General features: G+C 68.3%; 81 protein-coding genes (2 of these 81 cut by a window edge). 36 read left to right on the top strand and 45 right to left on the bottom strand.

All coding sequences use genetic code 11. The features are described 5' to 3' along the window. The 4 genes in view from DB354_RS08960 to DB354_RS08975 are tightly spaced (at most 2 nt apart) and all read left to right on the top strand, a layout consistent with a single transcriptional unit that may run on beyond the window. On the top strand, window positions 1-1,117 hold the 3' portion of the coding sequence (locus tag DB354_RS08960; protein WP_107835132.1) for a hypothetical protein. 770 nt of this gene lie to the left of the window's left edge; the window shows 1,117 of its 1,887 coding nt (coding positions 771-1,887); its start codon lies beyond the left edge, outside the window; the stop codon is at window positions 1,115-1,117. Window positions 1,118-1,119: 2 nt separating this feature from the next. Beyond that, window positions 1,120-2,958, top strand: coding sequence for a hypothetical protein (locus DB354_RS08965; protein ID WP_107835134.1), 1,839 nt, complete (start codon window positions 1,120-1,122; stop codon window positions 2,956-2,958). After that, window positions 2,955-4,196 (top strand): glycosyltransferase 87 family protein, encoded by a 1,242-nt coding sequence (locus DB354_RS08970; RefSeq protein WP_107835136.1) that lies wholly within the window; start codon window positions 2,955-2,957, stop codon window positions 4,194-4,196. The genes DB354_RS08965 and DB354_RS08970 overlap by 4 nt, the downstream gene beginning before the upstream one ends. Continuing rightward, window positions 4,193-6,508: a glycosyltransferase family 39 protein gene (locus DB354_RS08975; protein ID WP_107835138.1), complete on the top strand. Its 2,316-nt coding sequence runs from the start codon at window positions 4,193-4,195 to the stop codon at window positions 6,506-6,508. The genes DB354_RS08970 and DB354_RS08975 overlap by 4 nt, the downstream gene beginning before the upstream one ends. Here the strand turns inward: DB354_RS08975 and DB354_RS08980 are convergent. The 7 genes from DB354_RS08980 to DB354_RS09010 form a co-directional block, all read right to left on the bottom strand. After that, entirely contained in the window at window positions 6,486-8,531 is a 2,046-nt protein-coding gene (locus tag DB354_RS08980) for a glycosyltransferase family 39 protein (RefSeq protein WP_107835140.1), read from the bottom strand. The two genes, DB354_RS08975 and DB354_RS08980, sit on opposite strands and share 23 nt — an antisense overlap. Next, a complete protein-coding gene (locus DB354_RS08985; protein ID WP_107835142.1) occupies window positions 8,521-9,483 on the bottom strand; it encodes a glycosyltransferase family 2 protein in 963 nt (320 codons plus the stop codon). The genes DB354_RS08980 and DB354_RS08985 overlap by 11 nt, the downstream gene beginning before the upstream one ends. A gap of 30 nt (window positions 9,484-9,513) precedes the next feature. Then, window positions 9,514-11,232 (bottom strand): hypothetical protein, encoded by a 1,719-nt coding sequence (locus tag DB354_RS08990; RefSeq protein WP_107835144.1) that lies wholly within the window; start codon window positions 11,230-11,232, stop codon window positions 9,514-9,516. A gap of 358 nt (window positions 11,233-11,590) precedes the next feature. After that, complete coding sequence (locus DB354_RS08995) at window positions 11,591-12,280, bottom strand: glycosyltransferase family 2 protein (protein ID WP_107835146.1); 690 nt, start codon at window positions 12,278-12,280, stop codon at window positions 11,591-11,593. 75 nt (window positions 12,281-12,355) lie between these two features. Continuing rightward, window positions 12,356-13,717, bottom strand: a complete 1,362-nt coding sequence (locus DB354_RS09000) for an asparagine synthase-related protein (RefSeq protein ID WP_107835148.1) — start codon at window positions 13,715-13,717, stop codon at window positions 12,356-12,358. A 2-nt stretch (window positions 13,718-13,719) separates the two neighbouring features. After that, window positions 13,720-14,934 (bottom strand): CapA family protein, encoded by a 1,215-nt coding sequence (locus DB354_RS09005; protein ID WP_107835150.1) that lies wholly within the window; start codon window positions 14,932-14,934, stop codon window positions 13,720-13,722. Further along, window positions 14,931-16,307, bottom strand: a complete 1,377-nt coding sequence (locus tag DB354_RS09010; RefSeq protein ID WP_107835152.1) for a flippase — start codon at window positions 16,305-16,307, stop codon at window positions 14,931-14,933. The genes DB354_RS09005 and DB354_RS09010 overlap by 4 nt, the downstream gene beginning before the upstream one ends. Window positions 16,308-16,313: 6 nt before the next feature. Here DB354_RS09010 and DB354_RS09015 point away from each other — a divergent pair, with 6 nt between their 5' ends. Genes DB354_RS09015 through DB354_RS09030 form a run of 4 tightly spaced genes read left to right on the top strand, consistent with a single transcriptional unit; the run spans window position 16,314 to window position 19,929 of the window. Continuing rightward, the gene (locus DB354_RS09015; protein WP_146180164.1) at window positions 16,314-17,060 is read left to right on the top strand and encodes a class I SAM-dependent methyltransferase; all 747 of its coding nucleotides are present in this window, start codon (window positions 16,314-16,316) and stop codon (window positions 17,058-17,060) included. A gap of 9 nt (window positions 17,061-17,069) precedes the next feature. Continuing rightward, window positions 17,070-17,966, top strand: a complete 897-nt coding sequence (locus tag DB354_RS09020) for a hypothetical protein (protein ID WP_107835156.1) — start codon at window positions 17,070-17,072, stop codon at window positions 17,964-17,966. Beyond that, the gene (locus DB354_RS09025) at window positions 17,963-18,811 is read left to right on the top strand and encodes a methyltransferase, TIGR04325 family (protein ID WP_107835158.1); all 849 of its coding nucleotides are present in this window, start codon (window positions 17,963-17,965) and stop codon (window positions 18,809-18,811) included. The genes DB354_RS09020 and DB354_RS09025 overlap by 4 nt, the downstream gene beginning before the upstream one ends. Continuing rightward, entirely contained in the window at window positions 18,808-19,929 is a 1,122-nt protein-coding gene (locus DB354_RS09030) for a hypothetical protein (RefSeq protein WP_146180165.1), read from the top strand. The genes DB354_RS09025 and DB354_RS09030 overlap by 4 nt, the downstream gene beginning before the upstream one ends. Here the strand turns inward: DB354_RS09030 and DB354_RS09035 are convergent. Continuing rightward, a complete protein-coding gene (locus DB354_RS09035; protein ID WP_107835161.1) occupies window positions 19,926-21,515 on the bottom strand; it encodes a hypothetical protein in 1,590 nt (529 codons plus the stop codon). The genes DB354_RS09030 and DB354_RS09035 overlap by 4 nt on opposite strands. Then, window positions 21,512-22,252, bottom strand: a complete 741-nt coding sequence (locus tag DB354_RS09040; RefSeq protein ID WP_107835163.1) for a glycosyltransferase family 2 protein — start codon at window positions 22,250-22,252, stop codon at window positions 21,512-21,514. Before DB354_RS09040 ends, DB354_RS09035 begins: the two co-directional genes overlap by 4 nt. Window positions 22,253-22,286: 34 nt before the next feature. Here DB354_RS09040 and DB354_RS09045 point away from each other — a divergent pair, with 34 nt between their 5' ends. Beyond that, window positions 22,287-23,192 (top strand): glycosyltransferase family 2 protein, encoded by a 906-nt coding sequence (locus DB354_RS09045; RefSeq protein WP_107835165.1) that lies wholly within the window; start codon window positions 22,287-22,289, stop codon window positions 23,190-23,192. 49 nt (window positions 23,193-23,241) lie between these two features. Here DB354_RS09045 and DB354_RS09050 read toward each other — a convergent pair whose 3' ends face one another. Both DB354_RS09050 and DB354_RS09055 read right to left on the bottom strand, forming a co-directional pair. Further along, complete coding sequence (locus tag DB354_RS09050) at window positions 23,242-24,738, bottom strand: sugar transferase (RefSeq protein WP_107835167.1); 1,497 nt, start codon at window positions 24,736-24,738, stop codon at window positions 23,242-23,244. A 6-nt stretch (window positions 24,739-24,744) separates the two neighbouring features. Continuing rightward, entirely contained in the window at window positions 24,745-26,883 is a 2,139-nt protein-coding gene (locus DB354_RS09055; RefSeq protein WP_107835169.1) for an O-antigen ligase family protein, read from the bottom strand. Between the two features lie 176 nt (window positions 26,884-27,059). Between DB354_RS09055 and DB354_RS09060 the strand changes: the two genes are divergently transcribed. The 3 genes from DB354_RS09060 to DB354_RS09070 all read left to right on the top strand — a co-directional run bounded on the left by DB354_RS09060 (window position 27,060) and on the right by DB354_RS09070 (window position 29,762). Next, on the top strand, window positions 27,060-27,719 hold the full coding sequence (locus DB354_RS09060; protein ID WP_158277447.1) for a VTT domain-containing protein: 660 nt from the start codon (window positions 27,060-27,062) through the stop codon (window positions 27,717-27,719). 46 nt (window positions 27,720-27,765) lie between these two features. Continuing rightward, window positions 27,766-29,073, top strand: a complete 1,308-nt coding sequence (gene xseA / locus DB354_RS09065) for an exodeoxyribonuclease VII large subunit (RefSeq protein ID WP_107835171.1) — start codon at window positions 27,766-27,768, stop codon at window positions 29,071-29,073. Between the two features lie 218 nt (window positions 29,074-29,291). Further along, complete coding sequence (locus DB354_RS09070) at window positions 29,292-29,762, top strand: cytochrome b562 (protein ID WP_107835173.1); 471 nt, start codon at window positions 29,292-29,294, stop codon at window positions 29,760-29,762. 98 nt (window positions 29,763-29,860) lie between these two features. Here DB354_RS09070 and DB354_RS09075 read toward each other — a convergent pair whose 3' ends face one another. The 4 genes from DB354_RS09075 to DB354_RS09090 all read right to left on the bottom strand — a co-directional run bounded on the left by DB354_RS09075 (window position 29,861) and on the right by DB354_RS09090 (window position 38,401). Next, window positions 29,861-32,170 carry a glycoside hydrolase family 95 protein gene (locus tag DB354_RS09075; protein ID WP_107835175.1) on the bottom strand — a complete coding sequence of 770 codons (2,310 nt, stop codon included), beginning with the start codon at window positions 32,168-32,170 and terminating at the stop codon, window positions 29,861-29,863. A 77-nt stretch (window positions 32,171-32,247) separates the two neighbouring features. Next, window positions 32,248-33,960 (bottom strand): polysaccharide lyase, encoded by a 1,713-nt coding sequence (locus DB354_RS09080; protein WP_107835571.1) that lies wholly within the window; start codon window positions 33,958-33,960, stop codon window positions 32,248-32,250. A gap of 39 nt (window positions 33,961-33,999) precedes the next feature. Next, complete coding sequence (locus DB354_RS09085) at window positions 34,000-34,662, bottom strand: DUF3826 domain-containing protein (protein ID WP_158277448.1); 663 nt, start codon at window positions 34,660-34,662, stop codon at window positions 34,000-34,002. Between the two features lie 268 nt (window positions 34,663-34,930). After that, window positions 34,931-38,401 (bottom strand): TonB-dependent receptor plug domain-containing protein, encoded by a 3,471-nt coding sequence (locus DB354_RS09090; protein ID WP_107835179.1) that lies wholly within the window; start codon window positions 38,399-38,401, stop codon window positions 34,931-34,933. 438 nt (window positions 38,402-38,839) lie between these two features. On the opposite strand from DB354_RS09090, the gene DB354_RS09095 reads away from it, so the two are divergent. Next, complete coding sequence (locus DB354_RS09095; RefSeq protein WP_146180166.1) at window positions 38,840-41,923, top strand: DUF6298 domain-containing protein; 3,084 nt, start codon at window positions 38,840-38,842, stop codon at window positions 41,921-41,923. 37 nt (window positions 41,924-41,960) lie between these two features. Here DB354_RS09095 and DB354_RS09100 read toward each other — a convergent pair whose 3' ends face one another. After that, complete coding sequence (locus DB354_RS09100) at window positions 41,961-42,308, bottom strand: DUF2934 domain-containing protein (protein ID WP_107835183.1); 348 nt, start codon at window positions 42,306-42,308, stop codon at window positions 41,961-41,963. Between the two features lie 221 nt (window positions 42,309-42,529). Here DB354_RS09100 and DB354_RS09105 point away from each other — a divergent pair, with 221 nt between their 5' ends. Further along, window positions 42,530-42,979, top strand: a complete 450-nt coding sequence (locus tag DB354_RS09105) for a response regulator (RefSeq protein ID WP_107835184.1) — start codon at window positions 42,530-42,532, stop codon at window positions 42,977-42,979. A gap of 18 nt (window positions 42,980-42,997) precedes the next feature. Here DB354_RS09105 and DB354_RS09110 read toward each other — a convergent pair whose 3' ends face one another. The 4 genes from DB354_RS09110 to DB354_RS09125 all read right to left on the bottom strand — a co-directional run bounded on the left by DB354_RS09110 (window position 42,998) and on the right by DB354_RS09125 (window position 48,100). Then, the gene (locus DB354_RS09110) at window positions 42,998-43,825 is read right to left on the bottom strand and encodes a rhomboid family intramembrane serine protease (RefSeq protein WP_107835186.1); all 828 of its coding nucleotides are present in this window, start codon (window positions 43,823-43,825) and stop codon (window positions 42,998-43,000) included. Between the two features lie 320 nt (window positions 43,826-44,145). Continuing rightward, entirely contained in the window at window positions 44,146-45,336 is a 1,191-nt protein-coding gene (locus DB354_RS09115; RefSeq protein ID WP_107835188.1) for a geranylgeranyl reductase family protein, read from the bottom strand. A 108-nt stretch (window positions 45,337-45,444) separates the two neighbouring features. Then, window positions 45,445-46,551, bottom strand: coding sequence for a hypothetical protein (locus tag DB354_RS09120; protein ID WP_146180167.1), 1,107 nt, complete (start codon window positions 46,549-46,551; stop codon window positions 45,445-45,447). A gap of 220 nt (window positions 46,552-46,771) precedes the next feature. Beyond that, the gene (locus tag DB354_RS09125) at window positions 46,772-48,100 is read right to left on the bottom strand and encodes a hypothetical protein (protein ID WP_199226820.1); all 1,329 of its coding nucleotides are present in this window, start codon (window positions 48,098-48,100) and stop codon (window positions 46,772-46,774) included. 130 nt (window positions 48,101-48,230) lie between these two features. Here DB354_RS09125 and DB354_RS22505 point away from each other — a divergent pair, with 130 nt between their 5' ends. Then, window positions 48,231-48,827, top strand: coding sequence for a hypothetical protein (locus tag DB354_RS22505; protein ID WP_199226821.1), 597 nt, complete (start codon window positions 48,231-48,233; stop codon window positions 48,825-48,827). Between the two features lie 193 nt (window positions 48,828-49,020). On the opposite strand, the gene DB354_RS09135 is transcribed toward DB354_RS22505, so the two are convergent. Together DB354_RS09135 and DB354_RS09140 are read right to left on the bottom strand one after the other, a co-directional pair. Continuing rightward, window positions 49,021-49,494 carry a response regulator gene (locus DB354_RS09135; protein ID WP_158277449.1) on the bottom strand — a complete coding sequence of 158 codons (474 nt, stop codon included), beginning with the start codon at window positions 49,492-49,494 and terminating at the stop codon, window positions 49,021-49,023. 685 nt (window positions 49,495-50,179) lie between these two features. Next, entirely contained in the window at window positions 50,180-51,250 is a 1,071-nt protein-coding gene (locus tag DB354_RS09140; RefSeq protein WP_107835194.1) for a hypothetical protein, read from the bottom strand. 206 nt (window positions 51,251-51,456) lie between these two features. On the opposite strand from DB354_RS09140, the gene DB354_RS09145 reads away from it, so the two are divergent. The 3 genes from DB354_RS09145 (at window position 51,457) to DB354_RS09155 (ending at window position 55,224) form a co-directional block, all read left to right on the top strand. Next, a complete protein-coding gene (locus tag DB354_RS09145) occupies window positions 51,457-54,012 on the top strand; it encodes a glycoside hydrolase family 95 protein (protein WP_158277450.1) in 2,556 nt (851 codons plus the stop codon). A gap of 232 nt (window positions 54,013-54,244) precedes the next feature. Further along, the gene (locus tag DB354_RS09150) at window positions 54,245-54,490 is read left to right on the top strand and encodes a hypothetical protein (RefSeq protein WP_107835198.1); all 246 of its coding nucleotides are present in this window, start codon (window positions 54,245-54,247) and stop codon (window positions 54,488-54,490) included. 233 nt (window positions 54,491-54,723) lie between these two features. Continuing rightward, the gene (locus DB354_RS09155; protein ID WP_107835200.1) at window positions 54,724-55,224 is read left to right on the top strand and encodes a hypothetical protein; all 501 of its coding nucleotides are present in this window, start codon (window positions 54,724-54,726) and stop codon (window positions 55,222-55,224) included. Window positions 55,225-55,249: 25 nt separating this feature from the next. Here the strand turns inward: DB354_RS09155 and DB354_RS09160 are convergent, their stop codons facing one another. From DB354_RS09160 to DB354_RS09180, 5 genes are all read right to left on the bottom strand, one after another. Further along, window positions 55,250-55,993 carry an RNA methyltransferase gene (locus DB354_RS09160; RefSeq protein ID WP_107835202.1) on the bottom strand — a complete coding sequence of 248 codons (744 nt, stop codon included), beginning with the start codon at window positions 55,991-55,993 and terminating at the stop codon, window positions 55,250-55,252. A 26-nt stretch (window positions 55,994-56,019) separates the two neighbouring features. After that, the gene (locus tag DB354_RS09165) at window positions 56,020-57,048 is read right to left on the bottom strand and encodes an SAM-dependent methyltransferase (protein WP_107835204.1); all 1,029 of its coding nucleotides are present in this window, start codon (window positions 57,046-57,048) and stop codon (window positions 56,020-56,022) included. Window positions 57,049-57,356: 308 nt separating this feature from the next. Then, complete coding sequence (locus tag DB354_RS09170) at window positions 57,357-58,112, bottom strand: DUF2059 domain-containing protein (RefSeq protein ID WP_107835206.1); 756 nt, start codon at window positions 58,110-58,112, stop codon at window positions 57,357-57,359. Between the two features lie 101 nt (window positions 58,113-58,213). Beyond that, window positions 58,214-59,689, bottom strand: coding sequence for a sigma-70 family RNA polymerase sigma factor (locus DB354_RS09175; protein WP_107835208.1), 1,476 nt, complete (start codon window positions 59,687-59,689; stop codon window positions 58,214-58,216). 155 nt (window positions 59,690-59,844) lie between these two features. Continuing rightward, a complete protein-coding gene (locus DB354_RS09180; RefSeq protein WP_107835210.1) occupies window positions 59,845-62,361 on the bottom strand; it encodes an ATP cone domain-containing protein in 2,517 nt (838 codons plus the stop codon). 696 nt (window positions 62,362-63,057) lie between these two features. Here DB354_RS09180 and DB354_RS09185 point away from each other — a divergent pair. The 3 genes from DB354_RS09185 to DB354_RS09195 all read left to right on the top strand — a co-directional run bounded on the left by DB354_RS09185 (window position 63,058) and on the right by DB354_RS09195 (window position 64,900). Further along, window positions 63,058-63,762, top strand: coding sequence for a pseudouridine synthase (locus tag DB354_RS09185; RefSeq protein WP_107835573.1), 705 nt, complete (start codon window positions 63,058-63,060; stop codon window positions 63,760-63,762). A gap of 50 nt (window positions 63,763-63,812) precedes the next feature. After that, window positions 63,813-64,124 (top strand): YhbY family RNA-binding protein, encoded by a 312-nt coding sequence (locus DB354_RS09190; protein ID WP_107835212.1) that lies wholly within the window; start codon window positions 63,813-63,815, stop codon window positions 64,122-64,124. 68 nt (window positions 64,125-64,192) lie between these two features. Continuing rightward, on the top strand, window positions 64,193-64,900 hold the full coding sequence (locus DB354_RS09195; protein ID WP_107835214.1) for an RDD family protein: 708 nt from the start codon (window positions 64,193-64,195) through the stop codon (window positions 64,898-64,900). A gap of 49 nt (window positions 64,901-64,949) precedes the next feature. Here DB354_RS09195 and DB354_RS09200 read toward each other — a convergent pair whose 3' ends face one another. Then, a complete protein-coding gene (locus tag DB354_RS09200) occupies window positions 64,950-65,921 on the bottom strand; it encodes a D-2-hydroxyacid dehydrogenase (protein ID WP_107835216.1) in 972 nt (323 codons plus the stop codon). A gap of 221 nt (window positions 65,922-66,142) precedes the next feature. Then, the gene (locus tag DB354_RS09205; protein ID WP_107835218.1) at window positions 66,143-66,940 is read right to left on the bottom strand and encodes a TIM barrel protein; all 798 of its coding nucleotides are present in this window, start codon (window positions 66,938-66,940) and stop codon (window positions 66,143-66,145) included. Between the two features lie 89 nt (window positions 66,941-67,029). Here DB354_RS09205 and DB354_RS09210 point away from each other — a divergent pair, with 89 nt between their 5' ends. Together DB354_RS09210 and DB354_RS09215 are read left to right on the top strand one after the other, a co-directional pair. Next, window positions 67,030-68,241, top strand: a complete 1,212-nt coding sequence (locus DB354_RS09210) for a sugar efflux transporter (RefSeq protein WP_107835220.1) — start codon at window positions 67,030-67,032, stop codon at window positions 68,239-68,241. Window positions 68,242-68,804: 563 nt separating this feature from the next. Next, a complete protein-coding gene (locus DB354_RS09215) occupies window positions 68,805-70,352 on the top strand; it encodes a PAS domain-containing sensor histidine kinase (RefSeq protein ID WP_107835222.1) in 1,548 nt (515 codons plus the stop codon). Between the two features lie 178 nt (window positions 70,353-70,530). Here DB354_RS09215 and DB354_RS09220 read toward each other — a convergent pair whose 3' ends face one another. Together DB354_RS09220 and DB354_RS09230 are read right to left on the bottom strand one after the other, a co-directional pair. Then, window positions 70,531-72,024 carry a Gfo/Idh/MocA family oxidoreductase gene (locus tag DB354_RS09220; RefSeq protein ID WP_107835224.1) on the bottom strand — a complete coding sequence of 498 codons (1,494 nt, stop codon included), beginning with the start codon at window positions 72,022-72,024 and terminating at the stop codon, window positions 70,531-70,533. 303 nt (window positions 72,025-72,327) lie between these two features. Continuing rightward, window positions 72,328-73,863, bottom strand: a complete 1,536-nt coding sequence (locus DB354_RS09230; protein WP_107835226.1) for a glycoside hydrolase family 28 protein — start codon at window positions 73,861-73,863, stop codon at window positions 72,328-72,330. Window positions 73,864-73,999: 136 nt separating this feature from the next. On the opposite strand from DB354_RS09230, the gene DB354_RS09235 reads away from it, so the two are divergent. Further along, window positions 74,000-75,034: a LacI family DNA-binding transcriptional regulator gene (locus DB354_RS09235; RefSeq protein WP_107835228.1), complete on the top strand. Its 1,035-nt coding sequence runs from the start codon at window positions 74,000-74,002 to the stop codon at window positions 75,032-75,034. Window positions 75,035-75,094: 60 nt separating this feature from the next. On the opposite strand, the gene DB354_RS09240 is transcribed toward DB354_RS09235, so the two are convergent. Then, window positions 75,095-78,352, bottom strand: coding sequence for a PAS domain S-box protein (locus DB354_RS09240; RefSeq protein ID WP_107835230.1), 3,258 nt, complete (start codon window positions 78,350-78,352; stop codon window positions 75,095-75,097). 199 nt (window positions 78,353-78,551) lie between these two features. On the opposite strand from DB354_RS09240, the gene DB354_RS09245 reads away from it, so the two are divergent. Both DB354_RS09245 and DB354_RS09250 read left to right on the top strand, forming a co-directional pair. Further along, entirely contained in the window at window positions 78,552-79,400 is an 849-nt protein-coding gene (locus tag DB354_RS09245) for a hypothetical protein (RefSeq protein ID WP_146180168.1), read from the top strand. Window positions 79,401-79,479: 79 nt separating this feature from the next. Continuing rightward, entirely contained in the window at window positions 79,480-80,172 is a 693-nt protein-coding gene (locus DB354_RS09250; RefSeq protein WP_158277451.1) for a GDSL-type esterase/lipase family protein, read from the top strand. 258 nt (window positions 80,173-80,430) lie between these two features. On the opposite strand, the gene raiA is transcribed toward DB354_RS09250, so the two are convergent. Further along, a complete protein-coding gene (gene raiA, locus DB354_RS09255; protein WP_158277452.1) occupies window positions 80,431-80,835 on the bottom strand; it encodes a ribosome-associated translation inhibitor RaiA in 405 nt (134 codons plus the stop codon). A 148-nt stretch (window positions 80,836-80,983) separates the two neighbouring features. Between raiA and DB354_RS09260 the strand changes: the two genes are divergently transcribed. Beyond that, a complete protein-coding gene (locus DB354_RS09260) occupies window positions 80,984-81,361 on the top strand; it encodes a pyridoxamine 5'-phosphate oxidase family protein (protein ID WP_107835237.1) in 378 nt (125 codons plus the stop codon). Between the two features lie 21 nt (window positions 81,362-81,382). On the opposite strand, the gene DB354_RS09265 is transcribed toward DB354_RS09260, so the two are convergent. From DB354_RS09265 to DB354_RS09275, 3 genes are all read right to left on the bottom strand, one after another. Next, on the bottom strand, window positions 81,383-83,023 hold the full coding sequence (locus tag DB354_RS09265) for a bifunctional UDP-sugar hydrolase/5'-nucleotidase (RefSeq protein ID WP_107835239.1): 1,641 nt from the start codon (window positions 83,021-83,023) through the stop codon (window positions 81,383-81,385). A 131-nt stretch (window positions 83,024-83,154) separates the two neighbouring features. Further along, entirely contained in the window at window positions 83,155-84,333 is a 1,179-nt protein-coding gene (locus DB354_RS09270; RefSeq protein WP_199226822.1) for a glycoside hydrolase family 88 protein, read from the bottom strand. Window positions 84,334-84,441: 108 nt separating this feature from the next. After that, a complete protein-coding gene (locus tag DB354_RS09275) occupies window positions 84,442-85,617 on the bottom strand; it encodes an Sb-PDE family phosphodiesterase (RefSeq protein WP_107835242.1) in 1,176 nt (391 codons plus the stop codon). 227 nt (window positions 85,618-85,844) lie between these two features. Between DB354_RS09275 and DB354_RS09280 the strand changes: the two genes are divergently transcribed. Next, window positions 85,845-86,813 carry a hypothetical protein gene (locus DB354_RS09280; RefSeq protein WP_107835244.1) on the top strand — a complete coding sequence of 323 codons (969 nt, stop codon included), beginning with the start codon at window positions 85,845-85,847 and terminating at the stop codon, window positions 86,811-86,813. Between the two features lie 127 nt (window positions 86,814-86,940). Here DB354_RS09280 and DB354_RS09285 read toward each other — a convergent pair whose 3' ends face one another. From DB354_RS09285 to DB354_RS09305, 5 genes are all read right to left on the bottom strand, one after another. Then, window positions 86,941-88,023, bottom strand: coding sequence for a class I SAM-dependent methyltransferase (locus tag DB354_RS09285; protein ID WP_107835246.1), 1,083 nt, complete (start codon window positions 88,021-88,023; stop codon window positions 86,941-86,943). A gap of 247 nt (window positions 88,024-88,270) precedes the next feature. Then, on the bottom strand, window positions 88,271-89,053 hold the full coding sequence (locus DB354_RS09290) for a hypothetical protein (protein ID WP_107835248.1): 783 nt from the start codon (window positions 89,051-89,053) through the stop codon (window positions 88,271-88,273). 274 nt (window positions 89,054-89,327) lie between these two features. Continuing rightward, window positions 89,328-89,951 carry a YceI family protein gene (locus tag DB354_RS09295; protein WP_107835250.1) on the bottom strand — a complete coding sequence of 208 codons (624 nt, stop codon included), beginning with the start codon at window positions 89,949-89,951 and terminating at the stop codon, window positions 89,328-89,330. Window positions 89,952-89,976: 25 nt separating this feature from the next. Further along, window positions 89,977-90,252: a hypothetical protein gene (locus tag DB354_RS09300; RefSeq protein WP_107835252.1), complete on the bottom strand. Its 276-nt coding sequence runs from the start codon at window positions 90,250-90,252 to the stop codon at window positions 89,977-89,979. A gap of 211 nt (window positions 90,253-90,463) precedes the next feature. After that, complete coding sequence (locus DB354_RS09305) at window positions 90,464-96,490, bottom strand: alpha-2-macroglobulin family protein (protein WP_107835254.1); 6,027 nt, start codon at window positions 96,488-96,490, stop codon at window positions 90,464-90,466. Between the two features lie 227 nt (window positions 96,491-96,717). Here DB354_RS09305 and DB354_RS09310 point away from each other — a divergent pair, with 227 nt between their 5' ends. Further along, window positions 96,718-99,423: a DNA topoisomerase gene (locus DB354_RS09310; RefSeq protein WP_107835256.1), complete on the top strand. Its 2,706-nt coding sequence runs from the start codon at window positions 96,718-96,720 to the stop codon at window positions 99,421-99,423. Between the two features lie 336 nt (window positions 99,424-99,759). Here DB354_RS09310 and DB354_RS09315 read toward each other — a convergent pair whose 3' ends face one another. Then, a complete protein-coding gene (locus DB354_RS09315) occupies window positions 99,760-101,655 on the bottom strand; it encodes a PQQ-binding-like beta-propeller repeat protein (RefSeq protein ID WP_107835257.1) in 1,896 nt (631 codons plus the stop codon). A 243-nt stretch (window positions 101,656-101,898) separates the two neighbouring features. Between DB354_RS09315 and DB354_RS09320 the strand changes: the two genes are divergently transcribed. From DB354_RS09320 to DB354_RS09345, 6 genes are read left to right on the top strand one after another with little or no spacing between them, the layout of a single operon-like run. Then, window positions 101,899-102,369: a DoxX family membrane protein gene (locus DB354_RS09320; protein ID WP_107835259.1), complete on the top strand. Its 471-nt coding sequence runs from the start codon at window positions 101,899-101,901 to the stop codon at window positions 102,367-102,369. 13 nt (window positions 102,370-102,382) lie between these two features. Beyond that, window positions 102,383-103,813 carry a Gfo/Idh/MocA family oxidoreductase gene (locus tag DB354_RS09325; protein WP_107835261.1) on the top strand — a complete coding sequence of 477 codons (1,431 nt, stop codon included), beginning with the start codon at window positions 102,383-102,385 and terminating at the stop codon, window positions 103,811-103,813. Between the two features lie 25 nt (window positions 103,814-103,838). Next, window positions 103,839-104,525 carry a discoidin domain-containing protein gene (locus tag DB354_RS09330; protein ID WP_107835263.1) on the top strand — a complete coding sequence of 229 codons (687 nt, stop codon included), beginning with the start codon at window positions 103,839-103,841 and terminating at the stop codon, window positions 104,523-104,525. 57 nt (window positions 104,526-104,582) lie between these two features. Further along, window positions 104,583-106,025, top strand: coding sequence for a flippase activity-associated protein Agl23 (locus DB354_RS09335; protein ID WP_107835265.1), 1,443 nt, complete (start codon window positions 104,583-104,585; stop codon window positions 106,023-106,025). Next, a complete protein-coding gene (locus DB354_RS09340) occupies window positions 106,022-106,771 on the top strand; it encodes a glycosyltransferase family 2 protein (protein WP_107835266.1) in 750 nt (249 codons plus the stop codon). The genes DB354_RS09335 and DB354_RS09340 overlap by 4 nt, the downstream gene beginning before the upstream one ends. After that, a complete protein-coding gene (locus tag DB354_RS09345; RefSeq protein WP_146180169.1) occupies window positions 106,768-107,616 on the top strand; it encodes an FAD:protein FMN transferase in 849 nt (282 codons plus the stop codon). Before DB354_RS09340 ends, DB354_RS09345 begins: the two co-directional genes overlap by 4 nt. A 64-nt stretch (window positions 107,617-107,680) precedes the next feature. On the opposite strand, the gene DB354_RS09350 is transcribed toward DB354_RS09345, so the two are convergent. Together DB354_RS09350 and DB354_RS09355 are read right to left on the bottom strand one after the other, a co-directional pair. Further along, the gene (locus tag DB354_RS09350) at window positions 107,681-109,621 is read right to left on the bottom strand and encodes an ATP-binding protein (protein ID WP_107835270.1); all 1,941 of its coding nucleotides are present in this window, start codon (window positions 109,619-109,621) and stop codon (window positions 107,681-107,683) included. 240 nt (window positions 109,622-109,861) lie between these two features. Further along, a complete protein-coding gene (locus tag DB354_RS09355) occupies window positions 109,862-111,187 on the bottom strand; it encodes a rhamnogalacturonan acetylesterase (RefSeq protein ID WP_107835271.1) in 1,326 nt (441 codons plus the stop codon). A gap of 198 nt (window positions 111,188-111,385) precedes the next feature. On the opposite strand from DB354_RS09355, the gene DB354_RS09360 reads away from it, so the two are divergent. Beyond that, window positions 111,386-112,213, top strand: coding sequence for an SGNH/GDSL hydrolase family protein (locus DB354_RS09360; RefSeq protein ID WP_107835273.1), 828 nt, complete (start codon window positions 111,386-111,388; stop codon window positions 112,211-112,213). A gap of 150 nt (window positions 112,214-112,363) precedes the next feature. Here the strand turns inward: DB354_RS09360 and DB354_RS09365 are convergent, their stop codons facing one another. Next, window positions 112,364-115,343 carry the 3' portion of a glycosyl hydrolase gene (locus DB354_RS09365; RefSeq protein WP_107835275.1) on the bottom strand. It continues 341 nt past the right edge of the window, so only the last 2,980 of its 3,321 coding nucleotides appear in the window; its start codon lies off the right edge, out of view — the gene reads right to left on this strand; it ends in the stop codon at window positions 112,364-112,366.

Consider the following 115,343-nt stretch of genomic DNA (forward strand, 5'->3'; position numbering starts at 1 on the left):
TTACGAGTCGGTGCTGGTGCTCCTGCCCGTCGCAACCCTCGTGGGCTGGGGCTGGTGGCGCGACCAGCGCGTCGTGCTGACGGCGCCGCTCATGGTCGCGCCGGTCTTCCTGCTCTTTCCGCTCCTGCAGAACCGGGTGTTCAGCCTGAATGCCGGGGCCTGGGAACTCGCGAGCCGGCCAGGCTCGGACGTTCCGTTCGCGCTGCACTATGTGCCCGACAATCTTGGCCACGCGCTCGCGTTCTTCTTCGACACCACCGGCTATCAGCCCAACTCGCCGCTGTTCGCGCTGATTGGCCTGCTCGCGATCGCCTTCTTTCTGCTGTGGATCGTGCGGAGCCTGCGCACGCCGATGACCACGCCACCCGCTGAGGTTGCGGTCGCCGTGGTGGGCTGTGGCCTGCTGGGGCTGGCCGTGCTGCTCATGCTGTATTTCTGGGGCCAGTTCGATCATCCGGTCATTCATCGCCTGAGTCTCCCGGTTCATTTGCTCATGGCTGTGGCCATCGCGGCGGTGGGGGCCTCGCTCACCCGGAGCCCACGCTGGTGGCAGGCCGGCTGCGCCGTCGCCGTGATCGGGCTCGTGGTCTACAGTCTGCCGGTCATGGCGCGACGCGCCTATGCCGCGAATTACTCGCCGGCGCTCGAGATGGAATGGCGGACCGAGTTCCTGCGTCGCTTCCCCGAGCGCGATTACCTGTTTCTCGACAACGACTCCGTTTTCTGGATCACGCACCGCGTCGCGGCCACGCCGGCAGTCCAGGCCCGCGAGCGCAAGGAGGGGCTGATCTATCATCTGCGGAATGGCACCTTCTCGGCGATGTATGTAATGCAGCACTACCGGATCGATCCGGAGACGGGCACCCGCCGCCTGGAGCCCACGGATGACGTGGGGCCGGATTTCGAACTGGAGCCCGTCTGGGAGCGGCGCATCCAGACGCTGTTCATCGGTCGCATCAGCCGGGTCAAAGCGATCCGCCAGGACGGCCGGGAGGCGGCCCGGGCGGGGCTGGCCGTCACGCCACCGGGCACGGCGGCGCCGGCGACGCGTTCGGCCGAGGAGTGGGAGGCGGCGAAGAAGGCCTATGTTGACCACTGGCTGAAGCAGTTGCCGTGAGCGTGCGCGATATCAGGGCCCGCCTGCGCACCCGCCGGATCCCGGTCCGGCTGTTGCTCTTTGGTGTCGTTGCGGTCGCCGCGTTCTGGCTCGGTTTCCTGGCCTTTGGCGTCACGCGGTCACGGATCCTCGTCCAGCGGTACGGCTACTACGGCATCACGCTGACCTTTGCCTGGGCGCTCTTCGCCGGCTGGCGGGTGCTGCCGGCGTGGCGCGACTCGATCCGCGCCCTCACGCGGCGCGAGCGCTGGCAGGCGGTCGCGGTCGTCGCCGCGGCCACGGTGGTCGCGTTTGCGACGGCGCCGCTCAACTACCGCATCCTGTACGACGAGATGGTCCTGCAGGCGACTGCGTCGAACCTGCACCTCTACCGCGAGGTGAGCACGGTGATGCGCGCCTACCCGGTCGATGGCGTGTTCGTGCCGTTGGATTCGTACCTCGACAAGCGGCCCTACTTCTACGCGTACCTCGTTTCTCTGCTGCACGACTTCACCGGCTATCGGGAAGCAAACGGCTTTGCGCTCAACCTGGCGCTGTTTCCCGTGGTCCTCGCCCAGCTCTACCTGCTCGCCCGGCGGCTGGCCCGCCATGGCGCCGCCATTGCGGCCGTCCTGGCACTCGGCACCTTTTCCGCGCTGGTGCAGTCGGCCAACGGCGCGGGCATGGAGATGCTGAATCTTGCCATGCTCCTCGGCGTGATGCAGCTGGCGGTGTTGTACCTTGATGCGCCGGACGAGCGGCGACTTGCCGCGCTCGTGCTCGGCGCCGTGCTGCTGGCACAGGCGCGCTATGAATCCGCGCTCTTTGTCGCGCCGGTGGCGCTGGTCGCGCTCGAGGGCTGGCGTCGCGCCGGGCGGATCATCCTGCCGGTCGCGGGGATTGCCGCTCCCGCGTTGCTGGTGCCCTACGCCATCCACAACACGTACCTCTCCGGCACGCCCCTGCTGTGGGAGTTGAAGGACAACGCGCAAACCCGCTTCGATGCGGCGCACCTCGGGCCGAATCTCGAACACGCGGTGCGTTACCTGTTCAACCTCGGGTCCGGTCTGACCAACTCGGTTTGGCTGTCGGCCGCCGGCCTCGTGGCGCTCGGCTACGGCGTCGCGCAACTCTGGCGCGGGTGGCGGGGGTGGCGCACGGCGCCGTCCTATGCTCCGGTGCTCCTGACCTTCGGCACCGCCATCGTCGGCAACCTCGCGCTCCTGATGTTCTATTACTGGGGCCAGCTGGATGATCCGACGGTGACGCGGCTCATCCTGCCGTTCGCCCTGCTGCTCGCGCTCTGCGTTGGCTATGCGGTTCATTCCCTGGATTCGCCCCCGCGGCGGCTGGCGTGGGTCGCGGCGGGTGGGGCGGTGCTCGCGTACCTGTGGACGGGCGTGATCGCGAACGAGCAGCACATCCGCCTCAACACCCTCGAGGATGAAATCCAATGGGAGCGTCGGTTCGTCGCGGCCTTGCCGCCCGGCGACCGGCTGATCCTCACCAACAAGTCCTCGCTGCCCTGGATGCTCGCGCGCGTGCCGACCATCGGCATCGATCACGCCCGGCGGCGCGTGGACGCGCTCCGCTATCAGTTCCGGGACCCGACCTTCCGCGAAATGCTGGTTTTCCAGCGCTACCGCCCCACGTCGGCCAAGGGCGAGTTCCAGCTCGATCCGGCCGACCGGCTGCCAGACTGGTTCGTCCTGGAGCCGATCGCCGAACGCCGCTTCGGCACCCGGCTCGACCGCGTCAGCCGCCTGGTGGAGATCCGGTCGGATCCCGCTTCGCCGCCGGCGCCCGCTCCTGGGGCGTCCGCCCCGTCGGCGTCCACCGCCTCCCCTTCGCCGTCCGCATGAACCCTGAGTTCCGATGGCAGGTCCGATGGAGTGTCCTCTGCGGCGTGGCCGCATTGGTCATCCTGCTCGCGGCCTTCGTCTATCCTCCGCTCTGGGGCGCCTTCGGGGTGTTCGCCTTTCGTCCCTATTTTGCCGATACGGTGGCGATCCTGGCCGCCGGCCAGGCGCAGCAGGCGGGGCTCGATATCTACCTGCCCAACCCCTTCGACCCTTTTGGTCGGCCGCATGTGTACGGTCCAGGGTGGCTCGTCACCGGCCCGCTGGGGCTGACGGTCGGCGACGCCTCGTGGTTGGGCGGAATCCTCGTGTTGGCCTTTGTGATCGCCGCGGTGGCGGTGCTGGCGCCGCGGTGTGGGCGTGACGCGGGCCTTGCGTTGCTCGCGCTGTGCTCGCCGCCGCTGATGCTTGGGATGCACCGGGCGAACAACGATCTCGTGGTGTTCCTGCTGCTGGCGATGGGGGCGTGGCTGCTCGGCCGTTCGCGCTGGTTGGCCGCGGCCGGCGGAGCGCTGCTCGGTCTCGCGGCCACGTTGAAGCTCTATCCGTTCGTCGCGTTGCCGGCCGTCTGGTTGCGGCCAGGCCGGTGGCGCCAGCGACTCGGCGTCACGACGCTCCTGATCGCGGGGTGTCTCGGCATCGTCTGGTGGTGGCGGGCCGACTTCATCCAGGCACTGCGGATCGCGCCGCGCCCGATGACGGTCTTCGCCTACGGGTGGAAGGTTTCGGCTCTGACGCTGGCCGCGCCACCGGCGAATGCCCAGGTGGTGGCCGGCTGGTTGCTCGGTGGGCTGGCGGTGTTGCTGGCGTTGAGGCGCGAGGCCCGGGCGCTGGGGCTGAGTGTGCCGGAGCACGGGTTTACCGGGTTGGCCTTCGTCACCTGCGCCACGAGCTGGATCTTCTGCTTCTTCGCCAACTCCAACTATCCCTATCGTGCCTTGCTGCTGATCGGAGCCATGAGGCTCTGGCTCGCTACCGACGCGACCACCCCGACCGGACGGCTGGGACGGCGGCAAATGGCTCTGTGGCTGCTGGCCTTGTGGCTGAGCGTGCCGAAGCACTTCCTCGCCTCGGCGCCGAACCTGGCGTACCGCCCCTCGGGCATCGATGCGCCCTGGCCGTGGCTCAAGTTCGTCTGCGGCCTGGAGCAGGGCCTCATGGTGGCGCTGACCCTCGCGCTGCTGGTCAGCGTGCTGGGGGTTTGGTGGCGGCGGGTGCGACAGGCGTCCCGGGAATCATGAACGGGCCGGCCCAGACCTGGGGGCTGCTGCCGCTGGTCGTGTTCGCCGCGATCTTCCTGCAACTGCGCCTGGCGGGAGAGGGCGGCGTGCGCGCCGCGCTGCGCGGCGCAACGCTGTGGGCGGCGTTGGTGTGGGTGCTCACCCATGCGCTCGGGGTCTTTGGGCTGCTGCATCCTGGACCACTACGCGTGGCTTGGATGGTCCTGGCGGCCACGAGTATCGGCGGCGTCGCCTTCAGCTTTCGCCGCCGCGGAGCACGAGGGCTGGGTGCAAGACCGGGGGCCGATGTCGTCCTGGCCTACGCGTTGGCCACGGGATTCCTGCTGCTGGCCTTCGCGGCGGCGGTGTTGTCACCGCCCCTGACCGTCGACGTCCTGAATTACCACGGTCCGCGGCAACTGCTGTGGCTGCAGCAGGGAAGCCTGGCGCACTTTCTGACCACGAATGACCGGGCGCTCATGATGCCGCCGCTCGCCGAGGTGATCGGGGTGCAGTTTCTCGGTCTGACCGGCGACGATTGCTGGGCGAATCTTCCCCAATGGTTCGCCTATGCGCTCCTGCCGCTCGCGATGGTCGGCATCCTGCGCTCCCTGCACGCGTCGCGCATCGCAGTCGCGCTTGGGGTGTTGATCGTGATGAGCCTGCCGATGGCCTATCACGAGGCCGCCAACGGCAAGAACGATCTCCAACTGGCGCTCTGGACCTTGATCCTGGTGCATGAGGTGGTGCTGGCCCGAGCCGCTCCCGGTCGCATTGGGCGGTGCGAGGCCGTGGTCGCGGGGCTGGTCGTTGCGGCGGCGCTGCTCACGAAGAGCACGGCGTTCCTGGTCCTGCCGCCGCTGCTGGTCGTCGTCTTGCTCGCCTGGTGGCGGCGAGACCGCGCCCGCGCGCCGCGAATGGTCCTGGCGGCGTTGCTGGTCGCTGGCGGGCTGACGGCGCCGCTATTCGCGCGGAATCTCGCCTGGTACGGGACGCCGCTCGGGGTTCATCGGTCGGACGAGGGCGGGCAACAGGCGAACGCCGCGTTCGGTCCCGCCATTCTCGCCTCCAATGTCCTGCGCCAGACCACGCTGCACCTGGCCGGGCCGGACCCCGCGTGGAACCAGCGCCTCGAGCGGGCCGTCCGCGCGGCGCATCAATGGCTCGGCGTCTCCGCGGACGACCCGCGAACCACGCTTTGGGTCGGTCGTTACTCGGTTACGTACGGCGCCGGTTCCGAGAGCAAGTCGGGTGCGCCGGCTCATTTGGTGCTGGTGCTGCTGGCCGTGGGCGTCGTCCTGGGCCGGCGTTCGCTCCGTTCCTGGCGGTGGCTGGCGTGGTCGACCCTGGCCATGGCGCTGCTGTTCACGGCGGTGCTGAAGTGGCAGCCCTGGGGCGCGCGCCTGCAGCTCCCGATTTTTGTCGCGGGCTCGCTCCTGGTCCCGGTGGTCGTTGAGGCGTGTTCGATCACCGGCCGCCGTTGGGCCGCGGGGATCGTTGCCGTGCTCGTGTTAACCGCCTGGTGGCCATCGCGTGAAATGGCAGAGCGGCCGCTCTGGACCGCGCCCACGCTCTGGCAGGTGCCGCGGGACACCAACCGTTACCGGTATTTTCCGGCCCTGCGGGTGCGCGACATGGGGCTCGTGGGCCTGCTGCGCGAGAGCGGGGCGCGCGACGTCGCCATCTCCTCCGTGCATGATATGCCCTACAATCTCATGCGCGCTCTGCAGCAGACCGTTCCGGGAGTGCACTTCTATGGCGCCCCGGTGTCCGCCATCCCGGCCCTGCCGGATGCACTGGTGGTGCTGGAGCTGCACAAACCGCTTCCGCTGTATCATGTCTTTCCTGACGGCACGCGTTTCCGGCTCGTCGGTGAGGGCGCGACCGACGGTTTGTACCTCCCGGAGGCACGCGTGCGGGCGCTGGGCTGGGCACACAGGCTGCCGGCCTTTGGTGGGTGGACGATGAGCGAGCACTTTGATCTGAAGATCGAAGGCGGCGCGCTGCGGGAGACGCCGGTGATGTGGCGGGAGTTGACGCGGCCCCGGGCGAAGCTGTGGTTTCGCGGGTGGTCCACCGCCATGCGGCTGCGGGCGGCGTTTGATTCCTGGGGCCGGCAGGAGGTGCGGCTGAACGTACGCCTCAACGGGGTCGATCTGGCGACCGTGACCGTGCCGGTGGGCGCGCGGCGGCAAACGCTGGATTTGCCCATGGTCGTCCAGGCAACGGGGAATGAGCTCGAGCTCAGCGTGACCGGCGGGCCGCCCGATGCCGTCCGCTTCACGCAGCTCGTCGTGGTCGACGGCGACGCTACCGATCCTGCCGCTCGCTGACGGCGGCTTCGATCGCTGCGCGCCAGCGGGCAAAGTCACCGGTGGCGGCCTGGATGTCCGTCGCCGTGAGCCGGTAGATCAGGATGGAATGGCCGATCTGGGCGTCGGGTGCGCGCGCCCGCAGCAAATGGCAAAGGCGGGCGAACCGCAGCAGTTCGAAATCGTCGAGCACGCGGGCCCAGTTGAGCTTCGGCAAGGCGGCGGCCCAGGCCGGGCGGCGGTCCGGATGCTGGGAGTAGTCGAGCAACGCCGGTTCCAGCGGGCGCAGCCGCTGGTACGCGTTTTCCTGGGCGGTGGCCCAAGGTCCGCGCAGCGGACTGTACACGTGCTGGAGGGCGGTCGCGCTGATCGCATAGATGCCAGGTTCCAGGGCGACGAGCGGCTGTTCGATCTTGAAGCCGTTGATCATGACCAGCCGGCGGGCGTGCAGGCCGTAGTAATTCGGTTCGCCGGTGCCGAAGTAGGAGAGAAACCACGGCTCGCCCGGTCGGCGGTGCTGCTCGAGCCAGGCCTTCAGGCCCGGCAGGTCCTGCCCCCAGTCAAGCGAGCTGTCCACCAGGTGCCGATACGCCGTCGCGGGCCCGCCGGAGAGCGGGTTGAAGTAGGCGAGGAAGTGGGGGTAGGCGCGGGCGGCCTCGACGGCCTGGGCGCCGCCAAGGGCGAGCGCGAGCCAGGCGAGCGGCATCCGCCAGGAGCGCACCCCGGTGACGATCGCGCCGGCGGCGATGAAGAGCACGGGGTACGTCGGGATGATGTGGCGGTGTCCGATGTTGAGCCGGCTCGTGAGCGAGAAGGCCCAGTACACCACGAACAGCACGATGAGCGGCAGCACCCGGGTGAGGTCCGCGCGCACCCGGGTGGAGTCGCGCCGCCAGCGGCCGAGGACGACGATGCCGGCGGTTCCCATCGCCAGCAGCACCGGCACCGTGGTCTTGAGCGCGAACGTCCAGGGGAAGAACAGGCGCCACCCCGTGAGGCTGTACTCGCCATTGAGGAACGCGCTCCGAGTCTGCGCCGACTCGATGACGTAGGAGTAGCCGTAGAGGAAGGCCTCCGGCAGGGCGTGCAGCCGGGCGAGGAGGCCAACGACGTCGGCCTGCCAGCCGATCGCGGCGGCGATGAGCTCCCAGCGGCGGATGAACTGGGTGAGCCCGGGCAACTCGGGATTCGCCGCGCTGTAGCGGAAGCCGTAGAACGTCCAGATCACGAGCAGCGCCGTCGCGGCGTGCACGAAACCCGAGGCGAGCAGCGCCGTGAGCCGGGCCCCGCGGCCGGCGAAGGTGCGCGCACCGAAGGCCAGCGGCGCGGGCGACCCCAGGCGCGCCAACGCGAGCAGCCCGAGCATCGGGAGCAGGAGGACGGCTGAGAATTTCGCGACACACGCGAGGCCGAAGGTGAGGGCGCTGATCGCGCCCCAGCGCCATCGCCCGTCGTGCAGGTGCCGCCAGTAGGCGCCGACGCTGGCGAGGAAGAAAAAGCCCATGCAGACGTCGGAGGTGGCGAGGGCCCCGTGGGCCAGGAACGTCGGGCTGAAGGCGAACAGCGCCAGGGACAGCAGCGCGCCGCCGGAGCCGAACAGGCGCCGGGACCAGACGAAGACCAGCAGGCCGGTGGCCACGCTGAACAGGGCGATCATCGCCCGTGCCGCCAGCAACCGCGGGAAATGGTCCTCGCCCGTTTCATAGAAGAACTGATGACCCAGGACCCACGCATCGCTCGTATGCCAGCAGTCCTGCTCGAGCGCGGGAAACGTGGCCCCCTGGAGATACGTGGGCAGGGCCGCCCAGCGCTGGGGCAGGATGCCGTTCTCCGGATGCAGCCGGTAGTCGTTGAACTCCCAATACGCGTAGCCCCCGGTCAGGTGCACGAGCTCGTCGGAGGTCGTGCTCTCGTGCCGCTTGCTGCCGACGGCGAGGAGGAAATGGGCCGCCAGGAGCAGGACCACGAGCAGCGGCACGAGGGCGGCGGAACGGGCCCGTGGTGCCGGCGGCGGGAGGGGAGCGGCCACACGCTCAGGGCTCATGCCGGGAGCGGGCGGGCGACCGGGGCTTCACGACATAGAGCGGCCGCTGCTTCACTTCGTCGTAGATCCGGCCGAGGTATTCGCCCAGGATGCCGATGCCGATCAGCTGGATGCCGCCAAGGAAGAGCGTGAGGGTGACCAGCGTGGTGAAGCCCGTGCTCGCGGTTTCGATTCCCAGCAGGCGCTTGCAGACGAAGAACAGGCCGAGCGCGAAGCCGCAGGAACTGATGAAGATGCCGGCGTAAGTCAGCAGGCGGAGCGGCAGTCGCGAGAAGCTGAAAATCGCATCGAGCGCGTAGCGCATCAGCCCCGCAAACGTCTGCGTGGGTTTGCCCGCGGCGCGATCCTGCCGGTCGTACAGCACCTCGGCGGTTTCGAAACCCACCCAGGCCCGCAGGCCCGGGAAGAAGCGATGCCGCTCCGGCAGGCGGTTGTACGCGCCGAGTGCGGCGCGGCCCAGCAGCCCGAACGTGCCGGTGTTGCGCGGCACCGGCAGGTCGGAAAGCCGCTGGAACATCCGGTGAAACAGATCGAAGCCGAGACGGCGCACCCCGTGTTCCTGGCGCGAACGCCGGACCGCGAGCACGACGTCGGCGCCTCCCTGCCAGCGAGCGAGCAGCTCGGGAATCAGTTCCGGCGGGTCCTGCAGATCGGCATCCATCGTGACCACCGCATCGGCGTCGCCCGCTTCGGCAATGCCCGCCGCGAGCGCGGGCTGGTGACCGAAGTTGCGCGAGAGCTCGACGACCGTGAGGCGGGCGTCGCCGGCGGCCGCCGCCTTGAGCAGCGTCACGGAGCGGTCCCGGCTGCCGTCGTTCACGAAGACCGCGCGCCAGGTTGCGCCGGGGGTTCCCGTCATCACCGCATCGAGTCGACGCAGGAGTTCCGGGAGCACCGGCTCCTCATTGAAGACGGGAATGACGATCGCGACGGTCGGCAGAGGGTCAGCCATGATCGAGGCTCGGGAACGGGTGGGGAGGTTTCAGCAGGACGACGGGGCGGAATCCCGGCGAACTTGGAAAATGGCCCACAGGAGACACAACGCGAGCCACAAGCCGACGAGCGGAAGCAGGTGGGCGACCGGGTCGGCGAAGAATGCGAGATGGTACTTCACTTTGTCGCGCAGGTTGGCGGAGGCGACGGGGCCGAGGCTGCGGACATATCCCACTGCGCCGGCGCCCGGAGCGACCCAGCCGGCCATGGCCCAGGACTGCAGCGCGAAGTGGAGCGCGATGCCGAGGGTGAAATCCACCGCGGCGAGGATGGCCCACACCCGACGGATCGGGCCCTCCAGCGCCGGCAACAGGGTGGCGATGCGGGCGAGGGCCAGGATGACGAGTGGTTGCAGGCAGATGTGCGTGAGACCCCATTGATCGCGTGGCGTGTGCACGAGAATGCCGCCAACGATGGCGAGGGGAATCGCCGTGATGTAAAAGCGGCGCGAATCAGGCGCCGCGGCCCGGCGCCGCCCGCGCGCCGCGACGATGGCGAGCACGAACAAGCCGCTGGCGCCGACGGCGAGCGGGAGGTTCACCTGATAGACGTTGAAGGCGACATCGCGCGCGCGGCCGAGGCGGCTCGTTTGCACGATGAGGCGGTCTTGGGGTTCTCCGCGCAGGGGAAAAGGCACCAGCGTGTCGCGCAGGTTTAGCAGGGGCACCAGGATGCGTTGGGCCGGCGACTGTTCGGACCACGCCCCGGCGGTGGTGGTGCTGCCGACGGTAGTGCGGCTGCCGAAGTGGCCGATCGACCAGGCGAGCCACACGCTCGTCACAACCAGCAGCAGCGCGGCGGCGACGGTGACCTCGCGCCAGAACGCGAAGCGCCGCCAGGCGTTGACCCGCCCGCAAAGGTAACCGGCGCCGATGGCGATGATCCATGGGCCGGCGGAGTAGTGGCTCAGCAACCCGAATCCCAGGCAGAGCCCAACCATGGGGCCGAGCGCGCTGGGTGCGGCGTCATCCAGGGCGGCGAGGGTGGCGGCAAAACCCGTCAGCACGAAGAAAGCGGTGGGCAGCTTCGTCCAGGCGAACGTCAGGTTTTGCGCCACCATCGGGCTAAGCATGAGCAGCAGGAGAACCCACGCGCCGGTGGTGGCCGCCGGTCGCCAGCGTCGGGCCAGCATGACCGCAGGGAGGAGCACGATCGAACTCCAGAGCGTGACGAACACCTGGTAGTCCGAGAAGGTACGGGCGGTCCCCTCGAGCCAGAGGGCGACGACGACATTCACCAGGGGCGGACGTGCCGTCAGCCCGTACAGGTAGCCAAAGACGGTGTCCAGCGGCCGGCGCTCGAGGAAAAACTGCGTGCGCTGCCAGTGTTCGAGCCAGTCGACCGCCCAGCCGCCGCCGGAGTAACTGACCACGAGGGCGAGCAGGCCCAGGCTCCAGGCGGCGAAGACGAGCCAGAGCAGGAGAAAGTGCCTCACCTCCGGAGTCGTCAGCAGCTCGAGGGCGGCGTGGCGGCGCGCCAGCCCGATGCCCGCGACCAGGACGACGGCGATTCCGCCGCCGAGCGGGTTGCTGCCGCCGGCGGCGAAAACGCCGAACGCGAGCAGGAACTGCAGCCCCAGGGAGCAGACGATGCCGAGGGCGAGCCGCAGGAGGGGCTCGCCCGCGTGGCGGGGGGCGAGCGCCGAACCGAGGCCAAACGTTGCGACGGCGAAGATTGCGAGGTCACGCAGCGTTTGGACGAGCAACATGGCGCGGGAGTTCTAGCGCGATCCGGCCGGGAAACACGTGAATTCTCGTCCCGAGCCTATTTCGGGGCACAGGCCCCCGGCCGAGATAACACGCCAAATCTGGCGTGTTATCGCCGATAACTCGCCAGATTTGGCGTGTTATCTCGGTATGGCGCCCCGGGTCGCGGTCGAACGAACGGTGCGGCGAACGGAGGCCGCGCCAGGGCGGGCGGGGGGCGGAGCGAAGGCGCGGCCGGACGGAGGATAGGGCCGGGCGGAACGGCGCGGCGAGACGGCAACGCGTGGCCGAGTGGAAAGGGACGGCCAAATGGAAGGCGCGGCCGACCGGAGGATGCGGCCTAACGGAAGGACGCGGTCGTTACCGGAGGATGTTGTATTTGAAGATGGCCCACAGCGCGCGGAAGCCGTCGCGCCAGCCGATCTTCTTTCCCTCGGAATAGGTGCGGCCGTAGTAGCTGATGCCGACCTCGTAGATGGCGACGTTGAGCTTCGCCACCTTGGCGGTGATCTCGGGTTCGAAGCCGAAGCGGTCCTCCTCGATCGTGATCTGTTTCAGGACCTCCCGGCGGAAAGCCTTATAGCAGGTCTCCATGTCGGTGAGGTTGATGTTCGTGGCCATGTTGGAGCAGAGGGTCAGGAACTTGTTGCCGACCATGTGCCAGAAATAGACGACGCGATGGGGCTGGCCGCCCTGGAAGCGGGAGCCGAAGACCACGTCGGCGCGGCCCTCGACGATGGGTTGGATGAGCCGGGAGTATTCCTGCGGGTCGTATTCGAGGTCGGCGTCCTGAACGAGGACGACATCGCCGGTGGCGGCGGCGAAGCCGGTGCGGAGGGCGGCGCCCTTGCCCTGGTTCACCTCGTGATAAATCACCTGGCTGACGAGCGGGGCGATTTGGGTGCGCAGGAGGTCGCGGGTGCCGTCGCGCGAGTAATCGTCGACGATGATGATCTCCATGTCCTTCACGGGGGCCTCGCGCACGCGATCCACGATGGTGCGGATCGTTTTCGCTTCGTTGTAGCAGGGAATGACGACGGAGAGTTTCATTGCGGACAGGCGGCTGAGACTGTGGAACGACGTGCCTTCAGGGAAAGCCTTTTCCCGGGGACGTTCGAGGGGCGATCAGGCGGCGTTGCGCCGCCGGATCAGTGCTTCCAGGGGCTTGAGGGTTACGTATGCATTGAGCGCGTCCAGCAGTGGATCGCCTATTCGCAGCGTTGAGGCACAGCGGGCCACCGCCGGATATGATCGCAGCCGTGCCCAGCTCCGCGCGACGCCATGCCCTGCGAAGAGCAGGCGGTTAATGTGGGCGACGTGATGCTCGTCCACGATTTCGCGCAGGAGTTGCAGGTCGAGTGGCATGGGCGGCGCGGTCTCGAATGCCGCAAGGTCGAGGTAGTTCTGTCCCGACCCGTCGACCTGACCCTCCACCGCGAGACCCATACGTGAGAAGAACTCACGTTGCCAGCGACGGCGCCGCCGCAGTTCCGCGGGGAGGGTGGTCATGGCCAGTGCGATCTCAGGGTCGAGGTAGGGGCTCCAAGGCGTGAAGCCGGCGTTGGCCGGCACGATGAGTGCGAAAGACAGAAGCAGCATCTTTTGCCGAATCACCTCCACGATTTGAAAAACAGGATCTCGGAATGCTTCTCGGTGGGTGGCCCAGTAGGCCTCGCGATATGCCCCCTCGCTTTTCAGGCGGCTCACCCGTCGGTTCGAGTGCACGCCGCGGGAAAGCCCCAGCAGTGGCAGATCAGCTGCGGATCGGGCGGGCAGCGGTGCGATGCTCCCGGCCCACGCGTCGCCGACGAGGCCACTGGCGAGCGGGCCGGGGGTACCGACCCGCTCGCTCACCGCGGCGTAGAACTCCATGTGGTACATGCCATGGGCATGGACGGAGATCCCGAAGGTATCGTCCCATTCCGGCAATCGGTCGAAGAAGCGCCCGAGAGGCACCTGCGCCCAGGCGACGCCGAGGCGTTCGGCAATCCAACGCGCGCGCGCTACTTCACGCGATTTCTCCTGGGTGCGCGAGACACCGTAGGTGAATGCGCGCACCCGCGACTTGTCTTGGAGCAGCGCCGCGATGAGTCGCGAGTCGTAGCCGCCGCTGAGCGGCAGCGTCAGCGTGCCTTGAACCGAGCTTTCCCAGCGGCAAACCTCCTGCCGCAGGCGATCGAGCACGTCGTCCACGCTGCTGGTACGCCCCTGCCACTGCTCGACTGGGTCCGGACGTGTGACCTCGTGGAATCGCCCCTGGTCATCACGGTGGAGTCCGTGGCAGGGGAGAACGAATCGTACGCCGCGAACCGGCGTGTGACCGAAGGCGCAGTATCCGAAGTCGAGGTAGTCGGCCAAGCCGTCGGCGTCGAAGGCGAGGGCGCGATAGTCGATGACCTCGTGAATGCACGCCGAAGCCCGGCCCGTGTGTTCGTTGTAGAAGTAGGGCTGGGTGCCCAGCCAGTCGGACTCGAAAACCAGCGCCATGGTTAGTGGTGCAGAAGAGCGGGCGGCAAAGCGGCGTCCATTCGCGCGCGGCTCTGCGGCGTGCGGCGATCGGGCAGTTCGCCGCCCAGCAATCCGAGGGCAGTGGCGAGTTCCTCGGCGTGAGTGATCGAGGCGAAAAGATGGTAATGATACAGTTGCCGGGCTTGCCGCTGGGCTCGCCAACGACTCGGCCCGAGCAGGGCAAGCAGGGCATCGCGAGCGACGCGGGCGAGCAGGCGCGCGCCCCGCCTCGGCGTGTCACCGAGGCCGCTGCGATCAGCGTAGAACGACGCCCACAGACGCAATGCGTACTCCTGATGCAGTGCCTCCAACATTGTCGGCTCTGACAACGGATCGTTGCGCTCACGCGCTTCCGGGGCGTGGGCAGGGACCTCGCCCTCGGGTTGGAGTGTCGCGGAGCCACGAGCGCTCGTCTCGCATGTCCAGGCGGTGATCACGGGAGGCGCGTTGAGGTTGGCGAGATCGAGGTGCGCGCGCCAGGAACGACGGGTTGCCGGATGCGGCCACGCCGCGGGATTCACCAGGGTGTTGCCGAGCCCGTAGAAGATCCACCCTTGCTGAAACCGCTCCCAACCTTGTGGTACGTGCGGGTGGTGGGCGTGCACGATGTCCGCGCCTGCGGCCACCATGCTGCGCAGCCAATCCTGCCAAGTGGGTGAGGGCCACGCACTGAGTTCGCTGCCGCCGTGCACCGTTACGATCAGGCGATCGACCTTGGCTCGAAGCATGCGAATGCGCGCGATGCACGCCGGGGTGAGCGGGTTCGTGCCTGGACGGTCTGGCCGAGCGACGCCAAACCAGCGGTCGGCTAGCGCCAACACCGCCACGCGCAATCCCCCGAGGTCGGCAAACCACGGTTCGGCGGCGACGCCAGCGTCCTTTGCCGCACCCAGACAGGGAATGCCCGCAGCGCGCAATCTCAGCCACGTTTCCTCCAGGCCCGGCGCTCCCAGATCGGCCATATGGTTATTTGCGAGGGTGACGAGCAAGTTGGGCCAGGCGGCCTTCCAGGCTGGGAGCACTGCCGCCTCCCCGCGCAACACCGGACCGGCTTTGGGGCTGGAACCGAACTCGCGTGGTGCCAGCGGGGTCTCGAGGTTGGCGAGGACCAGTCCGGCAGCGGTGGCTGCGTGGTCGAGCCGGCAATCGGCCAATTGCACGGGGGCCAGGTCGCCCAAGAGCACGAGATCGGTCATGGTGAGGAAGCAGCCGCGGTCCGGCGCCAGCCGACAAATAGAAACGATTGCAGCAGGAGCGCGACACTGGAGCGGGTGGGCGCAAAGAACAGCGGGGCGATGAAGACGATGAACGCCTGCGTCGTCAGCGACGCGATGGCGGCTCCCGTCGCTCCGAAACCTGGGATCAGGAACGCATTCAGGGTGAGATTCAGCGCCGCCCCCATCCCAACGTAGTACAGCCCGTAGCGCTGCAGGTCGTGCAGCACGAGCCATTGCGCACGCAACGCGCCGAGACCTGCGAACACGGCGTTCCATCCTGCGAGCGCGAGCACGTTCGCCGTCGGAGCGTAGGCGGGGCCGTAGAGCGTGCGCACAATCAACGGGGCTCCGACGCTGAACACCAGCGCCGTGCCTACGCCCGCCCACGCCGCGACGACGAGCAGGCGTCGCAATAAATGGAGAAATGCGTCGTGGCACTCGTTGAACCGGCGGGCGAGCAGCGGAAAGAAGGTGTTCACGAGGATCATCGGCAGAATGTAGCCGAACTCGGTGAGGCGGACGGCCGCGGCGTAGATGCCGGTTTCATGCTCCCCGCGCCACCAGGACAACAACACGATATCGATCCGGGTATAGACGAGAATGGCGATGTTGGTCAGGGCGAGCGGCCAGGCCCGGCCGATGAGATGCAGGGCTGCCGGCCAGTAAAAGCGCCACGCCGGCATGGGGGTAGTCGCATGGTAAAACCGCAGCAGGAGCAGGGCACTCAGCATGAGTTCCAGGCCGGCGACCCAGCCGAACCAGGCGAGCGGAGCGCCGAGCGCCGCCCCGAGCAGACGCAGGGCGGCTCCGGCAACGAGTCCTCCGGTTTGCGCGAGGACGGAGTATCTCGCCTGAGTCTGGGACTGAAACCAGCTATCGAGCGTGAGTACGACTGGCATTGCCAGTGTGACGCCCACCCCGTACAGCAAGCCGGGGTTCGTGAGGCTCGCGGACTCGCGCGCGAGGAAGAGGGCATAGCCGGCCCAGGCGAGCGGCAGGAGCATCAGTCGCAGCCCCGCGGCCGTTGCGAGAATCACGCCCTGTTCGCCGGGTCGGTTGATGACCTCCACCCGAATGATCGCGTCGAGCCCGAGATCGCACAACCCGGCGAGGATCGCGGCGAGTGCGAGGGCGTTACCGAGCCGGCCCGCCTCGGCCGGGCCGAGATAACGCAACACTACGACGCTCGTCACGAACACCAAACCGAAGCGGATGCCCCGTTCGAGGACGAGCCACCCGGCGTTCTGAATCAGGCCGGCGGTCGACGAGACATTGCCGGTGGCCGGCGGGAGAATCGTGCCCGCCGGTGCCACTCGGAGCAGGGATGCCAGCCGGCGGGGAAGGAAAACCATGGGAAAGTGCTCGCCGAAACGGGCCGAAGGAAAATCATGGGCGCTCGAATGTCGATTTTAGAGTCGAAGGCCGCTTTCGGGCCGCGGCCAGCCGATGGCTGGCGCGAGGCGATCCGCAAGGGCGGTGCTTTCCTATGGCTGCTGATGCATCCACAGCTGGCGCGGAAACTCGGTACTCTGAGCACCCGCGGCTACCTTGCGGACACAGGTTGGATCCGCAGCACCTTGCGGCCCCGCGGTGCGCTCGATCTTGCCGATCCCATGCCGTGGGCAACGTATCCGTTCGTTTCATTCATAGGAGCGCGGCTGCATCCACGGCTGCGGGTATTTGAGTACGGCGCCGGCACCTCGACCCTTTACTATGCCGCGCGAACCGCTGCGGTGTTCGCGGTCGAACACGACGCAACCTTCCTGCGTCGATTGACGCCGCACCTGCCGGCCAATGCACGGGTCGAGTTTCAAGCTGAGGGCTCGGAGGCCTATGTTCATGCCGTCGACGGAGCCGCGCCCTTTGACCTCGTGATCGTGGACGGCCGGGATCGGGTACGGTGTGCGACCGCGGCGCTGGCGGCACTGGCACCCGGCGGCGTGCTCGTGCTCGACGACGCTGAGCGACAGGAATACGCGCCGGCGCCGGCGCTGCTGTCGCAGGCGGGATTCCGCCGCCTGGACTTCAACGGGTTGGCTGCCGGCATCGTGCATGCGAAGACGACCGCCGTGTTTTATCGCCCCAACAATTGCCTCGGCCTCTAGCGCCTTCCGGTGGACGCGTCCTCCATTCCCGTCGTGCTGTTTGCTTACGCGCGCCCCGCGCATCTGGCGCGCGTGCTCGAGTGTCTCCGCGCCAACGAAGTTCCTGTGATCTACGCGTATGCGGATGGCGCCCGCAGCCACTTGGATGAGGCGGCGGTCGAGGAGGTGCGGGCGAAGTTGCGCGCAATTGACTGGGCGGAAGTGCGGCTCACGGCCCGCACGGAGAATCTCGGGCTCGGACGCAATGTCCTGGCGGGCGTTTCCGAGGTGGCGGCGTGCCACGAGGCATTTGTCGTCTGGGAGGATGATCTCATCGCGGTGCCGGGCACGTATGCGTGGTTGGCTGCCGCGCTGCGGCACTATGCCAGCGATCCGCGGGTGATGAGCGTCACGGGCTGGACGCATCCCCGCGTGACGCCGCCGGGCGTGGGCGCCGCGCCGTATTTCGATGGGCGGGCGGAGTGCTGGGTCTGGGGCACCTGGGCGCGAAGCTGGCGCGGGATGGCCGACGAGACCGCGGAGATGAAAATGGCGGCCGCGGTCGCGCGCGGCGTGGCCTCGGGGGCCTACGGTGCCGACTTGCCGGAAATGGCGCGGGCGGAACGACGACGAAACCTCTGGGCGGTGCGCTGGCTGTATCATCACCTCCAGCAAGGCGGGCTCTGTGTCCGGCCACCCTGGAGCATGGTGGAACACATTGGGACGGATGCAGGCGCGACCAACGTGATTGGCTCGGGGCCGTGGTCGGCTGATCCCCTGCGCGCGGCGCCTCCGCTCCCGGAAAGTTGGCCGGCGGCGCAGGAGGATTCCGCCTGCGCGGTGCTGTGGCGCGCGGTGAATCCACCTGCGCCGTGGCCTTGGCGGCTGGCCCGGCGGCTCCGGGAGAAACTCCGGTTTGGGCGATGAGCATGCGGCGAGTTGCGAAATACCTGCTCCCCAGCGGAATTCGCCGCTGGTTGCGCACGACCTTTGGCTGGCGCTGGCTGCGCGGCGAATACCCCGACTGGGCCACCGCCGCTCGAAAGGCCGGTGAGCTGGGCGGAGGCGCCCCGGTCGAGCGTGTCGTGCAGGCGGCGCGCGCGGTGCGCGCGGGCACCGGCGCATGGGATCGGGACGGGGAGGTGTTTACAGAGCCGGCGGTGCACGCGCCGCTGCTCGATGCGCTTGGTCGGATTGCGAGCGCTGGACAAGGCCTGACGCTGGTGGACTTTGGCGGGGGCTTGGGCAGCACCTGGTGGCAGCACCGCCGAGAGCTCTCCGAGCTTGGACCGATTGACTGGCGAATCGTGGAGTTGCCGGCGCTCGTTGCGGCGGGGCGGCGGGAGTTCTCTGACGCGACGCTTTCGTTTCACGATTCGCTCGCCGCCGCCACCGCTCGCGGCCGCGTGAACGTGCTCCTCCTCTCGAGTGTGCTGCAATACCTGGAATCCCCGCAGGCGTTCCTGCGCGATCCTGCGCTCGACGGGTTCTCCGATATCATCCTCGACCGAGTAGCCTTGGCGGCGGATGCTCGCACTCGGATCGTGGTGCAACACACGCCACCATCGCTCGGTGGGGGGGCGAGCCCCTGTTGGCTCTTTGGTCGTACGGGATTTGAGGCGCTTCTGACGCCGACCTGGTCGATCGTCTCGCAGTGGCGCGTGGACTTCGACGAGCTCGACGGGACGGCGAGTTACGCTGGATGGTGGCTGCGCCGACGCGAAAGCCAGAAGGCAGACGCGCCGGCACGGAGCCTGACGCCACGACCGTGAATCACTACTGCACGTATTTTGACCGCGGATTCCTGATCCAGGGGCTGGCGCTCTGGCGGTCGCTGGCGCGGCACGATCCGGCGGCGGTGTTGTGGGTGCTGGCGCTCGATGACGCGACGAGCGTGGTCCTGCGGCGCCTGGGCGATGCCCGGTTGCGGGTCGTCACCCTCGCCGAGTTGGAGCGCGACGACCCGCCGCTGGCGGCGGCAAAGGCAAACCGCACCCGGGTGGAATACTTCTTCACGCTTTCGCCGTGCTGGCCACGGTGGCTCCTGGCGCACCAACCCGAGATCGACCGTATCACCTATCTCGATGCGGACCTCTGCTTCTTTGCGCCGCCGGCCCCGGTGTTTTCCGCGATGGACGCCGCGGGCGCCAGCGTGCTGATCACGCCTCACCGGTTCTCGCCCTGGCTTTCGCACTACGAGCAACATGGCCGCTTCAATGTGGGCATCCTGGTGTTTCGCGGAGATGCCACGGGGCGCGCCTGCCTCGACGACTGGCGGGAACGCTGCCTCGCGTGGTGCCATGATCGGGTGGAGGACGGACGGTACGCCGACCAGGGCTATCTCGACGCCTGGCCGGAACGCTGGGGCCAAGCGCTGCTCGTGCTGGATCACCCCGGCGTGAACCTGGCCCCGTGGAACTGGATGCAGCACCGACTCCAGGCGGCAGCCGTCCCGCCGGGGCAGGATTCGCCCCCGTCCGAGCCGGGATCCGCGGGCCTGACCGTCGATGGTTGCCCGGTGATCGTCTTTCACTTCGCGCGATTTCGGCCGCTGGACGCCGCGGCCCGGTGGTGGCAATCGGGTCAGCTCGACTACGGCATCATGCCGCCGCGGTGGCGCGAGGCGCTCTATTCGCCTTACCTCCGGGCGCTGCGCGCGGCGCGCACGGAACTGCGTGCGCTGGACCCCGCGATCGACTTCCCGCGGCGCGCCGGCCGCTTGGGGCGCGACTTCTGGCGGGCGCTTCCGCTTCGGCTCCTGTTCGGAGGCGACTGGCTGCGCGCAGGCGACCGCTTCTTCAATCTGCGTTTTGGACTCGGGCGCTGGTCGGGCCGCGCGTTGGCGATAGCGCGCAAGGCGTTCCGCCGCCGCATTGCTCCGGTCGCCTAAGGATCGCTCCCAACGATTTCGTGGACGACCTGGTCCGCCGTCCTTTGCACCACACGCAGGTGGGCGCCCGCGGGCTGCGGCGGGGTAACGCGGCCGGGAAGCTGCTCGATCGCGCCGTCGCCCACCAGCAGGATGCGAGCGCGGGGCGGAAGTGCGTCGCGGCGGGTTGGGCCCGAGAACAGGTCGTAGGTACCGGTGAAGCGGTTGAAGAAGACGCGGCCTGGATACAGCTCGGAAAGCATCGGACCGAACATCCCCCAGGCTGAACCGTTCCCGAAATACAGCGCGAACGTCGGCGATGAGCAGCGGTAGTACTCCACCCGCAGGGCGTCTCCCCGCGAGGGCACACCGGCGGCCGATGCGAGTTGGCGGTCGCGCGCAGCGCCCAGTTCATGCGCGAAGTCGGTGAGCCGCCAGGCGGCGAAGAGTCCGGTGACGAGCATCGCCGCGGCCCACGCCAAACGCGTGCTGGCTTGCCGTCCCGTCGGGCCAGTTCGCGGCATCAGCTCCAGCATCAGACCGATATTCAGTGCCGCCGCGACCATGGCGGGAAGGAGGTAGTGCGGGCGAGGGTGCTTCGCCACCATGAGCACGGCGAGAATCTCGACAACGGTCGTGATGAGGAGAAGACGGGCGAGCACGCGCGTGCCTGGCGGCACTTGGTTCGAGCGGACCAGGCGCAGGCCGACGGCCCCGCTAAGCACGATCACGACGAGCAGCACCGGATCAGCGACAATCAGCCGGGTGAGTTGGGGAAGGTACGTTGCGGCGTCGATCATGCCGGCGTCGCCGCTGCCATAGAACCCCGTATGGGTGCTCACGGCGAAGAGCCATCGCAGCATCCGTGGCACCTGCGTGGCAATCGGCAGGAGGAAGAGGATGACGCTGACGGCCATGGCTCCTCCCGTCCACAGGGACTGCCGCCGCGAGCGCGTCGTCAGGAGAGGAAGCAGACACAGCGGGAGGAAATTGACCTTCGTGACCAAAGCGGCGCCGGCGACGAAGCCGAGTACGATGCTCAACAGTGTTGGCCGGGCGCTCGGCGGTGCTTCTGTCGGCAGGTCGCGAACCAGCGTCAAGGCCACGACGAGTAAGGTGAGCGGCAGAAGCAAGGCCTCGGGCGCGATGAAGAGCGTCGCTCTCCAGGGCTCGATCTGCAGCAGGGGAATCGCCTGGACCACGACCCCGCTGCTGACTCTGCCCGTGCGGGCGGCGACGAGGAACCCGGCCAGCGTGAAGCTGAGCGCGGTTATGCCGACGAGCACGCGATGGATTGCAGCCAGCGCTCGTTCCGGATCACGCAGCGCCGCTGCCGATTCGGCCAGCGTATCTTGCCCGGGAAGAACTTGCTGCAGCACCGCCGCTCCGAGCACCTGCAATGGCGTTCCCGGATGATCAACGTGACACGGTGTCTGGCCGTTGAGCAGGAGAAGGGAGCTGAAGAGATACTGGTAGCTCGGGTCACTGTTCTGGCCCAGCCACAGGGGCCCCCGCTGCCGCGCAAGTCCCAGCGCGACGAGCACGAAGGCGATCGGGATCACCAGGAGGACCAGCTGGGTCCACCGCCTGCCGGCAAAGACTCTCATGAGAAACGTGGTCGCCGTCGCAGCAGCTGCTTCCGCAGAAAGCGGACGACGGAGGCGGCGTCCCAGGGCCAGCAGCGCGGGGCGGGGAAGTAGCGGTGGCGGACGGCGATTTCCTCGCGGTAGACGCGCCAGCGGCCGCTGTCGCTGGCGCCGCGCGAGCCGCACGCGGCAATGCGCAGGGCCAAGGGCACGAAGCGCACGCCGGCCTGCCAGAGCCGGAGGTTGAACTCGTAGTCCGCGGCGATCGCCAGGGTACGATCGAAGCCGCCATGCTCCGCGAACAACTCCCGGCGGTAAAACGCGCCCTGGTGGTGGACGAAGTTGCGCGCGAGTGGGTTTGCCTTCGGCCGCAGACGATAGACGCGGCCGTCGTCGTAAACGGCTTCGCCGACCATCACGCCCGCGCCGGCCCGCTCGGCCAACGCCATGGCCTCGCCGAGCACGGTCTCGCCGAGCAGGCGATCGTCGGCGCCAAGGAAGAGCACCCACTCCCGCGTTGCCGCCGCGACGCCCTTGTTCATCGCCTCATAAATGCCGCCGTCCGGCTCCGACATCAGGACCGAAATCCGGTCGCGATGCGCCCGCAGCCACGCGAGCGAGCCGTCCGTCGATCCACCGTCGATCACAATGAGCTCCACGGCGGGCTCGCGCTGCGCCCAAACGCTGGCGAGCGCCGCCTGCAGCCGAGGGCCCGGATTCAGGCAGGGCACGATGATGCTGAGGCGGCCGGCGGACATTGCGTTCGGCTAGAGCTTCTCGCAGCGTCCGGTCGTGTCCACGCCGGAGTTGCCACTGCTTTCGATCATCATCGTCGCGTACAAGTCCCGCGATGAGATCGGCGGCTGTCTCGCGTCGCTGCCGCGAACGATGGCGGGTCGGCCCGTGGAGACGATCGTCGTGGACAACTCCCCGGGCGATGGCGCGGGTGATCTGGTGCGCGCACGCTTTCCGGAGGTCGTCTACCTGCCCGCGCCGGAGAACCTCGGCTTTGGCCGCGCCAACAACCGTGGGTACGCCTCCGCCCGGGGCGAATACGTGCTGTTCCTGAACCCCGACACGATCGCTTCCGCGGACGCGCTCACCGCCTGTGTCGGCCGCCTGCAGGCCGACGCGGGCATCGGCCTGGTTTCACCGCGACTGGTGCAAAGCGACGGGACGATGGACCTCGCCTGCCGCCGCTCGATTCCGACGCTCTGGGACGGCTGGTGTCGCGCGACGGGGCTCGCCGCGCGCTTCCCGCGTGTGCCGCTCTTTGCGGGCTACAACCTCACGCATCTCCCCGACGAGGGTACCTACGAGGTCGGAGCGATCAACGGGGCCTTCATGCTCGCCCCCCGCCGAGTGCTGGCGGCGCTCGCGCCGGACGGGGTGGTTTTCGACGAACGCTTCTTCATGTACGGCGACGACCTCGACCTCTGCATCCGCGTCGTCCGCGCGGGCTTTCGGATCGTGTATGACGGGCGCGTGACTGTCGTGCACCTGAAGGGGCTGAGTGTCGCGAAGGACTACGACGCGATGTCGCGGGCCATTTTCGATGCGAACCGCGACGTGTACATGAAGCACTTCGGCACGTCGGCGTGGGCGCGAACGAAGTATCGGATCGCCTTCGCGCTCTGGAAGTGGGTGGCACTCCTGCGCGCGCGGCTTCGGGGCCACCGCCGCGTCCGGCCGGTCTAGTTCGGGGCGATGTGGGCGTGGGGCCGGGCGCAAGCACGCGCGAAGGGCATCAGTACGCCTGCGGGCTCCGCCAGCGGACGAAGGTGAGGAGCACGATCTGGAGATCCAGCCAGACGCTCCAGTTTTCGATGTAGTAGATGTCGTGCTGCACGCGCGCGGAGAGGTCGGTGTCGCCGCGCAGGCCGTTGATCTGCGCCCAGCCGGTCATGCCGGGCTTCACGATGTGCCGGGGCAGGTAGTGCGGGATCGCGCCGGCGAGCTGGTCGACGTGATAGGGGCGTTCGGGCCGGGGACCCACCAGGCTCATGTCGCCGCGCAGCACGTTCCAGAACTGGGGCAGCTCGTCGAGGTTCCACGCGCGCATGAACGCGCCGATCCGCAGGAGACGCGGGTCGTGGCGCGCGGTGCTCTGGCGCTGGGCATCGGCGGCGGGCGCCTCGGGCACCATGCTGCGCAGTTTCCAGAGCGTAAACGGCCGATGGTTCGCGCCGACGCGGGTCTGCCGAAAAAACACCGGGCCGCCGGGCGACTCGCGTTTGATCAGGAGCGCCAGGACGGCGATCACCGGCGTCGACAACAGCAGGCCGGCCGTCGCCCCCACCAGGTCGAAGCCGCGTTTGAGCATCCGGCTGAACAGGCGCTTGATCGCGAGCTCCTCGATGCCGAGGACCGGTACGCGGCCGATTGTCTGGAGCCGCAGGCCGCTGAGGAAGATGTCGAACGCCCCCGGCACGATCTTCCACTCCACGTAGTTGCGTTCACACGTTTCCACGACGTGGCGCATGTCGGCCTTGGGCAAGTCGAGCCGGGTGAGAATCAGGACGTCGACGTGCTCCCGCGCGAGGATCGCGTCGAGCTCGGCGAGCGGCCCCAGGTCGGCCAACGTCGACTCTCGGCGGGCGGACGGAAACGGGGGCGTCGTCTCCGGCGATGTCACCCGGCCGACGAGCACGAACGGGTGGGCCGGGTCGCGACCGATCTCCTCCGCCAGCGCCGCCGCGTGCTCGTTCCAACCGAGGAGGGCGGCCCGCCGGCGCAGTCGCTCCAGGAGCCGCGTGCGCAGCGCGATGCGGTGGACGGTGATGCGCCAGGCGTAGAGCAGGCCGACCACGCAGACGAATGCCAGCACCACGAAGAGTCGGGAGATGGGCGGATCGAATCTCAGGACGAGCGAGATGCCGAGGTAGGCCACGAGCCAGAACGCCGCGCCCTTCAGAATGGCGTTGAGACTCTGGTAGCGCCGGAGGAGCAGGCGCGCGTCGTAGAGCCCAAACTGGGCAAATGCGGCGATGAGCAGGGCGACGCCCAGCAGCAACAGCGGCAGGTAACGACCGAACGTGGCGTCGGGCACGTCGATGCCGAGCGCGCCAAGGCGCGACCGGTAGCGTAGCCACCAGGCGATCGCCACCCCGGCAAACGTCATGAGCGTGTCGCCCGCGAGGAGCAGCAGGGGCAGGACGGTCTGGCGCAGCCGCGGCGCATCGGTCCACGTCGACGGCGTGCTGCCGGGACGGGCGGAAGGCGACGGGGGCGTGGGGGCGCTCATGACGGGTTACTTGCTGCCGGACTCCGCGCGGTCGAGCAACTCGATCAGCAAGGGCGAGGGCACCCAGCCCTTGTCGGGCCAGAGGAAGGCCAGTTCGGTCTCTCGGACGCTGCTTTCGGTGACAACCCACAGGTCGAAGGGCGGCGGCAGATCAAGATTCCGCATCAGCACGGGGTAGCCCACGCGCTGGCGGCGCAGGCTGTGAGGCGGGATCCGGGTGACGGTTTCGCGACTCGGCGCACCGCGGAAGAACTCGCGCCGCGCCGCGGTGTTGGCGACGGCGGCGACCGCCGCCGCATCGGCCTCGCCCGCGAGCCACGCGCGCAGGCGCTGCAGGTAACGCAGCTCGCGGGCCGGCCAGGAATCGGGCCGGAGTCGCGCCGCCAACCGATCCTCGGTTTGCGCGAGCTGGCTGAGGACGGCGGGCCGGAGCGCGAGGAGGCGTTCGTTGCGCCACCAGGGTGAGAGTTGGAACACGGGGTCGTTCAGCCACTCGAGGGCAAACGCGGCGGCGGCATCAGCCCGGCCGGCGTTGAGACGGGCGAGGCCGAGTCCGAAGTACACGCCGCCCTTGTCGGGCACGAGATGGGCGGCGGCAGTGAAGTGGCGGGCGGCGCGCCCGGGATCGTCGACCACGAGCAGCCAGCCGAGGTTGAAGTGGGCGATCTCCTGGTCCGGGTTCAACGCCAACGACTGCTCGAGCAGCGCCCGGGCCCGCGCCGGTTCGCGCCGTCCGACCTCGTCGCTCAGCGCGGCCACGTTGAGCGCCGGAGCGCGGTCGGACCGGCCGAGCGTAACCAAGGCCAGCAGCCCGAGGAGGGCGAGGACGCCGGGGCCGCGCGCGAGCCTCCGGCCGGGCGCGCTCGCTGGCGGAGGACGCAGGAGGGCGGCACTGGCGGCCACCGCGATTCCGAAGACCGGCACGTCGAGCTGGGCATCGAACAACGAGAACACCGCGTAGCCACCCAGCGCGACGGCGGCGGTTGGGTGGCGCCGCGCGCCGGCCAGGACGAGGACCGCGCCCAGGACGGCGAGGGCGAGGCCCACGCCGCCGAACTCGGCCCAGAGCTGGAGCGGCAGGGAGTGTAGTTGCAGGACGGATTCGGCGCCGCCCTCGAGTTGCGCCCGATACCGCGGGTAGACCAGGGGCGTGGTGCCCGGGCCCCAGCCGAGGATCGGCCGGTCCATGCCCATGCGCAGGCCGGCGTGGAGCATGGCCGCGCGCTGGACGTTGCTGATGTTGGGCGCCGCGTCGGCCGCGGACGGCGACAGCATGGCGCGGGTGCGTGGGTTGGCGGCGACGAAGAGCAGGCCGGCCAGCAGGCCCGCGGCCGCTACCCGCGCCTTCGCCCGGCGCGACCAGGGGGCGAGCCCGAGCGCGGCGACCGCCATGGCGCCGAGCGCGAGGACGCCGGCCCGGCTGCCGCTCGACAACAGCATGACGAGCGCCATGACCGCGACCGTGAGACCCGCCCAGCGATCGCCTCGCGCGGGGCGCCGGGCGCCATGCACGCCCCACGGCAGGAGCAGCAACGCAAGCCCGGCGGTGTAGTTGGAATGGCCCAGCGGATACGGATTTCGGGCGGCGACGATCTCGGCGAAACTCGTCCGCGCGCCAACCTCCACGAGCCAGGGCAGCAGGCTGGCAACCCCCAGGAGCAGCCCCATGCCCAGGAACACCCGCTCGGTCAGGGTCCGGCGGCGGGCTTCATCCCCGGGGGTCGCGTGCAGCCAGTCGAACAAGGCAAAAAAGGCAGCCGTCGCGGCGAACCACGGCGCGGCCCACAGCAGCGCGGGGCCGCGGTGAGGACTGGCGATGGCGGAGACGAGCACCGCTGCAGCGAACGCGAGTGCGACGCCGCCCAAGGCGCCGCGCGGTGACACCAGCGGATGGCGGGGGGCAAAGGCGCGGAGCAGCAGGATGCCGACGGGCGCGAGGAGGGTGACGGCGTAGGCGAGGCTCCACGGCCAGGAGAAGACACGCGTGGCGGCCGGCGGCACGATGCTGATGACGGCAAGCCCGACGAGCGCGGCGACGGCCAGCCCCACGACGGGCAGGCGGGGGCCTTGCGCGCCCGCGTCGGGTGGCGGCCGACCCGGCTCTGGGGACCGGGACGATGGGCCGAGGCCGTCGGCTGGGATCATGGCGGGATCTTTCAGGCAGCGCCGCGGGTGCGGCAAGCACCCATCCGTCGAACGCTTGTGAAACCGGCGCGCCGGCGGTCCGTGTCTGGTCAGGCCGACACTTGACCGCAGTGCATCGGTCCCGGCAGGCTGCGGCGATGTCGCAAAGCGTCCCTCCGAAGAAACGTCTGCCCATTGTGCAACTGGCCATAGTCGGCGTGGTGGCGCTCGCGGCGGTGATCCTCGTCCTGCGCGGGGTGGACCTGCGCAGCCTGATGGACCAGGGCATCGTGATCATCCGCGATCTCGGCCCGGTGGTCTTCTTTGCGGTGATGGCGGTGCTGCCGGCGTTCGGGGCGCCGATGATGATCTTCACGATGACCGCGGGGCAGGCGTTTGAGCCCCAACTCGGGCTCGCGGGCGTCATTGCGATTTCCCTGGCGGTGGTCGGCCTCAACCTCGCGCTGGGTTACTGGGTGGCGCGGTATGCGCTCCGGCCCGTGCTCGTCGGGTTGATCAAGCGCTATGGCTACACGGTTCCGCGGGTGACCAAGGAGAACGCGCTCGCGGTGACGATGCTCGTGCGGCTGACCCCCGGGCCGCCGTACGCTTTCCAGGCGTGCATCCTCGGTCTCGCGGAGGTGCCGTTTCGGATGTACCTGATCGTTTCGTGGCTCGCCATGGTGCCCTGGACCGTCGGCGCCATCGTGCTCGGCAAGGGCATTTTCAGCGGCAAGTTCGGCATGGTCGTCTCCGGCATCGGCGTCCTCATCGTCGCCGTGGTTGCGGTGCAGTTGATCCGGCGGAAGCTCGCGCGGCGCCGGCAGGAACTCACGCCGGCGGAGGAGAAAGTCTGAGCCGGCCGCGCGCGGCGAGTGGAACCACCTGGCGGGAGGCAAGCCCATGGCGCAGGCCGAGATCGAACTGACGGACAACGGGACGCGGGCGGAGAGCGTCACCGAGTTCACGCGCCGCGTGAAGCGGCTGCTCGAGGGCGGGATCCGCCCGGCGTGGGTGCGCGGCGAGGTTTCCAACGTCCGCGCGCAGGCGAGCGGCCACGTGTACTTTTCGCTCAAGGATGCCGGGGCGCAGCTCAGCGCGGTGCTGTTCCGGGGCGACGCGCTGCGCCAGACGGTGAAGCTGCGCGACGGCGCGCAGGTCGTGGTGTACGGCGAGATCAGCGTGTACGAGGCGCGCGGGCAGTATCAGCTCATCGTGCGCGCAGTGGTGGAGGACGGCGTGGGGCGGCTGCAGCGCGAATTTGAGGCGCTGAAGGCGCGGCTGGCGGCGGAGGGGCTGTTCGCTAAGGAGCGGAAGAAGCCGATCCCGACAATGCCGTTGACCGTTGGGTTCATCACGTCGCCGACGGGCGCGGCGGTGCAGGATTTTGCGCGGATCATCACACGGCGCGGCTGGTGTGGGCGTGTGGTGGTTTTGCCGGCGAAGGTGCAGGGCGAGGGGGCGGCGCTCGAGATGGTTGCGATGCTGAAGCTTGCGGCGCAGCTCGGGATCTTCGACCTGCTGGTGATTGGCCGCGGCGGCGGGAGCCTCGAGGATCTGTGGGCCTTCAACGAGGAGCCGCTGGTGCGGGCGGTGGCCGGTTGCCCGCTGCCAATCATCTCGGCGGTGGGGCACGAGATCGATTTTACGCTGTGCGATTTCGCGGCTGACCTGCGGGCGGAGACGCCCAGCGCCGCCGCGGAATTGATCACGAGTCATTTTGTCGACTGCGCAGACCGGCTGCGGCAGGGCCGCGAGGGACTGGTTGCGCTCGTCGACGGTGCGGTGCAACGGGCGCGGGCGGAACTCGAACACGCGCGCTCCCGGCTGCGGCTGCTGTCGCCGGCGACGCAGGTGGAGCAGGGCTACCTGCGGCTGGACGACATCGCGAACCGCCTGGGTTCGGCGCTGCGGCACGCGGCCCAGGAGAAACGCCGGCAGGTGGCGGAGGTGCGGGGGCTGCTCGAGCGCCGGTCGCCCGAGCGCCGCGTCGAGCTGGAGTCGCACCGGCTGCTTTCGCTTTGGAAACGGCTACAGGCGGCGAGTCCGAAGTCGGTCCTCAACCGCGGCTTCGTGATCGTGCGCGATCAGGCCGGTCGGCCGATCACGCGGCGCGCCCCGCTCACGCCGGGCCAGCGGGTCTCCACCGAGTTTGCCGACGGCAAGGTGCAGGTTCGCGTCGAAGAACCGGGCGGCACCAAGTCCGCCTGAGCCGCTTGGGGGAACTTGCGCGCCGCGCGGCGGCTGGCCGTTTGGCCTATGTTGCCCGGTTCAGCGCCGGTTGCGCTTTGGCGGGAGATAGGCTTCTTGCGGCGTCGGTGCCTTGCGTTCGTCTCCGCTTCCGGGTCCGGCAGCCGCGGCGCAGGCGTCGTGGCCTCAGTCAGGAGGCGCCGATTCCCGCTGACGTTCTCCGCTCCCTTTTCCCCACCATGAACAAACGTATCCTGCTGTTTCCGATCGTCCTTTCCTTCCTCGCGCTGCCGCTGGCGCGCGCGGAAGACCATGCCCATGGCGCTGCGGCCCATGAGAAGCACACCGAGCTCGGTGAGCACATGGAGAAGATGGGCGGCGCTTTCCGACGGCTGAGCCGGCAGATTTCCGACCCGACGAAGAACGAGGATTCGCTCAAGCTGGTGGCCACGCTGCGGGAGAATGCGGCGGCGGCATTGAAACTCGTGCCAGCGAAGGCCGCGGATGTTCCGGCGGAGCGGCGGGAGCAGTTCGTCACCGACTACCGCGCGAGCATGGAGCGGTTCGCGGGCGAGTTGGAGAAGCTCGAGGCGGCGCTGAAGGCGGGCAACAACGAGGCCGCGGCCGCGCAGTTCAAGGTGCTGAAGCAGGCCCAGGATCAGGGCCACAAGGAATTCCAGAAGAAGAAGCCGAAGAAGTCAGAGAAGTGAAAGTGCAGGGAGTGAAAGTGAAAGTGAGAGTGAAAGTGGGGCGGAGCGCGGGATGCGCTCCGCCGCGGTCACGGGCCTGAGCTTCGTGCCCGACTTTGCTAGTCGGTAGGCGCGAGGTCGGGACCGAGGCGGAGGGTGCCGGTGTTGGCCAACTGGACGTCGCGGCTGTGGCCGGCGCAGCGCACGCGGCAGGCAGCGCCTGAGGTACCGCGGATTTCGGCGTGCGTGAGAACGCCGGCCTTCCACGCGAGATCGACCTCAAAGCCACCGCGCGCGCGGAGCCCCGTTACCGAGCCTTCGGGCCACGCCTTTGGCAGCGCCGGCAGGAAGTCGAGCTGGGGAACGCCGGCCACGTCGCCGGGTTCGGTGCGCGTGTGGCTCTGCAGAAGCATTTCGGCGATGCCGGCGGCGCCGCCGAAATTGCCGTCGATCTGGAAGGGGCCGCAGAGATCGAAAAGATTCGGCAGCGTCTTGCGGGCGAGCATCTCGGCGAGTTGTCGAAACGCGAACTCGCCGTCGCCGACGCGGGCCCAGGCCGGGATTCGCCAGGCGTAGCTCCAGCCCGTGCTGCCGTCGCCACGCCAATCGAGGAGCCGTTTGGCCGCGGTGAAAACCTTTGGGTCAGCCGGGGTGATGTCCGCGCCGGGGAACAGTGCCCAGAGCGGCGACAGATGCCGGTGGGCGTTGTACGGCTGGTCGATGTCCTCAAGCCACTCCTGCAACTGGCCACGGCGACCGATCAGCGGCGGCGGCAACTGGGCCTCGGTGCGCACGAGCTGGGCGGCAAAGTCGGCGTCGACGGCGAGGAGCTTGGCCGCCTCGCGCGTATGCACGAAGAGCGCGCGGATGAGCTGGATGTCCATGGTGGGGCCGACGGTCAGCGTGCCTTGCTCGGGGGAAAACGACGGCGAGGTGACGAGCCAGCCGGTCCGGGCGTCCTTGACCAAGGTGTGCAGGAAGAACTCGGCCGCACCCTTCATGGCGGGATAGGCGCGCTGGGCGAGAAACGCGCGGTCGCCGGTGAATAGGAAGTGTTCCCACAGGTGGTGGCAGAGCCAGGCGGCGCCGGTGGGCCACACGCCGTCGACGTTGTTGAGCGGGGCGGTGCCGCGCCAAAGGTCGGTGTTGTGGTGCACGACCCAGCCGGGCGCGTCGTACTGCCGGCGCGCGGTGCGACCGCCGCTGATGACGAGATCATCGATCAGGTCGAAGAGCGGCAGGTGGCACTCGGAGAGGTTGGTGACCTCGGCGGGCCAGTAATTCATCTCCACGTTGATGTTGGTGGTCCACTTGCCCTCCCACGGCGGGGTGAGGAGTTCGTTCCAGACGCCCTGCAGGTTTGCGGGCTGGCTGCCGGGGCGGCTGCTGGCGATGAGCAGGTAGCGACCGTAGTCGAAGTACAGCGCGGCGAGCCCGGGATCGGCGGCGAGACCCCCCCGCTTCAACCGCGCGACGCGGCGATCGGTGGGCAACGGCGCCCCGGTGTCGGTGCCGGTTGGCGCGAGGTGCAGGCTGACGCGGCGAAACAGCCGGCGGTGATCGGCGAGATGGGCGGCGACGAGGGCGTCATCGGTCTGCGCGGCGGCCCGGGCGAGGGTTTCGGCGCAGCGCGCCGCAGGATCGGCGGTGATGTCCTGGAAATTCCGGAAGCCGGTCGCGGCGACCAGGAGCAACGTGACCTCGTCCGCGGCGGTGACCTCGAGGCCGGCGGTGGTGGCGGCAACCTTGCCGCCGGTGGCGCGGGCGAGCAGGCGCGACTCGAAGCGAAGACCGCCGGCTTCAACTTGGCCGGCAAGCGCGAGCGTCGCGGGATCGACGACCCGCGTGGTGCTGTCTGCGTGCGGGCTCGTCATCGCGACCGAGAACGTGAGCCGGCCGGGCTGGCTGGCGGTGAGGCGGATGACGATGACGTTGGCCGGGTAGCTGGCGAAGACCTCGCGGCGGAACGTGACGTCGCCCACGCGGTAGGTGACGCGGGCGGTGGCGGCGTCGAGGTCGAGTTCGCGGCGGTAGTCGGCGACCGGTCCGGTGGCGGCGCCAGGGAAGCGGAACTTCAGGTCGCCAAACGGCTGATACGGTTTTTGGCGGACAGGGTCGCCGAGGAAGTGGGCGCGGGCCAGTTGTTGGGCCGCCTCGACGTCGCCCTGGGCGAGGTGCTGGCGGATCGGCTCAAGGTAAGCGTGGGCGTCGGCCCGGACGTAGTCGTGCGGGTGACCCTTCCACAGGGTGTCCTCATTGAACTGGATCCGTTCTTCGGTCGTGCCGCCGAACACCATGGCGCCGAGGCGACCGTTGCCGACCGGGAGTGCGTCCGTCCACTGGGCGGCGGGCTGCGCGTACCAGAGCGGTTCAGCGGCCGGGGCGGTCGCGATGCAGAGCAGGAGGGCGAGGAGATGGGGCAGGCGCATGGCGAACGGAGGAAGGGGAGACGAGACTCCCGCGGACGCAGCCCAATGGCCGCGCCGCGGGAAACAGACGCGCCGGGCTAGCGTTGGGCGGGCGTGTTGCGGGGATCGACGTTATTGCGCAGGTCGGTCCAGTCGTGCTTCGGGGCGCGCGGGTCGAGGCCGTTGATGAAGTCCTCGATGTTGGTGTAGCCGTCGCCGTTCAGGTCGCCGGCGGCATCGGCTGGGTCACGCGGATTGAGGCCGTGGCTGGTTTCCCACTCGTCCGGCATGCCGTCGTGGTCGGTATCCTGATACGGCGTGCCGGTGTACTTGGGGTAGCCGCCCACCTCGGCGGGGTCGGTGATGAAGCCGACGGGCACGAGCTGCTCAAGCTCGTCAATGTACTCCTGCTTGTACTGGGCGTCGGCGGCGCGGCGCTTGGACGACGCGAGCATCTTGGCGGGGGTGACCTTGCCCGAGCGCACCATGCCGATGACGCGCTCGTCGACGGCGTCGCGCCGGGGCAGGGTGGCGCCGGCGTTGGCGAGGACGTAATCGTAGGCAACGCGCGCGGGGAGGATGTCGAGCGGCGCGTGTGGGAAGGGCTGGTCGACGCGGATCTGCTCGAGGGCGGCCGCGAGCGATTCGCGCCGTACGCCGGGCTGCACGCCGCCGGCCCAGTTGTCGGCGGTGACGCGCTCGTGGCCCTCGACCACGTTGCCGTGGACGTAGGCCTTCCCGAAATTGTCGACGACGGTCTTGCTGCGTTCGGATTCGGGCTTGAGGAGGCGGAAGGCGATCTCGGTATCGGGCGTGCCGGGGCCGGGCTTGAAGTAGTTGTTGATGATGTTGAACAGGCTGCGGTGGTCGCCGCCGTCGACGGTGCGGTGGCGGTAGTTGAACAGCACGTTGTTTACGAAGGTGAAGTCGCCATACATGCCCACGCTCGGGTTCCGGCCGGTGTTACACGCCCAGAGGTTGTGGTGAAACGTGCTGTTGAGCCCGCCGATGGTGGAGCCGAAGGCGTGGTGAAACGTGTTCAGGCCCTCGCTGAAGATGGAGTTCTGGATCGTGACGTTGACCGTGGGCAGCTTGAGCTCCTTGCCGCCCTCGGGCGGCTGATACATGTGGCGGTACATCGACATGTTCTCATCGAGGCCCCAGGAGGCGGAGACGTGGTCGATGATGAGGTTGCCGACAGGGTTGCCGCCGATGGAGTCGTCGCGGAAGGCGGGATCCATGTCGCCGCGGCGGAAGCGCAGGTGGCGTATGACGACATCGTGGGTGTCGACCTCGACGGTGCGCCCGCGGATGCACACGCCGTCGCCGGGCGCGGTGTTGCCGGCGATGGTGATATACGGCGCGCGGATCCGGAGGTGGTCCTTGAGCTCGATGATGCCGGCGACGTTGAAGACGACGATGCGCGGGCCGCCGGCCTCACAGGCCTCGCGGAAGCTACCGGGGCCACTGTCGTTCAGGTTGGTGACCACGTACACCTTGCCGCCGCGTCCCCCGAACGAGTACATGCCGCCGCCCTGGGCGCCGGGGAACGCGGGGATCTTCGCCTGCGGGAGGTCATCGGGTTTGGCGGCGGACGGAATGTAGGGTTTGCCCTTGGCGGCCCACGCCTGGATTTCCGGCTGGGCGCGGGCGAAGGCGGCGTCGGAGCGGGCGTCGGCCGCCTGCTTGCTGGCGTTGGCGGCGGCCTGGACCGGGCCGGGAACCTTCGGGTAACCCTGGGCGAAGAGGGCCGGCTCGCTGAGCACGACGGTGGCGGCGAGGACGGCGAGCGGGAGCTTGCGAGGAGACATCATGGCGAGAGGGAGAGGGAACGGAGAGGGCGCGACGGGTTATTTCTGGACGGGCCGGCGGGCGGAGAACTCCTTCTCGGCCTGCTTCATGTTGATGCCGGCCTTGGCGAGGTAGTTGTTGATCCGGCCCTTGTACTTGCCGAAGAACCCGTGCTTTTCGTCGGAGGTGAAACCGGCGATGGCGAGGTCGCGCGCCTCGAGGAGCCAGGCCTGGATCTGCGCCTTCTGCTCGGCGGTGAGATTGGGCAGCATCTCCTGATAAACGCGGAAGGTGAGCGGAGCGACGCCGTAGGTGAGGCCGTCCTTCACCTGATCGACCTGCGCGGGCGTGAGGTCGGCGGCGAGTTGCGAGAGGAATGCCTGGCGCAGCGCGGCGCGCGCGGGCTCGACGGAGTCGCGCGCGGCCTTGACGGTGGAGTCACGTTCTGCCGCCGAAAGGGTCGCGTTGGCTTTCGCGGCGCTGACGGCCGCGTCGCGCCGCTGCTGCAGCGCGTTCAAGTCGCGGTAGAATTGCGCGATGGTGTCGCGGACGCGTGTGGCGACGGCGGTGTCGGTGAGCGCGAGCTTGGCGACGATCTTGTCCGCGCGCTCGCTGGTGGTGCGCGCGTACGCCGCGGCAGAGTCATCCGCAGCACGGATGAAAGGAGTGACGGCGAGCGCGGCGGCGCAGGCGGCGAGTTGCAGGAAACGGACGGACGTCATGGGCGAAAAATGGGAGCGATTGTCTGGCGCGTTGATCATCAGCTTCGCAAGCGCCCCCCCGGGGCGTCGAAGCGGTGGTCGAGTGGCTGGCGCGCGGCGCCGGGAGAGCAATGGCGGGAACGGAAACGATCGTGAGGCAGGCAGCTGCTGGATTGGGCGCGCGGGACAGCAGGTATGTCGGATGGGGCGGGAATAGGTTTCAGGCGCGGACAAAACAAAGCCCGGTTTCGGGCGAAACCGGGCTTTGGAAGGAGTGAGCGGGTGAGAATCAGAACTGGGCCTGGATGCCGACGTTCCAGTTCACACCGAATTCACGACGGTCGACGTGCTTCGCGTACGCCGGCAGGATGCCGGTCTTGTCGTAGCGGAGCACGTCCATCGACTGGTTGAGGACGTTACGCGCATTGGCGAACAGACTCAGCTTCTCGGTGAGCTGGTAGCTCATGTTGAGGTCCAGGCTCAGCTGCGCGGGCTCATACTTGGCGGTGATGTACTGGGTGCCCGCAACGGTGTAGGTCTTTTCCTCACCGGCATACTTCTCCTCGAGCAAGAGACCGCGGAGCAGGATGCGAACGCGCTTGTTCGAGAACGAGATGCCGGCGCTCGCGGTGTCCTTGGACATCGGCTTGGCCGACATCTTGGTGGTGTTCTTCTGCTTCACGTACGAGTGCGAGTAGCTGCCGAACACGTAGAAGTACCGGCCCCAGCCGCCGATAGCCTTGAGGTCTTGCGTGGCTTCTACCTCGTAGCCGAGGGTCTTCGATGTGCCCTGACCGTTGATGACCGTGGTGAGCGCGTAGTCATCGTACTCATTCGGGTCGAGGCCGAGGTCGAGCAGCGTCGCGGCCCAGTCGGGGTCGCTCTCGTAGATGGTGATGGTTTCCTGGAAGTTCTTCGTCTCCTTGTAATACGGTGAGACGGAGATCTTGCCGCCGGCCGGCGTGTAATACGCGAGCTGAAGATCCCACGCGTCAGCGGTCCACGGCTTCAGATTCGGATTGGTCTGTTTAATCGTGCCGCGCGGGCTCTTTGTCGGATCAGACTCTTCAGTGATGCCATAGGTGACGCCGCTCTGCACCAGCACGCCGTCTTCGAAATCCGGCCGCGCCTGCGAGCGATTCCACGACAGGCGGGCCGTGAGGTTCTCGGTGAGTTCGTACGCACCTGAGGCGGTGAACGTCGGCTTGCCGGTCACCTTGCCGTCCATGTTCGAGAAGGGCAGCAGGTTTAGCACCTTCATCGCGTAGGAGTTATTGGCGATGGCAGCCGTCGGATAGGAGATGCCGGCGGCATCGAGAGCGGAACGGAGCGCGGTACCGGCCGACGTCTGGGCGAACAACGGACTGGACGCGCTATCAAGCTTCACGCCGTTGGGATTGGCCGTGTCGCGATAGATCTCGCCGTTCTTCGTCTTCACGTAGTTCCACGTGCTGTTCGTCTTGGTCGCGTAGCCCTTGCGGGTGGCGATGGCCTCACGGGCGCCGAAGAGCCAGTGGAACTTATTCCGGAACGCCTTGCCCTCGAACATCAGGTAGAACTCGTCCGTGGTCTCCGTGATCGATTTCTGCTGGTTGGCCCAGTTGGTGTAGTTGTTGGCTTTGTCGCTGTCGCTGTCGGCGTTGAAGTAGGTCGGGTTGTCCTGCCAGAGCTTGAACATCCGGTACGTGCTCAGCCACTCCTGCGCGGGCAGGTTGAAGCCGGGGCTGACGCCGACGTACTGGTCGTCCATGTAGTCGGTGAGCGTCAGGGCCGGTCCATAGTAGGTCATGCGGTAACCGCTGCCGAGGCCCCACTTCTTCTGGCGCTGCTGGAGGCGATAGTAGCCGGTCTTGGCAGTGGCGGTGAGATCGCCGATGTTGATGAAGTCGAGTTCGCGCGAAAGGTCGGCGCGAATGTTGACCGTCTGGTCCATTGCCTCGGTGTTGCCGGACTTGGCCTGGATGGTGGGCGCTGACCAGTTGGCAATCTTGGACCAGTCGAGCGGACTGCCGGTCTTGTCGAAGAACTGAATCTGGCCGGGGATGCCCTCGTTGATCCCGGTGAACTTGATCTGGCCGCCGGTGAGCTGGGTCTCCATCGCCGAGAAGTGGCCGTTGTCGAAATCCTTGTAGCTGCCGCGGGAGCGCGACGCATTGGCCATGACCTTGGCGAGCCACGGACCACGGCGGTACTCGTATTGGATGTAGCCGGTGTGGGTGGTTCCCTCGCGGTCGCGCGTGGTGACTTCCTGGGCGACAGTGGCCTTCGGATTGAAGTCGGAGCCCAACGCCGTGCCATTAACGACCGTCCCCTTCGGGATGAACTTGTACGAGGTCATGTAATCCGCGCCCCAATCCATGTAGTACGACTTGTCGGCGTAGAACTGCAGGCGGCGCTGCGCATCGACGGTGCTGAAGAGGCCCAACGTGTAGGCGATCGTGAGCTTCTGATTCGGCGTCGGGCGCCAGTCCCAGCGAATGGAGCCGGAGGTGCGCTCCGCGGTATTCGGCGTATCGGTCGCCTGGAGGCGATAAAGGACCGGATTCGAGAGGTTCAGCTCGGAGCCATTGGCCTCCTGGAAGGACGTGGCGGTGCCGCCGCCGGCGACCTTGACCCACGGGCCACCGCCCGGGCGCAGGTCGACCGCGTAGCTGGCGCTGCCGTTGATGTCCTTGGTATCGTAAAGGTAGTCCGACTGGCCGCGGTGATTGACGTTGAACGTCTTCGACCAGCCGCCGGTGAAGGTCAGGCCCATGTTCTTCCGGAAGGGAATCACATAGGTGAAGTCGACTGATGGAAGCGTCTTGTAGGTCTTCTTGTTGGCGGGGCCGGGCGATTTCTTGAACAGCTCGTCGGTCAGCTCCGAGTTGAAGTTAGCGCCGACGCGCATCGTCAGCGACGGGCGCGCATATTCGAACGCGGACTTGGAAATCAGGTTGATCGCGCCGCCGGGAGAGTTGGACGGCATGTCGGGCGTGGCGACCTTGATGACCTCAACGCGGGACGCGTTGTTAATGGTCATCATGTCGAGGCCGATCGCACGGGTGAGGCTCGCGGGCGACGCGTTGGTCAGCGGCACGCCATCGATCGTGATGCTGGTCATTTCGGGACCGAAGCTGCGGACCGAGATGCTGGTCGCATTCGAGTCCGAGGCATTCATGCCGGTGCCGCCGTAACCGTAGCCGATCTGCACGCCGGGGATGTATTTCACGAACTCGCCGATGTTGCCGTCGGGGATGTCGCCGAAGGCGCCCGCGGAAACGACGTTCTTGAGGGTGGGCGAGTAGCGCTCCTCGTTGATCGCGATCTCGGCGGCGGTCTTGAACCGCTCCGAGTTCACGACGAACTCGTTCAACTTGACCACCGTGCCTTCACCGGAGGTCTCGGTCGCCTGCTCGCGATTGAACATGAAGTCCTGGTTCGCGACGGCGCCGGACGTCACGTTGACGTCGGCCTGCAGCGGGTTCTGGCCGATGTAGGTCACGCGCAGCGAGACCTTGCCGGCGGGCACGTTCTCGATGGCGTAGTTACCGAATTGATCGGTGTACGTCTGTTGGTTCGTGCCCTGGACGGTGACGACAGCCTTGCTGACGAACAGACCGCTCGCGGCGTTCACCACACGGCCTTGGATCGTGCCGGTGGCGGCGTCAGCCGCGAACGCGCTCGCGCAGCAGGCACCTAGGGCCACCAGGAGGAACTGAAAAAGCGCGGATAGGTACGAACGCCGCGCGGTCGGGGGATAGCTGGACTTCATAGGCATGGTCGGTGTTGGGTGACTAGAAAGCCAAAAGCTCCGGGCGTAGGGACGGCCGGGCCAGAGGGGCTAAGAAGCAAGGTCACTGTGCTACCATAAGATTGTCGGAGGTGCTTCCCGTATTTTTCCCGTTATTTCCCGGATCGTAAGGCGACCAACCTCTGGGGATATTTACTCTATATCCTAATCATCAAATCTTTGTGGTATGAATGGGGTGTTCTCCTGTAGGGCAACAGAATCGTCGTTAGCTAAAACGATGTTGCACCATTCTCCGGTGGGGGCCGTCAGGATGAGGGTGGTCCTGGCCATGCCTGTGCTTTTATGTCCGATTATCCGCCCGATGCGATCGGGAATTTACCCGACTCTGCGAGGTGGCGGGAGCCGACGGTTCCTGCTGACGACGCCAGCGCGGGTGGGCACGCTGCAACGCTTCGCTTCTCCGGTATGAACCCCCGAACTCTGTCCCGCTTCGCTCACCGCTTGGGTGCCGCCCTCGTCGGTACGATTATGACTCTCGCCGGCGCTCAGGCGTCGCAGGTGCGCACGCCGTTCGTGCGCGCGGGCGCCTCCGGTCTCAGCTACACGGCAGACGCGCGCGGCAACCGGGTGCCGGATCTTTCCGGCGCGGGCTACGCCGGCGGCGGGGTCCCTCTGCCCTTGGTTCCGGCACGCGTGCGCGTCACTCCGGCGGACGGCGATGACGGCGCCCGCATCCAGGCGGCGCTCGATTTTGTGGCGACGCTGCCGGCGGACGCCGAGGGCCGGCGCGGGGCCGTGGTCCTGGCGCGGGGCCGGTATGAAATCGCGCAACACCTGCGGGTGCCGGCCAGTGGCGTGGTGCTGCGGGGTGAGGGCGCGGGCGAAGACGGCACGGTGCTCGTCGCAACTGGCACCGACCGACGAACCTTGATTCAGGTGCACGGCGCCGAGGACGCGCGCCGCGACGGGCCGGCGCGCCGCGTGACCGACGTCTACGTGCCGGTCGGCGCAGTGACGCTGACCGTGGACAACGTCGATGGCCTGCGAGTGGGCGACCGGGTGCTGGTCGAACGTCCCTGTACCGCGGAGTGGATCGCGGCGGTGGGCATGGACGACGCACCGGGACGGGAACCCTTCTCCTGGAAGAAGGGCATGGTGCCGCTCCGCTGGGAACGCACGCTCGTCGCGATCGACGGCGCACGGCTCAAACTCGACGCCCCGCTCACGACCGCGCTCGACCCGACGTTCGGCGGAGGGACCGTGACGCGCTTCCGCTGGCCGGGACGCCTGCGTGAAGTCGGCGTCGAAAACCTGCGGCTCGAGTCAGCCTACGATGCCGCCAATCCGAAGGACGAAGCGCACGCCTGGATGGCGGTGGCGCTCGACGCCGTGGAGAACGCGTGGGTGAGCAACGTCACGGCCGTCCACTTCGCGAGCAGTGTCGTGCAACTCGGCGCCGGTGTGCGCGCGGTGACCGTGCAGGACTGCGCGAGCCTCGCGCCCGTGTCGGAGCTGGGCGGCTACCGGCGCCACTCCTTTCATACGAGCGGCCAGCAGACGCTTTTTCTTCGCTGCCGGGCGGTCGACGGCCTGCGTGATTTCACGGCGGGCTACGGCGCGTCGGGCCCCAATGTCTTTCTCGAGTGCCGGGCCGACTCCGCCCGCGGCCCGAGTGGTTCGATCGGCAGCTGGGCTTCAGGCCTCTTGTTCGACAACGTCCACATCGACGGTGCCGGCCTGCAGCTCGACAACCTCGAGACCTGGAATCAGGGCGTGGGCTGGTCGGCGGCGAATTCCGTGCTCTGGCAGAGCTCGGCCGCCGAGATCACGGTCCGGCGTCCACCCACCGCCGATAACTGGGCAATCGGCGTCTGGGGCGAGTTCCGCGGCGACGGCTGGTGGGATCAGGTGAACGAATTCATCCAGCCCCAGAGCCTGTACCGTGCGCAGTTGGCCGCGCGGGCGGGGGAGCGCGTCCTCGCCGTCCTCGAGCCGCGCACGTTTCTCGCCATCGGCGCCGACGTACCGTCGCTTGAATCCGCGCTGCCCGACCTGGCGCGGCGGCTCGCGCCGCGACCGCCGCCGCCGGGTCATCCGCTTGCGTTGCAGCGGGGCTGGCTGGTCTCCGGCGACGCGCTGCTGATCGGCCGCCAGCTTGGTGAGATGCAGTGGTGGCGCGGCAGCCTCGCGCCGACGCGCGCCGCCGAGTACGGGCCGAACCTCACGCGCTTCGTGCCGGGACAAACGGGGCTCGGCTGGACCGATGACCTTACTGCCCTCGCCGATGGGATGGTCGCCGCCAATCAGGTCGCGGTCCGCCATCACTACGGCCTCTGGTACGATCGTCGGCGGATGGACCACCAACGCGTCCGGCGCGCGACGCCGGACGTGTGGCCGCCGTTTTTCGAGCAGCCCTTTGCGCGCAGCGGACAGGGCGAGGCGTGGGACCGGCTGAGCAAGTATGACCTGACCAAGTACAACCCGTGGTACTTCGGCCGACTGCATGAGTTTGCCGAGCTCAGCCGCCAGCGCGGCCTGGTGCTGATCAACGAAATGTATTTCCAGCACAACATCCTCGAGGCCGGGGCGCACTGGGCGGACTTCCCGTGGCGCCCGGCGAACTGCCTCCAGGAAACGGGCTTTCCGGAGCCGCCGCCGTACACCGACAACGAAGGCGAGTTCCAGGGGCCGCCCGAGCAGGGCAAGCGCATCTTCATGGCCGCGCAGTTTTACGACGTGAACCATCCGGTCCGTCGGGGCCTGCACCGCGCGTTTATCCGGCAATGCCTGGCCAACCTGGCCGACCAACCCAACGTGATCCACACGCTGACCGCCGAGAACAGCGGGCCGCTGCCCTTCCTGCAGTTCTGGCTCGACGTGGTGGCGGAGTGGGAGGCCGAGACCGGCCGCCACCCGTTGATCGCGCTCAGCGCGCCGAAGGACGTGCAGGACGCGATCCTCGCTGACGCCAAACGCGCGGCCGTCGTCGATGTGATCGATCTCTCGTATTGGTGGCGGTTGGACGACGGTCGCCTCTACGCGCCCGCCGGCGGCACGCAACTGGCGCCGCGCCAGCACGAACGTCTTTGGCGCGAAGGCCGGCCGAGCGCGACGGCGCTCGCCGCGATGGTCGCCGAGTATCGCGGCCGTTTCCCCGGCAAAGCCGTCATCTCGAGCCTCGAGCAGGGTGACGGCTGGTGCTTTGCCGCCGCGGGCGGCTCGCTCGCGCGGTTACCCGCGGCGACGGATGCCCGCCTGAAGGCGGCGATCGTGCGCATGCAGCCGGTCGCCGGCGTGGAGCAGTCGAAGCGCACCTGGGCGCTTGGGGAAGCCGGCGGGGCGCAGTACTTCGTCTGCCGCGCCGACTCCGGTCCGGCGGTCCTTGTGCTGCCCAACGCCGCGGGTCGTTACCGCATCCAGCTGGTGGATGCGGGGAGCGGCCAGCTGCAACCGGGCGGGTTCGTCACCCTCGAGCCGGGCCGGAAGCTGACGCTCGCCCGGGGCGAGGGCCCGCGCGGACTCTGGTGGCTCGAGCGGGTGACGGAATGAGGCGCACGCGGTCGGGTTGGCCGCGGGCGCAGCGCGCTCACTGCGTGCGGAGCTGCTTCGTGTTCTTTGCCTTCGCCTTCCCCTTGGTGTCGGAGCGGGTCTGGACGGCGGCCTCGCTCGGGTCCTGGACCTTCGTGTGGCTGCGGAGCGGCGTCGCGGGTTCGCCCCCGTAGGGGCGCGAGGGCGTGCCCGTGACGGGGCGCGCCTCGGCTTCGGCTTGCAGCTGGCTTTCGGCCTCGAGCCAGATCGCCTCGTCGCTGCCGGCCGGGCAGTTGCGGTCGCGCCAGAGCTTTTCAGCGCGGGCGGCGATCTGTTCGTGCGGGATCTGCTGGCGCGGCTGTTCCGTGGGAACGTTCTCCGCGTGGACGGTTTTCTCAGGATTCATCGAAGCGCCTATTGTAGGCGGAAAACGGGGCGGAGACCGGTGGGCAATGACCCCAGTCACTCCGATCCGCAGCAGGGCGTCCCGCGGTCGTCGGCCGCCGGAGCCGGTTGATGCGGCGAAAGAGCTCCGGTGAAATCACTTGGCCGGCGCGGGGCGGCTCCGTTGCCAACCCCATTGGCGCTGCGCCCCGCCCTGTGCTTTGCTGAGAGCCGCCCGCGCCCATGGAGCCCGATCCTTCGCTGCCCAGCGTCTTCATTGTCGATGATGATGACTCCGACCGGCTTCTCGCCGAACGGGCGCTGCGGCGCGTCGGGGTGCGCAACCCGGTGCAGGCGTTCGCCGCCGGCACCGAATTCATCTCGTTTGTCGGCTCGGCGATCGAGGACTCCGGCGAGAGCCGGCTGTTGGCGTGCCTCGCGCTGCTGGATTTGCGCATGCCGCGGCCGGACGGCTTTGAACTGCTGCAGTGGATCCGGACCCGGCCCGAACTGAGCCACGTCCAGGTCGTGGTGCTCACCGGGTCGGTGGACCCAAAGGACATGCGGCGGGCGGCGGAACTGCGGGCCGACCTCTATCTGCCGAAGTTTCCGTCGGACCGGACGCTCGAGCGCGTCGTGACGAAAGCGACGCACGCGGCGTTGCAGGCGCTGCGGGTGGCCAACCTGCGATAGGCCGGCCGCTCGGGTCGGTCACGCGCCCGAGCGACGCTTCAATTCCTCGCGGGCGGCGTCGAGCTTTGCCCGCTCCTTGGCGGTGAGACTGCCGATGCCGGACTGGGCGATCTTGTCGAGCAGCGCGTCGACCTCGGCCATCGAGGCGCGCGTGGCGCGCGGCGTCGGCGTGGCGGGGGGGGAAGGCAGGTCCGGCAGCACGCGGAGCTTGGGCCTGCGGCGGAGCCTGGGCAGACGCGGCAGGCTGAAGTGTCCCTGCTCGTGCCGGATGAACGCGTACGCGAAGCCGGTGGTCGACCACAGGAGCAGCAGTTGCTCCCAACTGCGGTCGGCGAAGGCGACGAGGGTGTAGATGCCGACCAGGATCAGCGCGACCCATTTGGCCAGCAGGGTGAAGAACATCGGCGCGTTCGGGTGCAGCGTCGCGAAGGCGATGAAGAGCGCGAACGAGCCCGATTCACCGGCGAGCGCCATTGGCAGCCAGGGGCCGACGGCGGTGAACAGGAGCGGCGGCAGCACGTAGATGCACCCGTAGAGGGCCAGGAACTTCCAGCGCCCGAGGGACCGCTCCACCTCCCGGCCAAACCAGAAGAGCATGAGCATCTTGATCGCGAACCAGAGACTGGGCGGGTTCCACAGCCCGTAGCTGAACACCCGCCACACCTGGCCGTGCAGCACCTGGTCGCTGGTGAAGATCATCGCCTCCGGGATACTCGGCGTCTGCGAGAACACGGTCGCGAACAGCATCGACACCGTGAACACCGCCACGACGAGGTGCGTGGCGTAAACGGGGTAGCCGCGCATCCAGGTGATCGGCTCGTGTTCTTCGGATCCGAAATAACTCATGGCTCAGGCCGCCAACTTTGCCGCGACCGCCGACGTGCGCAAGCGGCGGCGCGAACGTTCGCAGGCTGTAGACAGGGGAGTTGAAGGTGGAAAAGTTGCAGGTTGCAGGTTCCGAACCGCAGAAGGACGAATCACGGAGGGAGGAACCACGGAAGGACGAGCTGCGGAGGGAGGAACCACGGAAGGACGAGCTGCGGAGGGAGGAACCGCGAAAGACGCGAATGGGCGCGAAAACGGAATGTGGAGCGTTGCCAGTTGCGGCAACTGACGTTGGGCGCCTTCAGCTTATCGCCTTCAGCCTATCGCTTATAGCTTACCGCTTATCGCCTCCTGGGTCGCAGCAGCCGGAGGTAGTGGCCGGGGTGGCGCACGGCGTCGCGGTAGGTGGTCTCGCCCGTGACGACACGCACCATCAGTTCGCTCAGGCCGGTGCCGTGGCGGCTGAGCAGGAAGGCAAACCAGCGCGGGCGCTCGTAGAGCAGCCAACCGAGCCAGCGGGCCACCCGCAAATCGGCGAGCAGCTCCGCATGCAGCGTGTCGCGGTAGCGCCGCCGCACCGCCGCGTCATCGAAGGCGCCATCGAGGATCGCGCGGGCGGCGAGCTGGCCACTGATGATGCCCGCCGAGATACCCTCCGCCGTGACGGGATCGGCGAGCCCGGCGGCATCGCCGGTGAGGAGCACGCGGGGCGTGGCGAAGAGCCGCGCGCGCGGCCGGCATGGAATGACGTAGCCGTGGCGCGACTCGGTCAGCGGCTCGTCCAAGCCCAGCGCGGCCGCGTACCGGCGGCAGGTCTCCGGGAGGTTGGGCCCGCTGCGGCGCGTCGAGCCCACGCCGATCGAGAGGTGATTGCCTTTCGGAAACACCCAGCCGTAGCCCGCGGGCACGAAACCAAAATCGAACCGCGCGGTGGTGTGACGCGCGAACACCTCGGCCGGGAACGTCGACTCCCACTCGACCGCGGGTACGACGTCCTGCAGCGCCGGCAGCGCCAGTTGGCGCGCCACGGTGCTGTTGGCGCCGTCGGCCGCGATCACGAACCGGGCGATGAACGTCCCTCGCGTCGTCACGAGGCGTACGCCCGCCGGCTCGAGCGTCACCTGTCGCACCGCCGTGCCGGCGTGCAGCTGCACGTCGCCCGCCTTCTGGCGCGCGGTGTCCACCAGCAGCGCGTCGAAGCGGTCGCGCATGACCATCGAGACAATCGCGTAGTCGCGCTGACACGTGAACCGCAGGTTCGGCTGGTGGTGCACCAGCTCAGCCACGTGGCACTCGCGTTCGATGACCGAGCGGAAGTCGAGCGGCACGCGCCGCAACGCGCGGGCCAGCACGCCGCCGCCGCACGTCTTGTAGCGCGGCGGCACCGCCTGCTCGATCACGGCCACGTGCAGGCCGCGACCGGCGAACTCCAGCGCGGCCGCGCCCCCGGCGGGCCCTGCGCCCACGATCGCCACGTCGAGCGCGATCGGCTCGGTGGGGGTGGTGGCGGCAGCGGGGCTCTCAGGCGTCATGCCGCGAGCATTCGCAGCGGCGTTCCCGAGTCCAGTCGGCAGCCGCGACGGTGCGGCCTGGATGGGGCGACGTCGGGGCGGGCACACGCCGGCCTTGCCAGCTGCCGCTCAGGGCAGGACCACGTTTTCGGCGCGGAACGGCAACATGAGCACGGCACCTTCGGCGGCCACGAAGATCACGAGCTGGGCGTCCTCAGGGATAGGCTTCTGGTACTCGAGTCGGCGCGTGCTCTCGTAGTTCCAGGTGGAGCGCGCCGGGATGAGGTGTCCCTCTGCGTCCTGCCACTCCACGGTGATCAGCTTTCGATTTGGGTCGGCGAACTGGAAGCTGAACGAGTCGCGTTTGGCGGGGGATGCCGGCGTCGGCTGGGTGGCGGCGGCGGTTCCTTGGGCGTCCGCCTTTGCCGGTTCGGGTTTCTCCGGGGCGGGTGCAGGGGTGGCGGCGCGCTTCTGGGCCCGCGCCTCACGGCCCAGTTCGGGCACGGCCGATTCCCGCAGCATTCTTCTCCGCGCGACTTCGTCGGAGACGGCCTGCAGCCGCGCCGCCTCGTCCGCGGTCGGGCTGCCCAAGCCGAGGTCGCTCGACATGCGGCCCAAGAGGCCGCGAGCCGTGGCTTTCTCCCGTGTGACGGGGGTGAGCTCGATTCCGAGCTTCACGAGCAAGGGGTGTTCGAGCCGCACGCCTTCCTTCACTTCGGCCGCGGGAAGACGGACGATTCCGGCCGGGCCCCGATCGGGCAGGAAAAACTCCGCGGTGCCCTCGACGAGCTTGATCGCGGCGGCGCGGCGGGACGCGCTCCGAAGCTCCAGTTCCGCCCGCGGCGCGGTGTCCAGGCGCCGGAGAATCGGCGGCCGCGATTGGGCGTCCGGCTGAGGCTCGGGCACGAGGTTTCGATTCTGGTCATCGATCGCCTTCAGGACAGTCGTGCGCCAGATGAGGGCGCCCTCGGGCAGGTCGTCGGACAAGAACTGCACCTGCAGGCGGCAGCCCGAGCGGCCGCTCGTGGTGCGGGTTTCGGTCACCGACTCAACGTGCATGCGGACGGGCTGGATCGTGGCCGCGGAGCCAGTCTCGGCGGGAGCCGCCGTAGGTGTGGCTGCCGCCGGAACGGTGGAACCGACGGCAGGCAGTGGGTCAGCAGCCGGGGTTGCGGCGGCGGTTGCCGAGAGCAGAGCGAGCGTGACGCAGGCACGAGACAGAGACGGGCGGTTCATGGGGCGAGGGGTGAGCCGTTCGTTTACGGCGCCGGCCGAGGTCGGGCCAGCGGATAAGCGAACGGATTCAGGGGATAACCGCGATCGGCGCGAAGCGTTACGCGCCAAGGTGGCACGAACGTCCGGCTGCTCCGCAGGCAGATGGTCGCGTGGCGACCAAGCGAAGATCTGGTCGGTGGCTTGCCACGGCCGGGCTCGCCCCGGGCGATGCAGCGGCTGCTCAGAGCGCCCGGTCGGCGCGCTCGTGCAGGTAGCGCTCGAGATGCGTGTAACCGGAGCGCGTCACGATCGCGGCGTCGGTGGGGTCGCGAGGGTTCAGCCCCTGACCCGCCTCCCACGCGTCGGGCAGGCCGTCGCGGTCGGTGTCCTTCGCCGCGGTGGCGCGGGGCAGTTCCGGCTGGCCGCCGACGAGAGCTTCGCCGCGCTCGTCCTTATGCGGCACGGTGGCGCCGCGCCGGCCGAGCGATTGCAGTTCGTCGATGAGCCGCCGGTCGACGGCGTCGCGGGGCCGGGAGCAGCCGGCTTCCGCCACGATGGTGGCGTAGGCCTCCGCGGCGGTGGTCACGCGCACCGGGATCGCGGGGCGCAGGGCCGGCTCCGAGACGAAGGTGGGCAACGTGTACTTCGTGTCGGCGGGATCGTGGAAGTCCGCGCGTTGGGCGACGCGGCCGTTGAGCGTGCCGTCACGGTCAAGGTCGATGTAATTGCCTTCCTGGTACACGTGGTCGGACGCGAGGAACTGGCCGGCCCAGCGGTCGTTGGAGGAGGGGCCCTTGATGAAGGTGTTGCCGATCACGTCGAGCGAACGGGCCTGGGCCGAGTGGCCGCCGCAGAGCCCCGTGATGCCCCAGTTGTAGACGACGTTGTTGAGGTACTGGATCGTGCCTTTGGCCTTCGGGTTGCGGCTCTCGTTGCTCATCCAGAGGTTTCGCACGAGCGTCACGCGCTCCACGTTGTCGATGAGCGCGCCGAAGCTCTGCGGGTGGATGGCTTCCGCGAGCAGGCAGTGTTGGATCGTGATGTCGTGGCTGCCCACGGTGATGCCGAGGTCGTCCCACCGGCCCCAGCTGATGGTGCAGTGGTCGACGATGATGTTGGCGGCGCGGTCGAGCCCGAGGGACTTCTTGCCGCGGTCGCCGCTGATGCCCTGACGGAAGCGCACGTAGCGCACGATGATGTTCTGCTGGCCGCCGAAGGAGACGCTCTGGCCGTAGAGGCAGATGCCCTCGCCCGGCGCGGTTTCGCCGGCGATCGTGAGCCGGCTGGCAACCTGGACCGTGGAGGCGAGCCGGATGACACCGCCCACGTCGAACACGACGGTGCGGCCGGGCCTGCTCACCGCGTCGCGAAACGATCCCGGGCCGGCGTCGGCCAGCGTCGTGACGTGGTACACCTCCCCGCCGCGCCCCCCGGTGGCGAGCGCGCCAAAGCCCTCGGCGCCGGGAAAGGCGGCGAGCGGCGTGGCCGGGGTTTCGGGCGCGGCGGGCATGACCGCGGGCAGCAGCACGAGGCAGGACAGGAGGAGCGGACGGACGAAGGAAATGGGCATGGCGGACGCGTGGGCCGACGGTAGGTCGGCCGAAACGTTGCGGGGACAAAATTCGGACCGTTCAACGCCGGGGGAGCAGAGCCGGGGTTTCTCCCATTTCGCGACAGGTCGAAGTCGGCGAACGTGGAGGATGAATACGCAATCACTCGCACGCGGACTGGCCTTCTTCAGCATCGGACTCGGCTTGGCGGAACTCCTGGCGCCGCGCCGCCTCGCGCGAGTGATTGGCGTCGACGAGGACAACGCCACGTTGTTGCGGCTTTTCGGCCTGCGGGAGATCGGCACCGGGATGGGCATCCTGCAGGGCAGTTCGGCGGGCTTCGTCTGGGGCCGGGTCGCGGGCGACGTGGTGGATCTCAGTTGCCTCGGGCTGGCGATGCGGCAGCGCGGCACGGATCAGAAGCGCGCCGCCGGAGCCATGGCGGTGGTGGCGGGCGTGACGGTGCTCGACGTGATTGGGGCGATGTTGCTGACGCGCAACCCGAGCCGCGCGGAGTGGCGGGTGTCGCGGATGGATCCAGCGGCGCCGAACTCGATTCCCTGGCGTGACCCGATCGCACTGCGGCGCTATGCGGACGACACGATGACCGAGCACGCGTCAGGTCACTTGCACGAAGTCCCGGAGTGGAGGCGGCAGGCCAAGCAGGGAGCGTCGTCGCAGGAAGAGGGCCGGCAGATGCGCGACCGGGAGGACGCCGCGATCCAGCAGTTTGAACCCGGGGATTGAGGGCAAATGCAGAATTATGAATGGAGAATGTAGAATTCTCCGGGGCGGGAGCCGAAGGGACGGATGCTGAACATTGATGCCGTGACCCGATCGGGGGCCGCTTCTGTGACGCGGTGACGCCCTGACCCCGTCGCAGGCAAACGGGGTCAGGGCGTCACCGCGTCACATTTTCGGGGGTCAGGGCGTCACGGCGTCACGTGGCCGCGTGATTACTCGGGGCGGACGGGTTGACGGCGAGGGTCGCGGCTGGCTCGACGGGGAGGTGGACGGCGATGACTTTCTTCAGCTTCATCGGGTCGGGAAACTTGGTGAGGTAGCCGTCGGCACCAAGCTTGGCGGCGATCTTGGAGTCCCACGGTTCGGTGGCGCCCGACAACATGATGATTTTCATGCCGCGCAGGGCGGGCTGGAGCCGCGCCCAGGCGAGAACGTCGAAGCCGCTCAGGTTGGGCATGTTGACGTCGAGGAACATCAGGCACGGGCGGGATTCGGGGGGCTTTTCGCCGACGCAGAACTGCTTCAGGAACATGAACGCATCCCCGCCGTTGCGGAAATGGAGCAGGGGGTTGGGCACGCCCGCGTCCTTGAGCCGGCGGGCGAAGATCACGGCGTCGTCCTGATCGTCGTCGACCATCATCAACGGCGGCAACGCTCGGTCTGTTTTCATGCGACATGGACCAGCAAGGCGTGCGCCGGTTCGGTAAGGCGAAGGCTGAATGCTGAAGGTCTGAACGCTGAAGAGAACCAAGGCTGAAGAGAATGAAGGCTGAAAGAACGAAGGCGGAAAGCTGAAGCCGGAGGCCGAAGCCGGCAGCAGAGGCCCGGACATTCTATCCTAACGCGGCCGGTAGGTCGCGGGGCGGGAGCCTCGGCAGCCGGGCTAAACTGGCCTTCGGAGTCTATCGGAATTACATAACCTACTGAAATAATGTATTTTAAGAGGAACTGGTGGGACGGCGAAAGCACTCCGCAGATTACGGCGGCGCGGGCGCGAAGATGCTGTCGGCGGCGGTGAGCGAGTGAGGCCACGGAGGCCGGTAGGCGACTCGAGGAGGCGGGCTGCGGATGACGGCGCGGGGAGAGTCATCAGCCGGGCGCGGCGCCGGTGCTGCGGCCGGCTGGCACCGGATACGGGAAATGCGCCGCCGCCGAGCGACGATCGATGATCAGACGGATCCGACGGATCAGACCGATCGGTCGGATCTGCCGATCGCTTCCGGTTTCCCGCCCGCCGGCCTCCGGCTTCAGGCGTCCGGCCTCTGGCTGCAGGCTTCCGGCCCCGCTTCAGCGTTCAGCTTTCGTTCCTTCAGCCTTTGGCGCAGCAGCCGTCGTTCCTTCAGCCTTCTCTTCCCTCAGCCTTTCGGACGTGTCTTGGTGCGAACTCCGCCTTTGCGAAGGAGCTGGTTGAGCTTCTGCTGGGCCTGCTGCTCCTGCTGGAGCTGCGTGAGGGCGGCAAGTTGCTGGCTGCTGAGGAAGCTCTGCGCGGTGTTGATCGCCTTGTCGGTTACGGCGGCGCTGCTGGTCGAGTTGAGTCCCAGGTTGCTGAGCGAATTCGGGAGCGTCTGCACGCGGTTGTTGGTGCGATTGCCGTTCTTGGCGACGGTGGCGTTGCCGTTCGCGCCGTTTGCCGCGCTACCAGCGGCGGCGGTCTGCGGTGTGCGCGTCGCCTGGGCCATGGCGCGAACGAGCTGTTCCTGCTGCGCGCTGGTCAATGGGTCGCCGGTGTAGCTGAGTCGGGAGGCCAGCTGGTTCACGGTTTCCCGCTGCGGCAGCGTGCGATCATAGAATTGGTACTGCTTGTAGCCCTGTTCGCCGAGGAGGCTCTTCATCGTCTCGTTGATCTCCTTCTCGGTGGCGCGGGCGACCTTGGCGGCGGTGGCGCGGGCCTCCTTGCCCGTGAGGCCCTGGTCGTGCGCGGCGAGCATGGCTTCGGCGTAGGCGCTTTGTTTGTCGGCCAGGAGCTTCTCGAACTTCTGCTGCTGCTCGGGCGAGAGATTCAGTTTCTTGAACAGTGCGGCGTATTTGGAGCTGATGGCGCCACGCTGCTGCAGGCTGAGCAGACGCTGGAATTCCGGGGTGTCGGCCAGGGAGGCAAGCAACTCGAGGTCGCCTTCGCGCCCCCCGCCGCCATTGCCACCACGTTCAACGAGCTCCTGCGCCAGCGCAGCCGTGGCCTTGGCCTCCGCGTCAGCGTCGGCGGCGTCGCCGCCCTCGGCGGACTTGGTGCCATTGGCCGCGGCGAGCTTGGCCTCAAGTTCGCGCAGCCGGCGCTGATACGCAGTGAGCCGCTCCTCGAGGGCGGCGCGGTCCGCTTCGCTCGTGAGTTGGGCGCGCAGGGTGACCAGTTCGCGGTGCTGGTTCCAGGCGAGGGCGGAAATGCCGGCAAGCCCCAGGATGGCGAGGGAGGGAAGAATCGTGGTCAAGCGCAAGGTAGAGCCAATGACGGCGGCGGCACCCTTGCGGTTGCACGTGACAGGGCGGGAAGGCGCGGCGAACGACGGATCCGCAGAGGGGAGAATGAGAAAGAGGAAGAGCTGGGGCGGTGCGGACGGGATGAAAAAATCATCACATTTCGGGAATGACGCGCGCAGCGGAGGCGGCTTCGCTGGCAGGCAGTTACTCCCTGCCTATGCACCTGTCGTTTCGCCCCCTCGGTTTCCTGGGTGTCGTTCTCTCGCTCTCGTTGGCCGGCCCGTTGCGCGCGGCTTCGGACGCCCCGGCGCCATCGGCCACGTCCACGGTGGCGCCGGCGGACGCCGGACTGCGGCTCTGGTACACGCGGCCGGCGCAGGAGTGGGTGGAAGCGCTGCCGGTCGGCAATGGCCGGCTGGGTGTAATGGTGTTCGGCGGCGCCGCCGAGGATCGCCTCGCGTTGAATGAAGACACGGTCTGGGCGGGAGGGCCGCATCACAACAACCGCGAGTCGGCGCGCGCCGCGCTACCGGAGATCCGCCGGTTGTTGCTGGCCGGCGAGTACGCCAAGGCGGAGCAGCTGGCCAACGCGGAGATGATGGCGGGGGCGGTGAAGCCCAACGGGATGTCGTACCAGCCCGTGGGTGACTTGGTGTTGAGGTTCGCCGGACACGAACGCCTCGAAGATTACCGTCGCGAGCTGAGCCTGGACGACGCCACCGCGCGCACGCGCTACGCCATCGCCGGGGTCGAGTACACACGCGAGGTCTTCGCCTCGCTGGCGAATAACGTGATCGTGGTGCGACTGCGGACGGCGAAGCCTGCCGGACTCACATTCACGGCGGAGTGGGCGAGCCCGCAGTTGCACGAAGTGCGCCGCGCGGCCGACGGCATGCCGGTGCTGGCCGGCGTGACGCCGGCCCAGGAGAAGATTCCCGGCCAGGTGCGTTTCCAGGCGCAGATCAAGGTGCTGGCGAGTGATGGCGACGTTGCGACGGTCGGCGGGACGGTGGCGGTGAAGCGCGCCTCCGAGGTGGTTCTGCTCGTGGCGATCGGCACCAATGTCGTCAACTATCACGACATCTCGGCCGACCCGGCGGCGCGTTGCGCCGAGGCGCTGGCGGCCGCGGCGAAGAAGGACTTTGCGGCGCTGCATCGCGATCACGTGGCGAAGTACCGCGAGCAGTTCGGGCGCGTGAGCCTCGATCTGGGCACGACCGAGGCGGCGGCGTTGCCGACGGACGAGCGGTTGCGGCGCAACCAGCAGCAGCCTGATCCGGCGCTCGCGGCGCTGTATTTCCAGTTTGGCCGCTACCTCCTGATCAGCTCGTCGCAGCCCGGCACGCAGCCGGCGAACCTGCAGGGCATCTGGAACCCGCTCGTGCAGCCGCCGTGGGATTCGAAGTACACGACCAACATCAATGCGGAGATGAACTACTGGCCGGCGGAGTCGGCCGCGCTGCCCGAGCTGGCCGAGCCGTTCTTTGCGATGATCCGGGACCTGACGGTCACCGGAGCCGAGACGGCGCGCACGTTGTACGGCGCGCGCGGCTGGGTGCTGCACCACAACACCGACCTCTGGCGCATCGCGGGGCCGGTGGACCGGGCGCAGTCCGGGTTGTGGCCCACGGGCGGGGCTTGGTTCTGCCAGCACCTGTTCAATCACTACCTCTACAGCGGCGACGAGGCCTTCCTGCGCTCGGCGTATCCGGCAATGCGGGACGCCGCCCGGTTCTTCGTCGACACGCTGGTCGAGGAGCCGACGCGGCGCTGGCTGGTCGTGGCGCCGTCGGTTTCGCCGGAGAACCTGCACCCGATCCCGGGCACGAAGGAGAAGATCGCGATCGCGGCGGGCACGGCGATGGACACGCAGCTGGTGAGCGAGCTCTTCACCAACACCATCCGCGCGGCGGAAATCCTGGGGGTGGACGAGGAATTGCGCGCGCAGTTGCAGGCCCTGCGGCGCCGGCTGCCGCCGGCGCAGATCGGGCGGCACGGGCAGCTGCAGGAGTGGCTGCAGGACTGGGATGACCCGCAGGACAAGCACCGGCACATCTCGCACCTGTACGCGCTGTATCCGGGCAATGCGATTTCGCCGCGGCGCAGCCCGGCGGTGTTCGCGGCGGCGCGGCAGTCGCTCGAGTACCGCGGCGATCCGGCGACCGGTTGGTCGATGGGCTGGAAAGTCGCGTGCTGGGCGCGGTTCCTGGACGGCAATCGCGCGGCGAAGCTCCTCCACGACCAGTTGCGCCCGGTGTTCACCTCGGAAAACAGCGTCAAGGGCGGCGGCACCTACGCGAACCTCTTCGACGCGCACCCGCCCTTCCAGATCGACGGCAACTTCGGTTGTGCCGCGGGACTGGCCGAGCTGTTCCTGCAGAGCCACGACGGTGCGGTGGACCTGCTGCCGGCACTGCCCGACCAATGGCCGCAGGGGCGCGTGACGGGGCTGCGGGCGCGCGGGGGCTTCGTGCTGACCGCGCTCGAGTGGCGAGGCGGGCGACTCGCGTCGGCCGAGCTGCGGTCGACGCTCGGCGGCGTGCTGCGCGTGCGTTCGCGCGTGCCGCTGGCGCGGCGAGCCGACGCGGGCGCGCCGGTGGCGCTGACGCCGGCCAAGGGCCCGAATCTGAATCCGCTCTTCTTCACGCCGCTGGCGCCCGTGGTGGAGGTTTCGCCAGAGGCGAAGCCGAGCGATTACGCGCCGCCGACGGAGTACGCGTACGACATTCCGACGGCCGCGGGGGAGACCGTGACGCTGGTCGCGGCGCAGTGAGGGTGGGCTGGGCTTGGAATCTTTCTCTTCCTCTTACTCTTCCTCTTTCTCTCTTCCGGTATCCGTCAGGCGCTCGGGGTTTCCCCATCGCCGTCAATGAAGTCGCGTTGGCCATCATCGGTCGCGCGGAGCGACCGATCGGTGAGAAAGAGAAAGAGGAAGAGTAAGAGAAAGACCGTTCTCAACCCCAGGCTGGCGTTCGGGGAGCGGGGCGCGTGAGGATTTGGGCGCGATGCGTTTTCAGTCCCTCCTTGGCCTTGGCTGCTTTTTGTTCGCCGCGTGGCGGGCGTGGCGGGTGCGACGCGACATGGAGAAGGGCGAGACGCAGTGGGAGCGGGCGCTGTTTGGACGGAGGCGACCGATCTACTACGGCGAGACGCCCGTGAAGTTCTGGTGCGCGATCGCCGTGAACACCGTGATCGTCATGTTGATGGCACTTGTCGGCGCGGCGGTGATGCGCGCGTTCAGCGGCTTCTAGCTCGGATTTTCGCGGCGCGAGAATCCGAGAAGAACGGGGCTTGGCGCCGGGCGCGTGGACGCGCGCCGGCGAGCGACGCGAGGTGGATTTACCGGCGAACGGAGGGGACGGCAGCGAGATAACTAGCCAAATCTGGCTAGTTATCGCGGCTAACTAGCCAGATTTGGCTAGTTATCTCAGACGCGGCGGCGCTCTTCTTGCCCCGGGGCGGGAGAAGCGGCATTTACGGGGCTGTGCCTGACGACGCTGATCCGCCGCGCAAGTACTACGACTTCAAGCCCACGGAGTTCTCGCGGGAGAATCCGCCGGCGGAGCCGTCGGGAGCCACGGCCACGCCGCACCCGCCAGCCGGCGCACCTGCGCCGGGCGGCGCGCTCGATCCCTCGCGCCCGGTGGACGTGCGGGAGCTGTTTCGGCAGGCGGAGACGCCGGGGCCAATTCTGAACGCGGGGCGCGCATCCGCGCCGAACGAGGTGCACGGCATTCTGGCGGACAGCGTGGCGCGCGAGCAGGCCGCGGGTTTGCACACGGTGCCGGAGAAGCCGCGGCGGCCCTCGAGGCGGAAGCGCGATTACTGGGTGCTGATGATCGGCGGCAACGCGCTGTTTAGTTTCCTCGCGTGGCACGGGCTCCGGTCGGGCAATGTCGTCCTCTTCGTGTCGTCGATGGCTGCGATCGGGCTGATTTCCGCCAGCCTGACCTGGGTGATGTGGTTCGTGATGGACGACTACTGAGCCGCTTTCGCGATGCGAAAACGGCTTAACTGCGGCGGCCGAAGAACTCCCAGAGCAGCACTGCGGCGGCGGTGGAGACGTTGAGCGACTCGATGGCGCCGCTGCCCGGGATCGTGACGAGCCGGGAGCAGGCGGCGCTCATCTCGGGAGAGAGGCCGTGTTCCTCGTTGCCGAGGACGAGCGCGACGGGCTTCGCGGAGGAACGGGAGGCGGCTTCGGGCCGGCCGCCGCGCGTGGCGGCGCCGACGACGTCGAAGCCGGCGGTGGCGAGCGAACGGGCAAAGGTCGCTAGGTCCTTCACGCGGTGGACGGTGACCGCCTCCATGCCGCCTTCGGCGACGCGGTACGCGGCCTCGCTGGGCAGCGCGGCCTGCGGGTGCTCGGGGATCACGATGTGACTCACGCCAAAGAAGCCGGCGGAGCGCGCGATGGCGCCGAGGTTGTGGGCGTTGCCGATGCGATCGAGGAGGAGAACGGGCGTGCGCTTGGCGGCCCAGTTCTTCAGGTCGGCGGCGCCGGGCGCCTCGAGCTTCGGGGCGGCGACGACCGCAACGATGCCGCCGTGATGGACGGTGCCGGCGATCTTCTCGAGCTCGGCGGGCTCCACACAGCGGTAGACCTTGCGGGCGGAGGCGAGCGCCTTGCACATGAGGCCGACCTTGCGGCCGGTGGCGTAGTCGAAGAAGAGCCGCTGGATCGAACCGGCGTCGCGGGCGAAGCGCGCGCGCACGGTCGCGAGTCCGCAGAGCTTCAGTTCATCGTTTTTCATGAGGCGAAAGGGGGCGGCGGGCGCGCTCAGCGCGGTCCGGGGGCGGGAGCCTGGCCGACGAGCGTGAACTCCTCGCGGTCGTGATACAGGTGGTGGATGCGCAGCCCGGTGTCGGCCTGGGCGGCGCGGAGTTCGCGGAGCAGGCCGATGGGATCGACGCGACCGAACTTCAGGTTGACGACGAATTGCCGGCACCAGCCGCGGGCGAGCCAGGGTTGCAGGATGTTCTGCCGGACATGGTGGGGGTCCTCGACCAGGTCGCAGAACAGCCAGTCGAAGGGCTGGCCGGCGGGCGGCGCGAAATGAAACGCGTCCTCGCGGCGATGCTCGATCAGCGGGTGGTCGAGGGCGCCGCCCTTGAGCGGGCCGTTGTCGACGGCGACGACGCGCGCGCCGCGCTTGGCGGCGCTGTAGCTCCAGCCGCCGGGAGCGGCGCCGAGGTCGCAGACGGACTCGCCGGTGGTGGGCTCGCGACCGAGGACGACGTACGCCTCCTCGACCTTGAGGTAGGAGCGCGACGGCGCGAGCGGGTCGTCGGCCATGCGGCGCGGGCCGTGTACGTAGGCGGCGCGGGCCACGAAGACGCGGCCGAAATCGACAAAATGGACGAAGAGTCCGCGGACGGGGCCGACCCGCCGGGGCAGATCGGGACTGGCGAGCTTGGCCACGCGGGCGAGGCGTTTCTTCAGTTGCTCAATGAAGGTGGATTCGACGGCGCTGATGCGGCGACCGAGCCCGACGAGCTCGTGCGGGCCGAACCACACGCTGGGCCACGCGGCCTCGATGCGTTCGCCGCGGAGGGTTTCGAGAAAGTGGCCGGAGATCTGGCTGGCGAGCGCGTTGACGGACTCGCCGCGAAACTCGACGGGGGAGACCAGACTGAGGTGGGCGAATGCGAGCGAAGGCAGCAGTGGCGCGTCGATCGCGGTCGGAGCGCCGGCGGGTTCGGCGAGCCGGATCCAGCCCGGGCCGTTCTCGGTCACGGTGCGGCCATGGAGCTCCGTCAACTCGCGGGCGAGCAGCGCTTCAAAACCGGCCTGGCAGGTGAGCAACACGTCCGCGAACGTGGCGCACAGCGCGGAAGCGGCGAGCTGAAAAACCGAGGGCCTGAGAGCCCTCGGAGTGAAAGTGAGAGTGAGAGTGAAAGGGGCGATACGTGCGGCTTTCAAAGTGGGCAACCGCGAAAGGCGCGAAGGGGACGCGAAAACCTGCGGTGGGCGACGTGGGGGCCGTCGTTGGGTCTCAGTGGCCGGATCCGAGCCTTTCGCGTGAGTTCGCGTCGTTCGCGGCTTTTTCGACCGGTGATCGGCTCATCCGGTAAACCGTCAATCCCAGGCGGTGGTTAACCACGAAGTCTTGCGCCTCACTTGGCGCTCGCTCGTTCCCGGACGTAGTCGGTGGCGAGTTTTTGGGCGGCGGGCATGCCCTGCATGACGCGCGGCATGAGGACCTGCATGAGTCGCTGCTGCACTTCGGGCTGTTTGCGGTTCCATGCCTCGCCGGCGGCGGTGGCGTGGAAGGCGGCCACGCCGGCGAGTTCGTCCTTGGTGTAAACCTCGGCGTAGATCCGCGCGAAGTCCTGGCGCATGGCGTCGGATTGCAGGTCGGCGACGAGCAGGTCGCCCATCCGCCCAAGCAGCGTATCGATTTCCTCGGGACGCAGGCCGGCGCGCTTGAAGTCCGCGGCGGTCTGCTGGCGGAGTGCGGTGACCATGCCCTTCTTTTGCTCGACGACGATGGCATCCCACATGGCGTCGAACTGCATCTGGCCGAGGAGGGCGTCGGCTTCGGCGACCGTGGCCTTGGCGGTGGCGGAGGCCGTCTCGCCCTCGGCGGTCGTGGCAGTGCGCAGGGCGACGATGGCGCGCTGGCTGGATTGGCTCAGCACGAGGGAGTCGGTGCCGGCGCGGAACTCCTCGAGTTTCCAGCCGGCAAAGGTGTCGCCGAGGCTGCACCAGCGGGACTGGTCGCCGCCGGGGGTGACGAGGGCGAAGCGGTGGGCTTTGCCGGTGGCGAGAATGCCGCGGAGTTCAGGCAGGAGAGTGGTCTCGGCGGCGTAGGTGGCGGTGGCGAGGAGCGCGAGCAAGGTGGTGAGGGCGAGGCGGAGGGATGTGATCATGAGGTTAGGGGGAAAAGGAGGCGTGGAGCGCCGGGAGGTGGACAGGCAGTGGCCCAGGCCCGCAGAGGCGGAGACAGGCGCGGGGAGAGCGATGGTGGGGACTACGCCTTGGCGCGCGGGCGCGTGAGGCGTACCAGCACGGCAGCCCAGGCGATGGCGATGGCGGAAAGCCCGTGCAGCAGCATGGGCGGCAACAGCCGGTTCATGGTGGCGAGATCGACCCGGTAGACGGGCGCGAGCCACACGTTGAGCCGCCAGTTGATCAGGCCGAGGAAGAGCAGGGCGCAGATCACGATGAACCAGCCTCCCAGCCGGTCGCCATCCGCCGGTGCGGGGTGGCGGCGACCCCACCAGGCGGCCCAGCCGAGAAGCCCTAGCATGAGTCCGACGACAGCCCAGGCCACGGCGTGGTCGCCGGTTCTCCAGGCGACGAAGATGGGGGTCCAGAAGAGGGCGATGAGGACGGCGGCCGTCAGGATCAATTCGCTGCCTGGCGACGGCGGAACTCTCGGGGCGGAGGGACTACCTGCGGCGGCGAGTTCACGGCGCAGGGTGGCCTTGCCCCGGATGAGGAAGGTGACGATGGCGATGTCGATCATCGCGATGCCGAACCAGACAGCGACGACGGGGGCGGTGGCGAGCCAGTCCTGGCGCTCGTGGAGCCCGGCGCGGAAGGCGAGGCGGCCGGCGGCCGGGAGGGCGAGGACGAAGCCCAGCGTCGCTAGCCAAAGCAGCAGCAGCCAGCGCCCGAGGAAGCGCCGTTCGCGCGGCGTGGGGGCTTGGACGAGAATCGTCCAGGAGATGCCGATGGCGGCGAAGAGGCCGATGAGCGGGGCGGCCCAGGTGAGGAGCGTGCCCAGGAAGCCGCCCTTGGCGGCGCCGCCGCCGTGCGCGACTGTGGTGGCCGTGCTGATGGCCGGACCGGTGCCGATGAGGAGCGGAAGCGCGTGCTCGACCTGGAGCGTGAACTGGGGCCCCGGGTTGGTGCGCTCGAGTGTGGACTCGATGAACGCGAGCATGCGCTCGTGCAGCAGGCGGCGGCCGCGCGTGAGCCGCTGCATGGTGGCCTCGGGGGTAAGGTCGAGTGCCGCGGCGACGGCTTCGACGGAGCGATGTTCGCGGTAAAAGAGAATGAGCGGTTCGCGGTAGGTGGCCGGGAGCCGGCCCACCTCGCGCCAGAGCAGCGCCATCTCCTCGTTGCTCACAACCTCGCTGGTGGGCTGGGCGTCGTCGGCGGGCACGTCGCTGGCGGAATCGAGCGGGGCGGCGGCGTGGGCGGGCTGCCGGCCGAGGCGGCGGAGCGTGTTGGCGATCGTGCGGCGAGCGATGCCGCAAAGCCAGGGTCGCAGGCGGCTGGGTTCCTGGAGGTCGCGGAGACCGCGCCACGCGGCGACGAACGTTTCCTGGGCCAGATCCTCGCTGTGGGCGCGGCTCCCGGTGGCGCTGTAGGCGAGGGCGCAGACGAGCGACTGGTAACGCCCCACAATCTGGCCGAACGCCTGGCGATCGCCGGCGAGGCTCTGCGCCACGAGGTCGGCATCGGCGGGGAGGGTGGGAGAGAGCGGGGTCGAGGTCATGGCGTCACCCCATAAGTGGTCGGAGGCGGGCTCGACCTGACAGGAAATCGGAGGGGCGGGGTGGACGCGAGCCGTGTGTCGCCGCGGGGAAAACAGAAGCCGCTCCCGGGGAGGAGCGGCTTCCGTGTTGGGCGACGACCTGTCGCGGGTCGGCGTTAGCGAATGATTTCGCAGGCGCCGCCGGCGCAGGCGACGGTTTCCTTGAGCTCGGTCTCGTCGGACGCCTCGCGCATCTGCGTGTAGTCGACGCGGGCGGGGCGGAGCGAATTCCACTTCCCGATATCGGCCTCGGTCATGACCTCTTCGCGGGGGGCCTGGGCGTAGGCCTTGTCACCGGCGTCCTGGAGCAGGGAGATGCCGGTGAAGAAGCGGCGGTTGGCCCAGATGAAGTTGGCAACTTCCTCCCACTCCTCGGGGCGGACGGTGCAGGTGTTGGACACGTTGTGGTGCAGGTCGGGCGAGCGGGACGTCATGTCGCCGCCCGGGATGACCCAGTACTGCTGAACCAGCTTCACGAGCTCGAGGAACTGCACGGCGTTGATGTCCTTGCGGAGGATAGCGCCCTTGGGGGCCTCGGTCGGGAAGGTGATGACGTCGTCGGTCTCCGGGTTGTACACGGAGGCTTCGGTCATCTGCGGGTTGGCCTGCTTGAAGAAGGCGTAGATCGGCTCCTTGCGGTTGGCCTGCACGCGGCGGAAGTAGGCGCGCGAGTGGTGCGGGTGGATGCCGGAGGCGGCGTTGAGCAGGAGGGAGGCGGTGCCCTCGGGCTTGGTCGTGGTGATCTTGGCGGCGGGGCGGATGCCGAGGAGCTCGGCCATGATCAGGTTGGTGGCGCGGCAGAGCTTGGCGCCCTTGGTGAGGATCTCCGGGTCGAAGAGGACCGACGGGTTGTCCATGAACCCGCAGATGGAAACGCCGAGGAGGGCGTCATGCTCGTTGAGCAGCCGGGTGACCGGGCTCAGGTACGGCATGTCGGTGTAGGCGGCCTGCATGGTGCCGATCGCGGTGGCGGTGATGCAGGCGCGCATGAAGGCGGCCTCGGAGGTGGCGGCCTGGCCGTTGATCGTGGTCAGGTTGCAGTGCTGGAAGCCGGAAAGGCGGGTGGTGCCGGGCAGGTCGCCCTTGTAGCCCCAGCGGTAGAGGTTGCTCAGCTCCTCGGAGGAGAGGTCCCAGTTGACGACGGGGAGCAGGGCGATTTCGGCGCAGGGGTTGCAGCCCGCGTCGGGGTGATCGCAGAAATAGAAGCCGGGCTCGCCGAATTCCTTCTGGGCCTTGAAGAGCTTGCGGAAGTGTTCGGCGTTGCGGTCGGTGCGGGCGAGGACGGCGGAGTTGTTCGAGGCGGACCGCTGCGGGTGCTTGTCGAACCAGTTGCCGGTCTTCGCGTTCATCATCTCCTCATCATCGGGGGAGAAGAGGCAGATGGTGGCCGAGCGGCGGATGCCGCCGGCGAGCACCGCCTTGGCGATGAACATGTTAATGTCGTACACCTCGATCGGGCGCAGCGCGCGACCGGCGGCGTGGTCGAGGACCTCTTCGACGCGGTTGAGGGCCTTCTTCAGCGGGAGATGGCCGGGGGCCTTGCCGCCGGAGGTTTTGAGCGAGGCGCCGCGGGGGCGGATGGACGAGTAGTCGAACTCGATCTTCTTGCCGCTGTAGAAGGAGGTGAACAGCGCATCGAGGGCATTGGACCAGCCTTCGATCGTGTCCTCGATGTGGTAGTGCCAGACCGGCAGATCGTTCTCGGCGGAACGGGCCGGGAGGGCAGGCAGCATCGCCACGTGGTGCTTCTGGACGGAGAAGCCGACGCCGCAGCCGCTGAGGAGGAGGAAGAAGTACTCGCGGAAGAAATCGAGCCGGTCGACGTTCGAGAAGCTGCAGTTGAACATCCGGCTGTGGTTCTTGAGAATCGCTTCGCCGCCGAACTGCATCGAGCGCATGCTCGGAAGCACCTTCTTGGCCGAGACCTGGGCGAACGCCTCGTTGATGATCGTATCGAGGGTCTTCTCCCCCAGCATCTGGGCGAGCAGCTCCGCATGGCTGCCGGCGAGGAGGTTCACCTCGGGGGACAGGCTGCCACCCATCCGGCGGCTGAGCTTGTCCTTGAAATGGGTGAGATGCATGTCGCGCACGCGCTCCACGCCCTCGGCAAAGATCTCGCGGCGACCGAGCTCGGGGCGGTACCGGGCGTACTTCGCCATGGCGATGTAGTCGGCGAGGCCGTTGTCGGCGTAGTGGGCCAGGCGGCGCTCCGACTGGCGGGCGCGGTAGAGCACGAACGCGCGGGCAACGTCCCAGTGGCCCGCGGCGGCGATGGCCTTTTCGGCCGCGTCCTGCACCTGCTCGATGGTCGGGTGTTTGCCGTCCCGGTAGTACAGCTCGAGCATCTGCGAGACTGCGGCGGCGATCCGCGTCACCTGAATGAACGCCTCACTGTCGAGGCCAAAGCACGCGAGGATGTCGTCGCGGTACGGGTTCGGAGCGTTGTCCGTGCGGACTTCGTGAAAGGCGAGGGCGATGGCGCGGGTGACCTTGTTGAGGTCGAAGCGGACCTTGGAGCCGTCGCGCTTCACGACCATCCGGGCATCGCCGGCAATGGCACGGTTCAGGAGTTGGGCTCCGTGGAGCCGGGTGGACGCCCGGGGGGAGCTGGAGGACGTAAAACTAGAATTCATGAGATCGAATTGGGAGGGTGTGTGGTGGGAGCGAGTGGGAACGGAACGGCGAAAATCAGGGGACGCGACCATGCGAACGCGTCGGCGAATTTCCCGCCGAATCCGACAGGACCGTCATGCAATGCGCGGCGTCGAATTCGGAGGGGTAAAGGCCGGGGGCGGGGCGGCCCGGAACGGCAGGGGTTTTTGACCATGCAAGCCACGCTCCCCCGACCCCGTCGTGGCGCCCAAAAACGGGTCCGCCAGCGGCGAGAAAAGAGAGGCGTGATGCAGACAGGAAAACATGGTCGGAGAAAAGCAGGCGGGGCCCTGCCCAGGAGTGTCAGGTCTCGGTCAGTTCCGCCGGGTCGCCACTACTGATAGTGTTGGGCCGGTGGTCAATCCACAACCCGTTGTGGTGTGTAAAATATAACGCAAATTCATGCTTACGCCTGCGGTCGTCCTCCTGTGAGGCCCGAGGGGCATCCCCGGGCCACTCGAATTGCGCCGAATTTTCCGTATCGGCAAGATATGCGCAACCCGCGGCGATGAGGTGCCGGATGCCCCCGGCCGGCGCAGCAAAAAAATCCGTCGCGAGGCGTACTTTTTTCGACCTCGAAGCGCCGCGTTGGCACGGGATCGAAAACTGCCTCGCAACCCGCTTGGGAAGCCGTTTTTGGGCTTGGGATTCCACCAGATCCTGGCGCCATGGTGGGCATGCGTCGACGCCTCGACCAGATTCTCGCCAGCCTGGGATACGGTAGCCGAAGGGAGGTCCACGGACTTGTGGACGAAGGCCGCGTGACCGTCGGCGGTACGCGGGCGGACGACGCGGCGGCCAAGGTCGAACCCGGGCAGGTGCGCATCGACGGCGAGCCGCTCGACCATCCCGACGGCCTGCTCCTGCTGCTGCACAAGCCGGCGGGCGTCGTCTGCTCCCACGAGGAGCGCGAGGGCCCGAGTGTGTACGGGCTGCTGCCGCCGCGCTGGCGGCGGCGCAATCCCGCGGTCACCAGCATCGGTCGCCTCGACAAGGACACGACGGGGCTGCTGCTGCTGACGGACCAGACCGAGCTGGTCCATCGGCTGACCTCGCCCAAGCACAAGGTGCCCAAGCTCTACCGCGCCACCGTCGACGCCGACCTCGCTCCTGACCTGCCGGCGCGTTTCGCCAGCGGCACGCTTCTGCTCACGGGCGAGGACAAGCCCTGCGCGCCGGCGGAGGTGCGCCTGCTTGGGCCGCGGGAAGCGGAAGTTACGCTCACCGAGGGACGTTACCATCAGGTGCGGCGGATGTTCTCCGCGTGCGGGGCGACGGTGCTGACGCTCGAACGCCGGCGGTTCGGCCACCTGGAGCTGGGCGACCTTCCCGCGGGTGAATGGCGCGAGCTGCCACTCACGACGTTTGGCGCGGCGGAGTAGCTGCCTTCTGCCTTCCCTTCATCCCGCCCGGCCCCACACTCGCCGGTTTCATGGCTGAATCCTCCCTTACCGGTGCACAACGCACGTTCCTGCGCGGCCGCGGGCAACGGCTCGATGCCGCGTTGAAGATTGGGCGCGACGGCGTTACCCCAGCGCTGAACGCCGAACTCGACCGGCTGCTGCGGGCGCAGGAGCTGGTCAAGGTGCGGTTCGTCAATGCGGACCGCGACGAGCGGGCGGCCTTGTGCGAACGGCTGGCGGCCGAAGTCGCCTGCGAGTGCGTGGGCGCCGTGGGCCACACGGCGCTGTTCTTCCGGCAGAACCCGAACCCGGCCGACCGGCAGTACTCGTTCGAGGCGTAAGGGATCGGTGGCAGGCGGTTTGCCCCGGAGCGTTGACGCTCGCTGGAGCCGATGCTTCCGTGCGCCACATGTTCACGATCATTGGCGGCGATGGCAGAGAATACGGGCCCGTGGCGGTGGCGCAGATCCGGGCCTGGATGGCGGCCGGTCGCGCGAACCTGGACACCAAGGCCAAGGCGGTCGGCACCGACGAGTGGCGTCGCCTGGGTGATTTTGCCGAGTTCGGCACGCCGGAGGGCGTACCGCCAACGATCGAAGCCAGCGTCGTGGACACGGAGGGGGACGCGGCGACGGACGCCGAGCCGGCAGAACGCCTGACCCGCCTGGCGGCGTGGTTTCTCGATAACGTGATCGCGTTCACCGTGTGCCTGCCCGGTTTTATGCTCATCGGGTTCTCGGTGATCATGGCCCTGCTGCGCGGCGGCACAGAGGTGGGCGATCTCACCGCGGGCCGCACGCTGCTAGGCTGGATGCTCCTGCTTGCGGGGGGGCTGATCCTGCTCGTGATCCAGGTTTACCTGCTGACCACCCGGGGCCAGACGCTCGGCAAATGGGCGCTCGGCATTCGCATCGTGCGCGTGGTGGACGGCGGCAATCCCGGGTTCATCTCGGCTGTCCTGCTGCGCCTGATCGTCCCCGGCATCATCGGCATGATCCCGCTGCTTGGCCTGGGGTTCCTGTTCTCGCTGGTCGACGTGTGCTTCATTTTCCGGGCCGATCGTCGCTGCATCCACGACTTGATGGCAGGCACGCGGGTGGTGAAGGTCGCTCCGTAACCGGCCAAACGCGGCGCCGACGGGGCGGAGAACCGTCTCGCTCCGCCGCCTAGACGACGCGGTCGATCATGGGCTCGCCGCGGCTGAATGCGGCGAGGTTGCGCAGGAAGTGCTCGACGATCGCCGTGTCCTGATCGGCCCGTCCGCCGGCGGTGTGCGGCGTGATGTAGCAGTTGGGCGTGGTCCAGAGCGGATCCTCCGGCGGCAGCGGCTCCACCTCGAACACGTCGAGGTACGCCTCCGCGATCCGGCCGGAACGCAGCGCCTCGGCCAGCGCGCGCTGGTCGACGGTGGTGCCGCGGCCCACGTTGTAGAAGCGGGCGCCGGGCTTGCAGCACGCCAGCCGGCGCGCGTTCACGTAGTTGCGGGTGCTCTCGTTGTCGGGGAGCAGGTTCACGACGTGGTCCGCCTGGCTGAGCGCCGTGCTCACCGCCTCCTCGGGCAGGATGCGCACGCCGCGCTCGCTGCGGACCTGCCGACGCACGGCCTGTACGTTGAGATGGAAGGGCGCCAGCAATTCCGCCAGCCGGCGGCCGATCGCCCCATAGCCGAGCAGCAGCACGTTCTGCCCGGTGAGCCGGCGCGACTGGTAGCGCCGCTCCGCGTAGTGCCAGCCGTGGTCCGTGAGCTGGTCGCGGTGCGAGTCGAGCAGACGCCGGCCCAGTGCGAGCATCATCGCCAGCACGTGCTGCGCGCACGAATCGGCAAACACCGCCGACATGTTCGTGAACGCGCGGCCGCGCGACCGGAACTCCTCCTTGAACTCCGGCGTGTCGTACCGCGTGTAGCCCGCCGTCGTCACCTCGACCCAGCGCAGCCGCCGCGCCGTGACGCACTGCGCGGGATCCGGCTGGCCAAGGGCGACGTCGGCCTCCTCCAGGGCCGGATCCGCCCGGCCGGCGGAGAGGACGTTCGCCGAGGCGAAGTCGGAAAAGACCAGACGATGGCCGCGCGTGCCCTCGACGAGGAGGCGGGTGTCGGCGTCGGAGAACTTGGCGTTGCACCAGATCGTGAGGGGCATGCGGAAAGGGAGAGTGAAAGTGAGAGTGAAGGTTAGCGAGCCAGTGAGTGGCATGGCCCTGTCGATCCCTCCGGGCAGGACACGGAGGTCACGGAGGTCGGAGGAGGGGCACGGAGCGAAGCCCGGCCGGTTTTCCTCCGTGTGCTCCTCCGGCCTCCGTGCGCCCTGTGCCGGGACCGAGAACGTCCCTCCGAGTGAAAGTGCGAGTTGGGGGCTCGGCGTCACCACCAGTGGTGTTCCTGGGCGGCGCGCAGCGCGGTCTCGAGCGACGGCAGGTCGGGGTGCCAGAGCTTTTCCCACTCGAGGCTCTGTGTCCCGGCGAAGCCGTCGGCCTGCATCGCGGCACGGACGGCCGCCATGGGAAACTCGCCCGTGCCGGGCAGCACGAATTTGTACGGGTGGGTCTTGGTCGGCACCGAGATGCTGTCCTTCAGGTGCACGTGCACGATATGCCGGTGCACGCCGCGCCAGGTCGTGACGGGATCCTCGTGGCCCATCTTCCAGGTGTTGTGCGCGTCCCACAGGAGCGCCGTGCCCGGGGCGACGGCGAGGAAGCGCTGGAGGGTCGGCACGCTGAAGAACCGGTTGTGCGTCTCCACCATGATGTCGGCCTGGTAGCCGTTCGCGGCGCGGACGTCGCGCCACCAGGCGACGGTCTCGGCGGCGGCCGCCAGGGCGCCCCGCTCGGAGAGCTTGGCCCCGCCGTCGAACACCCGCAGCCAGCGGACGCCGGCCGCCTCGGCCCAGGGCAGGAACGCGAGGAACTGCTCGCGCTCGGCCGCCTTCGCCTCCGCCAGGTGCAGCGAGGTGTCGAGGGAGATGATCTTGATCCGGAACTGTCCGGCCGCTTCGGCGAACGCCTCCGGCGATCCGTACTCGGATGCCAGATAGGCGGGGAGGTTGATGGTTTCGCCGAGCGCGCGCAGTTCAATGGCGTCCAGGCCAAACCGCTCGGCCAGAGCCACCGCATTGCGGAGATCGGCGTCGGGGCATCCCAGGGTGGAGAACGCGCGGACCATGGGACGGGAGCTTGGGGGAAAAGCGCGGCGGGACCAAGGCGCAAGTTGCCGGTTGCGCGGCCGGGGCGGGTTTGCTGTGTTGGGACCTTATGTCCGTCTGGCTTGGACGCGTGCGCGTGATCTTCGCTCAACCCGGGTTTCCCGGGGTGATGGCGTCCGCGTTCGCGCTGGGACTCGGCTACTCGTTCGTCGGCCCGTTCCTGTCGCTCTGGGGCACGCAGGAGGTGGGAATGCGGCCGTCGTACTTCGGCCTGTTCATGACCCTTACCTCCCTGAGTGCGATCCTGGTGATCACGCTTCTCGCGCGGTGGTCGGACACCCACGTGCCGCGCAAGGTAATGCTCCTCCTGGGCGGCACCGGGGGGGTGATCGGCTATTCAGTGTACGCATTCGTGCGGGAACCGTGGATCCTGCTGACGGTGGGATGTTCGGTGCTCGCGTTCGCGGCGCTCTGTTTCTCCCAGCTCTTCGCGTTCACGCGCGAGCGCTACTATCACGCCGAGATCCCGGGGCTCGGACCCGGCTTCCTGATGAGCATTGTCCGGGTGGGCTTTTCCGTCGCGTGGACGGCCGGCCCGTCGATCGGCGCGTGGATGATGGTGACCTACGGCTTCCGGGGCTCGTTCCTGGGCGCGGCGCTGCTGTACTTCGTCTTCCTCGTCGGCGTGGTCTGGTTCGTACCCTACGAACGCCGCCCGGCCCATGTGCGCGCGGCGGTGCACGAACCCGTGTGGCGGGTGCTCACGCGCGGGGAGATCGCGGCGATGTTCGTGGCGTTCCTGTGCGTGTATGCCTCGCACACGATGAACGCGATGAACCTGCCGCTGATGCTGACGCAGGATCTCGGGGCGACGGGCCGCGACGTAGGTATCGCCTTTGGCGTGGGCCCGGCGGTGGAGATTCCGCTGATGCTCTGGTTCGGCCTGCTGGCGGGGCGCGGGTACTCGCTGCGGCTGCTGCGTATCGGCGGCGTGGTGACAGCGCTTTACTTCGTGCTGCTGAACCAGGTGCAGGCGCCCTGGCATGTGTTCATCGTGCAAGCGCTGCACGGCATGTCGTTTGCGATCATCTCCAACGTCGGGATCATGTTCTTCCAGAACCTCGTGCCCGGCCAGCCGGGCCTGGCCACGGCGGTGTACGCCAACGCGGCGAACGTCGGGAACCTGGTTGGCTTCTTCACCTTCGGCAACCTGGTCGGACCCCTCGGCCATCGGCGGCTCTTCCTTTGTTCCGCCGTTCTCGCCGGCGCCATGGCCGTCATCATGTTCCTGTACCGCGGCCGCGCCCGCACGGTCGCATAGGCGGAGAGCGGAGGCGAGAGGCCGGAAGCCAGAGGCCAGAAGCCGGAAGCCGGACGCCGGATGTCGGATGTCAGATGTCGGATGTCGGAAGTCGGAGGCCAGAGGCCGGACGCCGGAAGCCGGAAGGCGGATGTCCTTGGCACGGGGAAAGTGTCTGGGGTGGGGAGGGGGAAATGGGCCGGGTGTAGACCGGCGGTTGACGGAAAGTTCGACCCGAGGCGATGCGGTGCGAGGCGTCGGATGATCTCGGACCTTCCCGGCAAAGGGGGCGCGCGGTGCGGCGGGAGCACGCTGCGCCGCGACGGCGGGCAGCGGTGCGCGCATTACGCTCAGGGCTCGCAGTGTGGGCTGGGCTGGCCATGCCCTGCGCCCGTCGGGTCACGCACGGGCGCGGAGCCCCGCCTTGATCGGCGTTGACTCGCGCGGGGGGCGCGGCAGCCGTTGCTGATTCCTGCTTGCGTCCGCGGCACCGCCGGACGGCCCACCTTTCCCGCTGTCATGATTTCCGGATCCGACTCCCGCCTGCTCCCTCGCGCGGAAAACGCCCCGGAGGATCTGTCCTCATGAGCCCGTCCCCGGCCGAACTGCCCGCGGCGAACGTCTCGCGCCCGCTGCCCGACGACCAGGCGCGGCTGTTCATCGACAACCTGCCCCAGCTGGCGTGGATGGCGCGCGCCGACGGCTTCATCACCTGGTGCAACCGCCGGTGGCATGAGTACACGGGCACCACGCCGGAGCAGATCGAGGGCTGGGGCTGGCAGCGGGTGCACGATCCCAAGGCGCTCCCCGGCGTCCTCGACCGGTGGCGGCAAAGCATCGCGACCGGCGAGCCGTTCGAGATGGAGTTTCCCTTGCGGGGGGCGGACGGCGTGTTCCGGCCCTTCCTGACCCGCGGCACGCCGGTGCGTGATGCCTCGGGCGCGGTCACCCACTGGGTGGGCACCAACACTGACATCTCCGCGCAGAAGCAGACCGATCTCGCGCTGCGCCTCGCGCTGGAGGCGGCGTACATCGTGGCGTTCACCTGGGACATCCCCGCGAACCAGGTTTTCCGCTACCATAACGCCGAGAAGATGCTGCGGCCGACCGACGTGGAGCCCGATACCTTCGAGGCCGTGCGCCACATGGTCCACCCCGACGACCGGGAGGCCTTCGAGCGCAACGTCCAGGCCGCGCTGCGCGATCCCAAGGGCGCGTACACGTCGGAGTTTCGCCTCATCGGCGTCGATGGGCAGACGCACTGGGTGCAGGAACGCGGGCGCGTGGAGTTCGATGTGACCGGCCGGCCATTACGGCTGCTCGGGCTGTCGCTGGATATCACCGAGCGGAAGCAGGTCGAGCTGCGCCTGCTGGAGGCCCAGCAGGAACTGCAGCGCCATGCGGTGCGGCTCGAGTCTGCGGTGGCGGAGCGGACGGCCCGACTGCAGGAGCTCGTGAACGAGCTCGGCACGTTTTCCTACAGCATCTCGCACGACCTGCGGGCGCCGCTGCGCTCGATCCAGGGCTTTGCCGAACTGCTCCGGGAGGAGCTGGGCGAATCGCTCGCGGAGCCGGCGCGGGGCTACCTCGACCGGGTGATCCGCGCGGCCCAGCGGATGGACGCGCTGATCCGCGACGTGCTCGAGTACAGCCGCATCACGCGCGCGGAGCTGACGCTCGAGGATATCGACACGGCAGAACTCGTGCGGGAGGCGCTGGAGACGCATCAGGCGTTTCGCGGCGCGGGCGCGCAGATCGACGTGCTCGAGCCGATGCCGCAGGTGCGCGCGAGCCGGCCGGCGCTGCTCCAGACCGTCTCCAACCTCCTCGTGAACGCGGTGAAGTTCGTGGCGCCGGGCGTGGCACCACGCGTCCGCGTGCGGGCGGAATCCACGGGCAAGACGGTGCGGCTCTGGGTGGAGGACAATGGCATCGGCATTGCCCCGAAGGATCAGGAGAAGGTCTGGGGCATGCTCGAGCGCCTCAATCCGGGCTACGAGGGCACCGGCGTCGGCCTCTCGATCGTGCGCAAGGCCGTCGAGCGGATGGGCGGCCGGGTGGGGGTGATCTCCGCCCTCGGCGAGGGCAGCCGTTTCTGGATCGAGCTGCCGGCGGCGGAAAGAAAGGGCTGAATGAAGCGAAGGCTGAAGGGCTGAAGCGCTGAAAACCGAAGACGGAGGGCTGATCCGATCGAACCGATCGATCCGACTGATCGGTCGGATCACGCGGATCGGTCCGATCGGTCGGACTCGCAATGGCAGTCCGCGGCAAGCGTGGCGCCGTCGCGCGCCGGCCGGGCCAGAGTCGCGCCTAGGTGCGCGCGGGCGGGTTGGCGCGGGGCATGGGGAGCGGGTCGACGCGGTTGGGCATCGGCGCGTACTCCGGCTTCTCCAGCCCGGTGACGAGGTCCTGGATGCGCACCGGGAGGTTGGTCTTGAAACACTGGTTGGCGGCGATGCCCACGAGGCAGGACATCGCGCCCGCGCGTTCGTCGGAAGCGCGGCGGTATTTGTCGGCCGGCACGTCGGGCAGGAAGATCTCATCGAGCATGACCTTGTCGCCGCCGCCATGGCCTCCCGTGCCCGTCCAGGGCTTGATGATCTCGGGCGCGCCGCGCAACGGGATGACGCGGGTCGAGACGCCATTCTCCGCGATGCCGCCCTGCACGGTGTCAGTGCCGTTGACGTAGATCTGCTCGACGATCGAGTGCTCAAGTCGGCCGAGGGTGCCGTTGAAGACGACGTGGTAGCCCTCCCACGCGTTGAACGCGTTGAGCGAGTAGGCGAGCGTCGCGTTGGTGTCGTAGTTCACCAGCACGTTCATCGTATCCTCGATGTCGATGCGCGGATTCCACACGCATTGGTCGCGGAAGTAGCCGTCGTACTTCTCCTGGTCGAGGTACATCGCCTTCAGGTTCCGGTTGGCGGCGAGGTCGAAGAAGAAGCCGCACTTGTCCTTTTCCGGGCAGGTGTGGCAGCGCTGGTGCGCGCCCTTGAGCCCGAAGCGCCTGGCCGTCTGCTCCGTGTAGAACTCGCGCTTGCCGGTGGCGAAGACCTGCACGGGCGACGCCCCGAGCCACCAGTTCACGAGGTCGAAGTGGTGGCTGGCCTTGTGAATCATGAGTCCGCCCGAGTTCTTCTTCTCGCCGTGCCAGCGGCGGAAGTAGTCGGCGCCGTGGTGCGTGTTCAGCATCCAGTGAAAGTCGACGGACAGGATGTTGCCGATCGCGCCGCTCATGAGGAGGTCCTTCACCTGCGTGCGGGGCGGGGAGTAACGGTAGTTGAACGTGACCCGCAGGTGGCGGCCGGTGCGCTTGGTGGCATCGATGATTCGCTGGCACTTCGCGGCGTCGGTCGTCATCGGCTTCTCGGAGATGGCGTCACAGCCCAGCTCCATCGCGCGGACAATGTAGCCGTCGTGCGTGGCGTCGACGGTCGTGACGATCACGAACTCGGGCTTCATTTCGGCGATCATCCGTTCGAAGTCGGCGGCGGCGTAGGCGGGCGGCGGCGGGGCGCCATTGGCCTGCGAGCGGATGCGGGCGAGTTCGAGGCGGCCCGGATTCAGGTCGCAGATACCGACAAGTTCCGCGTGCGCCGCGTAGGTCTTCTCAATCGCATCCTGGTACATCGTGTGGCGGCCGCCGACGCCGACGATGGCGTAGCGTTTGCGCCGCGGGCCCGTGACGCTGGCGACGGATTCGGTGGCGAAGCTGGTGCCCAGGGCGGCGAGCCCGAGCCCGGTGGCGGAGACGGATTTCACGAACGTGCGGCGGTCGATAGGGGTGGAGATTGGGGATGACATGCTCCCCCGCAAGACGCGCGGGCCGGGGTGGGAGATTCGCGGGGCGGCGGGGGGGCGGTAACCCCGCCGCCTCTTTCTCTTACTCTTCCTCTTTCTCATACTCCTCCGGCCTCGATCCAGACCGAGAGCCCGAGCCCGAGAACGAGAACGAGCCCGAGCCCGAGCCCGAGCCCGAGCCCGAGCCCGAGCCCGAGCCCGAGCCCGAGGGCGCCGGCTACGAAAAGGCCGGCGCAGCCTCAATCCCTCGAGAGAAAGAGTAAGAGAAAGAGTAAGAGGAAGAGAAAGAGGGGGGCGGGGGGGCGCTCAGTCGGCGATGCGGACGGCGTCGGCGGCGACGCCATCGGCCAAGGTGTAAGGCTTCTTGGCGAGGCGAAGATCGCTCTCCTCGATGCGGATGCCGCGGGAGTCGACGCCGGCCACGGTCATGAAGACATCGGTCGCGGGGGAGGTGATGCCGTGAAGGATGATGTCCTGCGCGTGATTCAGCGCGTACACCGGGCCTTTCGTCGGCGTGATGGCGACGTGTTCGAAGGCGACCTGCTTGACGTAATTGGCGACGACGCCGGCGGTCGAGTTCACCTCGATCGAGGAGAAGCTGAGGTTCTCGAGATAGGAGTCCGCCGAACCTTGAAGCCGGATTGCGGTGGGGGCGCCGGAGCCGGTGACGCGCCGGACATGGATGTTGCGAAAGCGCGGGGCCTTCGCGCCGACGGGCTGGTTACGGTCCGCGCCGTAGTCCATGTTTATGATCACGACCTCGTACTTCAGGTCCTTTACGCGGAGGTTCTCCGCCCAGACGTTCTCGACGATCCCGCCCCGGTCCTGGCGCGATTTGATGCGCACCGCGCGGTCGGTCCCTTCGAATTCGCAGTTGTGCAGGTAGACGTTGCGCACGTCGCCTGACATCTCGCTGCCGATGACCAGGCCGCCGTGGCCGCGCTTCGAGGAGCACCAGCGCATGACGACGTTCTCGGTCGGGCGGCCGACGCGCCAACCGTCCTCGTTGTAGCCGGACTTGAGGACGACGCAGTCGTCGCCGGTGTCGAACACGCAGTGCTCGATGAGGACGTTGCGGCAGGAGTCGGGATCGATGCCGTCGTTGTTGGGGCCGTCGGTGAGGACGTGCACGCGTCGGATGATGATGTTCTCCGAATAGATCGGGTGGATTGTCCAGTTGGGCCCGCCGCCGATCGTAAAACCCTCCATCAGCACGTTGCGGCACCCGTGGAAGACCACGAAGCTCGGGCGCATGGCCGCCTCGACGGTGCCGAAGATGCGTTGCGCAACAGGCACGCCTTTCGCGCCGGCCTCGAAATGCTTCCGGGTCTCCTTCTTCGCCCAGGCCCACCAAGCCTTGGCGTTGCCGTTGAGCCGGCCCGGGCCGGTGATGCCGACGTTGGTGCAGCCGCGCGCGTAAATGAGCGGCGAGTAGTTGTACACGTCGATGCCGCCCACGCGGACGAGCACGACGGGCAGGTAGTCCTCGAACACATCGCTGAACACCACCTCGGCATCTTGTGCGAGATGCAGTTCGATATTGCTGCGGAGATGGATCGGCCCGGTGAGCCAGCGTCCGGCCGGCACGAGCACGCGGCCGCCGCCAGCCTCCGCGCACGCGGCGATGGCCTTGGCGAACGCGGCGGTGTTCTTGATTTCGCCGCCCGGCACCGCTCCGAAGTCGACGATGTTCATCACGCGGTCGCCAAAGGCAGGGCGCTCCAGCGCCGGGAAGGGGAAGGGCGCGCGCACGGGCGCGATCGGGTCGGGCGCGGCGGAGGCGAGGCCCGCGGCGAGGCAACTGAGGGCGACAAACCAGCGGAGGCGGAGCAACGGGGTCATGCGTCGAAACTGCACGAAGGCTTCCCGTTGTCAGCAAAAGCGCCGTTGCGCTCATCGTCGCCTGCGCTGGGGCGGTCGCGGGTCCCTCCGGCTCCGACCTTGCCCCGGAGCGCGCGGCCGGTGATACCTGTCCGGCATGGCTCGCGGCAAAAGCTCTCCGGTGACGGTACACACGATCGCCCAGCACGTCGGCGTTTCGGCGGCGGCGGTGTCGACGGTCCTGGCCAACCGCCATGAGGAGCGCCGACTGGCGGCGGCGACGGTGGAGCGGATCCGGCAGGCCATCCGCGACCTGGGATACGTCCCCAACGTGGCCGCGCGGCGGCTGCAGGCGCACGACCCGGAGGTCCGCCACCTCGAGCTGGGCATCCTTACCACCTTTGAAGCGCCGCTTTCACTGGTCAGCCGGGTGCTGCGGCAGCTGCAGCGCACGGTGGATGCCAAGTCCGGGCCGACGCGGCAGTTCTCGGTTTCGATCGACATGTTTCACGCCGGGCGGCTGCGCGAGATGCCGGGGTTGCTCAATGCCAGTCGCTTCAACGGCTTGATCATCACCAACACCCTGCCGGCCGACGACGCGTTCCTTACCGGGGCGTCGTTGCCGTACCCGGTGGTGGTGCTCGGCCGCCAGCTGGCGAACTACTCCTGCGTGCTCGATACGCCGGGCGAGATCGGCCGGCGCGCGGCGGAGATCCTGCTGGGTGCGGGGCGCAAGGCGCCAGTCGTGCTGGTTCCCGCGCTGCTGACGCAGAGCACCTCGGAGCGCGCTGAGTCCTTTTGCGCCACCATCCGGTCGCGGATGGGCCGTGAACCAGCCCGCGCCACGGCGCCCGACTTCACGCCGTCCGGCGGCGCGACCGCAGTGCGGACCCATCTGGAGGCGAACCGCGGCTGCGACGCGCTGTTCGCGGTGACGGACTCGCTGGCGCTGGGGGCGTATCAGGCGATCCGCGGCAGTGGCCGCGCCATTCCCCGCGACGTGTCGGTCGTCGGGGTAGGCGACCTCGATCCGGCGGAGTTTTTTGATCCGCCGCTGACGTGTGTCGGCCCGGCCAGCGACAAGATCGTGGAGCAGGTGGTGATGCAGCTCTTCCAGCTCATGACCCAGCGGCGGCTCAATCCCGCCGAGATCTTCGTGCCGCCGCAAACCGTGTTGCGGGCATCGGTGTAGCCGCGCGGCCTTCCGCCCGACGAGCGGCGCGCGGGCGGACTCCGGCGTGGCGCGCCGGCTTCAACTGACGGCACCTTCCTGGTCGGCGCTCGGGTATCGGGTTGGCGCCCCGCTGGCGCGGAGCAGCTCGTTCACCTCGCGCTTGAGTTCGAGCACGCGGCTCTCGCGGCCGAAGGTGGCCTGGTGCCAGCGCTGCAGTTCGTCCACCTGCGCGGCGAGCGTCGTCTCCGCCTGTTTCCGTTCGGTGATGTCCTCGGTGAAGATCACGATGCCGCCGACGTCGCCGAGGGCGTCGCGCCACGGGCGCACCTCCCAGCGCAGCCACTGCACGGAGCCGTCGGCGCGATCGAAGCGGTCCTCTTCTTGGCGGATGATTTCGCCGGCGAGGCCGCGGCGATGCACCTCGCGCCACGCAGCGGTGATTTCCGGGAAGATATCGTAGTGGCAGGCTCCCCGCAGCTCCTGGTCGCCGAGGCGGTAGTCCTGTTTCCAGCGGCGGCTGGCGTTGATGTAGCACATGTCGCGATCAAACATCGCGAGGGCCGCCGGGGCGTGCTCGATGAACAGCCGCAGCCGCTCTTCGCTCTCGCGAATTGCATTTTCAGCGGCCTTACGCTGGGTCACGTCGCGGGCGAACACGAGCGCACCATCCTCGCCCTCGTACGTGAAAGGCACCGCCGAGACCTCGACATCCACCGAGGTGTCGTCGAGCCGCAACCATGTCTCCTCCATCTGGCCGACCGGCGTTCGGTTCACGAGCAGCTGCGCGATGCGCTCCTGGATGACTTCGTGCAGCTCGGGGGCGAAGCGTTCGAGCACGGAGCGGCCAATGAGGGTGGAGGCGTCGGCCGCGCCGAAGAGTCGTTGTGCGGCGGGATTCAGGTAGGCGAAACGGCCTCCGGCCTGGACGAAAATCGCATCGGGAGCGGTCTCCACCGCCTGGCGAAACCGATCCTCGCTCTCGCGCAGCGCCTGTTCCGTGCGCCTCTGCTGGGTGATGTCCCGAATGATCAGGCTGCAGCGACGCTGGCCACTGTGCTCGGTGAACATGACGGTCGAAACCTCGGCTTCGAAGGCGGAGCCGTCGCGACGCAGGAACCGGACCTCGCCCCGGGCGCGTCCGGTGCGGGCGCGTTCCGCCACGAGGGCTGGTCCCCGCGGGTCCGTGTGATCGATCAGGCCGGCGCGTCCTGCGGCGCAGATTTCCGCGGCAGTGAGCCCGAAGAGCTGGGAGGCGGCGGGATTTGCGGCCAGGTAGCGACCGTCGGGCGTGGCGAGCAGGACCGCGTCCATGTTGCTCTCGAACAGCATGCGAAAGCGTTCCTCGCTCTCGCGCAGGTTCGCATTCGCGCGCCGCCGCTCGTCCCGGCTCCGCAGGGACGTGATCCCGTAGGCGAGGTCGTCGGCGAGCTCAAGCAGGAGCTTGGTTTCGTCGGGGTGGAAGGCGTCGACGTCGCCGGAGTAGATGTTGAGCGCGCCGAATGTCTGGCCCTCCCGGCGGAGGGGCAGGGCGATGGACGAGTGGAAGCCGCGCTGGAGGGCGAGCTCGCGCCAGGGCGCGAACCGCGGCTCGTCGAGCATGTTGCGGCAGACGGCGACTTCGCCGTTGCGGATGCAGGTGCCCGTGGGACCGCGGCCCCGCTCGTCGTCGGTGGCCGTGATGCGCAGGCGCTTCAGGTATTCGGGAGCCACGCCCTCCTGGGCCACGACGCTCACGGTGCGGTCGGGAGTGTCGCTGACGTAGCCGACCCAGGCCATGCTGTAGCCGCCGAACTCGACGACCTGCTTGCAGATCTGCTGGAGCAGGTTGCCCTCCTCGGTGGCGCGCACGAGGACCTGGTTGCATTCACTGATCGTGCGCAACGCGCGGTTGGCGCGTACGAGTTCGACCTCCGCATGTTTGCGGTCGGTGATGTCGCGCACCACCGCGAGCACGTAGGTGCCGTCATGCAGTTCCGCGTAGCGCAGGCTGAGCTCAACCGGGAAGAACGTGCCGTCCTTGCGCTGGTGCAGCGTTTCGAGGCGCGCGGAGCCGCTCGCCCGCAACTGGTCGTACTCGAGTTGGAGGCTTTCCCGCAGTTCCGGGGGCGAGAGATCCACCCCGGTCATGGCCTGGAACTCCGCGAGCGAGTAACCGTACGTGGCGAGCGCGCAGTCGTTCGCCTCAAGGATCCGCAGTCTGTCATCCATCAGCAGGATACAGTCATTCGCGTAGCGCGTGACCAGCGCCAGACGCTCGGCGACGCGGCGCGCGTCCTGCTCCACGCCAAGCGTGTGCCGCAGGACCCGCTGCTGTTGCATGCGCCAGAACACCACGAGACCACCGGCGAAACAGCCGAGGAGCACCGTGGCGGCGACCGCGGCGGTGAGGTCCTCGCGGCGAATGCCGGCGTAGGCTTCGGCGCGATCCATCTTGGCGAGGATATACCAGCCCGCCTCGGGTACATGGCGAATGGTCGACACAACCGGTATGCCGCGGTAATCGACGCCCTCATAGACCCCGATGTAGCCGGCCGCGGCCTTGGTCATCGGCAGCTTCTCGTTGTCGATCCGGAGCCGCAGCGACATCGGCGGCTCGGTCTGGTTGCGCGGCGTGTTCAGGATCACCATCTCGTTGCCCTCGCGGCGGGCGAGCGCCGCCGTGCCGGTGGCGCTGCTGGTGGGCCAGTCCCGCAGCAGCGGGAAGAGGACCTGCTCGGGGTTGATCCGCAGCACGATCACCGCGATCGGGCGCGCCCGCGATTCCGTGTCGACCGATGATACCGTGCGTCCGCCGGCGAACACCGGTACGATCAGATCCATGTAGATCGGGCGGTTCGCATCGGTGCGGCTCATGTCCGTGAGACGCAGATCGCCCTGGCCAAAGGCGTGGGCCACGTTGGCCAGCAATTCGGGGTCGCCCGCATCCCCATCACTCGGAATGGCGAAAACGTTGCGCCGGCCGGGCCCGAAGATCAGCACCGACTGGTAGCGGGTGCCGGCCCGCATCGGCTCCAGCAGTTCGAGCGCGGCGTGGCGCCGTGCGGGATCATCCGGCGCCTTCACCAACTCGGCGATTGCCCCGGCGACGGCGGGAGTCCGCATTAGGAACCGGCCATCGTTCAGCCGCTCTGCGCGCCACTCGACGACGCGCCGGACCGTGAAGTCGGCGAGAGTGTCGAGCTCGCGCCAGATCGTTCGCCGGAGGTTCTCACGTTTGCCGTGGTAGACGAAGGCGGCGGCGACGATCAGCAGGGTGATGATAAGGCTCGCGCCGAGCGCGAGCCAGAGATTGCCCGAAATACGCGAAGGCGCGCGCGCTGACGTGGGAGGCGGCATGGCGGGGTGGGGCTGAGCCGGAATGTTGTGCCTGGTTGTGCCCAAGCCAAGGGTGATATCGGCCCGTCGGCTAATCTCTTTGCGGTGGCTCACGGGCCGCGGGCGGGCCCCCCAAGCGGGCTCGGAGTCTGATGAGGTCTGCCACGAAGGGGCGAGGGAGGGCTTGTGCCGCGGGATAGGCGCTGACAAACCAGCCGGCGTGCATGCTCCCCTCGTGCGCCGGTTTCTCTTGCTGCTGGTGATACTGGGCGTGGCCGCGAATCACGGCGGCGCCGCCGATACGGAGGAGCGCGCGGCGATTCGCGATTTCGACTTGGACACCGCAGGCCGGCTGGGGCGCGCCATTTATGAGCACGATCGCCTGGCGTGGGTCGCAACCGACGTGATGCTTGCCCAGGTGCCGAAGACGACGCTCCAAAAGGAGAAGGTTTCCGGCTGGGTTGTGGAAACGGCACCGCATTCGGCGCTCGTGCGTTTCCTGCGCGCCGCCGAGGGAGGCGGCCAGGAGGCAGCCTACGACGTGGTGTTTGAGAAAAACGTGAAGCCGCGGCTCATGGTCCCGGAGCGGCGAGCGTTGACGGTGTCGCAGCTCGCGCGGGCGAAGCGCCTGTTCACGGCTACGAAAGCATTGGCGGGTCGACCCCAGTGCCCGGGCCGGTCGAACGTGGTGGTGCTGGATGATCCGAGCGGCGACGGGCTGATCGTTTACGTCCTGCGGCCGAAAATGAAACCTGAGGAGATTCCGGTCGGCGGCCACTATCGCGTCATGGTGACCGCGAATGGCGAAACGGTGAAGCAGGTGGATCAGTTGTTCGCGTCCTGCCTCACGTTGAACCGGCCTGAGGGCGAGCACGCGGCGGAGGCCATGCTCTTCATGAGCCACATCGTCTCACCGCGGCCGCTGGAGACGCACGTGTTCCTGTCGCTGCAGGAGAAACTGCCGTTCCTGGTGATGACCGGAGAAAAGGAAATCTGGGAGGTGAAGGAGGGGCGGATCACCCTCTCGAACATCGACCTGGAGGCGGCACCTCCGGCGGCGAAGCCCTGAGCCAGGCGGGGCGCTGGCGGGCGGCGCCCCCCACGAGATCGGCGTTGCGCGCGGTTCAAGGCGTGGCGTGATGGAGACCATGAAGCCCCGTTTTCTTTCCTGGTTACTCCTGGCCCTGTTGGGTGTGTCGCTCGTCCGCGCGGAGGGCGCACCGACGCCGCGGCCGGACCCGCAACGCTACGCGAAGGAAATTACGGCGTTTGCCGCGCAGGCTCCCGAGAAGGGCGGGATCGTCTTCACGGGGAGTTCGAGCATCCGCCTCTGGAAAACGCTCGCGGCCGACTTCCCCGGCCTGCCCGTGCTCAACCGCGGCTTCGGCGGCAGCGTCGCGAACGACCTGATGGTTCACTTCGAGACCGTCATCGCGCGGCATGAGCCGAAGCTGCTGGTGCTCTACACCGGCGGAAACGATATCAACGCCAAGCTCACCGTCGACGAGGCGATGGCTGATTACGTGGGTGTCCTCGAAAAGGTCCACCAGCGGTTCCCGGTCACGCGGGTGATCATCAACTCCGTGAAGGTGTCCCCGCGCCGCATCACCGAGACGCCCCAGATCCTGGAAATGAACCGCCGATTGCAGGCGTGGACGAAAGACCATGCCTGGGTCCGGTACGTCGACACGACCTCGTACCTGATGGATGCGAATGGCCAGCCGCAGCCGAAGTACTACGTGAAGGACATGCTGCACCTGAACGCCGACGGCTACGCCGAGTGGCGCAAAATTCTGTTCCCGATCGTGGAGGAAGAGTGGCGCGCGGTCCGAAAAGGCTGAAGGACTGAAAGGCTGAAGCCGGAAGTCGGAGGCCAGAGGGCGGAAGCCGGAGGCCCGAAGCCAGAAGCCGGAGGTGCGTGGTGCGTTCAGGACATCCAATCCTCGGTGCCCTCCTCGGAACTCGGTGACCTCTGTGACCCGCCTTCAGATCGGTCTGATCGGTCGGATCACTCGATCTCGCGGACGCGAAAAAGGGCCGGGGGATTCCGGCCCTGAGGTTGGCGCCCGAAGCTCTCGGGCGCGCGTGCGGCGATCGGCTTACTCCGGCGTGCCGAGCTTGTCGTGGAATTCCGTGCCTTCGGGCCGGTCGTTGCGCTGGTTGACGCGGGAGCGCGTGCGCTCGATCAGCATGCGGTCGAGTTTCGCGACGAGCAGGTCGATCGACTTGTACATCTCGTCACTCGCCACGTGCGCAATCAGGTCGGGTCCGCTGATCTCGATCCGCCCGGTCGCGACGAAGCGTTCGGCCAGGTCCTTCGCCGGCCGGAATTCCAGGTCGAGCCGGATGCGCAGGATACGCTGGTGGTGCACCAACAGTCGCGCGGCCTTTTTCTCCGCCGCGGCGCGCAGGGCCGGGGTGATCTCCAGGTGGACGCCGCGCACGATGATATCTCCGGAGCTCGAGGGGACTCCGGCCGTTGAGGAGGACGTTGGGTTGTTCACAGAGGGAAAGACGTCACACCCCCATACTTTGTTCACTGGAAAAGGCTTCGGCCAATTCCAGCCGGACGGTAATGCCGGCCGCTGGCGGTTGCGCCCGCGTGCCGGCGCTTGCCCCGCCCCAGCGGCTCAGCTGCACTCGGCGGCTTCGATGAACTCCCTTCCTGACGTGGTGTGCAAAGCCTTCGCCGAGCGCGAGGGCGTGGTGATCCTTACGACGGTCGACGCCGCCGGCGTGCCGAACTCCATTTACGCCGGCAGCGTGCGTGAGCCGGGCAACGGCACGATCGTCATTGCCGACAATTATTTCCACAAGACGCGGGCCAATATCCACGCCGGGAGCCTGGGCTCACTGCTGTTCATCACCAAGGAGCGCAAGGCGTACCAGCTCAAGGGCCACTTCTCGTACCACACCTCGGGGCCGCTGTTCGCGGACATGAAGAGCTGGAACAAGCCCGAGTATCCCGGCGTCGCCGCCGCGGTGCTCCACGTGGACGAGATCTACAGCGGCGCGGAGCGGATCGCCTGATTCGCGCCGGCGTCCCCGCGCTCAGTACAGCAGCTTCCAGTTCCGCGTCGGCTCCGCGGGGATCTCGTGGTGCCGCTCCACCCAGCCGATCATGAGGTCGCGGATCTCGGTGCTCGAGCGGTCGAGGACCTTTGCGCCCTTGAACATCGTGTACCCGCCGCCGCCATTGTACCGGTAGTTATTCGTGGCGAGGCGGAGCTTGCGCGCGGGGTCGAGCGGCGCGCCCTGGAAGGTGAGATTGAGGATGCGATCGCCCGGCGGCCGGCGCAGGTCGATTTCGTAGGAGACGCCTTCGGCGATATCGAACGCGTAGCCCGGAATGTTGGGGTCGACGAGCTGCGCGGGCGTCTTGCCCGCCTCGTACGGTAGGAAATAACGCGCGGCGTGCTCGAGCGCGGCCTTGAGCTGCGCGCCCGTCACCTCGATCACGTAGAGCGTGTTCTCGTAAATGTAGATGCCGGCCAGGTCGCGGACCGTCACGGGGCCGGCCGGGATGCGCGCACGGGGATTGAAGTTGGCCGCGAGCGAGACGTCGGCCTTGCCCGCCTCGAGCTGGGCGCGGTGCACGAGATCAAGCAGCGCGGTGTCCTCGAAGTGGCCGCTGGCGGCGGAAAGCGGCTGCGCGCAATGGCCAATGGCGCGGCTGAGCCACGCCTCGGTTTCGGCGTGATACGGCGCCGCGAGCGCGAGCACCGCGGAATCGGCCGCAACCTCCGGCCCGGTGGCGAGCGAGCGGGCGTCCCGGGCCAGCACGGACCAGGCGCCGCCGTCTTCCCGGGAGAAAGTCAGCTCCACGCGCGCGAGGTGGTCGGCCCAGCGGCCAGCCTGGCAGAGGAGCACGCCGTTGACCACGAGCGCGGGAATGTCGCGGTGCGAATGCCCCAGGAACATCACGTCCACCCCCGGCACCTCGCGGGCGATGCTGAGCGCGGCGTTCTCGCCGTCAAAGTCCCCGGGCCGGCGGCGGCCGGTGGCGAGATCCTCGTCGAGGCCGCAGTGCACTGCGATCACGACGGCGTCGACTTTTTCGCCCTCGCGCAGCCGCGGAACCCACTTTTTGGCTTCGCTGACCAGCGGACGAAATTCGAGGCCGGCGTAATTCTCGGGGTTCTCCCAATTCGGGATGGCGGGCGTGGTCAGCCCGAGAATGCCGATGCGCACGCCGCCGATCTCGCGCACGACGTACGGCTGGAAGGCAGTCTCGTCAGTGCCTACGCGGTACGTGTTGGCCGAGACCCAGGGGAAGCTGGCCTCCCGCCGCGCCTTCTCGAGCACACCGAGGCCAAAATTGTACTCGTGGTTGCCGGGCGTCATCGAAACGTAGCCCAGCGAGTTCATCACGAGCATCATCGGGTCGGGCGGCGTGTTGTTCTTACGGTTGTGAAAATACGCGAGCGGCGTGCCCTGGATGGTGTCGCCGCAGTCGAGCAGCAGGACGTGGCGCGACTCCTTGCGGACTTGGGCAACGAGCGTGGCGATCTTCGCCAGGCCGAGGTCGGCCGGCTTGTTCGCGTAATAGTCGACAGGGTAGATCCGGCCGTGGGTGTCGGTCGTGGCGAGCAGCGTGACTTGGGTGCGTTCGGGCGCGGCGAGCGCGGTCCCGGCAAAGACCAGCGCGAGGAGCGTCAGGAGGCGGCGGGAAAGCGGGAGCGAAGCGGGCATGGAAGCCGGCAATGAGAACCGCCCCGCTCCCGTTCGCAAGCCGCGCCCCCGGGGTGCCGGGGGGCGGTGTCGCGTCCCCGCCCTATCTTGCTCCTACTCTTTCTCTTACTCTTGCTCTCGATCCGTCAGCCTCACTCCAGCGCCTTCGCGCGCAGCAGCGCCTCGAGAAAATAGTAGTCGGCGTAGGCGAGCGGCACATCGATTTCCGAGTTCTTCGGCTTGTGGCCGGTCGCGTGCATCAGCAGGAAGCAGCCGTTGCCGCCCAGCGGGGCGCGGTAGGCGGGCGAGGACATGGCGCGGAGCTGCTCGAGCGCGGCCGCCTTGTACGTCGCGGCCGGCCCGGGCTCCACGTATCGGGCGAGTTCCAACAACGCCGAGCAGGTGATCGCGGCGGCGGAGACGTCGCGCGGCGCGCGCGGAATGTCGGGCGCGTCGAAGTCCCAGTACGGGATCTTGTCCGCCGGCAGGCGCGGGTGGTTGAGGAAAAAGTCGGCGATGCGTACCGCCTGTGCGAGGTACTCCGGCCGCTTCGTTTCGCGGTACATCATTGTGTAGCCATAGAGCCCCCACGCCTGGCCCCGCGCCCAGCTCGAGTCGTCGGCGAAGCCCTGGTGCGTGCCGCGGCCGCGGACTTTGCCGGTGGTGACATCGTAGTCGACCACATGGAAGCTGCTGGCGTCCGGCCGGAAGTGGTTGCGCAAGGTGGTGTCCGCGTGGGCGAGCGCGATGGCGCGGAAGCGGGGCTCCTTGCCGGCGTTGGCAGCCCAGGTGAGCAGTTCGAGGTTCATCATGTTGTCGATGATGACGGGGTACTGCCAGGTGCCGTGGTCCCAGGAACGGATGGCGCCAACTGTGGGATTGAAGCGCGTGGCGAGCGAGGCGGCGCCGGTGAGGAGCACCGCGCGGTAGCGGGGATCGTTGGTGAGGCGCAGGCCGTTGCCGAAGCTGCAATAAAGCATGAACCCGAGGTCGTGCGTGCGCTTCAGGTCCTTGGCCGGCTCAACCAGCGCGGTGTAGCGCTCCGCCGCCTCGCGCCAGCGCGTGTCGCCCGTGCCCTCGAACAGGTACCAGAGCGAGCCCGGGAAGAAGCCGCTGGTCCAGTTGTCGAACTTCGTCACCACGAGCTGGCCGTTCTCCCACGTGCGCGGCAGGCCGGGCTGGCGTTCGAGCTGCGCGAGCATCTGGGTGTACTGCGCCGCGGCGAACTCGAGGTTGTCCTTGATCAGCTCGCGCAGCGGCGCGGCGGCCCAGACCGGGCGCAGGACAAAGAGCAGGGCGAGGGTAACGACGGCGCGAAGAGGAAATCTCATGGCAGGTCCCGCCAGGGAATCCGCCGGCGCGACCCCGCGCAATGGGCGGGGTGTTGCTATCGTTAAGCGGCGCCGACGGGTAATCGCGGCGCCGCAGGGCGTGAGTGCTTACGGGGCCTTGGGCTGCACCGTGAGCGTGACGCTGCCATGCTTGCCGGGGGCCGTGACCGCGTTGAGGACCTCAAAGGTGAGGACGACCTCGGGCAGGTGTTTGACCGTCTTCACCTGAACGAGCTTGGTGCTGTGCCGCGGGAGCGTGAGCACGTCCGCGTTTTCGTGGAGCGTGTACGCGCTGCGGTTCTGCAGGATGAAGTCCACGTCGCTGGTGTTCTCGAGCTCCACGTTGAGGACCGAGGTGACAACCGGCTTGCCCGTCCGGGCCAGCACCGCGTAGTGGGCGGACTTGGACACGATCGAGACGCCGAGGAGCGGCTCCAGCCACTCGGGGCGGCCGACGAGCGTGTTCGCAAACCAGACGACGGTGCGCCGGTTCACGAGGGCATCCTTGATGCCGGCTTCGCTGCGCTCCTTGACGAAGACCAGGTTGGTGGGCCGGTGGCTGCCCTCGTACACCCAGGCGGTGATGCTGTGAATGTCGCTGTTGCCGAGGATCGTGAGGTTGTGGTCGAGCGCGATCTGCAGGGCCTCGTCGGAGTAGGTGTCCTCGTTCACGATCTCGATGCCCTGCAGCAGGCCCTCCTTGAGGAGCTGGCGGTGGAGGTCGGACAGCCGCGCGACGCCGTCATGTGCCTGCACGATCCAGTGCGGATGATTCCAGAAGACGAAGCAGTCCTGCGCGCGGGCCGCCCGGTAGGCGTCGATCGGCTCCTCCTTGTAGAGCGCGGCGGCGTCCTTCGCGAAGATGGCGTTGCCGTGGCCCGGGGGCATCGAGCGGGTGATCTCGGTGCCGCGGATGACGATCACCTTGTTCGCCTTGGCCGCCTCGAGGGCGAGCGTGGCGGAGCGGTTGGCGTCGGCCGCCGTGGTGACGTCGGCGCTGAAGCGCTGCTTCTCGCGGTGATCGGTAATGGCGATCGCGTCGAGCCCGTCACGAGCGGCCTCGGCGACGCGCGTCGTGGGCCAGACCTGGCCGTCGGAGAAGACGGTGTGAATGTGAAAATCGCATTTCAGCACCTCGTACCCGGCGGGGTTGCGAAAGCTCGCAGGGCGCGGTTCCGCCGGCGCGGCAAGAAGGGCGGACGCGCCCGTCAGGGCGACGACCGTGAGAAGAAGGTGGCGCGCGCGGCAGCGGCGGGCGCAGGAAAGCGGAAGGGGTCTGCTCATGGGCAGGAATGAGACGCCTTTGGCGGCGACCGTGCCAGCTCTGAGCTGCAAAAATGCCTATGCGCATAAAATACAACGCTCGCCAACGCCCAGGCCGCCGGCAGTGTCCGGGCACACGCTTTGCCCGCAGCCAATTTCGGCTCCTGGCTCCAGGCGGCCGGCTTTTCACAGGGACCGAAAGCCTGGCGCCGGGAGCTGTCCCCGGGGGGGCGGGCTGAAATTTCGCCATGATGCACCCGATTGCCTTGCTGTCGTCCTCTGCGCGCCGCGCCCCGCGCCTCACCGTTGCCTCGTGCCGTCGCTGCGCCTTGTTGGCCGTGCTGGCATTTGTGGTTGGCGTGGCCGGTGCGGCCGAGCCCATCCTGGGAACCCGCCCGGGCTACACGCGGCGCCGGGTGAAGGAAGTGCCGAACGACCAGGCGTTCGGCCTGCGCATCTGGGCCCCGGGCCTCGATGCCGGCTACATCCCGCAGGGGCTGACGACGTTGGGCGGGCGCTTCCTGGTGTCGGGGTACTACGACATCGGGGAAAAGAAGCAGGCGCACCGTCCCTGTATGGTGTTCCAGGTCGATCCCACCAATGGCGCCGTCACGGGGCAGTTCGATCTGCCCGAGGAAATTCATCACGCCGGCGGCTTGGCGGCCGACGCCGAGGCCTTGTACGTGGCCGATCTCGGCGTGCTGCTCCGCGTGGATGTGGCCCGTTCCCTGGCGGAGGGGCATGCGGTCGTGACCGGACGCCGCGAGGTGAATCGGAAGATGGGGCCGTCGTTCCTCGCATTTGGCGACGGCGCGCTCTGGTTCGGCCTGTTCGTGCGCGAGCCGGAGGCCCACCCCGAGTTGTTCGCGGTGCCGCTCGCCCGCATTTTTCGCGCCGGCGCCGAGGAGCCGCTCCAACCGCGTGACGCCCGCCTGCAGATTCCGTTACCAGTGCTCGCCCAGGGCGCGGCGGTGGATGCCGAAGGGCGCGTGTGGATCAGCGCGAGCGTGCAGAAGTCGGGCTGGCTCTACCGGATCGATACGAGCACGGGGCGCGTGATGCGGAAGTACGGCATGCCTGGGGGCATCGAGGACCTGGCGCACGTCGGGGATGCCCTTTGGGCCGTTGGCGAGTCCGGTTCCCAGCGCTGGGTCGACTCGCCCATGTTCTTCCCGCTGCTCTTCGAGATTAATCCGAAGGAGCTCGTCGCCGAGTAGGCCTGCGCTGCGCTAATGCGGAATGATGAATGCAGAATGCGGAAATATAGGGGTGCACCTAGGAACCGCGGCAGGAAGCGGTCATAGCGGCCGAGCGCTTAGGTCTTCCTAATCCGTCAGATCGGTCCTACCGCGGCGTCCTCGGCGATTGCGCCGCTTCGGCTTCCACCTGGCTGCGCCCGAGGAGCGACTCACCTGCGGGGCCGGAGGGCGGCGTTTGTTCTCTGCTAAGGAGGGTGCCATTCCTTGCGCAGGTTTCGCCATCCGGGGCTGGCGCCGCGGACGGGCGACGAAGGACAAAGACGCCGAGGTCGCCGTCGCCGGTCCGGTTGAGTTGCCGTGCGAGTCGGACTTTGGCCCGTCGACCTTGACGGTCCAGGTCCATTTCGGGCGCGATCATGGGCACGTCGCGCGCGTAGCGCTCGCTCATGATGATCGACTTCTCGTCGCCGTCGTATTCCGCGTGAACGAGATCGAGCCCGGCTCGCTCCGCGAGGATGGTCATGCCACGCCGCGAGGGAATGGCGAGGTGGCGCGGCGCATCGAGGTTGAACCAGTTGGCGCCGAAGCGTTGAGCCAGGTGACTTCCAGCGACCGGGATGCGCACGAGGATTGCGCCGCCGGGGCGGAGTTTGGCGCGCGCGAGGGTCAGGGTCGCGAGCGGATCGGCCACGTGTTCGAGCACGTGATTGAACATGATGACGTCGAACGTCGCCTCGACTTGGGCCAGCTCCGCCCGTTCCACGACTAGGCCGGGCTCGCGCACGGTGTTGCCGGTGAAGGGATCGACTCCGCGAAGATTGGAGAAGCCCCAACGACGCATCCGGTAGAGCAGCCCGCCGCTCCCGCAGCCCACATCGAGCACCGCGGCCTTGGTGCTCGCGCTGCACAACCGCAGCCAACGCAGGAAGGGGTACTTTCGTACGAGCAGACGGCTCGCGCGCTCTGCGATGCCCGAGCGCGACGCCAGCAGCCAGCGGGCAAACTGACCGCGCACACCGGTGCCTTTACGCTTTGGGCGGGCCGGCGCCGCGAGCGAATAGTATTGTCTCGGGTAAAACCGTCCCAAGTCCGCCGGTACCGTGAGCAGATGCAAGCTGCCGCAGTGCGGGCACTCCGCGTAGGAGAAGACTTCCCGCCAACCAAACATCATCTCGCGCGCATCGACGCGCCGAAACTCACCGACCGCCGCGCATATCGGACAAATCACAACCGCGTTTCAGTATCTAGGATGTCTTTCGGCAATGAGAAATTGCTATTGATGGCGTACCCGGTCGGCCCCACCTCGAAAATCCCGCGGGCGGTGGCTAATGTAAGTTTACCTAACAATAACCGGTTAGATTGCGGCAATAAGTTGCGCAACGACGGGCGTTAGCCGGAAACGAATTCTCGGTTGGGCACCGGCGGGTTGTGCCCTCCGCTTCGGCTCTGGGGATGGCCGCCGCCGGCGACCCCGGTCAGGGCACGACGTAGATTTCTAGCAACGCTTCGCCGCCGGCGGTTGGGCTGGGCGTCGCGACGGTCGCGGTGTACTCGCCGGGCGGGAGCGTCAACAACAGCACGGCGTCTTTGCTGGTGCGGGGCAGCGCAAACGCGCCGAGCTGGCCGCCGATTTGCGCGATCGCGTCGGCTTCCGGCTGCGTGCCCCAGTTGTCATTCTCGAAGAGCTTCGTCTGGCCGCGAAACACCGCGAGCACCGGGTCGGCGAGCGGGTTGGGCACGTTGAGTTGGGCGAGGGTCGGCCCGACTGCGCGAATCAACACCCGGCGCGGCTGTCCGGTGATCACGAAGCCGCCGATCAGCGACGGCGTGAGCCCGGGCGCGACCGCGCCGCGGCTGGACAGGTTGACCACGTCACCGGTGGCGAGCTGAGCCTGCGGGTCCGGTTCGACCTCATAGTAGAGCAGGTTGCCGACCTCGATCGGAGTGCCGCCACCCGCGAGGCGGAAATTGGCGCGAGCCTCGGCTCCCAGCTGCCCGTACGCAAACCACGCCTCGGTGAACACGACGATCTTCCCGAGCGCTGACGCCGGGACGGCGATCAACGGGGAGGGGTTGTCGCTGTCGATCGTGAGCGTGCCGTTCGCGGCCAGTCGGCCGCTTTGGAAGTGCCCCTGACCGGAGTCGTCCCGCAGGAAGCGGGTCACCCCGATCTCGAAAAGCCGGAACGGCGCGGCGGTGAGGGCGGAGCTGGCGGCACAGGCGGCGCCAAGCAGGAGGAGAAGGCGGAGGAGGTGCATGTGAAAAGGAAATGCGCCCTTAGCACGGCGCATTCCATGCGCACGTAGCCAATTCAAAATGCTGACTGAAAGCAAGTAATGAGCGCATGCGTCTTGGACGGCCGGCTTGCACAGGTCTGTTTCTGGGATTCGGCCGTTCCGGATCCGAGACGGCAGCCGCATCGTATCCGCGCCGTCGAATGCACGTTGCCAAAAACAAGGCAGCCCGCCGCCGGCGAACCGGGGCGGGCTGTTGGGTGTGGGGGGAATGGGGATCGCGCGCGGCGGCGCTGGCTCAGGCGGCGGGTGCCGCGCCGGCGATGGCAAGCGAGAGTTGGATTTCCTCGGACACCTTGTCGGTGTACTCGCCCGCCTGGATGCCGTAGTCGGCGCGGTTGATCGTGAACGTCGCGCGTAGGACGAGCAGGTCGCCCTTCACCTTCGGGTCGTTGACGCGCGCACCGAGCTTGTCGGCGAGGTAGGTCAGCGTGACGGGCACGGTGACTTCCTTGCTGACGCCCTTGACGGTGAGCGTGCCGGTGACGTCGGCCTGGGTCTGGTTGCCGTTCTGGCGGACGTTCGCGAGGCGGGTCGCCTCGAAGGTGATCGTCGGGTGCTTCGCCACCGCGAGCCAGTTGTCGCTGTGGAGGTGCTCGCGCATGACCGGGTTGCCGACCGTGAGCGACGCGGCGTCGAGGACGATGCGGCCCGTGGTCGCGCCGGGATTGGTGGGATCGAAGCTAACGGTGCCGCTGATGCCGGTGCCCGTGCCGCTGATCGACTCCAGGGGAGCGTCGAGCTTGAACTGGACGTTGTTCACGCCCTTCGGGTCCTTGAAATCGAAGGCGCGGGGAGCGGCGGAGGCGGAGACGGCGGCCACGGCAAACGCCGCGACGAGGAGGTGGATTCGGGTGGTCATGATGGGAAAGGAGAACGGTTGCGGATCAGGCGTGGGTGGGGCGGCGGCGGAGCAGCAGGCTGGCGCCGGCAAGGACCAACGCTGCCACGGCGGCGCCGGCGGGAATTTCGAGGCCGGCCACGAAGGTGTCTTCGCGCAAGGGGTATTCGATGCCGGTAACCTCATCCTGACGCAGGGTGACGCGGCTCGTCTGCGTCCAGCCCACATGCCGGCCCGTGGCGAACCACGTCGCGACCCCCGCGAGGAGGATCACGAGGGCGGCGAGCCGGAGGCTGCGGATGAAGCGGCGGGAGCTGAACATGCCGCCAGTGTACCGGCGGCCAGCGGATCTGCCTACTGCGCAGACCGCCTCGCGGCCATGCAAGCCGCGCATGGCCCACTGGCGGAGGAGTTTGTCTGCGGACGAGCGAGCCTGGGCGAGCCGTAGCACCACGTCCGCCGCCGGACCGGCGAGCGTAGGAACGGCGGCGCATTCGGCCGCCGCCCGCGCTCACGCTCGACCGTGGTCCGCGTCACTTCACCTCGAGCGTCACGCTCTCCGAGTGGCTGTTGAACTCGGGGGCGTACATGCACTGGATCTCGGCGATGCCGGACTGGTACCGCCCGGCAAGCTGCACGCGCACCGAGTACTCGAAGACGAACGTGCCCTTGCGCAGGTAATCGATGAAGAAGTGCGAGGCGGTGTCTCGCGTGCTTTCGTAGTACGCGAACCCATCCTGGTACTTGTACTGGCTGAGCACGTTCACCGGCTCCGTGCCGCTGCCGCGCTGGTCCTTCAAGTGCACGAACTCCAGGTCGCGGTCGGTCCGGAGTTCGATCCGGACGACGAGTTCGTCGCCCACCGCGAGCGGCCCGGTGATGGGTTTGAGTTCCGGACCGCGGCTGGTGTTTTCCTTCACGTAGAGCGTCTTCTTCAGCCGCAGCGGCGTGCCCTCGTGCGGCGTGACCTTGCTGATGTCCTCAAGGTACTGCCAGTGCACGGCACCCCAGCTCACGCCCTGGTCGGGCTTTTCCACCGTGATTCGGCCCATGGCGGGCTTGATCTCGGCGGGGGTGAAGCGGTGCTCGTAGAACCCGGTGCCGGCCTCGACCTTCTCCGGTTTGATCTTCTCGCCGCCGAGCGAGAGCTCGACGCGGGCGTCGCTAGCCAGCCGCGAGGCGCCGCCACGGAGCAGGAGACCATAGATGGCATCGGCGGTGGCCTTCGTCGTGCGCCAGTCCTGTGTCTGCTTCTGTTTCAGGAGCCACACCTGGCAATCCTCGACGGCCTGCGCGTCCTGGGTGACCTCGGCGAACATCTCGATCATCAGCGCCTGGGTCTCGATCGGCGCCTGGTACCACCACCAGCCGCCTTCCTGGTCGCGCCAGAAGCGGCCGAACTCCTCGTTGGTGACGCTGCGTTCCTTCAGCGAGCGGACGATTGCCTGGGCGGTCGTGGCGTCACCGAAGCGCTGCAGCGCGATCGCGAGGTGCGCGAGCGTCTGCCGCGAGTTGATCTTGGTCCAACGCTTGCGCGCCTGCTCGAGGAAGTAGGCGATCGCGGGGCGGTTCTGCTCGGTGATCGGCTGGTCTTCGAGGAAGAAGCTGCGTCCGTACAGGTAGAGCGCGTCGTAGCTCGAGGGCACGTAGTTGGCGAAGTCGCGCGTGCCGTGGAGCTTTTCGTAGAAGCGGCGATGGCCGTCGTCGAGTACGCCGAGCGTCTTGCGCGCCGGGGCGATGTCGACGTCCACCCCGAGGTGCCGCAGCCGGCCGAAACCGGTCGTAATGTAGAGCGTGATGAACTCGCTCGGCTGGCCGCCGGGGAACCAGGGCCAGAAGCCCTCGCCAAGTTGCTGCTCCGTGAGTTTTTGGAGCGTACGCGTGGATTCGTCGTTGAGCCGGTTGTCGTCGAAGAGCAGGCCCACGTTGCGGCGCGCCTGGCTTTCCTTCGCGGCCTGCCGGACCCACGGGGTCTCCTCGAGCGCGACCGACTTCAGCTCGGCGTTCTTCTCGAGCGGGCTGTCGAGCGCGGGTGTGTTCTTCCACAGGTCGAACACGCGGCGGATCTTCGGATCCGACTTCGCGATGTGCCGCGCGAGCGCGTTGGCGTAGTAACGGTTGAACACCTGTTCGCTGCACTCGTACGGGTACTCCATCAGGTAGGGCAGGGCCAGGACGGCGTACCAGGCAGGCTGGGACGTCATCTGCGCCGTGAGCGACTGATGGCGGAGCGTGTCCGAGCCGCCCGAGGCGAGGAGCTTCGGGAAGGTAAACTCGCGCGTAGCCGGGCCGCGGATCGGCAGCGGCAGCGACTCGGTCACGAGCACGCGCCGGCTGAGCATGGGCAGGTTGCCCTCCTCGCCGTCGCTCAGCGCGCCGGTCGACGCGACCGCCTTGTAGGTCAGGAACCCGAGCCCGTCGGGCACGGTGATCCGCCAGGTGATGGCGCGGGCCTCCTTGGCGGGAAGGTCGAAGGACTTTTCGGTCTCGCGGTTGCCCAGCGCGGCGTCGGCCGACTGCAACGTGGCGGCGTCGGCGAACGTCAGCCGGATCTTCCCGCGCTGCGGCTGCTCGCTGAGGTTGGTTACCTTGACGCTGAACTCGACGGTGTCGCCCTCGCGGAGGAAGCGCGGCGCGTTGGGCTGTACCATCAGGTCCTTGGCCGTGACGACGCTGTCGGTCAGGAACCCCGAGCGCAGATGCGCGTCGTGGGCAAAGCCGAGGAACCGCCAGCGGGTGAGCGCCTCGGGCATCGTGAACACGATCCGCACCTCGCCGTGTTCGTCGGCGAGCAGGTGCGGGAAGAAGAAGGCGGTTTCCTGGAGGTTCTTGCGCGCGGTGACCTGGTCGAGGTCCGGCGCGGCGGGGCGACTCTCGGGGGCGGGTCGGTCGATCGTGGCGCTGTCGTAGATAACCGCGCCGACGGAGTTCATCTCTCGCTTGAGCGAGGCGCCCTTCCCCGCCACGGCCGCTGGTGCCGCGGTTCCGTACAGGTACCCGCGGTCCGCCGCGCTCGCCACGGAGAATGCGTTCAGGGTGATAAGCTCATTCTCCGGCCCGTGCAGGATCTCTTGCGGGAAGGCCCGGTAGCGCCAGCGCGCGTCCTGTTCCCGCGGAGATGGGAAGCCGTGGATCATGTTGAGCAACGTGATCTGGTTCTGCAGCGACATGCTCACGCTGGAGTACTGCTGGCGGAAGCCCGGGAACCGCTCCGGCCACGAGTTCAGCCGGTACTGGTCGAGCGAGGCGTCGTAGAGCGCCGCGACCATTTCCGCCGCGGTTCGTTTCGCGTCGGGCCCGGTGACGATCGCGGTCCACGTCTCCTTCTCGCCCGGCAGCAGCTTCGAGCGGAACCGTTCCCACTTCACGTTGAGCTGCCGGTCGGACCACGGGACCTGCACGATCTCCTGGTGCGCGTAGACGCGATTCTCGCGCACGAACATGACGCGCAGGGCGACGCCGCCGCGCATGTCCTCGGTCACCGGGAGCTCGATCTTCTGCTGCGTGCGGCCCGCCGTCGTCCAGTAACTGCGCAGCAACTTGCCGGCGCACTCGAGCTCCACGAAGGCGCGGCCGGTGTCGTATCCGGTTCCCCAGATCGCCGTGAAGGTCTGCCCCGGTTCGACCGACCACGTCGGCGCGGCGAGGAAGTCCGGCTGCTTCACGCCGTAGCGCGAGCTCTCCGGGTCGATCACCTCGACGGTGTGGCGGCCGGTCACTGGTTGCTCGAAGCGGTCCTTCGTCTCGAGGTCCGCGCGGTAGATGCCGGCCGGGAGTTTCGCGGTGAGCTCCACCTTGCCCTTGGCGTCGGTGGCGAACGGCAGCTCCTGCATCACCTCGCCTGCCGCCCAGCTGTCGGGCTTCATCGGATCGAAGGGCGGCTCCTCCGGGCCGAACCGGAACCACGGCCGCGATGCGTTCAGCGCGGCGCGCTGCACGTGGTCTGGCTGTTTCAGCGCGCGAAGGCGCACCGTGCCGCGGGCGGGCTGCGGGTCGCCGTCGAGCGATTCGGTCGTGACCGTGAGCTTCACCGGCTGCCCCGGCGTCTGCCAGTCTTCGGCGGTGACCGTGGCCCGGAGCGCGGTATATCCGGCCCGAACTGCCCGTCGCGTGGAGCGCGTCTCGCCGGAGACGTCGGTGACATCCGCGTGAACCGAATACACGAAGACGGGCTCGAGCTTGCGGGCGACGCTGCGGTCGGCCGCGGCGGTGAACTCGATCTTGAACGTGCCGTCGTTCTCCGTGGCGGCCGTGCCGTGCGCGATGGCCTTGGCTTCCGGCGGCTGCCACCACCAGCACCACAGCGGCATCTGCACGCGGCGCTCGACGCGCCATTTGACCTTTGCGCCGCCGATTGGGGCGCCGGTGTAGGCCGTGGCCTTGCCGGTGAGATGGACCGGCGCGTCCAGCTTCGCGGCTTCGGCCGGCGCCTGCAGCGCCACCTCGAATTGCGGGCGCTTGTACTCTTCGACGCTGATCGACGTGGCGCCATTGGGCCCGCGGTGTACGGCGAGAGTCATATTCCCGGTGCGCCGGCCGGATGGTGCGGTGAAGGTGCCGCTGAAGGAACCGTACTCATTGGTCCGGTGTTGGGCGGTGCTGATCTCCTCACCATTGGCGTCGCGGAGCACCACCTCGACGCGTTCGTCGGGGAGCGCGGCGTAGTTGGCGTCGGCCGGGGCGGCCTCGAGGCAGATGCCCTTGTAGTGGATCGTCTGCCCGGGGCGGTAGATCGCGCGGTCGGTGAAAAAGAGCGTCTGCAGCGTAGCGCGGCGATCAGCGCGGTCGCGATTGCGGCCGGTGTAGATCGGGTGCAGCGAGGACACCGCGTGTCCGCCGGACTCAGCCACCACGACGACAGGGCGATCGCGACCGTCCAAAGTGAAGCGGCCGTCCGTGTTCGTGGTCAGGTCGGGCAGCGGTTCGTAGATGCCGTCGTTGCCCATCAACCAACGGTGAATGACCGCGCCGGCGACAGGCTCGCCGGTGTCCGCGCGCAGGACGAAGCCGCCCGCTTCCTTTTCGCCGTTGCGTAGGACGAGCGCGAGGTCGCTGACCCAGAAGGGCGTGGCGCTGACGTGGTTCTCGCCCGGGGAGAGCGAACCGTTGGTGCTCGAGGCGAGGAGGTAAAACCCGGGCTTGAGTGTGGGCGGCGTGAGCCGCTCGGTGCGGTTGGTGAAGTCGGGCGTGGGCGGCAGGTCGGCGGACCACTGCACCACCTCGCCGGCAGGCGTGAGTTGCTGGAGCTGTTCCTCGCTGACGTTGCCGAAATTCCAGCGGGCCTGACCGAGGTAGTTGGAGAATCGGATGGGTATCGCGCGGAAATAGACCTTCTGGAGATTGCGGTACGTGACGTTCACCGTGGGCCAAGGTGCGTTCCATACCTGCTCGGTGTCGGTCTGGATCCAGGGCGCCTCGATCTCGCGGCGCACGTTGCGGCACATCGCGGCGCCGGGGCTATTGGGGAACGCGCGCTCGTTGCGCGTGACGACCGTGTGCGCGTCGGCGAGTCGGTCGTTGTTCTTCAGGAACTTTCCCAACTCCGCCTCGGCCAGCCGCGAGATCTCATGGGCGGACGTGCGGCTAATGAAAGCCTGCATCGCCGCCTCGTAACGGGCGTCCTTGTCCTCCCCGACGGCGGCGTTTCGGCCGTACGTGAGCCGTGCGAGGTCGGCGTCGAAGAACGCCGAGCGGTCCGCGTCGCGTTCATGGAAACGCAGCAGCTGCTGCAGCAGGTCGAGCGCCTTGAGCTGGGGCGCGCTCGCGTCGCCCGCCGGGAGTTTCCAGCCGAGAAACGCGGCGGGGTCATCGAAGACGGGACCGGCGGCCTCGACCGTAAAGCCTGCCTCCGCGGCAGTGGGCGGCTGTTCGCCGGCCTGATAGAAGCTGAGCGCCTCGTGAGCGAGAAAGTCGAACAGCGTGGGGCGGTACGCATCGGGCGTGAGCGCCGGCGCGAGCAACTCGTTATAGGTCGCGATGGGCGTGGCCTGGAGCGTTGGCGCATCGGCGAGCGCCGCCTGAAAATGCCGGTCGATCTCCTCCAGAATCCGCGCGAGGTCCCAGGTGTTGAGGTCCGACCCCGGCGATACCGCCGTCCGGGTGCGTTGCATGAAGCGCCAGCGGTTCTGCTGGAAGTATTGCCAGTACCGATGCGCGAGGAGGGTCTCGAGCACGGGCTTCATCTCCATCGGCGCGGTGGCGACGGCCGCTTGCAGCCGGGTGATATGCTCCTCGGGTTTGTCGCCCTGAATCGCACTTTGGAGCGCGATCTTCTGCGCCAGCGCGCGGATGGCCTCAGGCCAGGCCTTGGCGGCGGTGGCGCGGGCGATGATGGGCTCGAGCCGCTCGATCGCGGTTTGCGGCAGGCGCGCGTCGATGGCTTCCTTCACAGCCTTCCACTCGGGGGAGGTGGGATCAGCCTCGACCGCGGGGGCGGAAACAGGCGCTGTGACGGGTGCCGGCTTGAACCTCGGTGCGGGCTTGGACGACGCCGCCTGGGCGGCGGGAAGGAGAGTCAGGGCGAGCAGGACGGCGGCAAAAGCGGGGGAACGCAGGTGCATGGCAGAAAAGTGAGGTGGATTGCGACAGCGGGTTGGGCGGAAAGTCGCAGGGGAGACAGGTGGGCGCAGTATTTCGCGGCGTTGACGGGTGGCAATCCAGGTTAACGGCCGGCGCGTAATGTTCTTAGGGGTCTCGCGCACGCGACGACGGCGGTCGCACCGCGGGGGCAGATTTCCGCCGCCGAAAACCTAGACTTTGGCCGACCCGGTCGCACCATCGGGCGTCCATGCCAAAGATCCTCCTCGTTGCCGAAAAGCCCGACGTGGCGCGCAGCCTCGCGGCGGCGCTGCTGGGCGGCAAATTCGAGGGCATCGGACCCCACCGGGGCAAGTTGCCCACGGGCGAGGAGGTGTCCGTCGTCAGCGGTCGCGGCCACCTGTTCGAGCTCGCGCCCCCGGAGTTCTACGATCCGAAGTACGGCCGCTGGAACGTGCACGACATTCCGATCCTGCCCACCCCGGGACCGGCGGGGAAATGGGCCTTCCAGCAGATCGAGCGCGAGGACGGCGCGCGTTACCTCCAGATCCTTCGCACGCAGATCGCGCAGCACCACGGCGAGGAAATCGTCAACGCGTGCGACGCCGGGCGGGAGGGCGAGGTGATTTTCCGCAAGATCATGCGCGGCTGCGGCGCGCGGGCGGACAGCAGGTACTCGCGCGTCTGGGCCCAGGAGACGACCGAGGAGGGCCTGCGCGAGGCGTTCGCCACCCGGATGCCGTCCGCGAGCAAGAACGGCCTCGGCCAGGCAGGGTTCACGCGCGACGAGGCCGACTGGCTCGTCGGCATGAACATCACCGTGCTCGCGCAGAAGACCCTCCCGCGCGGCCACGGCAAATGGAAGGTCTGGAGCGTCGGCCGCGTGCAGACACCCACGCTGGCGCTCGTCGATACGCGCGACCGGCTGATCGCGAACTTCAAGCCGCAGCCGTTCTGGGAGGCGTATGGGGTGTTCGACGGGCTCGAGGCCAAAGCCGACCTCGATGCCTACGCCGCCTCGCCCGACCGGCCGAAGCTGCTCGGCGCGCCGGAGGTTAACACCGAGCGCGAGAAGAAGGTGTTCTGGCACAAAGCCAAGGCGGAGACCTTCGCGGCCGCCGCGCGGGCGCCTGATGCGTACGACGTGGCCGAAAAGAAGTCGGTCCGCACGAGCAAGCCGCCGCTGCCGTTCAACCTGCAGGAGGTCCAGAAACTCTGCGCCAAACAGCGCGGGCTCACCGGCACGCAGACGCTCGAGGTGCTCCAGTCGCTCTACGAGGCACGCAAGCTCCTGAGTTACCCGCGAACCGACAGCCGCCACCTGCCGACGAAGCTCAAGGGCCGGTTGCACGAGGACCTCACCGCCGTGCTCGGCCATCTCAAGGCCACGCAGCCCGCGCTGCACCTGTGCACGCAGGAGATGATGCCGGCGGCGATCGCGGAGAAGTCGCGGGCGTTCGACGACAGCAAGATCACCGACCACTACGGCATCGTTCCCACGGGCAAGACCCACAGCATCAGCGAACTCACGCCCGACGAGCGCTTCGTCTTCCTCGCGGTGCTCAAGGCCACGCTCATGGCGCTCGACGAGCCGTCCCGCGCCAACGTCGTGACGCGCGTGTACACGCAGAAGGACGCGTCTGGCCCGTACGCCCCCGCGGTGTTCAAAATTGCGCGCGAGGAGCTCGATTATCCCGGCTACCAGCGCTGGGAACGCCCCGACAACCGCAAGGAGCGCAAGCCGCCCCTGCGGCCCATCGAGGGCGGCGTGGCGCACCTCGCCGAGGTACAGTTGCGCCAGAGCCAGACGAATCCACCCGAGCCCTACCGCGACGACACGCTGCTCGACGCGATGCTTTACGCCGGCGAGTCGTTCGAGACCGACGACCCCGAGCAGCAGGAGGCGATGATCGACATCCTGAAGGACAAGGGCATTGGCACCCCCGCCACGCGCGCCAACATCATCGACACGCTCGTCGAGCGCGGCTTCCTTGAGCGGCAGGGCAAGAACATCGTCACCACCGAGAACGGCCGGCTCCTGATCCGCGAACTGGGCAAGCGCATCCCGGAGTTCCTCTCCGCCAAGCTCACCGCCGAATGGGAGCTGACGCTGAAGCAGATGGAGCAGGGGACCGCCGCGATGAACCGCGTGCAGTTCCTCGACGCGCTCCTGGAGAAAATTCTCGTGATGAAAGACGCCTTCATCCGCAGCTCGCAGCGGGTGCTCGACGTTGGCGAGTCGGTGCCGATCACCGACGGCACGCCCGTGGCCGACGCGCTCTGCCCAAAGTCAGGGCAACCCTTGCTCGATCGCGGGCCGTTCTACGAGGCGCCAGGCTGGCCCGGCCTGCGGCTGTGGAAGCGGGCCTTCGGACGGGAGTTTCCCGTGACGGAGTACGTCGCGCTGCTCACCGCGGTGCACGGCGGCAAGCCGTATCATGGCACCGGCCTCAAGTCCGGCACCGGGCGCGAGTACGAGGCTGACATCGGCATCGATCCCGAGGGCAAGAAGCTGTGCCTGATCCTGCCGGAGCCGACGAAGGTGAAGGGCGTGAAGTGTCCGAAGTCCGGCAAGCTCTTCTTCGACCACGGCAACTACTTCATCGCGCCCGGCTGGCCGCAGGTGCGGCTCTACAAGCAGGCCTTTGGACGGACGTTCACCGCGGCGGACTACGTGCCGATCCTGCAGGGCTGGGACAGTGGGACGATTCTCACGGTCGACGGGCTGGTTTCGAAGAGCGGCAAGACCTACCGCGCGAAACTGATCGTCGATCCGGAAACGAACCGCGTCCGGCTCGACCTGCCCCCGCGCAACGGTCCGGCACCAACGCCACCGCCCGAGCCGCCGGCGTCGATGGCGCCGCAGCAGCCACAGGAACCTCCGCCGGCGGTGAGCGAAGCTTCAGCTGAACCGCTCCCTCCCGGACCGGAACTTGGGGAGCCGCCCTCCGCGTAGCGTCGGAATTCCAGGCCCCCGAGCCGCCTTACAGGAGGCAACAGAGGCAAGGGATGGTTCAGACAGGATGATCGTGAGCCGGCACGACGCTCTGTCGCGGCCGGTAGCCGTGAGATGTGAACCAGAGAGACCCCGACGGCATAGTGGAGACCGGGCGAGACGGGCAGGACACTGAGATCACCGAGCTCGGAGGAGGGCACGGAGCGCAGCCCCGTATGGCTGATTCTCCTCCGTGTCCCTCCTCCGGCCTCCGTGCGCTCTGTGCCGAGAGCTAGAACGGGACCGGACCCTCAATCCTTCGAGAGAAAGAGAAAGAGTAGGAGTAAGAGAAAGACGTCAGCGGGGCTCTATGACCGCAACGTGACCGGCTTGGTCGGTGAGGAGGACTGCACCGTTGGCCAGGGGGCAGGGCGTGTTCAGCGCGGCGACGGCGAGCCGGTACTTCCAGCGGATCGCGCCCGTCTTCGCGTCGAGCGCGAGCAGGATTCCCGTCTTGGTGCCGTAGTACACGGTGTCGTCGCGCTCGGTGAGCATTGCCGTGTTGAAGTCGGCGCCGTACTCGGCGTCGGTTTCCCACACGAGTTCCGGCTTGGCGGAGGCGGTGCGATAGGCGCGGATGAACTGGCGCATCGCGCCGACGTACACGCGCTGCCCGTCAGCGGAGATCCCGATCGACTCGCGCGCGGAGTACGGCTCCTTCACCTGCCACACCTCGGCGCCGGTGCGGGCGTCCAGCGCGATGACCTTCTGCTCGGGATTGACGATGAAGACCTTGCCCTCGGCCGCGACCGGCCAGCACGCGGCAGGCGAATAGAAGCGGCTCTCGCGCGCGACTTTCCACGTCCACGCCTCGGCCCCCGTCTTCGCGTCCAACGCATAGAAGGTCCGATCCCAGGCGCCGAAGTACACGCGGCCGTCGTGGATCAGGGGGCGAGTTTCGATGTAACCCTGCCCCCCGGCGTGCTCCCAGCGCAGCTTGCCGTCGGCGAGCCCGAGCGCCCGGAAGCGCCCTTCGCTCGAGCCGATATAGACCACGTCGTCCGCCACCTGCGGACACGCGACGATCGGTCGCGCGGTCTTGAACTGCCAGCGGACGGTGCCGTCGGCGGCCTTGAGCGCGTAAACGCTGCCGTCGGTCGAGGCGACGACCACGGTGTCGCCGGCCACGCACGGCGTGGAGTGCACCGCGCCGCCGGTCTGGAACGTCCAGGCGGGTGCGCCATCGGCGAGCGCGAAGCTGCGCACCGCCCCCGAGGCGTCACCGATGATCGCGTGGTCGCGCCACACCACGGGCGAGGACACGATGGTCCAGCCGGTATCCTGCTGCCAGCGGCGGCGCAAGGGCGGGTAGTTTTGGGCGAAGCCGAAGCGCGGCCGCGGCGTCTGCGGCGCGCCTGCGAACTCCGCCCGCCGGTCGCGTAATGCGACCTCGTGCCAAGGCGCGGCGGTGGCGCCGCCGTGCGGGTGCACCGCGAATGTCATCCGGTCCGCGGATACGCGGACAATCGTGAACGCGCCGACGGGTGCCGTGGCGCGGAGATTCGAGCGCGCCATCACGCCCGGCACGCCCTCGTGGTCGAAGACGCGGTTGGCGTGGCCGTGGCCAAAGAGCGCCGCCTGCGTGTTCACGCGCTTGAGGCGGTCGAGCACCTCAAACCAGTTGGTGATGTCGGGATCGAGCGGGTAATGCGTGACGAAGACCACCGGCTCTCCTTTGGCGGCATCGCGCGCGAGCGTCTCGTCCAGCCAACGCAAGTCCTGCGGCGCGAAGTGCCCGTTGCCCATCCGCAACACCGGTCCCTCGTGCAGCCCGATGAAGCGGATGCCCGCATGCGTGAACGCGAACCGGTCCGCGCCGAATACGCGCGGGAAATCGGTCGCACCCGACTCCGACCATTTGCAGTCGTGGTTGCCGGGGATGATGTGCAGCGGCACGCGCAGCCCGCCGAGGATCTCCCGGGCACGCGTGAGCTCCGCGAGCGTGCCCAGATCGGTCACGTCACCTGACACGATCACGAATGCGAGGTCGGGCATCGCGTTGATGTCGCGCACGGCGGCGGCGAGATCCTCCGCGCCCGTGCGCCCCCCGACGTGCGTGTCGGTGAGCCAGGCAAAGGAAAAGTCCGCCGCGCGCCCCGGGGTCACGCCGAGCGTCAGCAACGCAAGCAGCAGGGGAAATAGGTTCAATCGCCGCATGCCCGCCACCATCGCGACGTCCTCCGCCGGTGTCACGTGTTACGTGACACTCCGGCCCCGCGCGCTCGCCACGAAACTGTCACGCAATACGTGACAGTTTCGCGGGGCGCCCGAGGGAGGCGTGCGGAAAAGTGTCACGTATTGCGTGACACTGACGGCCGGGTACGAGGGTGAGAGTGTCACGTATTACGTGACACTTTTGGCGCCGGGGCGGTGCGTAAAAAATCCATGGCGCTGCGGCGGCGGAGGCGACACGCTCGGAGGCTGAATCTCCCCTGCATGAACCCCGATGATGCTCCCGCCCCGACTCCCGGCGCCCGGCCGGGGTGCGAATACGCGGCCGCCTTCCTCCTGCTGCGGCTCTTCCTGGGCCTGCGCACGCTGCTGTCGGGCGTGGAGAAGTTCGAGAACCAGGGTACGTACGGCCTGGGCAACTACGCGCAGAACGCGGCGCACCTGGCCCAGGGCATCACCAACGCGTCGTTCCTGCCGCTGTGGTTGACGCGGGGATACGCGCTGGCGCTCGGCTACGGACTGCTGGTCGTCGGCGGCATGCTGCTGCTCGGGATCAAGTCGCGGCTGGCGCTGATGCTCGCGGGGGCGGTCTACCTCTCGCTCGCCTTCGGACTGATGGCGGTGCAGGAGGCCGAGGGCGTGGCCTGGCTGGCCATTCACATCGGCCTGATCGCGGGGGCGCTGGTGCTGGTACGCCACGAGCGGTTCGCGCTGTGGCCGACGAACCGATCCTAACCCTGGCGCCGCGATGTCCGCTTCGACGCCTCCCTCCGGCCCCGGGTGCACCCGGCGGCACTTTCTGAGCACTTCGGCGAAGCTGGGGACGGTGATCCTGGCGGCGCCGCACGTGGCGCGGGCGGCCGTCGGCGGCCCCGCGACGGTCAACGTCGCGCTGGTGGGCTGCGGCCTGCAGGGCCGGGTGCTGCTGAACGCCGCGTTGCGGATCCCGGGCGTGCGGTTTCGGGCGGTGTGCGACATCTGGCCGCGCAACCGGGTGCGGGCGGAGCGGCTGCTGGGCAAGTTCGGCCATGACGTGACCGGGTTTGAGAACCACGCGGAGATGCTCGCGACGGTGAGGGACCTGGATGCGGTGCTCGTGGCCACGCCGGACTTCGTGCACGCGGAACACACGAACGCCGGCCTCCGCGCGGGCAAGCACGTGTACTGCGAGAAGCTGATGGCGCACACGGTCGAGGCGGCGCGCTCGATGGTCCTGACGGCGCGCGAGACCGGAAAACTCCTGCAGATCGGGCACCAGCGGCGCAGCAACCCGCGGTACCGGCACGCGCGCGACCGGTTGGTCCGGGAGGCGCGGCTGTTCGGCCGGATCACGCAGGCGACGGCGCAGTGGAATCGGGCGGTGGCGGCGGACTTCGCCGTGCCGGCCACGCAGGCCGTGCCCGAGGCGACGCTGCAGCGTTACGGCTATGCGAACCTGCACGAGTTTCTGAACTGGCGCTGGTTCCGGCGCTATTCCGGCGGCCCGATCTCCGACCTCGGCGCGCATCAGATCGACATCTTCAACTGGATGCTCGGGGCGAATCCGAGCTCGGTCCTCGCGGGCGGCGGCGCCGACTACTACCGCAATCACGAGTGGTACGACAACGTGGTCGCCATCTACGAGTTTCCGACGGCTGACGGCGTCGTGCGCGCGACGTATCAGGTGTCTACCACCACGAGCGCGGGCGGGGGCTATCACGAGTACTTCATGGGGGACCAGGGCGCGCTCAAGATTTCGGAGGACCCCGCCAACACGGCGGTGTACCGCGAGGCGCATGCCCCCGACTGGGATCCGCTGGTGGCGAAAGGCCTGGTCGCGCGCCGCGGGTCGGGCCAGGCGGTCGCCCGGTATCCCTGGGAAAAGCCGCGGCCGGCGTTTGCGCTCCCGGCGCCGCGGAAGTCGGTGCTGGATGTGCGCGAGACCGCGGCGCTGGCCGCCTGGGACTTGCCCGTCAGACTCGACCAGCCGATTCACCAGCCGCACCTCGAGAACTTTTTCGCGGCGATCCGCGAGGGAACGCCGCTGGCGTGCCCGGCGGAGTCCGCCTTCGCGACCGCGGTGACGGTGCTCAGCGTCAACGACGCGGTCGCCGCGCGCCGCATGCTCACGTTGCGGCCGGAGGATTTCCTCGTGACGCCTTCGCTGCCGGGCCCGGCAACTCCGCCCGCATCCGCCTGACGGTCGGCTGCGTCTCGCCTTCATCATGTCGAACCTGCGCTCCACTCCGATCGTCTCCCTTTCGTTGGCTGCAATCGCCCTCGCCGCCCTGGCTCCCGGTGCCGCGTGCGCCGAGGAGAAGGTGCCGCTGAAGGTGGAGCTGCCGCCGCCGCTGTTCGTGGGCACGCCGGTGCCGGTGCAATTGCCGCAGCTGGAGAAGCCCACGCCGGGCAAGCGGCCCGATCTCATGGTGCCGGTGGGCACGAAACTGCTCTCCCGCAAGCGGCCGGTGACGAGCAGCGATGAGGCGCCGATCATGGGCGAGGCCAGACAGGTCACCGATGGCAACAAGAGCGGCGCCGACGGTGAGTGCGTGGAATTCGGGCCGGGCCTGCAGTGGGTGCAGATCGACTTGGGCGCGCCGGCCCGCGTGGCGGCGATCGCGGTCTGGCATTTTCACTCCGAGGCGCGCGTGTACCACGATGTGATCGTGCAGGTGTCGGACGACCCTGCCTTCAAACGCGGCGTGCACACCGTCTTCAATAACGATGACGACAACTCGGCCCGCATGGGCAAAGGCTCCGATCCGGCGTACATCGAGACCAACGAAGGCCGGCTGATCGATGCGCAGGGAGCGAAGGGCCGCTACGTGCGGCTCTACAGCAACGGCAACACCTCGAACGACCTGAACGAGTACTGCGAGGTCGAGGTCTTCGGCACGCCCGAGAAGTAACCCGGCGGATCGCCGCCGCGGTTCTCCCCGCGGGCCGAGGTCCTCCCGCCGTCGCGCATGTCCTCCCTCCGCCTCGCCGCCTTTGTCACCTTGCTGCTCCTGGCGCTCGGCCCGCGCGTCTGGGAGTTGTCGCGCCGGCCGATGCATGCGGATGAGGCCAACCAGGCGCTGAAGACCGGTCGGCTGCTTGAGGACGGCGCCTACGCTTTCGATCCGCGGGACCATCACGGTCCGACGCTCTATTATGCCGCGCTGCCGCTGGCGTGGGTGCGCGGTGAGCGCACGCTGGCGGAGTTGAGCGAGACCACCTTGCGGCTGGGGCCGGCGCTGTGGGGCGTGGCCGCGGTCTTGCTCCTCGCGGTCCTCGGCCCGGTGGAAGCATACGGAGCACGCTGGCTTGCGGCGGCGTTCCTCGCGCTCTCGCCGCCCGCGGTGTACTACGCGCGCTGCTACATCCAGGAAACGCTGCTGCTGGCGTTTACGCTGCTGGCGGTGGCCCTGGCGCAGCGCTGGTGGCGCACGGGACGCGCGGCCTGGGCGGCCGGGGCGGGCGGGGCGCTGGGCCTGATGCTGGCCACGAAGGAGTCGGCGCTGCTATTGGTCGCGGCGCTGGTGGTGGCCGGGGTGGCAGCTCGCCCGGCGCGGCCGGCAGCGCAGCGGCCCGGACGCGACGTGCTCCTGGCGCTCGTTTGTGCGGCGGCGGTTGCCGCCGCCTTTTATTCCTCGTTCGGCGGGAATCCCGCCGGGTTGCGCGATGCGCTGCTGGCGCCGTGGCTCGGGGGGCAGCGCGCGGTCGGCATGACCGGACACGAGAAACCGTGGTGGTACTATCTGCAGCTCCTCACGACGGCCGCGTCGGGCGGGCCCGGGTGGGGACAGACCGTGTTGCTCCTGCTGGCCCTGCTGGGTGCGGCGCGCGGCTGGGTCGAGCGCTCGGCCTGGCTCCGCGGGAACGCGGTCTATGCGTTCGTCCTGCTGCTGGTGCTGTCGGTCGTGCCATACAAGACGCCCTGGAACCTCGTATCCGTGCTGCCCGCGCTCGCCGTGCTCGCGGCCGGCGGGATCGCCGGCATCACGCGGAGGCGCGGCGGGGCGCTGGTCGCGCGCGTGCTCGCGGCGCTCGCGCTGGTGACGCTGGCGGTCGACGCGTGGCGGGTGGCGATCCAGCGTCCGGCCGACTCAAGGAATCCCTGGGCGTATGTGCAGAGCGGATTCGATGTATTGAAAGTGCGGTCTTGGGGGATCGTGGCGCGGGCGGCGGCGCCGGACGAGCCGATCCGCGTGATCGCGCCGGAGTACTGGCCGGTCCCGTGGTACCTGCGCGGCGTGCCGCGCGTCGGCTACTGGAACGCGCCGCCGGCGGCGTGCGACGGCGCGGTGGTGTTGGTCGCGGCGGAGCAGGCGGACGTGGTGCGCGCGCGGCTGCATGGCCGATATCGCGAGCGCTTTATCGGGCTGCGGCCCGGTGTGCTGCTGGTGGCGTTCGTCCGCGCGCCATGAGCCCCGAAATCTCAGTCGTAATTCCGGTGTACAACGAGGCCGGCAACCTCCGGCCGTTGTTGCGACGGCTGGCGGCGGTGTTGTCGCGCCTCGGCCGGCCGGCCGAGGTGCTCGTGGTCAACGACGGCAGCACGGACGGGACGGCGGTGGAGATCGCCGCGGTTGCCGGCGAGGTGGCGGGCTTGCGGGAACTACGTTTGCCCAGTCAGTCGGGCCAGGCGCACGCGCTTTGGGTCGGACTGCAGGCGGCGGCGGGCGGGTATATCGTGACGCTGGACGGCGATGGGCAGGACGATCCCGAGGACATTCCGCTCCTGCTGGCCGCCGTGGCGAAAGGGGAGGCCGACCTGGCCTGCGGCTGGCGGGTGGACCGGCAGGACACGCGCCTGCGGCGGGCGATGTCGGCCCTGGCAAACGCGGTGCGCCGGGGCGTGCTGCGCGACGGGCTGCATGACGCGGGCTGCCAGTTGCGGGTTTTCCGGCGGGCGGTGGGCGGGGTGATGCGGCCGGGCACCCTGATGCAGACCTTCCTGCCGGCGCTGGCGGTGGCGGCGGGCTTTCGCGTGCGGGAGTATCCGGTGCGCCATCACGCGCGGCGGCATGGCGCCTCGCATTACGGGCTGGCCCAGCTCTGGTGGCGGCCGGCAGTGGCGCTGGTGGCGGTGGCGTGGCGCCTGAGGCGCGAACGGCGGGCGCGGTTCGCGCGTTCGGGGACGGGACGCGGGCGGCGGGGGGCGACGCCATGAGCTGGCTGACCTTTCGGCACCAGGCGATGGCGACGCACTTTGAGATTGCGGTGGCGGCGCAGCCGGAGGCGCATGCACGCCAGGCGGCCGCGGCGGCATTTCGCGAGGTGGACCGGCTGGAGGGCGAATTTAGCCGGTTCGTGGCGTCGAGTGACATCGCGCGGTGCCAGGGACTGGAAGAGGGGAAGACGGTGATGATCGGCGAGGACGCGATGGCGTGCCTGGTGGTGGCGGCCGACCTGGCGATCGCGACCGAGCGGGCGTTTGACCCGGCCTATGCCGCGGTGCGGGCCTCCGACTGGGACGCCGCGCTCCCGGCGTTCCAGCTGGACCCGGTGAATCACACGTTGACCTCGCGCGCGGCCGAGTTGCGGCTCGACCTGGGCGCGATCGGCAAAGGCTTTGCGCTCGACGCGGCGGCGGACGTGTTGCGGGAGTGGGACGTGACGGCGGCCTGCCTGGTGGCCGGGGGCAGCACGGTGCTGGCCTTGGAACCTCCGCCGGGTGAACGCGGGTGGAGGGTTGGCCTGGGCGAAGCCGCCGCGGTTCGGGAAATCTGGATACGGCAGCAGGCGCTGAGTGCGTCGGGGACGGCGGTCCAGGGCCAGCACCTGATCGACCCCCGGACGGGTCGGCCCGCGAGGCGGCAGGCACGGGCGTGGGCGCTGGCCCCGGGGGCGGCGCAGTCGGACGGGCTGTCGACGGCGTTCTTCGTCTGGAGCGATCCGGAAGTGGCGGCGTTCTGTGCGCGGCAGCCGGAGATCGGCGGGGCGCTGGCCGGTGCGGAGGGCGGATTGCGGGCGCTGGGTGCGCTGGCGCCGCTGCTGCGCGCCGAGGCGGGATAGCAGTCGCCCAGCCGCGTTCAGCGGCGGTAATGCATCCCGGTCGAACTCGGCCGCAGGTCCATGCTCAGGTGGCGCTGCGGGGGGACGCGGCGGTGGCGGACCGCCCTGTACTCGCTGAAGCCGCAGGGGTATGTACGGTGAGGGCGGCGCGGAGTTCGGCGAGCTTCACGGGCTTGGCGACAAAACCATCCATGCCGGCGGCCTGGCAGCGGGTGCGTTCGTCGGGGAGCGTGGCGGCAGTGAGCGCGAGCACGCGCACGCCGGCGGCCCGGCGCTGGGCCGGATCGGCGGAGTCCCGCCAGGCGCGCAGCCGGCGCGTGGCCTCCCAGCCATCGACCTTCGGCATGTGGCAATCCATGAGCACGGCGTCCGGCAGGGGGCCGCGGGCCAGCGCGGCCAGCGCGGCGGCGCCATCCGCCACCATCTCGTACGCGCAGCCGAGGGCGCGGAGCTGCTGCTCGATAATCTTCCGGTTTACCGGGTTGTCCTCGGCCACGAGCACGCGGAGCTGCAGCGGCGCGATCCGTTCGGGCGACGGCGGGCCTTCCGGGGCGGGGGCGGCGACGACTGGCAGCGACAGGGTGAAATGGAAGACCGAGCCCTTGCCGGGCGTGCTTCGGGCCTCGAGCTTTCCGCCCATGAGCGCCACGAGCCGCGAGCTGATCGCCAGTCCCAGGCCGGTCCCGCCGAAACGCCGCGTGGTGGAGGAGTCGGCTTGCGTGAACCGTTCGAACACGCGCGCGAGCGTCGCTTCGTCCATGCCGATGCCGGTGTCACGGACCTCGAAGCGCACGAAATGCCGGTCACCCTCCCAACCGCGCGAGGTCACCACGATCTCGGCGCGCCCGGGCGCAGGGGTGAACTTCACCGCGTTGGACACCAGGTTGAGCAGCACCTGGCGGAGGCGGTAGCTGTCGCCCAGGAAGCCGCGGGGGAGTTGGGGGTCCCGTTTCTGGCAGAGCACGACGCCGGCGTCCGCGCCGCGCTGGGCGAGCAGGGCGATGGTGTCGGACACGAGTGCGCCGAGGTCGAATGGCTGCCGCTCCAGGGTCACCTGGCCGGCCTCGACCTTGGAGAAGTCGAGGATGTCGGTGAGCTGCTTGAGCAGCAGGTCGCCGGAGTCGGAGATCAGCCGGATCTGTTCCCGTGCCGCCGGCGCGAGATCCTCGCGGCGGGCGAGCAGCTCGGTGGAGGCGATGATGCCATGGAGCGGGGTCCGGATCTCGTGGCTCATGTTGGCCAGGAACTCGCTCTTGGCCCGGGAGGCGGCTTCGGCCTCGCGGCTGGCGCTTTCGGCGCGCGCCTTGGCGGCCTGCAGCTCATAGGTCCGCTCGGCCACAAGGTGCTCCAGCTTGTCGTTGATGCGCTCGGACTCCCGGATCGCGGCATCGCTGCGCGACTGCGCCGCGTCGATCATGCGCGCCACGGTGATGCCCAGACAGAACTCGAGCGACAGAGTGATGAGACCGTCGCGCAGCAGCCGGTCGAAGAAGAACTGGTCCACCGTATCGAACCGCGTGTGGTGGAGCACGAGGAGATAGAAGCTGATGTGGCCCGTGGCCATGGCGGCGTACACGAGCGTGGCGACGCGCTGGGAGGCGAAGAGGATCGCGAGGAGGAGCGTCACCAGGTTGTAGGCGAGCGCCTGCACACCGACGCTGAGCGGGTAGATCGGGCGCACAAACAGGGGGCCTACGACCAGGGAGAGCTGGATCGTGCTGACCAGGGCGGCGGCAAACAGATTGCCGGCACGCTCGAGGCGGCCGCGGAGGATGTTCCAGATGCAGAGGCTGGCAGCGACCATGATCGCCGTGTTCACGGCGACCCTCATGCCAAGCGATGGCGCGTTCTCCCAGATGCTCTTCGCGGTGCTGATCGGGACCAGCGTCATCGCGCACAACACGATTCCCGCCAGCAGCCGGGCCCGGACGGCAATGAAGTACGACTTGCCCCGATAGGGGGCGTCGAGCCGGTCCGCGAATCGAACTAGGAAGCTGGGTATCATGCCGACGCGAAAGCGCTGACACTTAGAGACATCGGCTTGCTATACCACCCAAAATTCCGGTCGCGGGCGTCTCTCGCTTCTGACCTCAGGTGTTCGGTCTGAAATGAACCACGGAGACAGAGAGGACACAGAGAAGACGGGTTGATCGGGCGGGTCACAGAGGGCACGGAGTTCGGAGGAGGGCACAGAGCTTCTGACCATCGGCCCTCTGACATCTGACGTCCGACTGCTGACCTCTGCCTAATTCCCGCGGGGAGCAATGTCGCTGTGGCCGGCGCTGGGGGGAACAGCGAAGGTCTCGAGTGGATCGGGATGCGCCGGGTCGTAACTGGCAAAGTCCTCCACGATAAAGGCCGCCAGCGGGAGCTGCGCGGCGCGGATGCCCTGCGCCACGCATTTCGCGAGTTGATACGCGCCGTAGTTGTTGTGGTGCGTGGCGTCGCGGCCACCCGCGCTGAAGGCCTGCGGCGAGCGCTCGGGGCCGAGCGCCTCGTACAGCCGGACGCTGTCGCGATCGAGATCGATGACGGCCACGTTTTCCTCCTGCGCCACCTCGCGCACCGCCTGCGGATAGTCGCCGTGGGTGTTCTTGATCCGGCCGGCGGCATCGAAGGTGCGGCGCTGCATCGAGGTGACGAGCACGGGCGTGGCACCACGCCGGCGCGCTTCGGAGATGTAGACCTTGAGCCAGGCTTTGTAGGTGGTGTGGGCCTCGACGTAGGTCTGGGGCCACTGCTGCTTCTCGTCGTTGTGCCCGAACTGGATGAACAGCCAGTCCCCCGCCTTCATCTGGCTGAGCAGTTTCGCGAGCCGCAGCTCGGAGCTGAAGGACTTAAGCGTCTCACCGGACTCGGCGTAGTTGGCGACGACGACGCCGGGCTGGAGGAAACGCGTGAGCATCTGGCCCCAACTGGCGCCCGGTTCGCTGGGCTGGTCGGTGACGGTGGAATCGCCGGCGAGGAACACGGTCGGCAGGTTGGGAGCGGGCACGATTTCGACGGCGCACACGTTGGCCGCCGGGCCGCCGAACTCGAGCGTGAGCTTGTCGTCCCACGTCGGTGAGCCGCGCTCGCGGTCATTCGTGAGCACCTCGGTGCCGCCGGGCGCGTTCAGCGGCGGTGGCGGCAGCCGGCGGTTGCGCACGTGGACCGCGAAGGTGCGGCTCGCATACGCTCCCGGGGCCGTGGTCGCGGCTTCGACCATCAGTCGGCGGGCCTCAGCCTTGACGGTGAGATTGGTGGCTGCGCTGGCGTCGCCGAACGTCACGGTGACGAGGTAGGTGCCCTCCGGCGCCGCGACAGAAAAGCGGGAGGGCTGCACGGCGCGCAGGCCATCGGCGCGCAGCGGATCGCCGCCCTCGTGCACGATGCCGGTGATGTTGGCGCCCGGCTCGAAACCGAATCCGGTCTCGACTGTGAACGGCTGCGACGAAGGCACGGCGGTGTAGCCGGCGGCCACCGGGCCGGGTCCGAAATCGAATCTCCAGCCCGGCGCCGCAGGAGCGGTCGGGGCGGCGCGAAGGCCGGAGCAGAGGAGCGGGACAAGACAGACGAGGAGGAGGCGCATGATCGGGCGGGCCGAAGCCTCCACTCCGGCCGGTGCCACGGCAGGAGCAAGGTTCAAGTCCGCTGGACGGTCCGCCAGTTCGGGCGTGCCACGTCCGAAATCGCGGGCGCGAGGGCGAACGCAGTGCCGCCCCGCAGGCCGCCGCGCCGACATCTTTGTGGTTTCCGCGCCGCCGGAGCTTTGCTTCCTTGCGCGACCATGTCCTGCCGTCACGTCGTTCGTCTGCTCGTCCTCCTTGTCGCGCTGGCCGGCGCCACGCTGCGCGCGGAGCCCTGGAAAATGCTGTTTGTTTTCGGCGACAGCTACTCTGACAGCGGGGCCGGCTTCGTCTACGCGGATGGCCCCACGGCCGTGGTGTACCTGGCGCGCGGGCTGGGCATTCCGTTCACGCATGCGCGGGACGCCGACCGGGCCGGGAAGGGGTTGAACTTTGCGGTGAGCGGAGCGCGCACGGGAGCAGACGAGGGCGCGAAGCTCGGGCCGGCGGTGATGGGCCGCGGCGTGTGGACGCAGGTGGAGGACTTCGCGGAGCGCGTGCACGCGGGCGAAGTGAAATTCGACCCGGCGCACACACTCTTCTTCATCGCCGCCGGGCTGAACGACGTGCGGGTGCCGACGGAGACCTCGGTGGCGAACCTGCGCAATGAGATCCGACTGCTCTACGCGGCCGGAGCCCGGCACTTCCGCGTGGCGCTGCTTCCGACGAAGATCGCTGGATTCGCGGTGACGGCGCGCCGGCTGAACCCCGCGATTGCGGGCATCCCGACCTCGCTCCGCCTGGAAGGGGCCACGATCGAGCTCAGCCACTGGGGCGAGTACTTCGACGCCGTGATGGATAACCCGCGGGCCTACGGAATTCTCAACACGACCGACTCCTGCGCGGGCCGCGCAAGCATCGGCGTCAAGCCGGTGGAGAAGGGTGATCCCGCGACATACTACTTCTATTACGACGCCCATCCCTCGACCGCAGTGCACCGCGCGGTCGGCGAGATGATGCTGCGCGAAGAAAAAGGGCTGAAGGACTGAAGAGCTGAAAGGCTGAAGCCGGAGGCCAGAAGCCGGAAGACGGAAGACACTTCGGGTTTCGCGGAGGCGAAAACCGGCGAGAACGAGAACGACCTTCGGAGTGAAAGTGAGAGTGAGAGTGAAAGTGACGAGGCAGTGACGGGGGCGCCCTCAATCCCTCTTGTCGCCTAGGCGCAGACGGACGGGGCCGAGGAGGCCGGAGGGGACGAGGGAGTCGGTCGGGCGGTACGGATTGTCGGTCGTCCAGGTGAGGCGCTGGTTCGCGGGGAGGCCCGCGTCGGCGATCAGCCGGTTGACCCAGGTGTTTACGACGCGGACTTCGAGTTCGTTGCGACCAGATTGCAGGGCGGCGGTCGCGTCGACGGCGAACGGAGCCTTCCACACCGTGCCGAGATCGCGGCCGTTGAGCTTGACCGAGGCGAGGACGGCCACGTCGCCGAGATCGAGGAGCACGCGGCGGCCGGCGGCGGTGGCGGGCGCGTCAAAAGACTTTCGATACACGGCCGCGCCGGAGTAGTGGCGGATTCCGGGATCGGCGGTGGCGTTCCAGGGCGCCAGCTCGGCGAAGGAGGTTTCGGCGGGGCCGCCCCAGGCGGACGCAAAGGAGACCTGCCAGGGACCGGTGAGCGTCTGGAGCACGGGACGCTCGGCGACGAGTTGAGCAGGCGCGACCGCTGCCGGCGCGATGCCGGTCGTGGGGCCGAACACAACGAAAACCGATGCGTGCGCTTCCAGCGGCAGGTTCACCTCGGTGCGGCCGTCGGCGGTCGGCCGCCATGCCGCGGGGGAAGTGATCGCGCCGGTCTCAGGATGCCAGAGCTGCGGCGTGCGGCCGCGCACGCGGAAGGTGGCGGTCACGTGCCGCGGCTGCGCGCGGTGGTTCGCGATAAAGTAGATCTCGCGGTCGGTGGTCCGCCGATGCGCGTGGAGCACGTCGAGCCGGTCGGTCCCGCCGGCGTCGAAGTCGCGGGGCACGCCGAGAGCGGCGAGCACCGCGGCGGGAGACTGTCCCCAGCACACGCGGCCGGCGCCCGTCTGGCGCACGCCGCGGGTCGCGAGTGGACCGGCGCCCCAGAGTTCGTCGGCGATCCGGCGCACTTCCGCATCGCCGGCGGCGGCGTCGCCGAGACTGGGCGAACCGACGGGTTTGGTCGGGCCGAGCACGACCGCGCCGGCGACGACGAGCGCTTTCAGATGGCGGGCGGCGGCGAGGCTGAGCCGGTCGCCGCCCGCCAGCACGAGCAACGTGTAGCTCATGCCATCGGGGAGGACGATGCGTCCATCGCGGACCGACGTGCGGCGAATGAGCGCGTCATCGGTGCAGACGTCGTAGTCGTAGCCGTCGGGCGGCGCGGGACGCATGCGCCAGGTGGCGATCTTGGCGGGCGTGTCGCTGCCGAGATGATACAGGACGTCGCTCACCGGCAGGCCCTGGCGCAGGACGGAGGCCGAACGCGTGAGCGTGGCCCAGAAGCCGGCGCTGTCCTCCCACCACGTGTTATGCCGCTGGTACGGCAGGTAGAAACGCGGCTCGGTCACGCCGGGCTTCCGGTCGTCCCACGGCTGGTGCACGTACGCGAGGACGACAAAGCGGTTAATGCCGAGCGCGAGCGCGGCGTCGGCGAAGGGCTTCATCATCGCGGGGTGCACCTCGGCGCGGCTGCCGGTGAAGGCCTCGGCGGCGGCGACAGGCAACCCGTAGAGGTGGGCGGCGCTGGCGGCTTCCTTGCAGTCGATGGTGCCGTCGCTCTGTGTCATCCAGAACTCGCCCATCGGGGTGTCGGTGCGGCCCTTGGCCTGGAAATTGTCGCTCGGCAGGCAGGTCGCGATCCCGGGCGCCTGGGCGATGAGCGTGAGGCCGTGCTCGTGGCAGAGGCGCTGGAAGCCGCCGAAATATTCGTCGCTCATCAGGTCGGCGATCGTACGGCGGACATCGTGGAGGAATCGGTCCGACTCCGCGCGCGAACCGACGACACGGCCGAGCATGGCGGGCAGGTATCGGGTGATCGGGTACCCGCGGCGTCGCTCGAATTGCGCGGCGAAGTCGGCCGTCCAGTTCTGCGCGCCGTGTTCGTTGCTGTCCATGGTGACGCTCGCCAGCCGGGCGCCCGGCACGGCCTGGATTTCGCGCAGAATGACGCCGACATAGTGTTCGAACTGCACGCGGGCGGCGGCGGCGCTCAACTTGTCGCATTCGAGGCCGGCGGACTCGGGACGACCGTGTTTCGTCTTCGCGCCGGTGGGCGTGTGACCCAGGCGGAAGATGGTCCAGCGGCCCGGCGGCGCGTCCCAGGAGAGTTTGCCGTCGGGCGCGAGCCGGCTGGTGAGGTCGACGACGCGAGTCGGGTCGAGGGTCTCGGCGGGAGCGTAGTCTGGGGTGCGATCCGCGGCGGCGAAGTCGGCGACGTTCCCGGACTTCGATTCCCAGTGATCCACGCGGGCGACGGAACTGAGTGAGACGCGGGCGAGCAGGAGGTCGTCGTCCTTGGCCCGTTCGTTGCGGCCCCAGTCGTGGAGGTTGAGCCGGAAGTAGCGGGCGGTGGTGGCCGGGAAGGCGACGGTCTGCTGGGTCCAGGAATCGTGCTGGTAGCCGATCGCCGGCAACTGGCACACGCGCTGCCAGGACGCCCCGTCCGTGCTGGCCTCGAGTTCGCCGATGGGCGGGTTCAGCCGCATGTTCTCGCCGTAGAAATCGTCGGCCCAGGACGTAGGCACCTGCGTGGCGATGACGAGGGCCTTGGCGTTGGGGCGGAGCGAGTAGGTGAGGCTGCGGAGCGTGACGGCGGCGCCGTAGTCGAGCTGGATCAGGACGGGCGCGTGGTTGGCGGGTGGAGCGAGGCGGACGCGGGCGCCGTTGGCGGCATCGAAGACCGTGGTGAGATCGACGCCGGCGGGGAAACTCGCGCGCTGCGGCACGGGCAGGACCTCGCCGGCCAGCGCGGCGGGAGTGGGGTAGGCCAGGACGGCGACGTCGCGGTAGTAGTCCAGTTTCGAGGCGGGTTGCGGCAGTGTGAGGGCAACCGTGCGGCCGCCCTCGACGGTGGTCTCGGTGCCGACGAGCCGCTGCATGCCGAGTTCGGGCGTGATCCAGGGGCCGCCGGCGACGAAGCCCGGACCGACGTTGAGTTCG

Source organism: Opitutus sp. ER46, from assembly GCF_003054705.1.
Classification (GTDB): domain Bacteria; phylum Verrucomicrobiota; class Verrucomicrobiia; order Opitutales; family Opitutaceae; genus ER46.

What these genes read in the sequence shown, in the direction of transcription:
- DB354_RS09075 (WP_107835175.1), bottom strand. Translation starts at nt 32,170, where the DNA reads ATGCGCCTGCCCCATCTCCTCGCCCTCCTGCTCTGCATCGCGACCGCC.
- DB354_RS09290 (WP_107835248.1), bottom strand. Translation starts at nt 89,053, where the DNA reads ATGCACCTCCTCCGCCTTCTCCTCCTGCTTGGCGCCGCCTGTGCCGCC.
- DB354_RS09170 (WP_107835206.1), bottom strand. Translation starts at nt 58,112, where the DNA reads ATGATCACATCCCTCCGCCTCGCCCTCACCACCTTGCTCGCGCTCCTC.
- DB354_RS09175 (WP_107835208.1), bottom strand. Translation starts at nt 59,689, where the DNA reads ATGACCTCGACCCCGCTCTCTCCCACCCTCCCCGCCGATGCCGACCTC.
- DB354_RS09110 (WP_107835186.1), bottom strand. Translation starts at nt 43,825, where the DNA reads ATGAGTTATTTCGGATCCGAAGAACACGAGCCGATCACCTGGATGCGC.
- DB354_RS09005 (WP_107835150.1), bottom strand. Translation starts at nt 14,934, where the DNA reads ATGACCGATCTCGTGCTCTTGGGCGACCTGGCCCCCGTGCAATTGGCC.
- DB354_RS09305 (WP_107835254.1), bottom strand. Translation starts at nt 96,490, where the DNA reads ATGCACCTGCGTTCCCCCGCTTTTGCCGCCGTCCTGCTCGCCCTGACT.
- DB354_RS09100 (WP_107835183.1), bottom strand. Translation starts at nt 42,308, where the DNA reads ATGAATCCTGAGAAAACCGTCCACGCGGAGAACGTTCCCACGGAACAG.
- DB354_RS09035 (WP_107835161.1), bottom strand. Translation starts at nt 21,515, where the DNA reads ATGAGAGTCTTTGCCGGCAGGCGGTGGACCCAGCTGGTCCTCCTGGTG.
- DB354_RS09335 (WP_107835265.1), top strand. Translation starts at nt 104,583, where the DNA reads ATGTCCTCCCTCCGCCTCGCCGCCTTTGTCACCTTGCTGCTCCTGGCG.
- DB354_RS09145 (WP_158277450.1), top strand. Translation starts at nt 51,457, where the DNA reads ATGCACCTGTCGTTTCGCCCCCTCGGTTTCCTGGGTGTCGTTCTCTCG.
- DB354_RS09095 (WP_146180166.1), top strand. Translation starts at nt 38,840, where the DNA reads ATGAACCCCCGAACTCTGTCCCGCTTCGCTCACCGCTTGGGTGCCGCC.
- DB354_RS08985 (WP_107835142.1), bottom strand. Translation starts at nt 9,483, where the DNA reads ATGGCTGACCCTCTGCCGACCGTCGCGATCGTCATTCCCGTCTTCAAT.
- DB354_RS09330 (WP_107835263.1), top strand. Translation starts at nt 103,839, where the DNA reads ATGTCGAACCTGCGCTCCACTCCGATCGTCTCCCTTTCGTTGGCTGCA.
- DB354_RS09360 (WP_107835273.1), top strand. Translation starts at nt 111,386, where the DNA reads ATGTCCTGCCGTCACGTCGTTCGTCTGCTCGTCCTCCTTGTCGCGCTG.
- DB354_RS09295 (WP_107835250.1), bottom strand. Translation starts at nt 89,951, where the DNA reads ATGACCACCCGAATCCACCTCCTCGTCGCGGCGTTTGCCGTGGCCGCC.
- DB354_RS09325 (WP_107835261.1), top strand. Translation starts at nt 102,383, where the DNA reads ATGTCCGCTTCGACGCCTCCCTCCGGCCCCGGGTGCACCCGGCGGCAC.
- DB354_RS09105 (WP_107835184.1), top strand. Translation starts at nt 42,530, where the DNA reads ATGGAGCCCGATCCTTCGCTGCCCAGCGTCTTCATTGTCGATGATGAT.
- DB354_RS09205 (WP_107835218.1), bottom strand. Translation starts at nt 66,940, where the DNA reads ATGGTCCGCGCGTTCTCCACCCTGGGATGCCCCGACGCCGATCTCCGC.
- DB354_RS09120 (WP_146180167.1), bottom strand. Translation starts at nt 46,551, where the DNA reads ATGAACCGCCCGTCTCTGTCTCGTGCCTGCGTCACGCTCGCTCTGCTC.
- xseA (WP_107835171.1), top strand. Translation starts at nt 27,766, where the DNA reads ATGGCGCAGGCCGAGATCGAACTGACGGACAACGGGACGCGGGCGGAG.
- DB354_RS09275 (WP_107835242.1), bottom strand. Translation starts at nt 85,617, where the DNA reads ATGAGCAGACCCCTTCCGCTTTCCTGCGCCCGCCGCTGCCGCGCGCGC.
- DB354_RS09235 (WP_107835228.1), top strand. Translation starts at nt 74,000, where the DNA reads ATGGCTCGCGGCAAAAGCTCTCCGGTGACGGTACACACGATCGCCCAG.
- DB354_RS09055 (WP_107835169.1), bottom strand. Translation starts at nt 26,883, where the DNA reads ATGATCCCAGCCGACGGCCTCGGCCCATCGTCCCGGTCCCCAGAGCCG.
- DB354_RS08980 (WP_107835140.1), bottom strand. Translation starts at nt 8,531, where the DNA reads ATGAGCCCTGAGCGTGTGGCCGCTCCCCTCCCGCCGCCGGCACCACGG.
- DB354_RS09050 (WP_107835167.1), bottom strand. Translation starts at nt 24,738, where the DNA reads ATGAGCGCCCCCACGCCCCCGTCGCCTTCCGCCCGTCCCGGCAGCACG.
- DB354_RS09250 (WP_158277451.1), top strand. Translation starts at nt 79,480, where the DNA reads ATGAAGCCCCGTTTTCTTTCCTGGTTACTCCTGGCCCTGTTGGGTGTG.
- DB354_RS09300 (WP_107835252.1), bottom strand. Translation starts at nt 90,252, where the DNA reads ATGTTCAGCTCCCGCCGCTTCATCCGCAGCCTCCGGCTCGCCGCCCTC.
- DB354_RS09195 (WP_107835214.1), top strand. Translation starts at nt 64,193, where the DNA reads ATGTTCACGATCATTGGCGGCGATGGCAGAGAATACGGGCCCGTGGCG.
- DB354_RS09070 (WP_107835173.1), top strand. Translation starts at nt 29,292, where the DNA reads ATGAACAAACGTATCCTGCTGTTTCCGATCGTCCTTTCCTTCCTCGCG.
- DB354_RS09350 (WP_107835270.1), bottom strand. Translation starts at nt 109,621, where the DNA reads ATGATACCCAGCTTCCTAGTTCGATTCGCGGACCGGCTCGACGCCCCC.
- DB354_RS08970 (WP_107835136.1), top strand. Translation starts at nt 2,955, where the DNA reads ATGAACCCTGAGTTCCGATGGCAGGTCCGATGGAGTGTCCTCTGCGGC.
- DB354_RS09355 (WP_107835271.1), bottom strand. Translation starts at nt 111,187, where the DNA reads ATGCGCCTCCTCCTCGTCTGTCTTGTCCCGCTCCTCTGCTCCGGCCTT.
- DB354_RS09135 (WP_158277449.1), bottom strand. Translation starts at nt 49,494, where the DNA reads ATGAAAACAGACCGAGCGTTGCCGCCGTTGATGATGGTCGACGACGAT.
- DB354_RS09125 (WP_199226820.1), bottom strand. Translation starts at nt 48,100, where the DNA reads ATGCCCATTTCCTTCGTCCGTCCGCTCCTCCTGTCCTGCCTCGTGCTG.
- DB354_RS09200 (WP_107835216.1), bottom strand. Translation starts at nt 65,921, where the DNA reads ATGCCCCTCACGATCTGGTGCAACGCCAAGTTCTCCGACGCCGACACC.
- DB354_RS09340 (WP_107835266.1), top strand. Translation starts at nt 106,022, where the DNA reads ATGAGCCCCGAAATCTCAGTCGTAATTCCGGTGTACAACGAGGCCGGC.
- DB354_RS09280 (WP_107835244.1), top strand. Translation starts at nt 85,845, where the DNA reads ATGATGCACCCGATTGCCTTGCTGTCGTCCTCTGCGCGCCGCGCCCCG.
- DB354_RS09190 (WP_107835212.1), top strand. Translation starts at nt 63,813, where the DNA reads ATGGCTGAATCCTCCCTTACCGGTGCACAACGCACGTTCCTGCGCGGC.
- DB354_RS09040 (WP_107835163.1), bottom strand. Translation starts at nt 22,252, where the DNA reads ATGTCCGCCGGCCGCCTCAGCATCATCGTGCCCTGCCTGAATCCGGGC.
- DB354_RS09025 (WP_107835158.1), top strand. Translation starts at nt 17,963, where the DNA reads ATGAGCATGCGGCGAGTTGCGAAATACCTGCTCCCCAGCGGAATTCGC.
- DB354_RS09220 (WP_107835224.1), bottom strand. Translation starts at nt 72,024, where the DNA reads ATGTCATCCCCAATCTCCACCCCTATCGACCGCCGCACGTTCGTGAAA.
- DB354_RS09010 (WP_107835152.1), bottom strand. Translation starts at nt 16,307, where the DNA reads ATGGTTTTCCTTCCCCGCCGGCTGGCATCCCTGCTCCGAGTGGCACCG.
- DB354_RS09115 (WP_107835188.1), bottom strand. Translation starts at nt 45,336, where the DNA reads ATGACGCCTGAGAGCCCCGCTGCCGCCACCACCCCCACCGAGCCGATC.
- DB354_RS09310 (WP_107835256.1), top strand. Translation starts at nt 96,718, where the DNA reads ATGCCAAAGATCCTCCTCGTTGCCGAAAAGCCCGACGTGGCGCGCAGC.
- DB354_RS09090 (WP_107835179.1), bottom strand. Translation starts at nt 38,401, where the DNA reads ATGCCTATGAAGTCCAGCTATCCCCCGACCGCGCGGCGTTCGTACCTA.
- DB354_RS09265 (WP_107835239.1), bottom strand. Translation starts at nt 83,023, where the DNA reads ATGCCCGCTTCGCTCCCGCTTTCCCGCCGCCTCCTGACGCTCCTCGCG.
- DB354_RS09270 (WP_199226822.1), bottom strand. Translation starts at nt 84,333, where the DNA reads ATGAGATTTCCTCTTCGCGCCGTCGTTACCCTCGCCCTGCTCTTTGTC.
- DB354_RS08995 (WP_107835146.1), bottom strand. Translation starts at nt 12,280, where the DNA reads ATGAAACTCTCCGTCGTCATTCCCTGCTACAACGAAGCGAAAACGATC.
- DB354_RS09215 (WP_107835222.1), top strand. Translation starts at nt 68,805, where the DNA reads ATGAGCCCGTCCCCGGCCGAACTGCCCGCGGCGAACGTCTCGCGCCCG.
- DB354_RS09260 (WP_107835237.1), top strand. Translation starts at nt 80,984, where the DNA reads ATGAACTCCCTTCCTGACGTGGTGTGCAAAGCCTTCGCCGAGCGCGAG.
- DB354_RS09230 (WP_107835226.1), bottom strand. Translation starts at nt 73,863, where the DNA reads ATGACCCCGTTGCTCCGCCTCCGCTGGTTTGTCGCCCTCAGTTGCCTC.
- DB354_RS09180 (WP_107835210.1), bottom strand. Translation starts at nt 62,361, where the DNA reads ATGAATTCTAGTTTTACGTCCTCCAGCTCCCCCCGGGCGTCCACCCGG.
- DB354_RS09160 (WP_107835202.1), bottom strand. Translation starts at nt 55,993, where the DNA reads ATGAAAAACGATGAACTGAAGCTCTGCGGACTCGCGACCGTGCGCGCG.
- DB354_RS09240 (WP_107835230.1), bottom strand. Translation starts at nt 78,352, where the DNA reads ATGCCGCCTCCCACGTCAGCGCGCGCGCCTTCGCGTATTTCGGGCAAT.
- DB354_RS09080 (WP_107835571.1), bottom strand. Translation starts at nt 33,960, where the DNA reads ATGTCTCCTCGCAAGCTCCCGCTCGCCGTCCTCGCCGCCACCGTCGTG.
- DB354_RS09345 (WP_146180169.1), top strand. Translation starts at nt 106,768, where the DNA reads ATGAGCTGGCTGACCTTTCGGCACCAGGCGATGGCGACGCACTTTGAG.
- DB354_RS09210 (WP_107835220.1), top strand. Translation starts at nt 67,030, where the DNA reads ATGTCCGTCTGGCTTGGACGCGTGCGCGTGATCTTCGCTCAACCCGGG.
- DB354_RS08975 (WP_107835138.1), top strand. Translation starts at nt 4,193, where the DNA reads ATGAACGGGCCGGCCCAGACCTGGGGGCTGCTGCCGCTGGTCGTGTTC.
- DB354_RS09185 (WP_107835573.1), top strand. Translation starts at nt 63,058, where the DNA reads ATGCGTCGACGCCTCGACCAGATTCTCGCCAGCCTGGGATACGGTAGC.
- DB354_RS09320 (WP_107835259.1), top strand. Translation starts at nt 101,899, where the DNA reads ATGAACCCCGATGATGCTCCCGCCCCGACTCCCGGCGCCCGGCCGGGG.
- DB354_RS08990 (WP_107835144.1), bottom strand. Translation starts at nt 11,232, where the DNA reads ATGTTGCTCGTCCAAACGCTGCGTGACCTCGCAATCTTCGCCGTCGCA.
- DB354_RS09150 (WP_107835198.1), top strand. Translation starts at nt 54,245, where the DNA reads ATGCGTTTTCAGTCCCTCCTTGGCCTTGGCTGCTTTTTGTTCGCCGCG.
- DB354_RS09085 (WP_158277448.1), bottom strand. Translation starts at nt 34,662, where the DNA reads ATGACGTCCGTCCGTTTCCTGCAACTCGCCGCCTGCGCCGCCGCGCTC.
- DB354_RS22505 (WP_199226821.1), top strand. Translation starts at nt 48,231, where the DNA reads ATGAATACGCAATCACTCGCACGCGGACTGGCCTTCTTCAGCATCGGA.
- DB354_RS09000 (WP_107835148.1), bottom strand. Translation starts at nt 13,717, where the DNA reads ATGGCGCTGGTTTTCGAGTCCGACTGGCTGGGCACCCAGCCCTACTTC.